The sequence below is a fragment of the Hyphococcus sp. D3-15 genome, assembly GCF_055809375.1.
Genome location: NZ_CM147910.1, coordinates 829,559 through 942,010, shown reverse-complemented (window position 1 = coordinate 942,010; position 112,452 = coordinate 829,559). Strand labels below are relative to the sequence as shown.

General features: G+C 60.6%; 106 protein-coding genes, 4 pseudogenes and 1 riboswitch (1 of these 111 running past the window's edge). Of the genes and pseudogenes, 33 read left to right on the top strand and 77 right to left on the bottom strand.

Translation table 11 applies throughout. The features are described from left to right. From glmM to tkt, 26 genes and pseudogenes are all read right to left on the bottom strand, one after another. Window positions 1-672 carry the beginning of a phosphoglucosamine mutase gene (glmM, locus tag AC0L8G_RS04845; RefSeq protein WP_473387270.1) on the bottom strand. The gene continues 696 nt to the left of window position 1, outside the view, so only the first 672 of its 1,368 coding nucleotides appear in the window; it begins with the start codon at window positions 670-672; its stop codon lies off the left edge, out of view. A 70-nt stretch (window positions 673-742) separates the two neighbouring features. Beyond that, the gene (gene folP, locus AC0L8G_RS04840) at window positions 743-1,459 is read right to left on the bottom strand and encodes a dihydropteroate synthase (protein WP_473387269.1); all 717 of its coding nucleotides are present in this window, start codon (window positions 1,457-1,459) and stop codon (window positions 743-745) included. Between the two features lie 102 nt (window positions 1,460-1,561). Next, on the bottom strand, window positions 1,562-3,496 hold the full coding sequence (gene ftsH, locus AC0L8G_RS04835; RefSeq protein WP_473387268.1) for an ATP-dependent zinc metalloprotease FtsH: 1,935 nt from the start codon (window positions 3,494-3,496) through the stop codon (window positions 1,562-1,564). Window positions 3,497-3,834: 338 nt separating this feature from the next. Beyond that, a complete protein-coding gene (gene tilS / locus AC0L8G_RS04830) occupies window positions 3,835-4,977 on the bottom strand; it encodes a tRNA lysidine(34) synthetase TilS (protein WP_473387266.1) in 1,143 nt (380 codons plus the stop codon). Window positions 4,978-4,980: 3 nt separating this feature from the next. Then, window positions 4,981-5,544, bottom strand: coding sequence for a tol-pal system protein YbgF (gene ybgF / locus AC0L8G_RS04825; protein ID WP_473387265.1), 564 nt, complete (start codon window positions 5,542-5,544; stop codon window positions 4,981-4,983). Continuing rightward, window positions 5,498-5,794: a hypothetical protein gene (locus tag AC0L8G_RS04820; protein WP_473387263.1), complete on the bottom strand. Its 297-nt coding sequence runs from the start codon at window positions 5,792-5,794 to the stop codon at window positions 5,498-5,500. Before AC0L8G_RS04820 ends, ybgF begins: the two co-directional genes overlap by 47 nt. 179 nt (window positions 5,795-5,973) lie before the next feature. Continuing rightward, window positions 5,974-6,477 carry a peptidoglycan-associated lipoprotein Pal gene (gene pal, locus AC0L8G_RS04815; protein ID WP_473387262.1) on the bottom strand — a complete coding sequence of 168 codons (504 nt, stop codon included), beginning with the start codon at window positions 6,475-6,477 and terminating at the stop codon, window positions 5,974-5,976. Window positions 6,478-6,773: 296 nt separating this feature from the next. After that, on the bottom strand, window positions 6,774-8,105 hold the full coding sequence (gene tolB, locus AC0L8G_RS04810; protein WP_473387260.1) for a Tol-Pal system beta propeller repeat protein TolB: 1,332 nt from the start codon (window positions 8,103-8,105) through the stop codon (window positions 6,774-6,776). A 53-nt stretch (window positions 8,106-8,158) separates the two neighbouring features. After that, window positions 8,159-9,019: a hypothetical protein gene (locus AC0L8G_RS04805; protein ID WP_473387258.1), complete on the bottom strand. Its 861-nt coding sequence runs from the start codon at window positions 9,017-9,019 to the stop codon at window positions 8,159-8,161. 56 nt (window positions 9,020-9,075) lie between these two features. Further along, window positions 9,076-9,510, bottom strand: coding sequence for a protein TolR (gene tolR, locus AC0L8G_RS04800; protein ID WP_473387257.1), 435 nt, complete (start codon window positions 9,508-9,510; stop codon window positions 9,076-9,078). Continuing rightward, complete coding sequence (gene tolQ, locus AC0L8G_RS04795; protein WP_473387256.1) at window positions 9,510-10,226, bottom strand: protein TolQ; 717 nt, start codon at window positions 10,224-10,226, stop codon at window positions 9,510-9,512. The genes tolR and tolQ overlap by 1 nt, the downstream gene beginning before the upstream one ends. A gap of 264 nt (window positions 10,227-10,490) precedes the next feature. Further along, complete coding sequence (locus tag AC0L8G_RS04790) at window positions 10,491-11,633, bottom strand: acyltransferase family protein (protein WP_473387254.1); 1,143 nt, start codon at window positions 11,631-11,633, stop codon at window positions 10,491-10,493. Window positions 11,634-11,712: 79 nt separating this feature from the next. Next, complete coding sequence (gene ybgC / locus AC0L8G_RS04785) at window positions 11,713-12,114, bottom strand: tol-pal system-associated acyl-CoA thioesterase (protein ID WP_473387253.1); 402 nt, start codon at window positions 12,112-12,114, stop codon at window positions 11,713-11,715. A gap of 7 nt (window positions 12,115-12,121) precedes the next feature. Continuing rightward, entirely contained in the window at window positions 12,122-12,682 is a 561-nt protein-coding gene (locus AC0L8G_RS04780; RefSeq protein ID WP_473387252.1) for a DUF3592 domain-containing protein, read from the bottom strand. A 73-nt stretch (window positions 12,683-12,755) separates the two neighbouring features. Next, entirely contained in the window at window positions 12,756-13,790 is a 1,035-nt protein-coding gene (ruvB, locus tag AC0L8G_RS04775) for a Holliday junction branch migration DNA helicase RuvB (protein ID WP_473387251.1), read from the bottom strand. A gap of 69 nt (window positions 13,791-13,859) precedes the next feature. Continuing rightward, a complete protein-coding gene (locus AC0L8G_RS04770; RefSeq protein ID WP_473387250.1) occupies window positions 13,860-14,204 on the bottom strand; it encodes an endonuclease domain-containing protein in 345 nt (114 codons plus the stop codon). Window positions 14,205-14,303: 99 nt separating this feature from the next. Continuing rightward, window positions 14,304-14,747: a hypothetical protein gene (locus AC0L8G_RS04765; protein WP_473387248.1), complete on the bottom strand. Its 444-nt coding sequence runs from the start codon at window positions 14,745-14,747 to the stop codon at window positions 14,304-14,306. 226 nt (window positions 14,748-14,973) lie between these two features. After that, window positions 14,974-15,603 (bottom strand): Holliday junction branch migration protein RuvA, encoded by a 630-nt coding sequence (gene ruvA / locus AC0L8G_RS04760; RefSeq protein WP_473387247.1) that lies wholly within the window; start codon window positions 15,601-15,603, stop codon window positions 14,974-14,976. Continuing rightward, entirely contained in the window at window positions 15,600-16,103 is a 504-nt protein-coding gene (gene ruvC, locus AC0L8G_RS04755) for a crossover junction endodeoxyribonuclease RuvC (RefSeq protein ID WP_473387245.1), read from the bottom strand. The genes ruvA and ruvC overlap by 4 nt, the downstream gene beginning before the upstream one ends. Window positions 16,104-16,146: 43 nt before the next feature. Continuing rightward, the gene (locus AC0L8G_RS04750) at window positions 16,147-17,109 is read right to left on the bottom strand and encodes a tetratricopeptide repeat protein (RefSeq protein WP_473388797.1); all 963 of its coding nucleotides are present in this window, start codon (window positions 17,107-17,109) and stop codon (window positions 16,147-16,149) included. Window positions 17,110-17,382: 273 nt separating this feature from the next. Beyond that, on the bottom strand, window positions 17,383-18,033 hold the full coding sequence (thiE, locus tag AC0L8G_RS04745) for a thiamine phosphate synthase (protein WP_473387244.1): 651 nt from the start codon (window positions 18,031-18,033) through the stop codon (window positions 17,383-17,385). A gap of 40 nt (window positions 18,034-18,073) precedes the next feature. After that, a complete protein-coding gene (locus tag AC0L8G_RS04740; RefSeq protein WP_473387242.1) occupies window positions 18,074-18,949 on the bottom strand; it encodes a Coq4 family protein in 876 nt (291 codons plus the stop codon). Between the two features lie 157 nt (window positions 18,950-19,106). Next, window positions 19,107-19,999 (bottom strand): annotated as a pseudogene (locus AC0L8G_RS04735) (fructose bisphosphate aldolase). A 38-nt stretch (window positions 20,000-20,037) separates the two neighbouring features. Further along, window positions 20,038-21,231 carry a phosphoglycerate kinase gene (locus AC0L8G_RS04730; protein WP_473387241.1) on the bottom strand — a complete coding sequence of 398 codons (1,194 nt, stop codon included), beginning with the start codon at window positions 21,229-21,231 and terminating at the stop codon, window positions 20,038-20,040. Window positions 21,232-21,240: 9 nt separating this feature from the next. Further along, window positions 21,241-22,248: a type I glyceraldehyde-3-phosphate dehydrogenase gene (gap, locus tag AC0L8G_RS04725; protein WP_473387240.1), complete on the bottom strand. Its 1,008-nt coding sequence runs from the start codon at window positions 22,246-22,248 to the stop codon at window positions 21,241-21,243. A gap of 12 nt (window positions 22,249-22,260) precedes the next feature. Further along, a pseudogene (gene tkt, locus AC0L8G_RS04720) lies at window positions 22,261-24,247 on the bottom strand (transketolase). Window positions 24,248-24,407: 160 nt separating this feature from the next. Here tkt and AC0L8G_RS04715 point away from each other — a divergent pair. Both AC0L8G_RS04715 and AC0L8G_RS04710 read left to right on the top strand, forming a co-directional pair. Next, window positions 24,408-24,644 (top strand): hypothetical protein, encoded by a 237-nt coding sequence (locus tag AC0L8G_RS04715; RefSeq protein ID WP_473387239.1) that lies wholly within the window; start codon window positions 24,408-24,410, stop codon window positions 24,642-24,644. Next, on the top strand, window positions 24,641-24,967 hold the full coding sequence (locus AC0L8G_RS04710) for a cell division protein ZapA (protein WP_473387238.1): 327 nt from the start codon (window positions 24,641-24,643) through the stop codon (window positions 24,965-24,967). The genes AC0L8G_RS04715 and AC0L8G_RS04710 overlap by 4 nt, the downstream gene beginning before the upstream one ends. On the opposite strand, the gene gpmA is transcribed toward AC0L8G_RS04710, so the two are convergent. Then, window positions 24,964-25,686: a 2,3-diphosphoglycerate-dependent phosphoglycerate mutase gene (gene gpmA, locus AC0L8G_RS04705; protein ID WP_473387236.1), complete on the bottom strand. Its 723-nt coding sequence runs from the start codon at window positions 25,684-25,686 to the stop codon at window positions 24,964-24,966. The two genes, AC0L8G_RS04710 and gpmA, sit on opposite strands and share 4 nt — an antisense overlap. Window positions 25,687-25,798: 112 nt before the next feature. Between gpmA and AC0L8G_RS04700 the strand changes: the two genes are divergently transcribed. Then, window positions 25,799-26,695, top strand: a complete 897-nt coding sequence (locus tag AC0L8G_RS04700) for an isoaspartyl peptidase/L-asparaginase family protein (RefSeq protein WP_473387234.1) — start codon at window positions 25,799-25,801, stop codon at window positions 26,693-26,695. Here the strand turns inward: AC0L8G_RS04700 and AC0L8G_RS04695 are convergent. From AC0L8G_RS04695 to AC0L8G_RS04685, 3 genes are read right to left on the bottom strand one after another with little or no spacing between them, the layout of a single operon-like run. Then, a complete protein-coding gene (locus AC0L8G_RS04695) occupies window positions 26,692-27,936 on the bottom strand; it encodes an endonuclease/exonuclease/phosphatase family protein (RefSeq protein ID WP_473387233.1) in 1,245 nt (414 codons plus the stop codon). The genes AC0L8G_RS04700 and AC0L8G_RS04695 overlap by 4 nt on opposite strands. A gap of 30 nt (window positions 27,937-27,966) precedes the next feature. Then, window positions 27,967-28,332, bottom strand: coding sequence for a DUF6768 family protein (locus AC0L8G_RS04690; RefSeq protein ID WP_473387231.1), 366 nt, complete (start codon window positions 28,330-28,332; stop codon window positions 27,967-27,969). Continuing rightward, window positions 28,325-28,885, bottom strand: coding sequence for an RNA polymerase sigma factor (locus AC0L8G_RS04685; protein ID WP_473387229.1), 561 nt, complete (start codon window positions 28,883-28,885; stop codon window positions 28,325-28,327). The genes AC0L8G_RS04690 and AC0L8G_RS04685 overlap by 8 nt, the downstream gene beginning before the upstream one ends. A gap of 119 nt (window positions 28,886-29,004) precedes the next feature. Here AC0L8G_RS04685 and AC0L8G_RS04680 point away from each other — a divergent pair, with 119 nt between their 5' ends. Beyond that, on the top strand, window positions 29,005-30,273 hold the full coding sequence (locus tag AC0L8G_RS04680; protein WP_473387227.1) for a flavohemoglobin expression-modulating QEGLA motif protein: 1,269 nt from the start codon (window positions 29,005-29,007) through the stop codon (window positions 30,271-30,273). On the opposite strand, the gene AC0L8G_RS04675 is transcribed toward AC0L8G_RS04680, so the two are convergent. From AC0L8G_RS04675 to mutS, 6 genes are all read right to left on the bottom strand, one after another. Next, window positions 30,259-31,275, bottom strand: coding sequence for a glycosyltransferase family 2 protein (locus AC0L8G_RS04675; RefSeq protein WP_473387226.1), 1,017 nt, complete (start codon window positions 31,273-31,275; stop codon window positions 30,259-30,261). The genes AC0L8G_RS04680 and AC0L8G_RS04675 overlap by 15 nt on opposite strands. A gap of 112 nt (window positions 31,276-31,387) precedes the next feature. Beyond that, entirely contained in the window at window positions 31,388-32,416 is a 1,029-nt protein-coding gene (trpS, locus tag AC0L8G_RS04670; RefSeq protein ID WP_473387224.1) for a tryptophan--tRNA ligase, read from the bottom strand. Between the two features lie 35 nt (window positions 32,417-32,451). Next, the gene (gene murJ, locus AC0L8G_RS04665; protein ID WP_473387223.1) at window positions 32,452-34,047 is read right to left on the bottom strand and encodes a murein biosynthesis integral membrane protein MurJ; all 1,596 of its coding nucleotides are present in this window, start codon (window positions 34,045-34,047) and stop codon (window positions 32,452-32,454) included. 35 nt (window positions 34,048-34,082) lie between these two features. After that, window positions 34,083-36,803 carry a [protein-PII] uridylyltransferase gene (gene glnD / locus AC0L8G_RS04660; RefSeq protein WP_473387222.1) on the bottom strand — a complete coding sequence of 907 codons (2,721 nt, stop codon included), beginning with the start codon at window positions 36,801-36,803 and terminating at the stop codon, window positions 34,083-34,085. A 118-nt stretch (window positions 36,804-36,921) separates the two neighbouring features. Next, a complete protein-coding gene (locus AC0L8G_RS04655; RefSeq protein WP_473387221.1) occupies window positions 36,922-37,590 on the bottom strand; it encodes an SEL1-like repeat protein in 669 nt (222 codons plus the stop codon). Window positions 37,591-37,638: 48 nt separating this feature from the next. Continuing rightward, a complete protein-coding gene (gene mutS / locus AC0L8G_RS04650) occupies window positions 37,639-40,326 on the bottom strand; it encodes a DNA mismatch repair protein MutS (protein WP_473387218.1) in 2,688 nt (895 codons plus the stop codon). 135 nt (window positions 40,327-40,461) lie between these two features. Here mutS and AC0L8G_RS04645 point away from each other — a divergent pair, with 135 nt between their 5' ends. Then, window positions 40,462-40,644 (top strand): hypothetical protein, encoded by a 183-nt coding sequence (locus AC0L8G_RS04645; protein ID WP_473387217.1) that lies wholly within the window; start codon window positions 40,462-40,464, stop codon window positions 40,642-40,644. 37 nt (window positions 40,645-40,681) lie between these two features. Next, on the top strand, window positions 40,682-41,200 hold the full coding sequence (locus AC0L8G_RS04640) for a M48 family metallopeptidase (RefSeq protein WP_473387215.1): 519 nt from the start codon (window positions 40,682-40,684) through the stop codon (window positions 41,198-41,200). On the opposite strand, the gene AC0L8G_RS04635 is transcribed toward AC0L8G_RS04640, so the two are convergent. Then, entirely contained in the window at window positions 41,197-43,149 is a 1,953-nt protein-coding gene (locus tag AC0L8G_RS04635; RefSeq protein WP_473387213.1) for a transglycosylase domain-containing protein, read from the bottom strand. The two genes, AC0L8G_RS04640 and AC0L8G_RS04635, sit on opposite strands and share 4 nt — an antisense overlap. Before the next feature lie 199 nt (window positions 43,150-43,348). On the opposite strand from AC0L8G_RS04635, the gene AC0L8G_RS04630 reads away from it, so the two are divergent. After that, window positions 43,349-43,975, top strand: coding sequence for a TetR/AcrR family transcriptional regulator (locus AC0L8G_RS04630; protein ID WP_473387211.1), 627 nt, complete (start codon window positions 43,349-43,351; stop codon window positions 43,973-43,975). 134 nt (window positions 43,976-44,109) lie between these two features. Here the strand turns inward: AC0L8G_RS04630 and AC0L8G_RS04625 are convergent, their stop codons facing one another. Next, window positions 44,110-45,273, bottom strand: coding sequence for an OmpA family protein (locus AC0L8G_RS04625; protein WP_473387208.1), 1,164 nt, complete (start codon window positions 45,271-45,273; stop codon window positions 44,110-44,112). 288 nt (window positions 45,274-45,561) lie between these two features. On the opposite strand from AC0L8G_RS04625, the gene AC0L8G_RS04620 reads away from it, so the two are divergent. From AC0L8G_RS04620 to AC0L8G_RS04595, 6 genes are all read left to right on the top strand, one after another. After that, window positions 45,562-46,890, top strand: a complete 1,329-nt coding sequence (locus AC0L8G_RS04620) for a M28 family metallopeptidase (RefSeq protein ID WP_473387206.1) — start codon at window positions 45,562-45,564, stop codon at window positions 46,888-46,890. Window positions 46,891-47,077: 187 nt separating this feature from the next. Then, window positions 47,078-47,212 carry a hypothetical protein gene (locus tag AC0L8G_RS04615; RefSeq protein WP_473387203.1) on the top strand — a complete coding sequence of 45 codons (135 nt, stop codon included), beginning with the start codon at window positions 47,078-47,080 and terminating at the stop codon, window positions 47,210-47,212. A 77-nt stretch (window positions 47,213-47,289) separates the two neighbouring features. Beyond that, window positions 47,290-47,478: riboswitch (cobalamin riboswitch) on the top strand. A 72-nt stretch (window positions 47,479-47,550) separates the two neighbouring features. After that, window positions 47,551-49,371, top strand: a complete 1,821-nt coding sequence (locus AC0L8G_RS04610; protein WP_473387201.1) for a TonB-dependent receptor plug domain-containing protein — start codon at window positions 47,551-47,553, stop codon at window positions 49,369-49,371. Continuing rightward, entirely contained in the window at window positions 49,371-50,189 is an 819-nt protein-coding gene (locus AC0L8G_RS04605; protein WP_473387199.1) for an ABC transporter substrate-binding protein, read from the top strand. Before AC0L8G_RS04610 ends, AC0L8G_RS04605 begins: the two co-directional genes overlap by 1 nt. Next, complete coding sequence (locus AC0L8G_RS04600; RefSeq protein WP_473387197.1) at window positions 50,186-51,178, top strand: FecCD family ABC transporter permease; 993 nt, start codon at window positions 50,186-50,188, stop codon at window positions 51,176-51,178. The genes AC0L8G_RS04605 and AC0L8G_RS04600 overlap by 4 nt, the downstream gene beginning before the upstream one ends. Next, window positions 51,175-51,939 carry an ABC transporter ATP-binding protein gene (locus AC0L8G_RS04595; protein ID WP_473387194.1) on the top strand — a complete coding sequence of 255 codons (765 nt, stop codon included), beginning with the start codon at window positions 51,175-51,177 and terminating at the stop codon, window positions 51,937-51,939. The genes AC0L8G_RS04600 and AC0L8G_RS04595 overlap by 4 nt, the downstream gene beginning before the upstream one ends. Here AC0L8G_RS04595 and AC0L8G_RS04590 read toward each other — a convergent pair. From AC0L8G_RS04590 to AC0L8G_RS04510, 17 genes and pseudogenes are all read right to left on the bottom strand, one after another. Next, window positions 51,927-52,232, bottom strand: coding sequence for an antibiotic biosynthesis monooxygenase (locus AC0L8G_RS04590; protein WP_473387193.1), 306 nt, complete (start codon window positions 52,230-52,232; stop codon window positions 51,927-51,929). The genes AC0L8G_RS04595 and AC0L8G_RS04590 overlap by 13 nt on opposite strands. 11 nt (window positions 52,233-52,243) lie before the next feature. Next, complete coding sequence (locus AC0L8G_RS04585; protein ID WP_473387192.1) at window positions 52,244-52,807, bottom strand: cob(I)yrinic acid a,c-diamide adenosyltransferase; 564 nt, start codon at window positions 52,805-52,807, stop codon at window positions 52,244-52,246. An 87-nt stretch (window positions 52,808-52,894) separates the two neighbouring features. Next, window positions 52,895-54,523, bottom strand: coding sequence for a peptide MFS transporter (locus AC0L8G_RS04580; RefSeq protein ID WP_473387191.1), 1,629 nt, complete (start codon window positions 54,521-54,523; stop codon window positions 52,895-52,897). Between the two features lie 264 nt (window positions 54,524-54,787). Next, complete coding sequence (locus AC0L8G_RS04575; RefSeq protein WP_473387190.1) at window positions 54,788-56,449, bottom strand: hypothetical protein; 1,662 nt, start codon at window positions 56,447-56,449, stop codon at window positions 54,788-54,790. A gap of 183 nt (window positions 56,450-56,632) precedes the next feature. Beyond that, a complete protein-coding gene (locus AC0L8G_RS04570; RefSeq protein ID WP_473387188.1) occupies window positions 56,633-56,884 on the bottom strand; it encodes a CBU_0592 family membrane protein in 252 nt (83 codons plus the stop codon). 40 nt (window positions 56,885-56,924) lie between these two features. Beyond that, on the bottom strand, window positions 56,925-57,398 hold the full coding sequence (locus tag AC0L8G_RS04565) for a GNAT family N-acetyltransferase (RefSeq protein ID WP_473387186.1): 474 nt from the start codon (window positions 57,396-57,398) through the stop codon (window positions 56,925-56,927). Then, window positions 57,395-58,801 carry a dihydrolipoyl dehydrogenase gene (gene lpdA / locus AC0L8G_RS04560; protein WP_473387185.1) on the bottom strand — a complete coding sequence of 469 codons (1,407 nt, stop codon included), beginning with the start codon at window positions 58,799-58,801 and terminating at the stop codon, window positions 57,395-57,397. Before lpdA ends, AC0L8G_RS04565 begins: the two co-directional genes overlap by 4 nt. Window positions 58,802-58,812: 11 nt before the next feature. Continuing rightward, window positions 58,813-60,309, bottom strand: a complete 1,497-nt coding sequence (gene odhB, locus AC0L8G_RS04555; protein WP_473387183.1) for a 2-oxoglutarate dehydrogenase complex dihydrolipoyllysine-residue succinyltransferase — start codon at window positions 60,307-60,309, stop codon at window positions 58,813-58,815. Between the two features lie 24 nt (window positions 60,310-60,333). Then, window positions 60,334-63,298 (bottom strand): annotated as a pseudogene (locus AC0L8G_RS04550) (2-oxoglutarate dehydrogenase E1 component). A gap of 102 nt (window positions 63,299-63,400) precedes the next feature. Then, a complete protein-coding gene (sucD, locus tag AC0L8G_RS04545; protein ID WP_473387180.1) occupies window positions 63,401-64,300 on the bottom strand; it encodes a succinate--CoA ligase subunit alpha in 900 nt (299 codons plus the stop codon). Window positions 64,301-64,629: 329 nt separating this feature from the next. Next, the gene (locus AC0L8G_RS04540) at window positions 64,630-64,995 is read right to left on the bottom strand and encodes a cupin domain-containing protein (protein WP_473387179.1); all 366 of its coding nucleotides are present in this window, start codon (window positions 64,993-64,995) and stop codon (window positions 64,630-64,632) included. Window positions 64,996-65,029: 34 nt separating this feature from the next. Next, window positions 65,030-65,884, bottom strand: coding sequence for a 23S rRNA (adenine(2030)-N(6))-methyltransferase RlmJ (locus AC0L8G_RS04535; RefSeq protein WP_473387177.1), 855 nt, complete (start codon window positions 65,882-65,884; stop codon window positions 65,030-65,032). Then, window positions 65,881-66,693: a class I SAM-dependent methyltransferase gene (locus AC0L8G_RS04530; RefSeq protein WP_473387175.1), complete on the bottom strand. Its 813-nt coding sequence runs from the start codon at window positions 66,691-66,693 to the stop codon at window positions 65,881-65,883. The genes AC0L8G_RS04535 and AC0L8G_RS04530 overlap by 4 nt, the downstream gene beginning before the upstream one ends. An 8-nt stretch (window positions 66,694-66,701) precedes the next feature. Next, complete coding sequence (locus AC0L8G_RS04525) at window positions 66,702-67,133, bottom strand: acyl-CoA thioesterase (RefSeq protein WP_473387174.1); 432 nt, start codon at window positions 67,131-67,133, stop codon at window positions 66,702-66,704. Window positions 67,134-67,168: 35 nt separating this feature from the next. Beyond that, entirely contained in the window at window positions 67,169-68,044 is an 876-nt protein-coding gene (locus AC0L8G_RS04520; RefSeq protein WP_473387172.1) for an FkbM family methyltransferase, read from the bottom strand. A gap of 7 nt (window positions 68,045-68,051) precedes the next feature. Then, window positions 68,052-69,245, bottom strand: coding sequence for an ADP-forming succinate--CoA ligase subunit beta (gene sucC, locus AC0L8G_RS04515; protein ID WP_473387170.1), 1,194 nt, complete (start codon window positions 69,243-69,245; stop codon window positions 68,052-68,054). A gap of 121 nt (window positions 69,246-69,366) precedes the next feature. After that, complete coding sequence (locus AC0L8G_RS04510; protein WP_473387168.1) at window positions 69,367-70,044, bottom strand: GNAT family N-acetyltransferase; 678 nt, start codon at window positions 70,042-70,044, stop codon at window positions 69,367-69,369. Between the two features lie 83 nt (window positions 70,045-70,127). On the opposite strand from AC0L8G_RS04510, the gene AC0L8G_RS04505 reads away from it, so the two are divergent. After that, entirely contained in the window at window positions 70,128-70,433 is a 306-nt protein-coding gene (locus AC0L8G_RS04505) for a putative quinol monooxygenase (protein WP_473387167.1), read from the top strand. 7 nt (window positions 70,434-70,440) lie between these two features. After that, window positions 70,441-70,740, top strand: a complete 300-nt coding sequence (locus AC0L8G_RS04500) for a putative quinol monooxygenase (RefSeq protein WP_473387165.1) — start codon at window positions 70,441-70,443, stop codon at window positions 70,738-70,740. Here the strand turns inward: AC0L8G_RS04500 and AC0L8G_RS04495 are convergent. After that, window positions 70,737-72,128, bottom strand: a complete 1,392-nt coding sequence (locus AC0L8G_RS04495; RefSeq protein ID WP_473387164.1) for a Mur ligase family protein — start codon at window positions 72,126-72,128, stop codon at window positions 70,737-70,739. The two genes, AC0L8G_RS04500 and AC0L8G_RS04495, sit on opposite strands and share 4 nt — an antisense overlap. A 99-nt stretch (window positions 72,129-72,227) precedes the next feature. Here AC0L8G_RS04495 and AC0L8G_RS04490 point away from each other — a divergent pair, with 99 nt between their 5' ends. Together AC0L8G_RS04490 and AC0L8G_RS04485 are read left to right on the top strand one after the other, a co-directional pair. Next, complete coding sequence (locus AC0L8G_RS04490; protein WP_473387163.1) at window positions 72,228-72,923, top strand: hypothetical protein; 696 nt, start codon at window positions 72,228-72,230, stop codon at window positions 72,921-72,923. A gap of 23 nt (window positions 72,924-72,946) precedes the next feature. Continuing rightward, entirely contained in the window at window positions 72,947-73,792 is an 846-nt protein-coding gene (locus AC0L8G_RS04485; RefSeq protein WP_473387161.1) for an LD-carboxypeptidase, read from the top strand. Here AC0L8G_RS04485 and AC0L8G_RS04480 read toward each other — a convergent pair. Further along, window positions 73,789-75,057 (bottom strand): MgtC/SapB family protein, encoded by a 1,269-nt coding sequence (locus tag AC0L8G_RS04480; RefSeq protein WP_473387159.1) that lies wholly within the window; start codon window positions 75,055-75,057, stop codon window positions 73,789-73,791. The genes AC0L8G_RS04485 and AC0L8G_RS04480 overlap by 4 nt on opposite strands. Before the next feature lie 173 nt (window positions 75,058-75,230). On the opposite strand from AC0L8G_RS04480, the gene AC0L8G_RS04475 reads away from it, so the two are divergent. The 3 genes from AC0L8G_RS04475 (at window position 75,231) to rarD (ending at window position 78,115) form a co-directional block, all read left to right on the top strand. Next, complete coding sequence (locus AC0L8G_RS04475; protein ID WP_473387157.1) at window positions 75,231-76,256, top strand: aspartate-semialdehyde dehydrogenase; 1,026 nt, start codon at window positions 75,231-75,233, stop codon at window positions 76,254-76,256. Window positions 76,257-76,304: 48 nt separating this feature from the next. After that, the gene (locus AC0L8G_RS04470) at window positions 76,305-77,057 is read left to right on the top strand and encodes a hypothetical protein (protein WP_473387156.1); all 753 of its coding nucleotides are present in this window, start codon (window positions 76,305-76,307) and stop codon (window positions 77,055-77,057) included. 140 nt (window positions 77,058-77,197) lie between these two features. Beyond that, window positions 77,198-78,115: an EamA family transporter RarD gene (gene rarD / locus AC0L8G_RS04465; RefSeq protein ID WP_473387154.1), complete on the top strand. Its 918-nt coding sequence runs from the start codon at window positions 77,198-77,200 to the stop codon at window positions 78,113-78,115. Here the strand turns inward: rarD and AC0L8G_RS04460 are convergent. Next, the gene (locus AC0L8G_RS04460; RefSeq protein ID WP_473387153.1) at window positions 78,112-78,540 is read right to left on the bottom strand and encodes a PaaI family thioesterase; all 429 of its coding nucleotides are present in this window, start codon (window positions 78,538-78,540) and stop codon (window positions 78,112-78,114) included. The genes rarD and AC0L8G_RS04460 overlap by 4 nt on opposite strands. Before the next feature lie 103 nt (window positions 78,541-78,643). On the opposite strand from AC0L8G_RS04460, the gene AC0L8G_RS04455 reads away from it, so the two are divergent. Both AC0L8G_RS04455 and AC0L8G_RS04450 read left to right on the top strand, forming a co-directional pair. Then, complete coding sequence (locus AC0L8G_RS04455; protein ID WP_473387152.1) at window positions 78,644-79,612, top strand: alpha/beta fold hydrolase; 969 nt, start codon at window positions 78,644-78,646, stop codon at window positions 79,610-79,612. A gap of 111 nt (window positions 79,613-79,723) precedes the next feature. Continuing rightward, window positions 79,724-80,011, top strand: a complete 288-nt coding sequence (locus tag AC0L8G_RS04450) for a hypothetical protein (RefSeq protein WP_473387150.1) — start codon at window positions 79,724-79,726, stop codon at window positions 80,009-80,011. Here AC0L8G_RS04450 and AC0L8G_RS04445 read toward each other — a convergent pair whose 3' ends face one another. From AC0L8G_RS04445 to AC0L8G_RS04435, 3 genes are all read right to left on the bottom strand, one after another. Further along, the gene (locus AC0L8G_RS04445) at window positions 80,012-81,154 is read right to left on the bottom strand and encodes a serine hydrolase domain-containing protein (RefSeq protein WP_473387149.1); all 1,143 of its coding nucleotides are present in this window, start codon (window positions 81,152-81,154) and stop codon (window positions 80,012-80,014) included. It lies immediately after the preceding gene. 14 nt (window positions 81,155-81,168) lie between these two features. Beyond that, a complete protein-coding gene (locus AC0L8G_RS04440) occupies window positions 81,169-81,471 on the bottom strand; it encodes a hypothetical protein (RefSeq protein ID WP_473387148.1) in 303 nt (100 codons plus the stop codon). Window positions 81,472-81,545: 74 nt separating this feature from the next. Then, entirely contained in the window at window positions 81,546-82,217 is a 672-nt protein-coding gene (locus tag AC0L8G_RS04435) for a DsbA family protein (protein ID WP_473387147.1), read from the bottom strand. 55 nt (window positions 82,218-82,272) lie between these two features. Between AC0L8G_RS04435 and aguB the strand changes: the two genes are divergently transcribed. After that, a complete protein-coding gene (gene aguB, locus AC0L8G_RS04430) occupies window positions 82,273-83,124 on the top strand; it encodes an N-carbamoylputrescine amidase (RefSeq protein WP_473387146.1) in 852 nt (283 codons plus the stop codon). A 9-nt stretch (window positions 83,125-83,133) separates the two neighbouring features. Here the strand turns inward: aguB and AC0L8G_RS04425 are convergent, their stop codons facing one another. Continuing rightward, window positions 83,134-83,346, bottom strand: coding sequence for an AMP nucleosidase (locus AC0L8G_RS04425; protein ID WP_473387145.1), 213 nt, complete (start codon window positions 83,344-83,346; stop codon window positions 83,134-83,136). Between the two features lie 256 nt (window positions 83,347-83,602). On the opposite strand from AC0L8G_RS04425, the gene AC0L8G_RS04420 reads away from it, so the two are divergent. The 4 genes from AC0L8G_RS04420 (at window position 83,603) to AC0L8G_RS04405 (ending at window position 89,000) form a co-directional block, all read left to right on the top strand. Beyond that, a complete protein-coding gene (locus tag AC0L8G_RS04420) occupies window positions 83,603-84,502 on the top strand; it encodes a lysylphosphatidylglycerol synthase domain-containing protein (RefSeq protein ID WP_473387143.1) in 900 nt (299 codons plus the stop codon). Between the two features lie 74 nt (window positions 84,503-84,576). Beyond that, window positions 84,577-85,383: a class I SAM-dependent methyltransferase gene (locus AC0L8G_RS04415; protein WP_473387141.1), complete on the top strand. Its 807-nt coding sequence runs from the start codon at window positions 84,577-84,579 to the stop codon at window positions 85,381-85,383. 7 nt (window positions 85,384-85,390) lie between these two features. Beyond that, window positions 85,391-86,536: a glycosyltransferase gene (locus tag AC0L8G_RS04410; protein WP_473387139.1), complete on the top strand. Its 1,146-nt coding sequence runs from the start codon at window positions 85,391-85,393 to the stop codon at window positions 86,534-86,536. A gap of 67 nt (window positions 86,537-86,603) precedes the next feature. Further along, on the top strand, window positions 86,604-89,000 hold the full coding sequence (locus tag AC0L8G_RS04405) for a S8 family peptidase (protein WP_473387137.1): 2,397 nt from the start codon (window positions 86,604-86,606) through the stop codon (window positions 88,998-89,000). Here the strand turns inward: AC0L8G_RS04405 and AC0L8G_RS04400 are convergent. The 4 genes from AC0L8G_RS04400 to AC0L8G_RS04385 form a co-directional block, all read right to left on the bottom strand. After that, window positions 88,997-89,992: an SDR family NAD(P)-dependent oxidoreductase gene (locus AC0L8G_RS04400; RefSeq protein WP_473387135.1), complete on the bottom strand. Its 996-nt coding sequence runs from the start codon at window positions 89,990-89,992 to the stop codon at window positions 88,997-88,999. The two genes, AC0L8G_RS04405 and AC0L8G_RS04400, sit on opposite strands and share 4 nt — an antisense overlap. Next, window positions 89,989-91,041 carry a mannose-1-phosphate guanylyltransferase/mannose-6-phosphate isomerase gene (locus AC0L8G_RS04395; RefSeq protein ID WP_473387133.1) on the bottom strand — a complete coding sequence of 351 codons (1,053 nt, stop codon included), beginning with the start codon at window positions 91,039-91,041 and terminating at the stop codon, window positions 89,989-89,991. The genes AC0L8G_RS04400 and AC0L8G_RS04395 overlap by 4 nt, the downstream gene beginning before the upstream one ends. Then, window positions 91,038-92,177, bottom strand: a complete 1,140-nt coding sequence (locus AC0L8G_RS04390) for an AGE family epimerase/isomerase (protein WP_473387131.1) — start codon at window positions 92,175-92,177, stop codon at window positions 91,038-91,040. The genes AC0L8G_RS04395 and AC0L8G_RS04390 overlap by 4 nt, the downstream gene beginning before the upstream one ends. Window positions 92,178-92,283: 106 nt before the next feature. Then, on the bottom strand, window positions 92,284-93,339 hold the full coding sequence (locus AC0L8G_RS04385) for a ribonucleotide-diphosphate reductase subunit beta (RefSeq protein ID WP_473387129.1): 1,056 nt from the start codon (window positions 93,337-93,339) through the stop codon (window positions 92,284-92,286). A gap of 247 nt (window positions 93,340-93,586) precedes the next feature. On the opposite strand from AC0L8G_RS04385, the gene rfbC reads away from it, so the two are divergent. Continuing rightward, entirely contained in the window at window positions 93,587-94,138 is a 552-nt protein-coding gene (gene rfbC / locus AC0L8G_RS04380; RefSeq protein ID WP_473387126.1) for a dTDP-4-dehydrorhamnose 3,5-epimerase, read from the top strand. Between the two features lie 399 nt (window positions 94,139-94,537). Here rfbC and AC0L8G_RS04375 read toward each other — a convergent pair whose 3' ends face one another. Continuing rightward, a complete protein-coding gene (locus tag AC0L8G_RS04375) occupies window positions 94,538-94,750 on the bottom strand; it encodes a hypothetical protein (RefSeq protein ID WP_473387124.1) in 213 nt (70 codons plus the stop codon). 50 nt (window positions 94,751-94,800) lie between these two features. On the opposite strand from AC0L8G_RS04375, the gene AC0L8G_RS04370 reads away from it, so the two are divergent. Further along, on the top strand, window positions 94,801-95,136 hold the full coding sequence (locus AC0L8G_RS04370) for a hypothetical protein (protein WP_473387122.1): 336 nt from the start codon (window positions 94,801-94,803) through the stop codon (window positions 95,134-95,136). Between the two features lie 65 nt (window positions 95,137-95,201). Here AC0L8G_RS04370 and AC0L8G_RS04365 read toward each other — a convergent pair whose 3' ends face one another. Next, on the bottom strand, window positions 95,202-95,975 hold the full coding sequence (locus AC0L8G_RS04365) for a 2OG-Fe(II) oxygenase (RefSeq protein ID WP_473387120.1): 774 nt from the start codon (window positions 95,973-95,975) through the stop codon (window positions 95,202-95,204). A gap of 160 nt (window positions 95,976-96,135) precedes the next feature. Here AC0L8G_RS04365 and AC0L8G_RS04360 point away from each other — a divergent pair, with 160 nt between their 5' ends. Further along, window positions 96,136-97,203, top strand: coding sequence for a glycosyltransferase (locus tag AC0L8G_RS04360; protein ID WP_473387119.1), 1,068 nt, complete (start codon window positions 96,136-96,138; stop codon window positions 97,201-97,203). Window positions 97,204-97,214: 11 nt separating this feature from the next. Here AC0L8G_RS04360 and AC0L8G_RS04355 read toward each other — a convergent pair. The 7 genes and pseudogenes from AC0L8G_RS04355 to AC0L8G_RS04325 all read right to left on the bottom strand — a co-directional run bounded on the left by AC0L8G_RS04355 (window position 97,215) and on the right by AC0L8G_RS04325 (window position 102,415). Further along, window positions 97,215-98,109 (bottom strand): annotated as a pseudogene (locus tag AC0L8G_RS04355) (SMP-30/gluconolactonase/LRE family protein). Further along, entirely contained in the window at window positions 98,106-98,831 is a 726-nt protein-coding gene (locus AC0L8G_RS04350; protein ID WP_473387117.1) for an SDR family NAD(P)-dependent oxidoreductase, read from the bottom strand. Before AC0L8G_RS04350 ends, AC0L8G_RS04355 begins: the two are co-directional and overlap by 4 nt. Continuing rightward, a complete protein-coding gene (locus AC0L8G_RS04345) occupies window positions 98,828-99,772 on the bottom strand; it encodes an NAD(P)-dependent oxidoreductase (protein ID WP_473387116.1) in 945 nt (314 codons plus the stop codon). Before AC0L8G_RS04345 ends, AC0L8G_RS04350 begins: the two co-directional genes overlap by 4 nt. Before the next feature lie 5 nt (window positions 99,773-99,777). Then, entirely contained in the window at window positions 99,778-100,068 is a 291-nt protein-coding gene (locus AC0L8G_RS04340; RefSeq protein ID WP_473387115.1) for a hypothetical protein, read from the bottom strand. Then, window positions 100,013-100,498 (bottom strand): cytidylyltransferase domain-containing protein, encoded by a 486-nt coding sequence (locus AC0L8G_RS04335; RefSeq protein ID WP_473387113.1) that lies wholly within the window; start codon window positions 100,496-100,498, stop codon window positions 100,013-100,015. Before AC0L8G_RS04335 ends, AC0L8G_RS04340 begins: the two co-directional genes overlap by 56 nt. A 23-nt stretch (window positions 100,499-100,521) precedes the next feature. Next, window positions 100,522-101,490 carry a glycosyltransferase family 2 protein gene (locus AC0L8G_RS04330; protein ID WP_473387111.1) on the bottom strand — a complete coding sequence of 323 codons (969 nt, stop codon included), beginning with the start codon at window positions 101,488-101,490 and terminating at the stop codon, window positions 100,522-100,524. Between the two features lie 103 nt (window positions 101,491-101,593). Beyond that, complete coding sequence (locus tag AC0L8G_RS04325) at window positions 101,594-102,415, bottom strand: FkbM family methyltransferase (protein WP_473387109.1); 822 nt, start codon at window positions 102,413-102,415, stop codon at window positions 101,594-101,596. Window positions 102,416-102,611: 196 nt separating this feature from the next. On the opposite strand from AC0L8G_RS04325, the gene AC0L8G_RS04320 reads away from it, so the two are divergent. The 3 genes from AC0L8G_RS04320 (at window position 102,612) to AC0L8G_RS04310 (ending at window position 105,720) form a co-directional block, all read left to right on the top strand. After that, complete coding sequence (locus AC0L8G_RS04320) at window positions 102,612-103,931, top strand: glycosyltransferase family protein (protein WP_473387107.1); 1,320 nt, start codon at window positions 102,612-102,614, stop codon at window positions 103,929-103,931. Window positions 103,932-104,053: 122 nt separating this feature from the next. Continuing rightward, window positions 104,054-105,046: a polysialyltransferase family glycosyltransferase gene (locus AC0L8G_RS04315; protein WP_473387104.1), complete on the top strand. Its 993-nt coding sequence runs from the start codon at window positions 104,054-104,056 to the stop codon at window positions 105,044-105,046. Between the two features lie 113 nt (window positions 105,047-105,159). Then, window positions 105,160-105,720 carry a sulfotransferase family 2 domain-containing protein gene (locus AC0L8G_RS04310; protein ID WP_473387102.1) on the top strand — a complete coding sequence of 187 codons (561 nt, stop codon included), beginning with the start codon at window positions 105,160-105,162 and terminating at the stop codon, window positions 105,718-105,720. Between the two features lie 56 nt (window positions 105,721-105,776). On the opposite strand, the gene AC0L8G_RS04305 is transcribed toward AC0L8G_RS04310, so the two are convergent. Continuing rightward, window positions 105,777-109,964, bottom strand: coding sequence for an FkbM family methyltransferase (locus AC0L8G_RS04305; protein WP_473388796.1), 4,188 nt, complete (start codon window positions 109,962-109,964; stop codon window positions 105,777-105,779). Between the two features lie 18 nt (window positions 109,965-109,982). Beyond that, the gene (locus tag AC0L8G_RS04300; RefSeq protein ID WP_473387100.1) at window positions 109,983-112,406 is read right to left on the bottom strand and encodes a 6-hydroxymethylpterin diphosphokinase MptE-like protein; all 2,424 of its coding nucleotides are present in this window, start codon (window positions 112,404-112,406) and stop codon (window positions 109,983-109,985) included. Between the last annotated feature and the right edge of the window lie 46 nt (window positions 112,407-112,452).

Below are 112,452 nucleotides of genomic sequence, written 5' to 3'. Positions count from 1 at the left end.
GTTGATATTGGTGCCATTGGGGCTGACGCCGATTGATTTTACTTCGGCGCCAAGTTCCCACAATACGGTCGGCGCGACCTTATAACCGGCGCCATTGGCGCAATCGATGACGATCCGCACGCCGTCCAGCGAACAGCGGCGCGAGAACGCCGCCTTGGCGAATTCAATATAGCGCGCGCCGGCGTCATCGACGCGTTTGACACGGCCGAGATCGGCGGAGGCCGCGAGCCCTGCGGAAGGGCCTTCTTTCATCAACCGCTCGATTTCGAGTTCGGTTTCGTCAGACAGTTTAAAACCGTCCGGCCCGAAAAATTTCACGCCATTATCTTCGTAAGGATTATGCGAGGCGGAAATCATCACGCCGAGATCGGCGCGCAAGCTGCGCGTCAGCATCGCCATGGCCGGGGTCGGCAACGGCCCGAGCAGAAACACATCCATGCCCGAGGCGGCGAAACCGGCGGTCAGCGCCGGCTCGATCATATAGCCTGAAAGCCGCGTATCCTTGCCGATCACCACACGGTGGCGATGCGCGCCATTCTTAAACACACGGCCAACCGCCATGCCCAGCGCCAGAATATTGTCAGGGGTCATGGCGCCCACATTGGCGAGACCGCGCACCCCGTCGGTTCCGAAAATTTCGCGTTTGCCCGTCATCTGATCGTCGCCCCGCATGGGCCGCTGCTCCCTCGTCTCACAAAATTCGCCAGCCCGCACATCCTAGCACAGGGCCTTAGACAATGCCTTAACGGGAAAAATGAGGATTTTCTATGGCCTTAGCCACGGCGAGCGCCTGGCGGGAAGCGGCGACGTCATGCACCCGGAAGATCGAGACGCCCTGGCGCGCGCCAGCAAGCACCGCCGCCAGCGACCCGCCCAGCCGCTCCGTGGCCGGCCCGTCGCGATCCAGCGCCGCGATAAACCGCTTGCGCGACGCGCCGAGCAGCACCGGCCGGCCGAGGTCGGAAAAGCGGGCGAGATTGGCGAGCAGCAAAAGATTATGCTCCAGCGATTTGCCGAAGCCGATGCCCGGATCGGTGATGATGCGCGCTTCATCGATCCCGGCTTTCACGCAGGCTTCGATGCGGGCGGCGAGATAGGCATACACCTCTTCGACCACATCATCGTAATGGGGCTTGTCCTGCATGGTCTTGGGATCGCCCTGCGCATGCATCAGCACGATGTCGCAGTCGAGGGCCGCAGCGGTTTCAAGACTGTCCGGCGCAAAGGACAGCGCCGTCACATCGTTCCAGATTGCCGCGCCCGCCTTGACCGCCGCCGCCGCAACATCGGGCTTGCGGGTGTCGATGGAGATCAGCGCGTCGCAGCCGGCTTTCTTCAATCCTTGAATGACCGGGATGGTGCGCGAAAGCTCCATCTCCAGCGCAACGTCATCCGCGCCGGGACGCGTCGACTCGCCGCCAATATCGAGAATATGAGCACCCTCTTCCGCCAGCTTCAACGCATGATCGATCGCCGGCGCCGTTGAAAGAAATCGCCCGCCATCGGAAAAGAATCGGGCGTCGCATTCACGACGCCCATGATCTTGAGACCAGCAGTCAAGTCAGGCCCCTTGCGGGCTCGGCTCCATGCCGCCGGTTCCGTCGTCTTTCTTCTTGCCGCCGGAGGGCGCGCCGGCAGTCGGAACAGATGAAGACGGCGTGTGGTCTTTCGGATCAAGCGGGTCTTCACGCTCAATCACGCCGCCATCCAGCAGCTTTTGAATTTCTTCCCCGGTCAGGGTTTCAAATTCCAAGAGCGCCTGGGAGATCTTTTCCCAGTCTTCGCGACGCTCGGTCAGGATCCGCCGGGCGGCCTCGTACCCTTCGGTCACAAAGCGCTTCACCTCATCCTCGATCAGCTTCGCCGTATCGCCGGAAATCGCCTTGTTTCGCGAAATACTCTGCCCAAGGAACACTTCACCTTCATCTTCCGCATAGGCGATCGGCCCAAGCTTTTCCGAAAGCCCGTATTTGGTGACCATCGCCCGTGCAAGACGGGTCGCGGTTTCAATATCGGATGACGCGCCGGAGGTGACTTTCTCCTTGCCGAATTTCAGCTCTTCCGCGACACGCCCACCCATCGCCATGGCGATGCGCGAAGTCATCTGCTCCAGCGACATGGAATAGCGATCACGTTCTGGCAGGTATTGCACCATGCCAAGCGCGCGGCCGCGCGGAATGATCGTGGCTTTATGCACCGGGTCTGACGCCGGCATGGATATCCCGACCAGCGCGTGGCCCGCTTCATGATAGGCGGTGAGCATTTTTTCGTCTTCGGTCATCACCATGGAGCGGCGTTCGGCGCCCATCATGACCTTGTCTTTTGCGTCGTCGAATTCTTTCGCCGTCACGAAACGCTTGCCGCGCCGCGCCGCGAGCAACGCCGCCTCGTTGACGAGGTTCGCCAGATCGGCGCCGGAAAAGCCCGGCGTGCCGCGTGCGATGGTGCGGATATTCACATCCGGCGCCAGCGGGACTTTCTTGGCGTGCACATTCAAAATCTTTTCGCGGCCCGCCACATCCGGGTTCGGCACGACGACCTGACGGTCGAAACGGCCGGGACGCAGCAAGGCGGGGTCAAGCACATCGGGACGGTTGGTGGCGGCGATCAGGATGATGCCTTCATTGGCTTCAAAGCCGTCCATTTCGACCAGCAACTGGTTCAAGGTCTGTTCGCGTTCGTCATTGCCGCCGCCAAGACCGGCGCCGCGATGACGGCCCACCGCATCGATCTCGTCGATGAAGATGATGCAGGGCGCGTTCTTTTTCGCCTGCTCGAACATGTCGCGCACGCGGCTCGCGCCGACGCCGACAAACATTTCAACAAAGTCCGAACCGGAAATCGTGAAGAACGGCACATTCGCTTCACCGGCGATGGCGCGGGCGAGCAGCGTTTTACCGGTGCCCGGAGGACCGACCAGCAGCGCGCCTTTCGGGATCTTGCCGCCAAGGCGCTGGAATTTCATCGGGTCTTTGAGATATTCGACAATCTCTTCGAGTTCTTCTTTCGCTTCGTCGATGCCGGCGACATCGTCAAAGGTGACGCGGCCCTGACGTTCGGTCAGAAGTTTCGCTTTTGATTTGCCAAAGCCCATGGCCTTGCCGCCCGCACCCTGCATCTGACGCATGATGAACAGGAAGAAAGCGAGGAAGATCAGCAGCGGCAGAATATTGATCAGCAGCGACAGCAGCAGCGGCAGCTCTTCTTCCTTCTGGATTTCCGTATTCACCCCGGCGGCGTTCAAGCGCTCCGCCGCGGCGGTCTGGCCGTCCTCGGGAATGGTGGTGATGTATTCCGCGCCGTCGGCGAGCGTGCCGGTCACCTGACCTTTGGCGACTGTGGCGTCGGCGATGCTGCCCGCATCAATGCGGCTGACAAATTCGGAATAGGTCAATTCTTTCGGCTGCGGGCCGGGCGTCGAGAATTCGAACAATTGCAGGGCCACCACAAAAAATACGATGACAAGGCCCCAGATGAGAAGATTGCGTCCGTTCATTCGATCCCATTCCTTTGGCGCGGCACTCAAGACATAGCGTTGAAAAACGCCGGAAGTGAGGCTGTGCGCCGATCCACAGCGATATTGACCCTAGTAGATAGGCGTTAAGAAACGCCAGCGCCATCTCTACAAGGGCAAAACCGGCTAAACTCAAGAAAATCTAACAATCCGGCCCAAAAAGCGTTCCTGAACCAGCGGTCTGGCGCGCACCGGCCCCGCCGACGCTCCAGATTGCATAAATGGGAGCCCGGCTGCGCCGATCAATACGCCCCGATGATAAAGGCCGGGCAGCGTCGCCAGCGCCTCGTCCGGGCCGTTAAAAAGTCCCGCTTTGGCGCCTAAATCCGCCTTCGCCGCCGCGCCGAGGGGGCGATTTCCACATGCTCAGCCTGCAGGGCGGAAATCGCAAAACGCCGGTCCCACAGCAAATCCCCCTCCAGCGCCGTAGGCGCGAGGGGCGGGCGTCCCGCGCGCCCGAGCAACGCCGCCGGTTCGCGCAGAAACCACAGCCGGCCGCGCCAGGATTTGACCAACGCGCCGCCCAACGTGCCCGCGCCCATGGCCACGGCATTCGCGACGGCGTCCATGGCGCCCGCTTCATCCGGTGGGAATTCGCCGGCGCCGGCCGCATGGATTAACCGCCGCGCAAGTCCGGCTGCGCCCGGCGCCTCCGGGCGCCAGCGATCCAGCGCGACGCCGCCCCAGCCGTAAAAGCACCCGCCGAGATTTCGGAAAAGCTCGTCCTGCTGCGCGAACATGGCGTCGGCGGCGTTTGCTGATTTTCGCGCAGCCTCAGCCAGCGCTTCCGGCGTCAACAGATCCTGCTCGGCCAGCGCCGCGATCACCGCACGCACCCGGACCCGCTCAAAGGATGGATCGTCATTAGACGGATCATCCACATAGTCCTGACCAATATCGCCGAGCCATTCGGTCACGGCCCGGCGTGAGAAGCCGAGCAGCGGACGCAACAAGCGGATGGGCGCGCCAGCGCCGCTGGCGACGATGCTTTCCGCACGGATCGCCGCAAGGCCGGTCGGCCCCGCGCCGCGCGACAGGCGCATGAACAAGGTCTCCGCCTGGTCATCGAGCGTATGGGCGGTCGCCAGCCCGTCGCAGCCCGCCGCCTGCGCCGCCTCAATCAGCAATCGATAACGCGCCTGACGCGCCGCCGCCTGAACCCCCGATGCAGGTTTGTCGCCCTCCCAGCGTAAAGTCGTATGTTCAACGCCAGCCTCGCCGGCCCAGCGCGCGGCGCGTTCCGCCTCGCCCGCAGCTTCGGCGCGCAAGCCATGATCGATGGTGAACGCGGCAAGGCCTAGGCCGGTCTGGCGCGCATGCTTAGCGCACAACCGCAACAGCGCGATGGAATCGCGCCCGCCCGACACCGCCAGGGCGAGACGCCGAGGCGGGCCGAGTAAGTTCAATTGTTCGGCGAAGGCGCCCGGCGTCAGCGCGCCAGGTTGCGGCGCAATCCTGCGCACCGCTTATTTGCAGTCGATGCGCGCCATCTCAAGATCGGCGCGTTGCAGCACCGGCGCAGGGGCGTTGGGATATTTGCCCTTCATCGTCTTGAACACGGTGCAGGCTTCCGTCGATTTGTCGAGACGCGCAAAGGCCGTGCCCAGCTTCAGATAAGCCTCAGCCGAACGCTGGTCATTGGGATAGCTGCGGATATGGGCGATAAACGCATCGGCCGCCGACGCATTTTCACCGAGCGCCAGATGAATTTCGCCGAGCCGGAATTGCGCATCCGCCGTGCGCGGATGGTTTGGAAAGGCTTCCACATAGAGACCAAAAGCCGCCTTCGCCCGCTGGTAATCACCGGCGAGCAAAAAGCGCGAGGCGTAGTCAAACGCTGCATTCGGATCGAGCGGCAGCGCCACATCGCTTGGCGCGGCGGCGCCGGTTTCGCGCGCGATCTGATCGCCTATCGCATCGCCGCCCGCCGGTTCGCCGCCGGGCATCAAGGAAACCGGACCGGCATTCGGACCGTCGGAGAAGTTACCGGGGTCGGCGTAATTCGCATCCCCCGCCAGCACCGCGCTCATGGCGTCGAGGCGCTGATCTCGCCAGATCGAGCTTATAGGTCAGCTCTTCAATCTGGCCGGTCAGTCCCTGGATCTGGCGCTCCATCTCGGCGACCTTCAAGGACGCCTGCGACTGGCCCGCCATCGCCTGTTCAGCGGCGGCGAGACGCGCCTGTAAATCGCGAATGTCGTCCTTGGTGCCCGCGCTCGCCGGTCCAATGACAAAAAAGGCGGCGGAGAGCGCCAGCAAACCTGTTCTGATCGACATCATGATTTCACCTCAAACCCAAAAACATCTCGCGGCGAGTATGGCACAGAAACAGGGCGAAAAAACGCCCGCAAGGCCAAATCTCAAAAACACAAGCTCAAGGGAGCCTGCTTACATAAAGAAAGGCGCGCCGTCGCAACGGCGCGCCCTTAAAAACACTTCGCCAGATGGCGACGTCAACCTTACGCGCCAGCTGCCGTCAGCATCGTGGTGGCGTTCCGGTTCACAGACCAGGCCGCTTCAGTCGAGCGTGTGTCGACCGGGCGTTCTTTGCCGTAGGAAACGGTGGTGACGCGCGAAGCGTCGACGCCGAGGCTCACAAGGTAAGACTTCGCAGCATTTGCGCGGCGTGCGCCAAGCGCGAGGTTGTATTCGCGGGTGCCGCGCTCGTCGCAATTGCCTGAGAGCAGGACGCGGGTTTCAGGATATTCTTTCAGCCAAGCAGCCTGACGGGCGAGAGTCGCCTGCGCGTCCGGCGTCAACGTGTACTGATCATAAGCGAAGAAAACGCGGTGGCTTCCGGCGGACTGTTCGAAGTCAGCCTGGCTGCCCGGAACCGGACCCGTCGGGCCAGTGTCGACCATCGTGTCGGTATTGGCTGTCGTGTCGATATCTGGCCCCGACGCACAAGCCGAAATCAGCGCCAGCGACGCGAACATTCCGGCGATCTTCAAGAATTTATTCATTGCTTTAGCTCCACTTCCCCAGTCACCGGCTCAATACCGCTGGGCTGTCTGATACGGCCCGGCGAGCGCGCCCCCGCCCCTAAGCCACGTTACTACACAATCCCGCACGCTATTGTGGCGCACAATCGCTACGGAAGACTAAAGGCCCCGCCTTACAAATCGGTGTCGGTCATATGTCTAAATTTAACCAACAACTGAATCGTAGCGAGACATGCGCCAGCAATCAAGAACGGCTGTTCCGGCGCAAAAATGAATTTTCGGTTACAGTCCCCCGAAAACCCCTCTTTTTGAACAATTTAAGGCAAAAGCGGCGACCAGGCAGGGTCTGACGCATCGCCCGGCGTACGCACCCTGCGCAGGTTCCGGCCGGTCAAATCCACCGACCAGAGCTGGGATTCGGCGCCCGTGCCGTCCCGGCGCGGCTCGGTCGAACGGTAAAACAACAGTACACGGCCATTTGGCGACCAGGTCGGCCCCTCTTCGAGATAGCTTTCCGTCAGCAGCCGCTCGCCGGTGCCGTCCGGGCGAATGACGCCGATATAGAAGCGGCCATTATACTGCCGGGTGAACGCGATCAGATCGCCGCGCGGGCTCCAGACCGGCGTCTGGTAACGGCCATCGCCAAAGGTGATGCGTTTCTGGTTCGAACCATCCGCATTCATCGTATAAATCTGCTGCGTGCCGCCGCGATCGGACGTGAAGGCGATGCGCGCGCCGTCCGGCGACATGGTCGGCGAGGTGTCGATGGATGGATTGTCGGTCATCCGCGTCAGGCGGCGCGTCGACAGATCCATCAGGAACACGTCGGAATTGCCATTGCGCTCCATCGACATCAGGACCTGACGGCCATCAGGCGAAAAGCGCGGCGCGAAAGTCATGCCGCGAAATGTGCCGAGCTGTTCCTGTTCGCCGGTTTCAATATTGAAGAGATAGACCTGGCCCGGGCGGTTATCGAACAGCGCCATATAGGTGATCTGCTGCTGCGTCGGCGAAAAGCGCGGCGTCAGCACCTGATAGTTGAGCCCGTCGGTCAGCGGAATCGGATTGGCGCCGTCCTGATCCATGATCATCAGGCGTTTGACGCGTTTTTCTTTCGGGCCGGTTTCATGCACGAAAACCAGGCGCGTGTCGAAATAGCCATCCTCGCCAGTCAGCGTTTTATAGGCGAAGTCGGCAACCTTGTGCGCGGCGCGGCGCCAGTTGTCGGCCGGCGTTTTGAAAGCGACGGCGCCGAGTTGCTCGTCGGCATAGACATCCCAGATGCGCGTTGCGACCTGAATGCGGCCATCGGGAAGCTCCTGCACTTCGCCGACAATCAGCACTTGCGCATTGATGATGCGCCAGTCCGCGAAACGCGGGCGTTCGTTGACGCTGGATGGTTTTTGAATATAGGCGCGCTGGTCGATCACCTGAAACAGGCCCGAACGGTCGAGATCATTCATGATGACGCCGGTGATGTCGCGCCCGAGAGCAATCGTCTGATCATCCACGCCGAGGAAATCCGGCGCCGCGACGGGCATTGGATCAACATTGCCGCGCGTAATGTCGATGCGCACACGCTCTGCGAAAGCTGGCGACAACCCCGCGAAGACGAATATCGCAGCGAGAAGAGCAATCAGTCTATTCATATCAAACTCTTTCTAAGGTTTCCCAGCCATCGTGAGTCACGCATCGTGACATTCTATTCCATTGGCCTCATGCCAACTTCGAATTCTTTCCAGTCGTCATAGCGAGCCGGATCGAGGAAGTCATAGGGCTGGCATGACACCACCGCCCTGATCGACGCCTGCTCGGCGACCTTCCAATAGCGGTTGCCGGAGAAGCTTATCTCCAGCGAATTGGCGACCCGCGGCTGGCCCATCAGCGTGCCGTCGCGGTTCAGCTCAAATTGCAGCACGACAAGCAATGTCTCCGGATTCGGCGCGCCGATCAAAGAACTGGTGTTGTAGCAACGCTCAATCGCGGCGCGCATCTTGGCTTGCTCGCTCGCGGTCAGCCGGTCGCCCGCGCCAATTGCCGAGCGGTCCCGGTCAGCCTGCTCGGTGGTCTGCGACGGCGCATCGCGCGACGGCGAATTTTCGTTTTCGCGCTCCTTGTCGATCAACTGAGACAACGCGTCGAGATCGAGCTCTTCCTTTTTCGGCGGCGCCGGCTCTTTCGGTTTTACCTTTGGCGGCTCCGGTTTTTTCTCCACCTTCGGCTCAGGCTTGATCGGCTCGGGCTCTGGCTCCGGCTCCGGCGCAACCGGCTCCGGCTCGGGTTCCGGCAATGCGACAGGCTCGGATTTTTCTTCAACCGGCGCAGGCTCTTCCTCGACAACAGCTTCAGGCAGGTCCGGTTCCGGCTCTTCGATGATTTCAGGCTTCTTCGACGCGGCCGGCACGCTGGTTTTCAAATCCAGTTCAGCCTCGCGGATGATGTCCAGTGGAATATAAGGCTCCGGCGTGACGTCAGGCAGCTTCCTGAAATACGGCAGCCAGATCAGCCCGCCAAAAACAATGGCGAGGTGAAGCAGCACCGATGCAAAGAGGCCAAAACGCATGAACCTATGGGGCCTTGGTTACGAAACGCCACACGCGCTTCACTCTACTCTGGGCGTCACTGCAATTCCGGATCGGTCACCAGACCAATGCGCCGGAATCCAGCAGCGTTGATCCTGCCCATGACGCGCACGACGTCGCCATAGGCGCGATTTTGATCGCCGCGAATGAAGATCCGCTGGTCATATCCAGCCGTCGCCACCGCTTCGAGATGGGCGACGAGATTTTCGTATGCGACAGGCGTTTCCTGCACATAGATCGTGCCGTCAGCCGATACGGTCACGGTCAACGGCTCGCCCTGATCCTGGATCGGGTTGGCGGCGGTTTCAGGAAGATCGACCGCAACGCCAACCGTCAGCAAGGGCGCGGCGACCATGAAAACGATCAACAACACCAGCATGACGTCGACCAGCGGCGTCACGTTGATTTCAGCCATGGGCTGGGTGCGGCCGGGGCGATGACGCCCGCCGCCGGAGCTGAGATTGACGCCCATCAGCGCGCCCTCTCATCAAGCTGGCGCGACAGGATCGCGGAAAACTCATCGGCGAAACCGGTGAGCCGCACGGCGAAAGAATTCAGCGCGGAAGAGTAACGGTTATAACCGACCACCGCCGGAATAGCGGCGAGCAGGCCAAGCGCCGTCGCGAACAACGCTTCGGCGATGCCCGGCGCCACAACCGCGAGGTTGGTGTCCTTGGTCGCCGCGATCGCCTGGAAGGCGTTCATGATGCCCCAGACCGTGCCGAGCAGGCCGACAAACGGCGCCGCAGAGCCGACGGTCGCCAGCACGCCGAGGCTGCTTTCAGCCTTTTCAAGTTCGCGCGATACGGTGACGCTCAAAATCTTGTCGAGGCGTTCGCGGGCGCCGATCACCAGCGCATCGGTGCGCCCGGCGTTCTTGGCCTGGCCCCATTCCTCCATCGCCGCGGCGAAGACGCGGGCCATCGGATGGTCCTGCTTGTCGCGCATTTTGCGATAGAGCTCATCCAGCGGCTTGCCGGACCAGAACTGGTCTTCGAATTTTGCCGACTTCGACTTGATGCGGGAGAAAGTGATCGACTTGTTGAAGATCACCGCCCAGGACCAGATCGAAGCGATGACGAGAATGGCCATGACCGTCTTCACGATCGGATCCGCTTTCAGGAACAAAGTCCAGAGGCTGAAATCGCCTCCCATTCCAGCCGCCGCGTTCAAAGCTTCTGATTCCATTGCCTTATATATCCCTCAAGCCGCCCGCTGACTGGCGGGACCAATACCGAATCTCTCGCCGCTCATGCTCCGGCCTGTTCATCAGAACCGGAAAAACGGCGCAAACCATCCTACAGCGCGTTTCACCCCGCGCCGGGCAAATCCATGGTTAACATTGAACGGGCCCGCGTTTAATCCCCTTATGCCCGGAATTTAGGCGAATGCAGGGCCGCGGGAAGATGCGCGGCCGCGATTTCCAAAGTTTAATGACGGTTAATGAAAGGTTTACGTCAATCGCCGGGCGAAAACCGGGCGGCCGGGCGCTCTGGCGAGGGCGCTTTTTGATTTCAGCCGCATCGCCGGTTTTTCAATCAGGCGCCAGGAGAGAACCGCTGCGGCGAGGGTTAAGGGAAACGAAACGGCGAGTAGCGCCACCGGCGAGTCTGAGGGGAGGTATAACAAGGCGAGCTGCTGGATCGGCCAGCCCCAGATGTACACGCCATAGGAGAAATCTCCGAACCGCCCCACATGCCGCAGCGCCCCCCGCCACATTAAGCCGACATAGAGTACGAGATAGGGGCCGGCGAAAACAAAGATTTGGACAAATCCGGAAAACCGCATGGCCAACACCAGCGCCGCGAGGCTCAACAAGGCCAATCCTGAATTGAGTCTGATCCGGTCAGCCGCGACGGCGAAAAACGCCCCGCCGAAGAAAAATGCGCCAGTGCCCGAGAGCTGACGCAGAAAATTTTCGGTCAGGCTGTCGACGGAATCGCCAATCACAATGGAAAGCGCCAGGCATGCGATGATTACAACGAGGCAACTGCGCGCCGACAACAGGCGAGCCGCGCCGATCAAGCCGAGCACGCTATAGCAGATCACCTCGAATTTAAGGCTCCAAAGCGGCCCGTTCACAACCGCCCCATGGGGAATCTCGGTGAAAACGCCGGGCAACAGATTGTTGCTGTAAATAAAAACCAGGTTCAGCAAATAGCGCCAGGTCTGCGTGCTAGCGAAATATTCGCGCGTTGTGAGAATCGTAACAGCCGGGCCGATGATAAAAACCGACACCAGAACAACCGCCGTCAGCGCCGGCATGATCCGCAAAATCCGGTTGCGTGCATAGACCGCTATGTCGGGCCGGCGCATCCAGCTGGCGGTGATCAAAAAACCCGACAGCACGAAAAAAGTGGAAATGGGCAGCGCCCCCATTCCGGTCTGGCCGCCACTCATCCAGGCAAGAAAATCGGTCGGATTAGAATTGAGCGTGAGCAGGAAAGCGTGCGCATAGAGCACCATGAGCGCGGCGAGCAGGCGGAGCGCGTCAAAATTATTGCCCTCGCCGATCCCCCTGCTGAAGGCTTCGGCGATTGTGGGGCCCTGCGAAATGCGTCGCCGCAAATGGGCAGAAATGAGCGCGCCAGACATTGCTGATGGCTAACAGACTTGTCTTAACCTTTGCTTGAACAAGGCGGTCTCGAGGCCGCCCGCGCGAGCGATAGCCGGCTCAAAACCGGTCGAGAAGGTCCGGCGGCAACCGCCTTGCACGCCCCGCGAGCGACATGCAGACCGCCTCAACCTCAGCGCGCGCCAGCAGGGTTTCTTCGCGCCAGATCTCCTGCGCCAGGATCATCCGGGCGCCTTTCGCCGAGACGAAGCGGGTGCGGACCTCGAGCAGATCGTCGATCCTGGCCGGGACCAGCCATTCGGTGGTCATCTTCCTGACCGCAAAGGCCAGCGGCTCGTCCCGTTTCAGCATCTCCGAATGATGGACGCCGCAGGCGCGCAGCGCCTCGGTGCGCCCGCGCTCGAAGAATTTGAGATAAGCCGCGTGATAGACGACGCCGGAAAAATCCGTGTCTTCGTAATAGATGCGGATCGGAATTTTGTAGATGCTCGCTTCGCTCATAGACCGATCATTGGGCCGGGCGCGCGCCAAAGGCAAGACGGCGGCGCAGGATCAACGACCGGAAGAATAAATCACCATATTGGCGAGCATCGAGCCGGCGCCCGATCTCGCTCATGGCGAACATGGCGGCGAGCCCGACGGTGAAGAATGTCCAGACCGCGCCGAAAATCAGCACAAAGATGATTGACTTGTTAACGCCGTGGGTAAGGGCGGTGCGTTCCGGGTTTGACGGATCGTAGCGCACGGCGACCTGCGCGCCGACGGGCAGCGCCTCATAGATCTCATGGTGAAACTGGCGGCCCGATGAGCCCGTATAGCCAAACGCAATCGTCTCGCCCGTGCGCTCATAGCCATCGGGATTGTAGGTGTATTCGACCTTGGTGTTGTAGGTCGTGCCGTCGCTGTCGGAGTTCACCTTGAAATCCGACGCGGTGATGACGCCCGGCGTGGTTGGCCAATGCGCGGCCTGATGCGAATAGTAAAAGGAACGCCCGCCCCAGACCAGCAGCGTGACGCCAATGGCGACAAACACGCCGAAAAACAAGGTCAGAAAAATCGATCCGCTCATGGCGCCCTCCCCGGCTTTTCCGCCAGGAAAGTTAAGCGGGAATGATCACCAGAAAATGACCGAACTCGTTAAATCAGTCGAACAATGCCGCGCCCGGCGCCGCTGGTGCAGCTAGGCCGATATGCGTCCAGGCGCTGACCGACAGCACTCTTCCGCGCGGCGTGCGCTGGATCAGCCCCTGCTGCAACAGGAAGGGCTCAATCACGTCTTCCACCGCATCGCGCGCTTCGGCGAGTGCGGCGGCGATAGTCTCGACGCCGACCGGGCCGCCGCCGAAATGCTCCGCAATCAGACGAAGATAACGCCGGTCCAGCGGATCAAGCCCGAGCTTGTCGATCTCGAGGCGCTTCAATGCTTTGTCGGCGACAACAGCGTCGATCAGGCCCGAACCCTCAACCGTCGCCACATCGCGCACCCGGCGCAGCAAGCGCCCGGCGACCCGCGGCGTGCCCCGCGCGCGCCTTGCGATTTCGCCCGCGCCATCAGCGGACATCTCCGCATTCAACAGCGCCGCGCCGCGCGCCACGATATGCGCCAGATCTTTTTCCGAATAGAAATCGAGGCGCACCGGAATGCCGAAACGGTCGAGCAGCGGTTTCGCCAAAAGCCCCGAGCGCGTCGTCGCGCCGATCAGGGTGAAACGCGGCAGGTCGATGCGCACGGACCGCGCCGCCGGGCCTTCGCCGATGATGAGGTCGAGCGCGTAGTCCTCCATCGCCGGATAGAGCACTTCCTCCACCGCCGGGGAGAGGCGATGAATTTCGTCGATGAACAAAACATCGCCCGCTTCGAGATTGGTGAGCAGCGCCGCGAGATCGCCGGGCTTGGTGATCGCGGGGCCGGAGGTGGCGCGGAAACTGACTTCCAGTTCATTGGCGACGATCTGCGCCAGCGTTGTCTTGCCGAGACCCGGCGGCCCGTGAAACAGCACATGATCCAGCGCCTCGCCGCGCGATTTCGCAGCCTGCACGAAAACCCGGAGATTATCTTTCGCGCTGGGCTGGCCGACGAAATCGTCGAGTTTTTTCGGACGCAACGCCGCATCGGCGTCCTCGCCCTTGCGCGCACCGTCGATCAGCCGGTCGTCTTGATATGCAGGTTCAGCCATTGCGGAAGGCCCTTCTCCCCTCTCCCGCCCGGCGGGAGAGGGGCCGGGGGTGAGGGTGTTTCTTTAGCATCATAGCCCGAATTCTTTTTGCACGAGCGCACATACATGGTCGCCACTCATCGCGGTCTCCGCCGGTATGCGCAAGACACGCCAGCCCTTCTCCGTGATTTCGCGTTCGCGGCTTACGTCTTTTTCCGCGACGGAGCGCAGTTGATGGATGCCGCCGTCAATCTCGATAACAAGTTTCGCTTTTACGACGGCGAAATCGACAACGTAGCGCCCGACCGGATGTTGTCGGCGCACGGGAAAGCCTTGCTTGCGAAACCCGCGCAAAGCCTCCCATGCGATTTGTTCCGGCGCATTTGAAATTTGCCGGAGGCTGCGGGCGCGATTGATGTTTGGCCTTGGCTTCATGTTTTTATGTTTCCACCCTCACCCTCGGCCCCTCTCCCGCCCGCGGGAGAGGGGAGAGGTTGCGCGCCGTCGATCAGCCCGTCGCTTTGGTGTGGAGGTTCAGCCATTATTAGTGGAACTCGATTTTGTTGGCGCTTCTGAATTAACTGGCGTTTCTTTTTGCTCAGAACCACCGCTCACTGCGATAAAAACTAACAAGACTCCCAACATCCATGACGTCATCCAAGAGTATTTGAGAAATCCTAGCCAATTAGCCTGTCTTCTATGAACGCTAGGCAAATCAATCTTATCATCGACAATAAATTTTGCCGGACTTGCCATAAGAACCGCACAAACCACAGACAAGCCCAAAGAGACCAAGGCAGCGAGCTGAATTTTATTACCCAGCGAGATTTCCAGATCGAAAAATGGAATTATCGCAAATGAGCCTGCAGAGATGCCAAAAAAGAATTTTGCGAGCTCAAAATTTCTCTGCCCAAGATTTTTGATCTCTTCAAGAGCCCACTCTTGAAGGGCTTCTAAGTTTTGTTTGGCAGAGATCATAACCACAACCTAGAATTTAGGGGCAGGTATGAGATGAGCCAGCATAGTACGGCTCTCTGCATGAGGGGCAAACGATAATGTTCGCAGAAGTTGCGTTGTTCTGCTCAATATGATCCCGGTCATGCAGAATCATTCGATCACCTTTTTCCTCAATAATCTTACGAAAGACATCACGTATATTTTTGTCTGCCATTTGCTTATCTCCTATCCAAGCAAGAACTTAATTTCACGCCGCCGCCAGTTCTTTCAGCGCCGCCTTGATCAGCGCCTCGACGCCCGGCGAGTCCATGCCTTCCGCAGCGCGGGCGACCGCTTTCCTCGCCTCGATCCCGTCATAGCCGAGATTGGCGAGGGCCGAGACCGCATCGGCCTTGGCGCTCAAGCCCGGATCGGACGGCGCTTCGGCGACTTTGCGGCGCGCGGCGAGGGAAAACACTTCGCCCGTGGCGCCCGCGAGCGCGCCTGCTTTCGATTGCAATTCGGTGACGATGCGCTGGGCGAGTTTCTTGCCCACGCCATGGGCGCGGATGACCGCCGTCACATCCTCCGCCGTCACCGCATCATAAAGCTCCGACGGCGACAGCACCTGCAAGACGCCCAGCGCATGTTTCGCGCCGACGCCCTGCACGCTTTGCAGCAAGCGAAACGCGGACCGTTCATGCTCTGAGGGAAAGCCGAACAGGCGGATCAGGTCTTCGCGCACCAACGTCTCTATACTGAGCGTTGCCTCCTCACCCGGGATAAGCCCCTGCAATACGCGGGGCGCGGCGTAGATTTCATAGCCGACGCCATTCACATCAATCAGCGCTGTGTCTTCCTCGACTGTGATCACTGTGCCTCTTAGCCTGCCGATCATGACGCCGCCTCCAGCCTTCTCATTCCATAATGATGCGCATGACAGATCGCGACGGCGAGCGCATCCGCCTCGTCGCTGGCGAGCGTCCCGCATTTCGGCAGCAAGACCTTCACCATCGCCGCGACCTGGGTCTTGTCGGCATGGCCCTTGCCGACCACGGATTTCTTCACCGAATTCGCCGCATATTCCGCGACCGGCAATCCGGCGAGCCCCGGCGCCAGCAGCGCAACGCCGCGCGCCTGACCGAGAACCAGCGCGTCGCGGGGATTGGCGTTGACGAAAGTCTCTTCCACAGCCGCCTCATCGGGGGCGTATTCGGCGAGGCGGGTCTTCAGCCCATCAAAAATCTGGGCGAGCTTGGCCGCCGGGGCGGCGCCGCGCTTCGGGCGAATGACGCCGGAGGCCACATAGGAAAGCCGCGGGCCGGCGCTGTCGACCACGCCCCAACCGGTCGCGGCCGAGCCCGGATCAATGCCGAAAATACGAATCACTGCGCTCATGGCGCAAGCATAGGGGGCTTTTCCGGAAAGAACAAAAGGCGAATCAACGTTTCCGGCGCAACGTCCGGCGGAGCTTTTCCACATCCGCCCTGAAGGCAGGCTCCAGCCCGGGCTCCGCCAGCAATCCATCGACCAGCGTGCGGGCCGCTGCAAGATCCTGCGCCCTGCCGTCGCCCTCCGTCAGCGCCACGGCGTAGAGGAACCGCCCTTGCGGATCGCCGGCCTGCGCCGCCCGCTCGAACCAGTCGGCGGGAAGGTCGTCGCCCGGCGCGCCGTCATGGAGCAACAGGCCAAGCCCGACCATGGCGGGCGCGAGCCCCGCCTCCGCCGCCGCGCGCATATGGGCCGCCGCCATTTCAAGATCGCGGGAGCCGAGTTCGCCCGATTGCAACAACAAGCCGAGATTATAACTTGAGACCGGGTCGCCGATTTGCGTGGCTTTTTCAAACCATTCAGCCGCAGCCTCATAGCTTTGCGCAACGCCGTCGCCGGAGATGTAAGCGATGGCGAGATTGCGCGCTGCTTCCGCCTCGCCCGCCGCCGCCGCTTCGGTGAACAATTCGCGCGCGCGCGCCTTGTCGCGCGGCGCGCCCTCGCCTTGCGCATGCATCACCCCGAGCCGCAGCTTGGCGCGGGCATGACCCTGGCGCGCGGCGAGGCGATACCAGCCCGCAGCGGTTTCCGCATTGACCTCGATGCCTTCGCCATAAAGCGCCAGTTCGCCAAGGGCGAATTGCGCATCGGGCTGACCGGCGCGCGCGGCCTTTGTATAGAGATTGACCGCATGCTGAAGATCGCGTTCGACCCCCAGCCCGTTCTCATAAAGATATCCGAGAAGATGTTCGCCATCGGCGCTGCCCGCCTCCGCCAGCGCGCTCGCCGCCGTAAAAGCGTCATCATGGCGACCGTCGAGCAACGCCTGATAGGCCGCGCCCGCGCGATCGTCCTGCGCCGCAGCGGGCGCAAGGAAGAACAGACAAAACAAAATGGCGAAACGGCCGATCATCGCCGGCAATCTAGCCCGCTTCGCGCAGCGAGCCTAGCGCGGGAAAACCTAGCGCAGGGCGGCGGCCGCAAAGGCGATATTCGCACCCTCAAGAAACGCCGCCGCAAAGCACAGCGCAATAATCGCCGCCGCACAGGCTCGCATGACCCAAATGAATTTCATGACCATCACGCACGGCGCGCTCCCCAGCGTCCGCACTCTCCCCATTCCCGCAGGATGCGACGCAAGGATTGTGCCAGAAAAGGTCAGACGCCAGCGCAAAGGCGCGGCGCGTCAGACCGCCTCGGCGATCGCCTTTTCAAAGGCTTTGATCGCCGCATCGGGACCGTCCGCATGTCCCCACACCGCCGCAGAAACCGCGAGGAAATCCGCGCCCGCCCGCACCAGCGCGCCGCAATTTTCCGGCGTAATGCCGCCAATCGCTACGGAGGGGACCGTCGTCGCATAGGCCCACCATTCCAACAGCTCCACCGGCGCGACGGTCGGCGCGTCTTTGGTCGCGGTGGGAAAGAAGGCGCCGAAGGCGACATAGTCCGCCCCCGCTTCGCCGGCGATCAAGGCCAGATGTTTTGAATCATGACAGGTGACGCCGACGGTCCTCTTCTCTCCAAGCAGGCTGCGCGCTTTTTTGCAGCTCTCATCGGACTGGCCCACATGAACGCCGTCGGCCCCGGCCTTAAGCGCCAGATCCGGCCGGTCATTGATCAAAAACGCGGACTCATATTTTTGCGCAATCGGCAGCAGGCGCGCGGCGGCGGTCAGCACTTCGTCATCGCTGACAGCGGCGCCCTCTGGCGTTTTCAGCCGCAATTGCACGCAGGCCACATCGCCAGCGCCAAGCGCGCGCTCGAAATCGACGGCGAAGGCATTCAGATCGGCGATCTGCGGCGGCGTGATGAGATAAAGGCGACAGTCATTTTGCATCGGCGCTATATAGGGGGCCGCGCCATTGCTGCAAAGAAGATTACGCCGATTGAAGCGCCGAGCGTTCTCGCGCCGCTCTTTCGCGCTCGGTTTGCGTCTGCTGCACTTTCGGCTTCAACAGGCTGTATTTCACATCCGCAGGGACGGCGTTGTAGACCTTAGGCTCTGCAATATTGAGCCGCGCCCGCGCGTCGGCGAGCGACAGCGGCAAGAGGTCTTCAATGTCGTGCTCGAGAATCCACTCCGTCTGGCGCGCATTGCGGCCAGCCTCGCGCAGCGCCTTGATCAATGGCGTGGACGGAGAATCGAGTTTCACCGCAAGCCCGCCAATCAACACGATCAACCGGAAACCGGGATTGCGCGTCTGTTGACGGGTGAAGACGAGGTTGCACAATTCGCCCATCGCATCGCGGCCATAGCCGGAGAGCACATGCCATAGATCATGGCTCACCTGCAGATGCATGAAGAGGCGCATCAGCTCGGCGAATTCCGGATAGGCGTCATAGTCGATGTCGGCTTCTTCCGCCGCAGCGCGCAAGCCTTCCGGCGTCAGGTTTTCACCCTCCATGAAAGCGAGATAGGCGCGGGCGAGCGAGCCTTCAGGATAGGCGCGCAGGCGCTCGCGATCGCCGAGAATTTCTTCCAGCTTTACCGGCTCGGTCACGACCCGGCGGCCATAAGGCGTATCGGTGAAGCGCTTGAACAAATGTTTGCTGGTATCGCCGGACATCGCCTGGACGATCTCGAAGACCTGACGGGTGTCTTCCTTGTTGCGGATCAGCCGCCAGACAGAGAGCAGCGCATGCAGCGGGCGCACCGGCTCCGATGGCGGCGTGGGAAAGCCGTTGATCCAGACATAATCTTCCGGCGCGATTTCCGCTTTCGCAGCTTTTTCCGAGATCGTCGCGTCACTCATGACCGATCCGTCCTTTTTGGTGTTATGCGATAGCATTACACTGACCAGTTTACCTTGAATGAATGTCGCGCCAAAAAAGCAAATTTTCAAGGGGCCGGACAAAAAAAGCCCGGATCTGATGATCCGGGCTCTTGAATGGCATAGCCGGCGGCGCGGGTCAGCCGGCGCGCGAGGCCTCGAAAATGCTGTCGATGGTCGCCGCCAGCTTGGCGTCGAATTCCTGATCGCTCTGGCCGGCCGATAGGCCTTCAGTCAGGGCGCGTGAGAAACTGGCGATCATGCCGGTGTTTTTCGCCAGCTTGGCGTTCGCATCTTCGCGGGAATAGCCGCCTGACAGCGCCACGACGCGCATCACTCGCGGATCGTCGATCAGGGGTTTATACAAATTCGCCTTTTCCGGCAGCGACAGTTTCAACATCACCTGTTTGCCGGCGGGCACCTTGTCGAGATTCTTTTTGATCTCTGCAAGGAGGATTTCTTCGGCCTCGGCTTTGTCGGCGATGGTGATCGTCACTTCCGGTTCGATGATCGGCACGAGGCCATGCGCCAGGATCTGGTTGCCGATTTCGAATTGCTGCGCGACATTCGCCGCGATGCCTGCCGGGTTCGCCGCGTCGATGACGGAACGCATCTTGGTGCCGAAGATTCCTTTTTGACCGCGCGCTCCAACAGCGCATCGAGATCCGGCATCGGCTTCATCAGCTTGACGCCGTCTTTTGCGTCCGCAAGGCCCTTGTCGACTTTCAGGAACGGCACGACGCCGCGCTTTTCCCAAAGATATTGGGCAGTGGGCGTGCCGTCGATGTCGCCATCCATGGTGCGCTCGAACAGGATCGCGCCCATCACCTTGTCGCCAGTGAAGGCCGGCGATTTGATGATCCGCGCCCGCATCTGATGGATGAGGCCGAACATTTCCTCATCATTTGAATATTGTCCCTCGTCCACGCCGTATAGCTTCAGCGCTTTCGGCGTCGAGCCGCCGGACTGATCGAGGGCGGCGATAAAGCCATCCTTGTTTGCGGCCTGATCGGCCATCTTCGCTTGCGTCATGCAACTCTCCCAAGTCGATAAATTAAACCTAGCGCCGGCTAGTGCTCCAGCGCCTTAACGCCCGGCAGGGTTTTGCCCTCGAGCCATTCAAGGAACGCGCCGCCGGCGGTTGAAACATAAGTGAAGTCGTCTTCGACCCCGGCCGCCGCGAGCGCTGCGACCGTATCGCCGCCGCCTGCAACCGCGACAAGGTCTTCCGACTTCACGCGCTTGGCGGCGTAGCGCGCCGCCTCGACTGTCGCCGTGTCAAACGGCTTGATCTCGAAGGCGCCAAGCGGGCCGTTCCAGACCAGCGTCTTTGCGCCTTCGATCTTTTCCGCGATGAAGTTCACCGTGTCCGGCCCGAGATCGAGGATCATGTCGTCGGCGCTGACGGCGTCGGCGGCTTTGACTTCGCGGTCGGCGCCTTCCTTGAATTCTTTCGCGACGACCACATCAAGCGGCAGCACGATTTCGCAACCCTTGGCCGCCGCTTCGGTCATGATCTCGCGCGCGGTCGCCACAAGGTCAGGCTCGCAAAGCGACTTGCCGACAGAGACGCCTTTGGCGAACAGGAATGTGTTGGCCATGCCGCCGCCGACCGCGAGAATGTCCGCGCGGCCCACAAGGTTGAGCAGAAGCTCGATCTTGGTGGAGACTTTCGCGCCACCGACCACCGCCATCATCGGACGCACCGGCTCGGACAAAGCGGCCTTGAGATAATCAAGCTCGCGCTCCATGGCGCGGCCCGCCGCAGATGGCAGCAGATGCGCAATGCCTTCAGTGGAGGCATGAGCGCGATGGGCGGCGGAAAAGGCGTCATTCACATAAGCGTCGCCATTTTCAGCGAGCGCTTTTGCAAACTCCGGATCGTTCTTTTCCTCGCCGGCGTGGAAGCGCGTGTTTTCGAACACCGCCACATCGCCATCGAGCATTTTCTTGACGGTCTTCTTCGCCGCATCGCCGATGCAGTCTTCGGCGAACTCGACGCCGCCGCCGAGAAATTTCTCAAGCGCTTCGGCGACGGGTTTCAACGACATTTCCGGCACAACACTCCCTTTCGGGCGGCCGAAATGGGAGAGCAAAAGCACCTTGGCGCCTTTTTTCGACAGCTCCTGAATGGTGGGGAGCGCGCGCTCGATGCGGGTGGCGTCAGTGACGACGCCATCCTTCATCGGGACGTTGAAATCGACGCGCACCAGGACGCGTTTGCCGGCGACATCGAGATCGTCAATCGTGCGGTAAGCGGCCATCAGCCCCTCTTAAAGGTGGCGCGCCATTTCCAGCGCGGTGTCGGTCATGCGCGTCGAGAAGCCCCACTCATTGTCATACCAGGTGAGGATGCGCACGAGCTTGCCTTCGAGAATTTGCGTCTGGTTGAGCGCAAAGGTCGAGGAATGCGGGTCGTGGTTGAAGTCAGACGAGACCAGCGGCTTGTCCGTGTAACCAAGGACGCCGCGCATCTTGCCGTTCGCCGCTTCGATGATCGCATTGTTGATTTCTTCGACCGTCGTGTCGCGCTTCGGCGTGAAGACGAGATCGACCACGGAGACGTTCGCAGTCGGCACGCGGATCGACGACCCGTCGAGCTTGCCGGCGAGATCAGGCAGCACTAGGCCCACCGCTTTCGCCGCGCCTGTCGAGGTCGGGATCATGTTCATCGCCGCTGCGCGGGCGCGATAGAGATCCTTGTGCATGGTGTCGAGCGTCGGCTGGTCGCCGGTATAGGAGTGGATCGTGGTCATGTAACCGCGCTCAATGCCGACCGTATCGTTCAGCACTTTGGCGACCGGCGAGAGGCAGTTGGTGGTGCAGGACGCGTTGGAGACGACCGTGTCGCCGCCCGTCAGCGTGCCGTGATTGACGCCGAAAACGATGGTCTTGTCGGCGCCCGTCGCAGGCGCGGAAACCAGAACGCGCTTGGCGCCCGCTTCCAGATGCATCGCCGCTTTTTCGCGCGTGGCGAAAAGCCCGGTGCATTCATAAACGATGTCAACGCCAAGCTCGCCCCAGGGCAGCTTTGACGGATCGCGTTCGGAAAACACCTGGATCGGACCAAGGCCCACATCGATGGTGTTGTTGCGCACTTTGACTTCATGCGGGAATTTTCCGTGCACGGAGTCATATTGAACGAGATGCGCGTTGGTCTCCACCGGACCCAGGTCGTTGATCGCGACAATATCAACGCCCTTGCGACCGGTCTCGACGATCGAGCGGAGCGCGAGGCGTCCGATCCGTCCAAATCCGTTTATTGCAATTTTGAGCGCCATTTTTTGTTTCTCCTAACCAATCAACCGTTTTGCTTCCGCGGCGACCTTCGCCGGGGTTATTCCGAAATGTTCATAGAGTTCGCCAGCGGGCGCGGATGCGCCGAAGCCGGTCATGCCGACAAAGCCGTCCTTGCGCCGCAGGAACAGATCCCATCCCTGACGGATCGCCGCTTCGATCCCGACACGCGGACCGGAGCCGAGGACTTCCTTGCGATAGGATTCCGACTGGGTTTCAAAGAGTTCAAAACACGGCGCGGAGACAACCCGCGCCTTGATCCCGTCTTTCGCCAGCAATTCGCGCGCTTCGAGCGCGAGCGAGACTTCAGACCCGGACGCCACCAGCGTTACATCATTGGCGTTCTTGCCGGCCACCACATAGGCGCCCTTGGCGCTCAGATTTTCATCAGACGGTTTAAGCCGCGCCTGCGCCATGCCCTGACGGGTGAGCGCGATGACCGACGGCGTCGCAATCGTTTTCAGCGCCATCTCCCAGCATTCAGCGGTCTCGACGCCATCGCAGGGGCGATAGACATTCACATTCGGAATCGCGCGCAGCGAAGCGAGATGTTCAACCGGCTGGTGCGTCGGACCGTCTTCGCCGAGGCCGATGGAATCATGGGTCATCACATGGATGACGCGAATGCCCATCAGCGCCGCAAGCCGGATCGACGGACGGCAATAATCGGAGAAGACGAGAAACGCGCCGCTATAGGGAACAACGCCGCCATGCAGCGCCATGCCGTTCATCGCCGCCGCCATGCCATGCTCGCGAATGCCGTAATGGACATAGCGGCCTGCGTAATTTTCCGCCGAATAGATTTCGAGATTTTTGGTCTTGGTGTTGTTCGAACCGGTAAGGTCGGCCGACCCGCCGATTGTCTCGCCAATGACTTCATTGACGACGCCCAGCGCCAGTTCCGACGCCTTGCGGGTCGCCAGCTTTTGCGGCGCATCGATCAGCGACTTGTTATAGGCGGCGATCGCCTTGGTCAGCGGACCGGCGTAATCGCCCGCCATCGCCGTTTTGAACGCTTCGCATTGATCGCTCGCCGCGATGCGCTTGTCCCACGCCGCGCGTGCTTCGCCGCCACGCGCGCCGACAGCGCGCCATTTGGCGATGATCTCTTCGGGAATTTCGAACGGCGCATGCGGCCAGCCAAGCGCCTCGCGCGCGCCGGCGATTTCTTCCGCGCCCAGCGGCGAGCCGTGACTTGAGGCGGTGCCGGCTTTTTTCGGCGCGCCATAACCAATCGTCGTGCGGCAGGCGATCAGGGTCGGCTTGTCGGATTTTTTCGCGACTTCAATCGCCGCCGAAATCGCCGCGGGATCGTGGCCGTCCACACGGCTGATCGCCCAGCCGCTCGCAGCAAAGCGCGCAAGCTGGTCGGTCGAGATCGGACAGCGAAATCGGTCCGTCGATGGAGATGTTGTTGTCATCCCACAAGACGATCAGCTTGCGGAGCTTTAGATGACCGGCAAGGGAAATCGATTCCTGGCTGATCCCTTCCATCAGGCAGCCATCGCCGGCGATCACATAGGTCCGGTGATCGACCACATCATCGCCGAAGCGGGCGTTGAGATGGGCTTCCGCCATCGCCATGCCCACCGCAGCGCCGAGACCTTGCCCCAAGGGGCCGGTCGTCGTTTCCACGGCCGGCGCATGGCCATATTCCGGGTGACCGGCGGTCTTAGATCCCAATTGGCGGAAATTTTTGATTTCCTCGATCGTCATGCCGTCATAGCCAAGAAGATAGCCCAGCGAATAAATCAGCATGGAGCCATGGCCGGCGGAGAGCACGAACCGGTCCCGGTCCGGCCAGCTCGGCGCGCTGGCGTCAAATTTCAGATGCTCCGCGAACAGCGTCGTCGCCACATCGGCCATGCCCATGGGCATGCCTGGGTGTCCGGATTTGGCTTTTTCCACCGCGTCCATTGAAAGCGCGCGGATCGCATTCGCCATCTGTGGAAAATCAGCCCGCTCTTGGTCGACGCCGGTCATGCGGGAAACCCCCATTTGCATTGAATAACGTGGAATATTGCGGGGCTTCATGCATTGCGGCGATGAAAGGGTCAAGGCTCGGGGGGCAAGCGGCTGGACAGAATCACCGCCGGGGGCCAAATTGACGCTGCCTTAGCAGGACAAACGGAAAAGATTCACCATGACAGTCCTCGAAAAAGCAGTGCGCAGCCTCGCCGACGCGATCGAAACCCTCGAATCACGGCTCGACGCCACTTTGGACGACGCCTCCGCCAGTGAAGAAGAGCTGACGGCCGCCCGCAAGCAGGCGCTGGCCGCCCGCAAGCAAACCGACAACGCCGCCCGCGGGGTTTCCGCAGCGATTAACGACCTCAAGGCGATTCTGGCCGAGGACGACAGGAAAGGCGGCGGAGAATGAGCCATGTTGAAATCCGCGTGAGCGGCCGGGAATATCGCGTCACCTGCGAAGCCGGCCAGGAAGACCGGTTGCAAAAGCTGGCGGCGTTTCTCGACAAGCGCGCATCGGCGATGGCCGCCGACCTGCCCGACATATCCGATGCGCGGCTGATGCTCTTGTCAGCGCTAACAATTTGCGACGAGCTGTTCGAAGCGCGAGAGCGGCTTGAAGATCTGGACGGCGCCAGCGAAGCGCTCGACCCGGACACGATGGGCGGCGCGGCCCGCGCCATCGACGCGGCGGCCAAACGCGTCAGCGAAATCGCCGGAAAGCTGGACGGCTAGCGCGCCAGCGCCGGCAGTTTCGTCGCCCGCTCGGCGTCGAGATAACGCGCCGCCGTCGGCTTCAACCCGCCATCAAGATCGATCAGCAGCGGATTGCCGGTCGGGATTTCCACATGGACGATCTCGTCATCGGCGACATTGAACAGGATCTTCACCAGGGCGCGAAGCGAATTGCCATGCGCGGCGATCATCAGCGACTCGCCGGCTTTCAGCTTCGGCGCGATTTCTTTTTCGAAATAGGGCTGCACCCGCTCCAGCGTCAGCTTCAAGGACTCCGTCGCCGGGACGTCGCAGCCATAAAGCTTGTATCGCGGGTCATTGGAGAGATCGAACTCGCCGCCCTTTTCCATTGGCGGCGGCGGCACGTCATAGCTGCGCCGCCAGATCTTCACCTGGTCATCGCCATGCTTCTTGGCGGTCTCGGCCTTGTTGAGCCCGGTCAGCGCCCCGTAATGGCGCTCATTGAGCTGCCAGGCGCGGGTCACCGGCAGCCACATCCGGTCCATCTCGTCGAGCGCCACCCATAAAGTGCGAATGGCGCGCTTTTGCACCGAGGTGAAACAGGCGGAAAATTCAACGCCGGTTTCTTTCAGCAATTGCCCGGCCTTATGGGCTTCGGCGAGGCCTTTTTCGGTGATGTCCACATCGACCCAGCCAGTAAAGCGGTTTTCCAGATTCCACTGGCTCTGGCCGTGGCGGATCAAGGCGAGGCGGGTCATTGAACATCTCCTGAAACTGTGTACGCGCCGCCGTCATAAAAGCTTGAGCGGCAGTTGGCTAGGCGCCGGGTTCCGCCCTACATAGAGGGAGCAACAGCCCGGACCCTGATCCATGAGCAAAAAACCAACAGTCGCCCTCGCCCTGCATGGGGGCGCAGGCGCGCGCGCCGGCCGTGACTATTCAAAAGCCGAAGCGCATTTGCTTGAGCTCGCGCATAAGGGCGAGGCGCTGCTCAAAGACGGCGCAGCGGCGGTTGATGTGGTGCAGACGCTGGTCGAGGAAATGGAAGCCTCCGGGCTTTACATTGCCGGCAAGGGCTCGCCGCCCAACAAAGCGGGCTACGCCGAACTCGACGCATCGATCATGGCGAGCGAAGCGGGCAGTCTCGCGCGCAAGGCCGGGTCCGTCGCCGCAGTGAAACATTTGAAGTCCCCGATCAAGGCGGCGCGCGCCGTGATGGACCTCACCCCCCATGTGATGCTGGCCGGACGCGGCGCGGAAAATTTCTGCCATCGTCAGGGATTTGAATTCATCGACGACCCCGCCAGCTATTATGTGGTTCCGGTCGGGGTTGAGCCCGAAGAAATGACGCAGGCCGAACTCGGACATGGCACGGTGGGCGCGGTCGCGTTGGATGCGGATGGACGCATCGCGGCGGCGACCTCCACCGGCGGCGTCTTCGGCAAGCTGGAAGGCCGTGTCGGCGACACGCCGCTGGTGGGATCTGGAACCTGGGCCGATGAATTTGTCGGCGCGTCCTGCACCGGGCTCGGCGAATATTTCATTCTCGCCGGCGGCGCCCAGGATGTGGCGAGCCGGGTGCGCTATCAGGGCTCGGACCTTCAGACCGCCGCTTCGGGCTTGATCAAGGATGTGGCCCGGCTCGGCGGCGATGGCGGCGTCATCGCGGTGTCGCGCGACGGCGAAGTCGCCTTCGCCTGGAATTCCGACGGCATGAAGCGCGCAGGCTTTGGTCCGAACCAGGATATTTTTGCAGCGACGTTTTAGTCGGTCACGATATCAAGATCGCGCCAGACCAGGCGATGGTCGGAGCTTTCAACCGGAAAGCCGGGGCCGACGAGATCGTAAAACGCCTCATCGGGCGCTGGCCAGAAGACGCCCGCATCGACCGCGCGCAACCCGGCTTTGGAAAACAGCACATAGTCGAGATGGAGGTTTCCAACGCCTTTTTCGGGGTCATCGCCGAAGTCGGACGTGTCCTCCGCCGGGTCGCCCTTATGGGCTGCATTGGCGCCGCCCTGCAGCGCCGCCGCGCTGGCCCCGCCGGCGCTTTTGGGAAACGGCGCATCGGCGACAAAGGGCGAGATCAGCAAACCGCCAATGCCGCCCGTTACGCCGTCGCCGTCAACCGGATCGGCGTTCAGATCGCCCATAATGACAAAGCGCTCTCCGGCGCCCAGACCGCCGCGCCGGCCCGCATCGTCCACAAGATAATCCGCACCGGCGATATAGTCCGTCCAAAGACGAAGCTCGTCATGATTGCGCTTGCCGTTTCGGTCCTCCTCACCGTCAAAGCTTGGCGGCGTCGGGTGGCTCGCCAGCACATGCACGCGCGCGCCATCGATGATCACCGGCACGTCCACATGGTTCTTTGACGACAAGCGAAACACCTCGAGCGCGTCAGCGCTGTACCAGTCGGCCGCCGCAGATGTCGCCGGATCGTCCGGCAACAAGGCGCCCGGCATGTCCTTCCACAGAAATGTCTGAAAGCTTCTGACGCCCGCCTCGTCGATCGGATATTTCGACAGGATCACAAAAGCGTATTGGCCGGGAAATTCGCCATAGCCGAAAGCGTCGCCGCCATATTCGCGCGAACCGGGCTCCGTCGTCGCAATCCCGTCGCGGTCGAAATCGCGCCCCGACGCAAGGCCGGTATTGGACGGCGCCAGATAAGCATATGGATAGATCGCCGGCGGCGCGCCATTCCAGCCTTGCTCAAGATAGTTTTCGCGGAACAGCCGCAAGGCCTCTCCGGCAGGGTCATAATCGAATTCGCTGAGGAGCAGCACATCCGGCGCGACGCGCTGGATGATTTCGGCGACCTTTTGCGCCTGCGGACTGGCGGGCCCGCTCAGATCCGCAATCAGCGCGCCTTCTGTCGGCCGGTTGAGATAGGCGTTATAGGCTGCGAAACGGACAGTCATTTCTGACGTCGGCGCTGTCGGCGCCGCCTCCTTTGCGCATCCCGCAAGAAAGGCGAGCGCCATGATTGCAGATAAAACTCTCATGCCCGCCTCCCAACGTTCCGGTCAGGACGCCTATTTGCCTTGCATCCACGCTATTTGCAATTCGAGGCGCTTCACTTCGCGCAAGACGCGGTTCGATTCCATGCGCAGCCAGAACCAGAGCTTCAAAAAGCCGACCATCACCATCAACATGACAGCCCCCGCGCCCCAGCGCGCTGCATCAATCGCCTCCTCCGCGCCGAAAAATTTCCAGCCGCAATAAACCGCCGCAAAAAACAGCGCGAAAGTGATCACCGTCGCGAAGATCGCGATAGGCCCAAGCTTGCCGTCATAGACGCTCGCCCATTGGCCAAACACGCCCTGCTCGCCAAACGCATTCAGCAATGCGCGATCTTCCGCCGTCAGGGCCTCTTCAATTTTCCGATCAAGATCATCCATGGCTTTCGCCTCCTTCTAGCGCCGCGCGCAGATTGCGCCGGGCGTGCATCAGGCGGGATTTGATCGTGCCCGCCGGAGTGTTGAGCGCCGCGGCGATCTCCGCGATGCTGAAATCTTCGATGTAAAACAACGCCACCGCCGCGCGCTGATCGGCGGAGAGGCGCGCGATCGCGGCTTGCAGGGGCGCGGCGTCCGCGCCGGACTCCACCGCCGCCTCGCTTTGCGGCCGAACGGCGTTCTCCGCCGCATAGGCGGCATTGAGGCGGCGCGAACGCTGCCGCTTGCGGATCATATCCGCCGATCGCCGGGTGACGATCCGATAGGCCCATGCGGGGAACGCGCGCACATCATCAAGGCGCGACAGGCCCTTCGCAATGTCAGCCCAGGCTTCCTGCACCACATCGCGCGCCGCCTCGCGATCACCCAGAAGGCGATTGGCGTGGGCGAGCAGCTTTGGCTGCCAGCGCTCCGCGAGCTGCGCGAACGCTTTGCGATTTCCGGCGCGCGCTGACGCGGCGAGAAATTCGTCAAGTATGCGGGCGCGCCTTTTCATGTCAGTCCCGGTCTCGCTTTCCATCCCTTTAAAGAGTAAGTCGCACAAATCCGCATATCGGTTCATTTCTTCGCCGGACCTGCGTAACATGCTGCACTTGTAAGCCTTTTCAGGATCAAATGGCGCCAACCCTGCCCCCTGCCGAGCTCGAAAAACTGAAAACCGCTGCTTCCATGCTGGAAGAGGCGGAAAAGCGCTTGCCCGTATTGCGCACGCTGAGTTGGGACCGGGGCCTGGCGGATGCGTTTTTCAAAAGCGGCGAGAAAGAACCGCCGCGCCCGGAATATTCAAAAGTCGATCCGATGCCGTCGCTGGAGCTGGTCTTGCGCGCGCGGGCGCTGATCGACGGCTCAAGCGAAGCACATATATGGCTGCGCCGCTTTGCCGACATCACCGAAGAAACGGCGGTGCTGTTGTCGGTTGTCGGCGATGCAGAATTTCATGGCCACTCGCGCGCGCTTTATGGCGGCCCGACCTCGCCGGTCGCGGATGGCAAGACGACCGCGCTTGATCTGGCGCGCCGCCTCGACACCTTGCTCACGGAGTTTGACGCCCCGGCGCAGCGCCTTGAACCCACCGCGAAACTGTCCGCTGAGGAACTGAAGGTCCGCCTCGACAAGGCTTTGCCGTTGCATTTCGGCGACGCCGCGCCGCGCGTCGACGTCACCCTCAATGTTTCCGCCAAGGCCGCCGCCGGCAGCGACTATATCAAGCTGCGCGAAGACGCGCTGTTCTCCGATCTCGATGAAGAGCAATTGCTGCAACATGAAGCGCTGATTCATATCGCCACCGGCATGAACGGCACCGCGCAGCCGCATTTCCCGATACTCGGCGAAGCCTATCCGGGCAACGCCCGCACTCAGGAAGGGCTCGCCGTCTTCGCCGAATTTATTTCCGGCTCGCTCGATCCGCGCCGGTTTAAACGCCTCGCCGACCGGGTCATCGCCATCAACATGTCGGCGGAGGGCGCGGACTTTTTACAGCTCTATCAATTTTTCCGGGAGCGCGGCGAAGCCGATGCGCCGTTTGAAGCCTTTGAAAGCGCGCGCCGCGTCGTGCGCGGCGGCCTGGTCAATGGCGGCGGCCCGTTCACCAAGGATTCGATTTACCTGCAAGGCCTGCTTGAAGTGCACAACTATCTGCGCGCCGCCGTACGCGCGGGAGACGCCTCGCATATCAGCATGCTGTTTGTCGGGAAGATCGATCTCGATGATCTCGGCGCGATGAAGTTCCTGCGTGAAGCGGGACTGCTGGCCGAACCGCGCTATCAGCCGCCATGGGCGAAGGATCTGCGCTATCTCTTGTCTTATCTGGCCTATTCGACCTTTTTGAACGGCATTGATCTGGAAAGCGTTGCGGCGCGGTTCGACCCGCTATTCACCGACTGACGCATCTTCGCCGATAATTTCATCGACGATATAAATCGGGCGCTGCTTCACTTCGACAAACAGCCGGGAAACATATTCGCCGAGCACACCGACTGAGATCATCTGTACGCTGCCGAAAAACAGAATAAGCACGAGCAGTGATGCATAACCCGGCACGTCAACGCCTGTGACGATGGTGCGGATGACAATGAAAGACGCATAGAGAAAAGACAGAAACGCCACGACCGCGCCAACATAGCTCCAGACCCGCAAGGGCACGGTTGAAAAACTGACAATACCGTCCAGCGCGAAGTTCCACAGCTTCCATAAATTGAATTTGCTGTCGCCGGCCGTGCGCGCCGGGCGGGCATAAGGAATCGCCGCCGACGTGAAGCCGGCCCAGGCGAACAGCCCCTTCATAAAGCGCGAGCGCTCGGGTAGCGCCTTGACCGCCTCCACCACGCGGCGATCCATCAATCGGAAATCACCGGTGTTTTCGGGAATTTTTACGGCGGAAATTTTGTTGAACAGGCGATAGAAGCCTTCAGCCGACAGTCGCTTCGCGGCGGTATCGAGGGTGCGGTCTTCGCGCTTGCCGTACACCACATCAACGCCCTCTCGCCATTTGGCGACGAAGTCGCGCATTAGCTCCGGCGGATCCTGCAGATCGGTGTCGATCACGATCACCGCATCCCCTTGCGCGTGATCGAGCCCGGCGGTGAGCGCTGCTTCCTTGCCGAAATTGCGGGAGAACACGATGACCCGCACATGCGCATTGCGGTCTGCGAGTTGTTCGAGTTGCATGCGGGTGTCGTCGCTGGAGCCGTCATCGACAAACACCAGCTCATAATCGAAGTCAGCGCCCTCCAGCACCGGCGCCACCGCCGTCATGAAAGGTCCGAGCGCTTCGGCTTCATTGTAACAGGGCGCGATGATGGAAATCAGCGGCCGCGCCGGGCGCGGCTTCGCAAGACGCCGCGCGCCGCTTGCCGTGACCGTACCGTCATTCGCTCCGTCGCCCATGAAGCCGCCCATGCGTTTGCCGTTTATGGTTAAACGTCCCGACGCAAAAATGGCGCGCAGGCGTTAACAATAAAGTAACGCAGCCAGCCGAATGGCGGATTTCCGCCGGTCTCTAGCCCAGAAAACCGACGATTTTCTTGACCTCGGCGACCACCGGATCGGCGATCGCAGCGGCTTTTTCCGCTCCGGCCTTGAGAACGCCCTCAAGATAGCCGGGATCGGCTTCCAGCCGGCGCAACTCTTCGCTGATGGGCGAGATCTTCTCCACCACCAGTTCCGCCAGCGCCGGTTTGAACGCGCCAAATCCCTGGCCGCCAAATTCACCAAGCACTTCCGCGGCCGCCTTACCGGACAGCGCCGCATAGATGCCGACCAAATTCGCCGCCTCGGGACGCCCTTCAAGGCCCGCTACTTCGGAGGGGAGCGCATCGGCGTCTGACTTCGCTTTTTTGATCTTCTTCGCAATCGTCGCCGCATCGTCGCGCAGGAAGATGCAGGCGTTTTCAGACGGATCGGACTTCGACATTTTCGCTGAGCCATCGCGCAGGGACATGATGCGCGCGCCCGCATCGCCGAACTGGCCTTTGATCAAAGGCTCCGGCAGGGGAAAGAAATCCGGCTGTTTGAAATCGTGATTGAACTTGCCGGCAATGTCGCGCGACAGTTCAAGATGCTGCTTCTGGTCTTCGCCGACCGGCACATGGGTGGCTTTGTAGACAAGAATGTCCGCCGCCTGCAGCACCGGATAGGTATACAAGCCCACCGACGCGCGCTCGGCGTTTTTACCGGCCTTGTCCTTGAACTGGGTCATGCGGTCGAGCCAGCCGAGCCGGGCGACGCAATTGAAGATCCAGGCAAGCTCCGCATGCGCGCGCACCTGGCTTTGCGGAAACACGGTCGCAATCTCAGGATCGACGCCCGACGCCATGAAGGATGCGGCGATGTGAAAGATCTGGCGGCGCAACTGCTCCGGCTCCTGCCAGACGGTGATCGCATGCAAATCCGCGAGGAAATAATGGCAATCATATTCGTGCTGCAACGCCACGAATTTGCGGATCGCGCCGATATAATTGCCGAGATGCATGTCGCCGGATGTTTGAATGCCCGACAAAACGCGCATGGGACCTTGATAACCGCTCATCTGAAACTCGTTTGTCTTCGCTGATGGCGCCGGACTTATTTACCGGCTGCGCCGGTCTTGTAGTCGCCAGGGCGCGCGGCGCCAAGCGCCAGCGCGAGCGCGCCATAAAGAACCACGCCGAGGGCGGACAGCCCCATGATCACCAGCCACTCCCGGCCCCAGGCCAGCGATGAGAGCGCCTCGGTCTGCGGCAGCGACCACAGGAGAAAGCCCGCAAGCCCCCCCACAGCCGCCAGAATGCGCATGAAACGCCCGATCAGTTCGGCGCTGGGCCGGAACAGATGCTGCCTGTAGAGCTTTTGCGCCAGAAGAAGCACCTGCAACCAGGCGGCGAATGAAGTGGCGACTGCGACCGCGATGAACCCGATCGCCGGGAACAGGGCCAGCGACATGCCCGCATTCACAGCGATTGAAATCAGCGCGTAATTCATCGGGGACTTTGTGTCCTCGCGCGCGAAGAACGCCGGGGCGAAAATTTTCAGCCAGACAAAGGCCGGCAGGCCGGCGCCGAATATCGCCAGCGCGAGGCCGGTCTGGCGCACATCCTCCACCGTGAAAGCCGAGTGGCGCGCGCCGACAAGCAACAGCGCATCGCTGGCGAGGCCGCGGAACAGCGCATCGCAAATCGCCTCGCTCATGATGATGAACGCCGCCGCCGCGGGCAGCGCCAGAAGCGCGGCGACTTCGAGCGAGCGGTTGAGCGCGCGGGCCGCGCCTTTTTCATCGCCCGCCTTCACCCGCGCCGACAACATCGGCAACAAGATGACGCCAAGCGCGATGCCGATCACCGCGAGCGGCAATTGATAAAGCTGATCGGCATTCATCAGCCATGAAACAGCGCCCGGCTGCTGACTGGCGATATTGGTGCCGACAATGAGATTGATCTGCACGGCGCCCGCGCTGATGAAACCCGGCGCGCCCAGCGCAAAGAGCCGCTTCATGGAAGGCGTCAGGCGCGGCATTCTAAGGCGCAGCAAATATCCTTGCCGCCATGCGCCGACCAGCAGCATCAGCAATTGCGCAAGCCCGCCCGCAGCAACGCCCCAGGAAAGCGCCTGCCCGGATATATGCGCCTCAGAGTCCGCAAATAAAAGCAGCGCCCCGATCATGAAGACATTCAGCGCGATGGGCGCCGCGGCGGCGGCGGCGAAACGGCTGAGCGAATTCAAGATGCCGCTATAAAGGCCAACCAGCGACATCATCATCAAATAGGGAAACATGATGCGCGTGTAGAGCGTGGTCAGGGAAAATTTTTCCGGATCGCCTTCAAAGCCGGAAGCGAGCAAAAACACAAAAGCCGGCGCCGCGATCTCGACCAGCGCGGTCAGGATCGTCAGTATAAAAATCAATCCGGCCAGGACTTCTTCCGCAAAGGCCTTTGCTTCGGCGTCGCCGCCATCGGTGCGGCGGCCCTGAAACATCGGGATGAAGGCGGCGTGAAAGGCGCCCTCGGCGAACAGGCGCCGGAACATGTTCGGCAGGCGAAACGCCGCCCAGAACGCATCCGCCACCGGATTGCCCCCGGCGCCGATAATCCCCGCCATCAAAATCTGGCGCGCAAATCCGAGCACGCGGCTGGCCATGGTCATGCCGCTGACGGTCGCAAGGGATTTGAATATATTGCCGCTCATGGGATTTTGCGCTTTGGGGAAGGGAGTAGCCGTGTTCAGTCGTCTGAACCAGCCGCCAATACGGCTGTGAGTGATTTTTTAATCCGCGCCAGGGCCGCCGGGTCAGTCAGTTTCTCGCCATCGCGAGTCTGCAGGTAAAAAGCGTCCACCGCGCGTTCGCCATAGGTCGAAATATGGGCGGAGGTGATGATCGCCCCCTCTTCCGCCAGCGCCTGGGTCAGTTCAAACAGCAGGCCCGGCCGGTCCAGCCCCTCCGCCTCCAGCACGGTCGCCTCTTCCGAGGCGCCGGGCTCGATCCTGACATCGGGCGCCACGGAAAAAATCTGCCTGCGGTCGCCAAGCCGGCGGCGCAATTGCGGCGGTTTCGCCGGCGCTGAGGACGCAGCGGCCAGCAACGCCTGATGGAGGCGGCGGCCCTGCTCCAAATCCTCCACCGGCACGCCGTCCGGCGTCTGGATGACAAAGATGTCGATCGCCTTGCCGTCATTGGTGGTGAGCGCCTGCACCGACCGGAAGCTCATGCCCGTGGACGCCACCGCGCCCGCCAGATCAGCGAGCAATCCGGGCCGGTCATCGGTGTAGATGATCACATCAAGATCCCCATCATGGGGCGTCACCACAACCGCGCTATGGGCGGCGTCGCGCTCCGCCGCACGCGCCAGCGTCGCGAAACGCACGATGATGTCCGGATCGAGCGAACGCATCATGGAATCGTCAAGGCGATCGAGGAAGGCCGCTTTTTCGGAATCGCTCCATCCGGTCAGCCGCCGCTCCGCCTCGCTGCGCGCCATCTCCGCGCGGTCATTGAGCTTTTTGTCGAGCGCCGCCTCGCCATGATCGAGCCACAACGCCGTCGCGTCATAAAGTTCCGCAAGACGGCGGCGGGTCATCTCGTCCCATGACTGAACACCGACAACGCGCAAATGACAGACCGACAGCACCAGCATCATGTCGAGGCGGGCGCGGGTTCCGACTTTTTGAGCGAAGGCGGAAATGGCATGGGCCTCGGTGAGATTGCGCCGCTCCGCCGTCCGGACCAGTTTCAGATGGCGCGCAGCCGCCCAGCCCGCAAGCGCCGCCCCGTCAGCACTCAGCCCAAGACGTTTGGTGACGCGAATAACCAGCTTTTCGCAAGCCTCGACCGAATCTTCCTTCAGCGACCAGCGCGCCTCATGCAAAAGCACGCCGAAATAAAACAGCAGCGGATTTTCCGCATTGCGCACAATCTGCGTTGCAATCGGGTGATCTTCCGCCAGTTCGCCGCGCGCGATTTTCACCAGCAGCCCAAGGCAGCGCAACACATGCTCATCAAGCGTAAAGCGCCGGTAGAGCCCGTAATCAATGCGCCCGACAATCGAACCGAATGCGGGAATGTATTTTCCCAGCAAGCCGGTCTCGGTCATGATGCGCAATACGCGCACCGGGTCTTCGCTGTCTGTCAAAATGCCGGCGAAGAGGTTCGCAATGACGGGATCGCGGCGCACCTCCAGCGTGACGCTCGGCGCCTGCTCGGTGACAATGGCGAGCGCGTCAGGATGAAAGTCGATTTTCGGCTGCTTGCCGAAGGCGCGGAAAAGGCGGAACAGATCGCGCGGCGCGCGGCGCGCCTTTGCGGCGTTTTCAAAATCGAGACGGCCATTATGGATGCGCAAATTCGGCTTGCCCGGCGCTTCGTCTTTTTGCAAGGCGCGCGGCATCAAGCGCGGCAGATGCGGCAGGCGCTTTGCTTTTTCCTCTTCGAGCCGCGCGCATAAAATTCGCGTCAGCCGCCCGACCTCCACCGCATTGACGAAATAATGCTTCATCAATCGCTCGGCGGCGGTCATGTCCTTGCGGTCCGCATAGCCGAGGCGCTTGGCGATCTCCGGCTGCACGTCAAAGGTCAGCTTGTCATCGGCGCGTCCGCGCAAATCATGCAGATGCACGCGCACGGACCACAAAAACCGCTTGGCCTTGAGCAACGCCTGGCGCTCCGCCTTGCCGACGATTTTCTCCGCCATCGCATTGTCGTTGAGGATGTCGCCATAGGCGTAGCGGTAGATCCAGCGGATCGTCTGCAGATCGCGCAGGCCGCCTTTGCCTTCCTTGACGTCGGGCTCCACGAGATAGCGGGTTTCAAAAGATTTCGCCTGACGCTCATTTTGTTCTTCGAGCTTGGCGGCGACGAATTCCGGCACGGTCTTGCGGCGCAGCTTGTCATAGCTGACGCGAAACTCGTCAAACAGCTCCTTGGCGCCGCAGAGGAACCGCGCATCGAGATAGGCCGTGCGCGCAACAATATCGCTCTTGGCGAACTCCACCGCGCTGGCCGGCGTATGCGCGCCATAGCCAAGCTTCACGCCGGAATCCCACAATGGATAAAGCAGACGATTAAGCGTGTCGCGCAAAGTCTGTTCGCTCTCCGAGCGATGCAGAAAGAGCAAGTCGATATCGGAATAGGGCGCCAGTTCTGACCGGCCGTAACCGCCGACGGCGCAGACCGCGATCTCCTTGCCGATCCCGTCCTTCGACAAGCCAAACAAGGTGCGCACCACCCCGTCGACGCCCTTTGACAGCCGCGCGGCGATGCGGTCGCCGCGCACCACGTCGCGCATGGTCTGACGGCGCAAATGAAGAAGCGCGTGTTTTAGAACCTTGCCCGTCGCGCCATGGGCCTGGCCCGCGCGTTCGGCGGCCATAGCCGCTGCGATCTGCACATCGAGCGAGTCGCCGGAAAGATAAGATTTATCGCCGGAAGGCGTTGCTTCTGATGTCACAAGGGAAAGGCTTTAGGGACCTGGCTGGGCTTCGCGCGCATTGTCGCGCGCCGCGCGCGCGATTTCAACAGGCGAAGCTGAGGCGAATAGCGTGGTATTGGGAATAGACGACCGGGCCCTAAAGCTGCGCCAGCCGCCGCAAGACGATCGCCGCGCCCGCATGACCGTTCTCAGCCGCGATCGCACACCAATGGCGCGCAGCGGCGGGGTCTTTCGTCTCGCGGCCCAGCGCATTCAACTCGCACAGACGGTAAGCCGCCTCGCTCGCCTTCGGGAAATCGACCGGCGCCGCTTCGGCGGCGACCTCAAGCCATTTCGCCATGCCGGTCTCTGACGCCGCGACCCCTTCGCCAATCTCAAAGCGTTTCGCCAGACGCCAGGCGGCGACCGGATCGCCATTTTCAGCGCGCGCGGTTTCAACGGCGACGATGTCTTCAAGGCTCGGACTATGCGCCAGCCCGCGACGGCGGAGATTTTCGAGCCGGATCAGCGCGGCGTAGTCGCCGGCGATCGCCGCTTCCTTCAACAGCGCAACGCCCTCGAACAGCGCTTCGCCATCGCCCGCCGGGGTTTTGTCATCGAGCAGGATGTAAGCGAGATAACGCTTCGCCGTGACCGCGCCGGCGTCAGCAGCGGCGGTCAGCAATGGCCGGGCCGCAGCAAAGTCGCCCGCGCGATAGGCGGCGACGCCGTCAGTTAGTCCGGATGCGGAAGATTGGGCGGAAGCGCCATTAACCATGGACAGCGAAAGCAACGCCGCGAGAACAAAAAAGACCCGATTTTTCATCCGACGCCCTTGCCGATTCGTCACGCGCCCGCCGCGTTTCGCGAGGGCCTATAACTCATCTAAAAGCGATTTCAAATGGTAAAGCGCGCTCAGCGCGTCTTTTGGCGAAAGAGAATCCGGGTCAAGCGCATTAAGTGCGTTTACAATGACAGTTTCATGACAAGACGCGTCTTGCGTGACAGTTTCGTGACGATCTTTGTCGTCAGATGAAGCCATTGCAAAGAGCGGAAGATCACTGATGGCGGCGCCGGTTTGCCCGCGCTCTTCAAGCATTTTCAAAACCGCTTCCGCGCGTTTCACCGCTTTCGGCGGGAGCCCCGCAAGGCGCGCAACCGCAACGCCGTAAGACCGGTCCGCCGGCCCCGATGCAACTTCATGCAGGAAGACGACATCGCCTTTCCACTCGCGCACTTTCATCGAGACATTGACGAGACGCTCAAGTTTTTCCGCGAGCGCCGTCAGTTCGTGATAATGCGTTGCGAATAATCCGCGGCACCGATTGACGTCATGCAAATGTTCAACCGCCGCCCAGGCGATCGACATGCCGTCAAAGGTTGACGTGCCGCGCCCGATTTCATCCAGCACGACCAGCGAATGCGCCGTCGCCTGATTGAGGATCGCGGCGGTCTCCACCATCTCGACCATGAAGGTCGACCGCCCGCCGGCGAGATCATCCGACGCGCCGACACGGGAGAACACGCGATCGACAACGCCGATGCGCGCCGCGCTTGCGGGCACATAAAATCCCGACTGCGCGAGGATCGCGATCAACGCGTTCTGTCGCAGAAAGGTCGACTTACCGGCCATGTTCGGACCGGTGACCAGCCAGAGCTGCGCCTTGTCGCTATCGCCGAGCACACAGTCATTTGCGATAAACGCCTCGCTCGCCGCACGCTCGACCACCGGATGGCGGCCGCCTTTAATGTCGAAAGCGAAGCCTTCCTCAAGCTGCGGGCGCACATAACGCTGATCGAACGCAAGCACCGCGCCGGATGCGGCGATATCGATTTCCGCCAGGGCCGCCGCCGCCGCCGAGATCGCCGCGCGCCGTTCCAGCACGGCGTCGCACAGCGCCTCGAATAATTCCTGCTCGCGGGCCAGCGCCTCGTCGCGCGCGCGCGAAATCTTGGCGTCGAGATCGGCAAGCTCAGTCGTCGTAAACCGCACCGCGCTGACCAGCGTCTGACGGTGAATGAAACTTTCATTGAGCGGCGCCGACATCAACCGGTCGCCTTGCGAGGGCGGGCATTCGACGAAATAGCCGAGCACATTGTTGTGTTTGATCTTGAGGGTCTTGATTCCCGCCAGCTCGCGATATTGCGCTTCGAGCCCCGCGATGATGCGGCGCGATTCATCTCTCAGCATGCGGACTGAATCGAGACCTGAATCATATCCCTTGGCGATGAACCCGCCATCACGGGCGAGCATCGGCAAATCTTCGCTCAACGCTTCCTGCAACAGCGTGATCAGCGCCGAAAAGCCTTCACCATTTCTGTCTTCAAGCGCGTCGCTGGCCCGCCGCAACTCTTCCGGCAGCGCTTCGCCCGCGCCTGAAACCGTCGCAGCAATGTCGCGCGCATGCTTCAAGGCTTCGCGCAGACTGGCGAGGTCGCGCGGGCCGCCGCGCTGGGTGGCGATCCGCGACAGAGCGCGCGCCGCATCCGGCGTTTCCTTGAGCGCCGCGCGCACGCCCTCGCATGCCTCGCGCGCGGTCTCGAAAAAGCCGACCGCGTCATGGCGCGCGGCGATCGCCTTGATGTCAGTGAGCGGGGCGGACAGCCGCGCCGCGAGCGCTCTTGCGCCGGCGCCGGTGACGGTTTTGTCGACAGCCCAGAGCAACGATCCTTTGCGCGCGCCAGCCTGTGTTTGCAGCAATTCCAGCGAAATCCGCGTCGCCGCATCAATCACCATATTATCGGAGATCGCGGAGCGCCGCGGCGGATTGAGCGACGGCGCGCGGCCCGCCTGGGTCAGAGTCACATAGCTCAACAAGGCGCCGAGCGCGCCGCATTCAGCCCGTGAAAAATCACCGAACCCGTCAAGCGAGGCGACCGCATAGGTCTCCATGATGCGGCGTTGTCCCGCCGCAGAGTCAAACATATGCGCCGCCTGTTGCGTCAGCGTCATGGCGCCGGCGCGCGCTGTGACGGCATCGCGCCACGCGCCTTCTTCATCGAGATCGGGCAGAATCAATTCTTTCGGCGCAATCGCGGCGAGATCGGCGGCGATGCGATCAAGCCCGGTTTCACGCACGGAAATTTCACCGGTCGACACATCAACCCAGGCGAGCGCCGCCTCGGCGCCGCCGCGCAATAATGACAGCGCTGCAAGAAAGTTATTGCTGCGCGCATCGAGCAATGAATCTTCGACAATCGTGCCAGGCGTGACGGTGCGCACGACCTCGCGCTTGACGACGGATTTCGAGCCGCGTTTCTTCGCTTCCTCCGGGCTTTCCATCTGCTCGCAGATTGCGACCTTAAATCCGGCGCGGATGAGCTTGGCGAGATAGGTCTCATAGGCGTGAAACGGCACGCCGCACATGGGAATGCCTTCACCATTATGTTGACCGCGCTTGGTGAGCGCGATATCGAGCGCGCCAGCAGCCGTAATCGCGTCATCAAAAAACAGTTCGTAAAAATCACCCATCCGATAAAACAAAAGCGCATCGCCCGCCTGTTCTTTAATGGCGAGATACTGCATCATCATCGGCGTCGGCTGGGCGGCCGTTTTCGTCATCACTATCGTCTTCTCGTTGCGCCCGCCCTATCAACGCCAGGCCGTCTAGCAAAAGAGTCTTTCGCCTTCATTCCAATGGGCTTTGATCTTTCCGGGAAACCGGTAAGGTTGGGCGTTTCGTGAGCGTACCCCTTTATGTCGATAAATCACATCACCCGAACCGAAATCAATATAGGCGCGCGCGCGACGCCGCTGATCGCGCGCGTCAACAGGCGCGCCAAGCGGCTGATATTGAAGGTCGATCCGGTGGCTGGGGAAATTCACGTCACAGCGCCGACAAAACGCGCCCTGCCCGAAGCGATCTCGATTCGCCCATGAGCGCATTGACTGGATCGCCAGCCAGCTCACCGACAATATGCGCGGCAAGCCGTTTCAGCCGGGCATGACCATCCCTTTTCAGGGCGTCGATCATGTCATCATCCATGATGAAAATTTGCGTGCGGCGGCAAGGCTCGACAATGAACTCTACCCGGCGATTCGCGCTGGCGGCGGCGTAGAACATCTCAATCGCCGCATCTCGGACTGGCTGAAGCGCGAAGCGAGAAAGCAGCTGATCGAACGTGTTGATTTTTATTGCGGCGAACTTGGCAAGCAACGCCGCGCGATCCGCATTCGTGACACACGAACCCGCTGGGGCTCCTGCACTTCGGAAGGCGACATGTCCTTTTGCTGGCGGCTGATAATGGCGCCGACGGAGATCCTCGATTATGTCGCCGCTCATGAATGCGCGCATCTCATTCATCTCGACCACTCGCCGGCCTTCTGGCGCATTGTCAGAGAACTTGGCGTGGATGCGCGCGGCGCTGCGCGCTGGCTTGGCGCAAACGGGCCGTCTCTGTTCACCTATGGCGTGGCGCCGGAAAAATCAGCTTAGCCGCTGGCGTCAAGCAAGCTCGCAATCGGGTCGCCGTCGCTTGCACGCGGCGCATAGCTTGGCGGCGGCAACGCCCGCGCCAGCATTTCCCGCCAAATCACCGCGGGCGCGCGTCCGCCGGTCATGACGGAATTCATCGGCGCATTGTCATCGCGGCCGATCCAGACCACGCCGACCAACCCGCCCGCATGACCCGCGAACCAGGCGTCGCGATTCGCCTGAGACGTGCCGGTCTTGCCAGCGACGCGATAACCGGGAATCGACGCCGCGCGGCCGGTGCCCCATTGGGCGACGCTTGTCAGCATTTCATTGGCTTGATCAATCGCGTGGGCCGGCGCCGCTTCTGCGATGATCGAGCCTTTGCGGCGATAGACAATATCGCCGTCAGCGGTTTCGATCCGGTCGATGGCATGGGGCGCGATGCGGAAGCCGCCATTGGAAAACGGCGCATAAGCGCCCGCAAGATCAATTGGCGAGATCGCATCGACCCCCAGCGCCAGTGACGGACCGATTGTCAGTTCGCCGGGCCAGCCCATCGCCTTGGCGGTTGCGCGCACATTTGTCCGCCCCGTGCGTTCCTGCAGGCGCACCGCCGCGCTGTTCAGCGACCGGGCGAGCGCTTCACGCAAGGTGACCTCGCCATAAAACTTGTCTTTGTAATTGCCGGGCGACCAGGCGCCGATTGTCACCGGCGCATCGAGAACCATCGCATCCGGCGTTTCCCCCTGCAGCAGAGCCGCAAGATAGACGAAAGGCTTGAAGGCCGATCCCGGTTGCCGGCGCGCCTGTGTGGCGCGGTTATACTGGCTGCGCGCATAGTCGCGCCCGCCGATCATCGCGCGCACCGCGCCTTCGCCATCGAGGATGACCGCCGCCGCTTCAACATCCGACATGCCGTCGCCGGTCAGGGCAAAACCGGCGATCAGCCCGGCTTCGGCCGCCGCCTGCACTTTCGGATCAAAGGTTGTGCGCACCACAAAATCCGCATCAACGCCCGCCGTCAGCGCGCGCATTTCCTTCAGCACATAATCAACAAAAAACGGCGCCGCCTCAAAACGCGGGGCCGCCAGCATGATCGGCTGCGCGATGGCGGCGTCTGCATCGCGGCGCGATAAGAAGCCCGCCGTCACCATCTGCTCAACCACAAGCCGCCCGCGCTTGCCCGCATCGTCAGGGTTGGAGGTGGGCGCATAGCGCGACGGCGCCTTGAGCAGCCCCGCCAGCACCGCCGCCTCGCCGACCGTCAGATGACGCGCCGACTTGCCGAAATACCGATAACTCGCCGCATCGACGCCATAGGCGCCGGCGCCGAAATACACCCGGTTCAGATACAAGGTCAGGATTTCATCCTTGCGGAATTTCCGCTCCAGCCAGAAGGCGAGCATCAATTCCTGAACCTTGCGCTTCATCGTGCGATCGCTGGACAGGAAAACATTCTTCGCCAATTGCTGGGTGATGGTCGAGCCGCCCTGACGGACCTCGCCTTCATTCGCATTGACGATCAGCGCCCGGACGATTGAAACCGGGTTGGCGCCAAAATGATGATAAAAGTTCCGGTCCTCAACCGCGAGCACCGCGTTGGGCACATGCCGCGGCAATTCGGACAGACGCAAGGGCGCGCCCTGCGCGGCGCCATGCATCATGATCGGGGCGCCGTCAGCCGCAAGCAGCGTGATGCGCGGCGCTTCACCTTCACGCCAGAGCGCGCCCGTATCGGGCAGGTCGCTTGCAAAATAGGCGAACAGCGCGGCGAGTCCGATCAGGCCGGTGAAGGCGAACACGCCGAGTTCCGCCGTCGCGCGCGCAAATGGCTCAAGCGCAACGCGCAGGCTCTTGCGCTTGGCTTTGCGGCGACGCGTGCGCGAACGCCCGCCCGCCTGCGAGCGGCGGATGCGGGACGGCGCAGCCTTGTGGCCACGGGTCTTTCTTTTCGGTTTCCGGGCGACCATAGGCTCCATCCATCGAACTTCGTGGTTAACGACCGGTAAACGGCCTAAATCCCCGTCCGTACTGACATTTCACTGGCCGCCAAAAGGCGCCATACTGGCGGGCCGGGCGGCGCGGGGCGGAATCCGCCCGTCACAGAGCGCAAACCACCATAGAATCGCCCCACGGACGATGAATTGAGAGACGACAGGAAAGAGCACAATGCCGGATTTGGCGGCGATATTGGAAACAGGGGCGGATGAGAAGACCGACGCGATCGTCGCGGCGGCGCGCAAAATGTTTCTCACCCGCGGCTTCGACGCCGCCAGCATGGACCAGATCGCCCTCACCGCCGGCGTCTCCAAACGCACTGTGTACAATCGCTTCCGCTCCAAAGAGGAGCTGTTCGGCGCCGCGATTACCGATACCTGCAAAATGTTTTTGCCCGGCAATGTCGAGGACATTGAAATCTCTCTGCCGCCGAACGAACTGGTGCGCGCGCTCAGCCTGCAATTCGTCAAAGGCGTGCTGGCGCCGGAAGCGCTGTCTCTGCGCCGCATCGCGGCTTTCGAGGCGGGACGAAATCCGGCGATCGGCAAAATGTATCTGGAACGCGGGGCGAAATGGATGGTGGCGCAATGCGCGCCCATTCTCGCGCGCCTCGCCAAGCGCGGCGTCTACAAGATCGACGATCCGGTGGAAGCGATCTGGCATCTCGGCGTGCTGATCACGGAGCCGCTTTACACGCGCGTGCTGCTCGGCGACGTGCCGGAAGATATGGACGCCGCCATCAACGCCCAGATCGAAAGCGGCCTCGACGCCTTCAAGAAGATCTACGCGCCAGCCTAAATCGCGCGCCGCCCCCGCACCGGCAAACTCCGTTTCTCGAACATCCAAGGCCCCGAACATCCGCGCAAATGAAAACCGGCGCAGCTTGCGCTGCGCCGGTTTCAAGACTTGCCGTAGCTTGTCTGCCGTATCGCCTATTCGAAGGAGATGACGACATCCGAGCGGCGATTAAGCGGCTCGCGCACGCCATCCGGCGTCGGCTTGGCTGGGTTGGTTTCGCCATAAGCCTCAAGCGAAATGCGGTCAGCCGCAACGCCATTGGCGATCAGCGCATCACGCACCGCACGAGCCCGGCGCTCGGAAAGCGCCTGGTTGTAGGCGGAACCACCCGACGTATCGGTGTTGCCAGCGACCGTGACAGTTTCGATGTCGTTTTCGAGAGCCCGGTCAGCCGCTTCTTTAACCAGCGTAGCAGCCTGCGGCGTCAGGTTCGATTTGTCATAGTCGAAGTAAACCGTGAACTGGATCGGATCGAGGTCAGCAGCAGTGCTTTCCACGGCCTGTGTCGGGCAAGACGCCGAAACAGGAACGCTTGAGCCATCCCAGCAATCTTTGTACTGAACAGCAGCAGGCGCCGCTTCAGCGCTGCCGAAGCTCCAGCGCAGACCAGCGAATGCGGAATGCGAGTTGTAAGCCGCCTCGAAAGCAGCAGGCGAACCGCTCAGCGTGCCGTTCACTGTATCTTTTTTGGTGCCGAAATAACGGTAGGACAGGTCAAGCGCGAGGCCTTCCGCGAGTTCGATCGCGACACCGGCGATGCCCTGATAGGCGAGCTGCCATTCGGACGAACCGTAAGCAATGCTCAGCGGATCTGTCGGCAGAGCCGGCGAGGTGCTGCCGGTGATGGAGTGATCGATATTCGCCATGCCGAGGCCGGCGCCGATGTAAGGCGTTACGGTTTCGCTCATGCCTTCGAAATCATAGAGCAGATTGAAGAGGATCCCGAGCGAACGGCTGTCGCCGGAGATCGAGCCTTCAGGAATGCCCGTGAAGCCGCCGCCATCAGCAAGCAGGCTTTCAATGTCGTTGGAGCGGTAAGAGAATTCGACTTCCGAACGGAGCGGACCGGCATAGTCATAACCGACCGCTGCATAAACGCCGATGCCCGGATCGTAGTTGACGCCGCTATCGAAAGCGAACGGGCCGGAGCCGTTGGAATTGTTGTTGTTCAGATCGCGATCGTCGCTCATGTAGCTGAGGCCGGCGCCGATAGCGCCATACAGGCCTTCATAAGCGTGAGCGGCAGGCGCAAACGCCATAAGCGATGCAGCCGCGAGCAGTGTGGTTTTGAGTTTCATCGTTCCCCTCCTCAGGTGGACCAATCAGGCCGCCAAATCCAGTGATTCTCGGGGCGGCTTCCGGTGAATTCACGCATTCCGTAGCGGGTTTACCACCCGAAATATAGTCTCATTGCATCGAATTTCTCCAAAAGGGTTAATAACGGATTAACGTTGTTGCATCAACGCATCGGCGCCCTCAAAGTGACCCCAATAGCAGTACAAAGGTTGCTGCGGGGCAACAGTTCCAAGTCGAACCAAAAACAGGCGGAAATTCGCATGCGCTTGCGGGCAGCTTTCTTTTTCTTAATGTTTTCAAGCCCGCTCGCGGCCGCACAAGGCGACAACGCCGCGCTGCTGACGCAACTGCAAAGCGACGTCTCCGCCGCGCGCATCGAGGCGGACATAGTGCGTCTTGTCGGCTTCGGCACCCGTCACACGCTTTCTGGTACGCGCTCGCAAACACGCGGAATCGGCGCCGCCCGGCGCTGGATAAAAGCGGAATTCGAAGCGATCTCCGCCGAGTGCGGCGGCTGCCTTGAGGTGATCGCCGTCAGCGACTTTGTCGAAGGCGAAGAGCGCATCCCCGAGCGCACCGAAGTGGTCAATATCGTGGCCATACAGCGCGGCCGTCTCGACCCCGATCGGGTGGTGATGATGAGCGGCGATATCGACAGCCGGGTCACCGATCCCCTGAACGGCGTGTCCGACAGCCCCGGCGCCAATGACAACGCCTCGGGCATGGCCGGGGTGATCGAGGCGGCGCGCGTGCTGTCGAAGCAGAAATTCGCCGGCACCATCGTTTACGCCGGCCTGTCCGGCGAGGAGCAGGGCCTGTTCGGCGGCAAGATTCTCGCCGCCTACGCCCAGGAGAATGGCTGGCGCGTCAAGGCGGTGCTCAACAATGACATGATCGGCAACATCGAAGGCGTCGACGGGGTGATCGACAATTCGACCGCACGGGTGTTTTCCGAGGGCGTGCGCTATGTGGAAACGCCCGATGAGGCGCGCATGCGGCGTTTCACCGGCGGCGAGGTGGACAGCCCCTCGCGCAATCTCGCCCGCTATATCGATCAGCTGGCTGATCAATTTATTCCAAATCTGAATGTCATGATGGTCTACCGGCTCGACCGTTTTGCACGCGGCGGCCATCACCGCCCCTTCAACGAGGCGGGCATTCCGGGCGTGCGGATCATGGAAACCCATGAAAATTACACGCGCCAGCATCAGGACATCAGGACCGAAGACGGCGTCGCCTATGGCGATGTCATAGAGGGCGTCAATTTCGATTATGCGCGCAAGCTGACATCGCTGAATGTCGTCGCGCTCGCCGCCATGGCGGCCGCGCCGCCCTTTCCTGCGAATGTTGAAATAACAGGCGCGGTGCAGCCCTCCACCACGCTGAAATGGACCCGGCCGACCGGACGCGCCGCGCGCAATCTCGCCGGCTACCGCGTTCACTGGCGCCTCACCGATGCGCCGCAATGGACCAACAGCATGGATGTGGGCGACGTCGAGGAATTCACCCTGGAGAACATTGTCATCGACAATTATTTCTTCGGCCTCTCATCACTTTCCAAGGACGGCGCGGAAAGCCCCGTGGTGTTTCCCGGCCCGGCGGGAAGCTTCGGCGACTGACGATTTCGCACGCGCAATATATGCGCTATACGGCGCGATAATTTTCGGCCCCGCGCAACTTATCTGCGAATGCCGCGCACATAGCGCACATTGCGTTGCAGCAGAGCGGCATCTTTCCTGTAGCCATTCGAAATTCACTCGGTTAGTCTCCGCGGCGGGGAAACCGATTCAAACGTGGGGTGTCCAAATGAAAGCTATTCTCTGGATCATTATTTTGCTGCTGGCGGCTGTCGGCGTTGCAGCAATCGTTGACTATTTCGACCTGTATAACATTCCGATGGTGGATGTGTCGCCACAGGAAACTGCCGTCGTTACTGAGTAACGACAAAGACCACACTCTTCAAAGCGCCCCGAAACAGCCCCGCCCGCTTTTGCGGCTTGCGCTGCTTCGGGGCGTCTTCTATTCAACTCCATGACGGTGCTCCCTTAATCGGGAGAGAATAGGGAACGCGGTGAAAATCCGCGGCTGTGCCCGCAACTGTATGCGGTTAGGCGCCCGCCCATCAGGCCACTGGATTTTTTCCGGGAAGGCTGGCGGCGCGCTGATGACCCGCTAGCCAGGAGACCTGCCGTACACGTCGTCTCTCGTCTGGCCGGGAACAGCCATGTCGAACGGAGACCCCGGTAGGGCGACATCCAACTTTTACAAGGAATGTCGCCATGACCGAATACCCGACTGCATTATTACGCCTGAAATTTATCCCCGCCCTTGCGGTTCTTGCCTGCGCCTCTTCTGCATGGGCGCAAGATGAAATCACCGTTTCCGCGCTGCGCACGCCTGTCGCCCTGTCGGAAGCGGGATCATCCGTATCCGTCATTACCGCCGATGACATTGCGGAACGGCAAATCGCCTATGTCGCCGACGCCTTGCGGGACGCCGCCGGCGTATCACTCGCGCGCAGCGGCGGTGTTGGCGGCGTCGCCAGTATTCGCATTCGCGGCGCGACGAGCGGCCAAACGCTGGTGGTCATCGACGGCGTCGCCGTCAACGATCCATCAGCGCCCCAGGGCGGATTCAATTTCGCCAATCTCGATGCGGCGAATATTGACCGCATAGAAATCCTTCGCGGTCCGCAATCCCTGCTTTATGGCGCCGACGCGATTGGCGGCGTCATCATGATCACGACCAAGCGGGCGGGCGCCAGCGCCTTTGTCGAGGGCGGATCGCTCGGGACCGCGCGCGCAAGCGCATCTGTCGGAGCCGAAAAGAACGGCGCCTATGGCCGCATTTCACTCACTGGCGCAACGACAAAGGGGATCTCGCGCGCCGCGATAGGCGATGAACGCGACGGATATCGCCATGGCGCGGCGACGCTGGCGGCGGGCGCGGAACTTTCCGACCATTGGCGCACGGAAGTCAGCTTGCGGGCGAGCCGCGCCCGCGCAGAGATTGACGGCTTCGCGCCGCCTGATTTCAGTTTCGGCGATACCGATGAAACCGAACACACAAAGGACTATCTCGCCGCCGGGAAACTGCTGCACGCCTATGATGGTTTTGACGGCGCGCTCTCCTTCGCCTTCAACGCCATCGACCGGGTGAATACCGACAATGGCGCCGAGACATTTTCCGCAAAAGGCTCGCGGACAAGCATCGACTATCTCGCCGCGGTCACGTTGCATCAAAATCTGCGCCTCATCGCCGGGGCGGAGGCGGAGCGCACCAGCGCCGTCACCTCCGGCGTCGATGAAACCGCGACCGCCGGCGCGGTTTTCGCTCTGGCTGAAATCAGGCCCGTCGATGCGGTGACGTTTTCTTTCGGCGGGCGCCGCGATGAATTTTCAAACTTTGACGGCGCGACGACGCTGCGCGCTGCTATTGTATGGCGCGCCTCGCAAGCCTGGCGCCTGCGCGCCAGTTGGGGCGAAGGCTTTCGCGCGCCCAGCCTGTTCGAACTCAATTATGACCAGTTTGGCGTCATGCCCAATCCGGATTTGCGACCGGAACAGGCCAGCGGCGCCGATGTCGGCGTTGAGCGATTATTCGGGGACGCCCGCCAACACCGGCTCGCAGTGACCTTTTTTCAGACCCGCGTAACCGACCAGATCGATTACGACTTTGCGGGCAATGGTTATTTCAACATTGATGAAACCCGCGCCCGCGGCATTGAGGCCGAAGGCGCCTTTGCGCTGTCTCCGCGCCTGTCGGCGGAGATCACCTACAGCTTCACCGACGCCATCGACCTTGAAACCCGCGCGCAATTGCTGCGCCAGCCCAAGCACAAGGGCGCGCTGACGCTTACCTTTGCGCCGATTGAAAAGCTCACGCTCGCCGCCAGCACGATCTTCAACGGCCGCGAAAACGATACGCCCGCCCCGAATGACGGGTTCATTCGCCTCGATCTGCGCGCCGCCTACCAGCTTACCGATGCGCTGGAGCTTTATGGGCGCGTGGAAAATGCGGGCGATGCGGACTATCAGGATGTGTCCGGCTATGGCGAGCTGGGCGCGGCCGCTTATGGCGGGGTGAGGGTGCGGTTTTGATGCGGCTCATTGTTTTCCTTTTCGCGCTTGCCGCCACAGCACCTGCGCAGGCCAATCTCAAACAGGCGAAACCAAAAGCGGTGTCGCTCGATTATTGCGCCGATCAGTATCTGCTCCAACTCGCCGATGGCGATCAGGTGCTCGCGGTCTCGCGCGGCGCGGACAAGGACTATTCCCATTTGCGCGCGCTGGCGGCGGCGCATGAAAAAATCCGCCCGACGCGCGAGGAAGTGCTGTTGCGCGCGCCCGACATCGTTTTGCGGCAATGGGGCGGCGGCGCAAATGCGGGGCGCTTCGCCGCCTTTGGCGCGCAGGTGGTTTCGCTGGGCTATCCGGAAGATTTTTCCGGCGTCAAAGACAATATTCGCCTGGTTGCTTCCGCGCTCGATCAGGTTGCGCGCGGGGAAGCGCTCATCGCGGATATGGAGGCGCGCCTTGGCGCCCTCGCCTCCGCGCCGCAATCGCAAAAGCGCGCGCTCTATGTCACGCCCGGCGGCGTCACCGCCGGCGCGCATACCATGATTGACGCAATCATGCGCGCGGCGGGACTGATCAACATCATGGCGGAGGAAGGAAAATCCTACTGGCCGCCCCTGCCCGCTGAACAATTGTTGCTGGAACCGCCAGCGTTCATTGTCGGCGGGTTTTTCATCTCCCGCGATGAGGCGGTCAATCACTGGTCGGCGGCGCGCCATCCGGCATTGCGGGCGCGGCTTGCGCAAACGCCGTCGGTGCAATTGCCGGCCGATCTCGTCAGTTGCGCCGCATGGTTCGCCGTCGATGCGGCGGAAATGATCGCGGAAGGCGCGCAAGAATGAGCGGACGCACACTCTCCCTTAATGGCGCGCTCGCGGCGCTGAGCGCCGTGCTGATCGCCGTCTCGCTGTTCATCGGTCCCGCAGCGATTGCGCCGGGCGATGCGCTTGTCGCGCTCACCAGCGACCATGGCGCAGTGACCGCCATCATCCGCGACATCCGCTTGCCGCGCGCGCTGGCCGCCGCGCTCGCCGGCGCCTGTCTCGGCGCGGCGGGCGCCGGATTGCAGGGGTTGTTGCGCAATCCTCTCGCCGATCCGGGCGTGCTCGGGGTTTCCGCCGCCGCAGCGCTCGGCGCGGTCATTGCGATCTATTTCAATCTCGCAGCCCTCGCCATCTGGGCGGCGCCGGTGATGGCGATTCTGTTCGCGGTCGGCGCGACGGCGGCGCTATATGCGCTGGGCGCGGGACGCGTTTCCACCGCGCGGCTTATTCTGATCGGCGTCGGGCTTTCATCTTTTTGCGGCGCGCTGATTTCGCTGGCGATGAATCTCTCTCCCAATCCGTTTGCGCTCTCCGACCTTGTGAACTGGCTGTTCGGCACCGTCGCCAATCGCAGCTTCGCCGATCTCGCCCTCGCCGCGCCCTTCGCGCTTGCCGGTTTCGCCATGATCGCCGCCGCCGCGCCCGGCCTGCTCGCCCTCACCCTTGGCGAAGAAACCGCCGAGAGCCTTGGCGCAAATCTGAAACGCACCCGCCTGCTGGTCATTATCGGCGCCGCTTTTCTTGTGGGCGCGAGCGTTGCGACTGCCGGCGCCATCGGCTTTATCGGCATCGTGGCGCCGCATATTGTCCGCGCCTTCGCCGGGCAGAACCCGGCGCGGCTGCTCCTGCCAAGCGCGCTGCTGGGCGGCGCCATGCTGGTCGCGGCAGACATTATCATCCGTATGCTGCCTTTCGATCAGGAGCTGAAGTTGGGCGTCGCGGCGGCGTTAATCGGCGCGCCGGGTTTTGTCTGGGTCGCCGCCACCAGCAAAAGGATCGCCTCATGATCCTTCAGCTAGACCATATCGCCGTGTCGCTCGGCGCCCGCCGGGTTCTCCACGACATTTCTTTCAACGCAGGGGCGCAGGAATTTATCGGCCTGATCGGACCGAATGGCGCAGGCAAGTCCACCTTGCTCAGGGCGGCGGCGGGCTTGTTGCCCATCGACAACGGAAGCCGGCGGCTTGACGGCGCCGATATGGACGCCCTCACCACGGGGCGACGCGCGCGGCGGCTTTCCTATCTGCCGCAGGCCCGGCCGGTCTATTGGGCGGTCCCCGCGCGCGCCGTCGTCTCGCTTGGCCGCTTCGCCTGGGGCGATCCCTTGTCGGAGGATGCGCGCGACAGGGCGGCGGTCGACAAGGCGCTGACGCTATGCGGCGCAGCGCATCTCGCCGATCGCCCCGTCAATGAACTTTCCGGCGGGGAGCTTTCGCGCATTCATCTCGCCCGCGCGCTCGCAGGCGACACGCCGCTGCTGCTCGCTGACGAGCCGGTCACGGCGCTCGATCCCGCGCACCAGCTCGCCGTGATGCAATTGCTGCGTGCGATGGCCGATAGCGGCAAGGCGATCATCGCGGCGCTGCATGATTTGCCGCTCGCGGCGCGCTATTGCACGCGGCTTGTCGTGCTCGGCGAGGGCCGCATAAGGTTTGACGGCGCGCCAAACGCGCTGCCCGCTGACATTTACGAGCAGGTTTTTCGCATTACGCCGCAACGTGACGCGTCCGGCGCGCTGGTTGGATTTACGCCGCTTCAGCCTGAATAAAAGAGACGATGATTTCGGGCATGATCGTCTTTTTCGAGAAGATAGCGGTCATCTTCAGGATAATATTTCGCCTTTGCAGGATCAGCGCCGGCAAAGGCTTCAACCGCATCCATCGAATCCCAGATGGTGATTAAAAGAAAATGCGCCTCATCGCCTTCGTCGCGGCGGGTGAAGTAGCGCGCCTTCAACCCCTCAACCGAGGCATAATCCGGCGCGGCGCGCTCGATCATAAAGCGTTCATAGGCGTCGCCATCCTTGAGCGCTGTTCGCCCGGCCCAGCTTCTGATAATCATAACGCCGCCTTTTATGATTCAGGTGAAGCGCTGTTTTCCTTGCGCCAGTAGACTTCCGCAACGCCCGAGCGCTTTGCTTCCGCGCGCGCCGCGATGAACAGCACATCCGAAAGACGGTTGAGATATTGCAGGCCCAGCGCCGCCTCCGGCGCGCTGCGATGGAAACCGACCATCGCGCGTTCGGCGCGGCGGCAGACCGTGCGCGCCACATGGAGGAACGCGATAACCGGCGAACCGCCGGGCAAAATGAATTCTTTCAGCGGCGCCAGGTCGGCATTCATCGCGGCGGCGGCCGCATCGAGACGCGCCAGATGGTTTTCCGTCAACAACGGCGCGCCGGGAAAACACAAGCCCCCGCCGAGATCGAACAGATCGTGCTGAACCCCGGTCAGCAGTTCGGCGAGCGCGCCTTTTTCAAGATGCGCGATCACGACGCCGATGGAGGAATTCAACTCGTCCACATCGCCGATCAGCGCGATGCGCGCATCATCCTTGGGGAGACGCGTGCCGTCAGCGAGCGAGGTTTCGCCCTTGTCGCCGCCGCGCGTGACGATTTTCGTTAGCCGGTCGGACATGGCTCGGCGCTTTCTGTGTTGCCGCGTGATTATACAAAAAAGGCCCGGCGGAAGAACCGCCGGGCCCATGCCTTTTTGTCGGGTCGGCTATTCCGCAGCCGGACCCTTTCTTCCCGGATGCACGCCCGGGCCCATGGGCTCGCCAATCTCGCTCTCGCCGGCCAGCGGATGCGGATCGTCTTTCAGCGTTTTCAAATGCATCAGATAGTTGATCAGCGGCGAAATGACGATCAGCCCGATGCCGACCCAGATCGCGACCCACCCGACATTTGAGTAGACCGCAAGCACCATATTTCCGCCGTCTGCGCCCTCGACGGCGGTCGCCTGTGCGATCAGGCCCGCCGCGAAATTGCCGGCGCCGGAAGCGAGGAACCACGCCCCCATGATCAGACCGACCATGCGCGCCGTCGACAGACGCGTCATGGCGGATAGGCCCACCGGAGACAGGCAAAGCTCGCCCGTCGTGTGCAGCAGATAGATGAGGAAGATGAACATCACCGGTGTCAAACCCACGGCGGACGTCGCGCCCCAGACCAGCACCAGGAAGCCAAGACCAAGCTGGATTACGCCGAGGCCGAATTTCTGCGGCGCCGACGGCTCCATGCCGCGCTTGCCGAGGAAGCTCCATATCCAGGCGAAGACAGGACCAAGGAAGATGATGTACATCGCGTTCAATGACTGGAACACCGACGCCGGGACTTCCTGCCCGAGCAATGTCCGGTCAACTTGCTCATCCGTGTACACATTGATCGATGAACCGGCCTGTTCAAACAGCGCCCAAAACAGAACCTGGATGGTGATGAGGAACAGCGCTGCGAAAATTCGGTCCCGCGCATGGGGCTCCAGCGTCATCACGCTGCGGCCCAGAATGTAGATATAGGTGACCGCCATCGCAGCATAAAGAATGGTGCCCACCGTTCCCTGATCGCGAACCACATACCAGACAAAGGCGAGCATCAGCGCCGTGCCGATATAGATCAGCCATTCGGTCGAGAGACCGAGAAAACGCTTGGCTTTGAGCAAGGCCAGATCCGGCGCTTCGCCCGCGCCCTGCAAAAGCGGCTTGCCCCACATGAAGACAAGCAGGCCAAGCAGCATGCCGATGCCGGCAAGGCCGAAACCATATTGCCAGCCGAAGGTCTCGCCGAGATAACCCGCATAAAGCGCGCCAAAGAACGAACCGGCGTTAATGCCCACATAGAAGAAGGTGAAAGCGCTGTCGCGGCGCGTGTCGGTTTTCGCATAAAGTTGGCCGACGATCGCCGAAATGTTTCCCTTCAGGAAGCCGACGCCCATGATGATCAGCGCCAGCGACAGATAGAAAATGTTGATGATGAACGGATCGGGATCGGCGCCGGGCGCGGTCGGGTCGCCCTCAATCGCCATGCCCATATGACCAAGCACCAGAAGCACGGCGCCGATCTGCACGGCGCGTCGCTGCCCCAAATACCGGTCAGCCAGCACGCCGCCAATCACCGGCGTGATGTAAACCAGCGTCGTATAGGCGCCGTATAGACCGTAAGCGGCGGCCTGATCGAACAGGAAATGCTTGGTGAGATAAAACACCAGCAGCGCGCGCATGCCGTAATAGGAAAAGCGCTCCCACATCTCTGCGAAAAACAGGATGTACAGGCCCTTTGGCTGCGTACGCATCTGATACAGCGCGCTCAGCAAACCGACAGCGCCGATCAAGGTAAAAATCAGAATGACATTCATGGAAAGGTGATCCCTCTTTCGTGCGTAAGCCGTCCCGCAAGACGGCCCCCGCGCGTAAATTGCCCCTCGTTGCGCCCGTCAGAGCGCGCATTGGCGCGCAGTTTAGGCTGAAAAGGCGCGGATAATCCAGCATTTAGGCTGCAAGTGACAGACAAGCGCCGCATCTGCGCAAAAACGAGCCGCCGCACCCAAGGGCGCGGCGGCAAGTTCACGATTCTGTACGGTTTGCCGGGCGGCGGCGGGATCTGCCGCCGCCCATTCAGGTCAGGGCTTGGCCCACACCGCGCCATAGCGATGCTGGCTCTGCGCGCCGTCAAAGGCAGCGACGCTTTGGGTGACATAGCCTGCGCTCCAGGCTGACTCGGCCTCGTTCTGATAAGAGCCGGACGACATGCCATGGCGGGCTTTCGACTTGCCTTTGTATTTCGTCGCAAAGATCGCCGAATAATACGCCTTGCCTTTGTGCATGTAGCCATCGAGATGGATCGGCATGCGGCCCGCCGCAAGCTGATCATTGACGACGCCCTGATAATCGCTTTCGAGGATTTGCGATTTCAGCGCCCAGCCGCCAATCGAGTCAGACCGATACAGCGCAGTGTAGCGGCGCTGCCCGTTGATCGAGACAACCGAAACGGAGTCCGGCTTCAGCCCTTCGGCCTTGGCTTCGTTGAGCACGCTCTGATGGGTCTGCGCCGTCATGTTCGAGCGCAGCTTCCATTTGCCGGGCTTGCCCTTCGCATAGATCGCCGCATAGCGGACCTGCCCGTTTTGCAGATAGCTGTCGATAAAGACCGGCGCATAGCCATCGGCTTTCGCCTTGTCGAGATTGGCCTGATGCTTTGACTGCGACTGACGCGAATAGGCGCGCCAATTGCCTTCGGCGGGCTCCCAGACATGATTGAGATAGACCTTGCCGCCAACGCTATAGCCATTGATGATTTTTGGCTGATAACCGCTATTGGAAAGATGCTTGAACAGGCGGGCGAAGTCCGTCGTGTTTTGTTTGTGGCGCGCATATTCCTTGCCGAGACGGGTCGGCGGCCAGAACAAGACATCGCCCTTGGTGATTACCTTTCCGGAGAAGCTGTTCCAGACATCGATGTCCGGCGCGCCGCTATTCCACGGCGTCGACATGCCGCGACGGAAACGCGTCGGCACGCCGGCCCAGCTTCCATTGGCGTTTTTGGCTTCAACATGGATATGAAGATGTGGCCCGGTTGACGATCCGCTATGGCCGATGCGGCCGAGCATCTGGCCGGCCTTCACGCGCTTGCGCTCCGACGGCGCCAATGCAATCGGCTCATACATGCCGTTTTCATCGACATCGCTCTTATCGGGAACCGAGCTGAACTTCGTCTGTGTTTTCGGGCAAAGCGCGGCCGGAATACTGTTGGTTTGCGCATGAGCATAGAGCGCGCGCGTGCCGTCATCATGCAGGATCCACAAATGATTCCCGCCGCCGGCGAGCAGACCGTCTTTCTGAAACTGATGGATCCAGGCCTTTTCACTGGTAGGAACAGAGTTGTCTTCCTCCGGAAGCTTGGGCCGTGGATTTTGCGGCGCGCTGCGCCAGCAGGCGATGACCGTGCCCGCTTTCATGGCGTAGAACGGCTTTCCGTAGACGAAGTAATTTTCGTTTTTCGGATTGCGCCAATGGGCGTCCCCGGTGATCCCGGATTTCAACGATGTCCAGCTATCGCCTGACTTGCGCCGTCCGGTGATATCATAGCCGTATTTCTGCGCCGTGCTATCTGCGTGGTCGCGCGTGAAATACCGTTCGCCGGGATTAAGGTCATTTGCAAAAAGCGGCAGGTCGTAAATCTTGCCGTTTGTGCGGGTCTGCGCTGAAGCCGGCGCCGCCGCACCAGCCAGGATGGCCAACGCCAGCATGCTGGCGCTGATGGTTTTGATCGTGGTCTCCCCCATGATCGATCTCCTTATATATTGTAGGGCGGACGACCCCCTGCCGTCCGATCTTGCAACTATTGTTTGCGTATGTGGCCGCAATCGAACTCAATGGCGCCATAATCAGGGCGCACGCGCACAAAGCCGTGACGCGCGTCACAGCCTGGGTCGGAAAATGAACAGAAGCGCCGCAGCGCCTCGTGATTATTTGGATTTCAGGAACAGCGCGCGAAAGAGACCAACCGCGGAAATCAGCAGCCAGAACATTTCAATGACAAAAGATGCGGCGTTGAAAGTGTGCGACAGCGAATACAGGATCAGCAACGCACCGATGCCATTGAGCCCCGGATAGAGCGGCTGACGCACATCCATCCGCCCGATTTGCGAGAGGAAATAGGTGCCGACGACAAGCGCCACACCCGAAAAGCCGACAAAATCTGCGAGCGTCAAATGCATTTTTGACTGTTTAGATTATTCCGCCCCGATGTCGAGGCCGCTATTCAGTTGAGCGCCAGCTGCATTTGCCGGTCTCACGATAGCTTGCGCCGAGGCGCTGATAAAACCGGATCGCCCGTTCATTGTCGGTCTGCACCGTCCAGTTCACCAGCGCATGCTTTGCGCGCGCCTCGTCGAATATGGCGGACATCAACCTTTCGCCGATGCCCATGCCGCGAAACTCCGGCCGGACGAATACATCGTCAATCGTAATGCGCTCCGCGCCGCTCCAGAGGTGAAAATCACGGGTGCAGGTCGCATAACCGACGGTCTCGCCCATCACCGTTGCGAACAGGCCGCTCCAATGCGGGCGATCCCCGAAGCCGGTCTCGCGCAGGCGCGCAGGCGACACCGTCAGATGCGCCGCCTCTCCTTCTTCCTCGGCGAGGGCGCGCATCATCGCAAGCAATTCATCGACATCGCCCTCTTCAATCGGGCGAACCCTGATGGCCAGGTGAAGGGCGGCAGGCGTCACGCCTGCATGGTCCAGCCTTCAACACCCATGGCGGCCTGACGCACGGCCTCTGAGCGGGTCGGGTGGGCGTGACAGGTGCGCGCAATGTCTTCCGACGCGCCGCCGAACTCCATGACGCTCACCACTTCCGCGATCAGCTCGCCCGCCTCAACGCCGACAATATGCGCGCCGAGCACTTTGTCAGTCTCAGCGTCAGCGAGGATTTTCACAAAGCCGTCAGTCTCGTGATTGGTCTTGGCGCGGGAATTGGCCATGAACGGAAACTTGCCGGTTTTGTATTTGACGCCCGCTTGTTTCAGTTGCTCTTCGGTTTTGCCAACCGATGCGACTTCCGGATAGGTGTACACAACGCTCGGCACGGTGTCGTAATTCACATGCCCCGCTTTGCCCGCGATCAGCTCGATGCAGGCGGTTCCGTCATCTTCCGCCTTATGCGCCAACATCGGCCCGACAATGCAATCGCCCAGCGCCCAGATGCCCGGCACATTGGTTTTGAAATGATCCGTCTCAATGACGCCGCGCTTGTCAGTTTTGACGCCGACCGTCTCCAAGCCCAGCCCTTGCGTATAGGGGCGACGGCCGATCGCAACCAGCACGGTGTCGCATTCGATCGTTTCCGCGGCGCCGCCAGCCGCCGGCTCGACCGTCAGCTTGACGCCAGCCTTCGTCGCCTTCGCGCCGGTGACTTTTGACGACAGCTTGAACTCAAAGCCCTGCTTTTTCAGGATGCGCTGAAACTGTTTGGAGACTTCATCATCCATGGGCGGCAAAATCTTGTCGAGAAATTCGACCACGGTGACTTTCGCGCCGAGACGCGCCCAGACCGAACCAAGCTCCAGCCCGATCACGCCGCCGCCAATGACCACGAGATGTTTCGGCACGGCGGGAAGCGCCAGCGCGCCGGTAGAGGAGACGATCTGTTTTTCGTCGATCTCAACACCCGGCAGCGGCGTCACTTCAGAGCCGGTGGCGATCACGATATTCTTGGTCGACAGCTCCTTGTCGCCATCGGCGCCGGAAACCAGCACGCGATTGGCGGACAGAATCTCGCCTGAACCGAGAAACACATCGACCTTGTTTTTCTTCATCAGAAATTCAACGCCCTTGGTGAGCGCTTCGACGGCGTCGTCTTTCTGTTTCAGCATCTGTTTCAGATCGAGCGACAGGCCGCTGGTCTTGATGCCGAGCCCGGCGAAGTCTTTTTCCGCGATCTGGTAAAGCTGCGAAGCGTGCAACAACGCTTTCGACGGGATGCAGCCCACATTGAGGCAAGTGCCGCCGAGCTTTTTGCTCTCGCGCTTTTCGATGATCGCGGTTTTCAGGCCCAGCTGTCCGGCGCGGATCGCCGCATTATAGCCGCCGGGTCCGGCGCCGATGATGACGACGTCATAAGTTTCGGTCATGGGAAGACTTCCTAAAGGTCAAGCAGCAGACGCTGCGGGTCTTCGAGATTTTCTTTAACGCGCACGAGGAATGTGACTGCGCCTTTGCCGTCGACAATGCGGTGATCATAAGACATGGCGAGATACATCATCGGGCGGATAACGACCTGGCCATTGCGCGCCACCGGGCGTTCTTCGATCCGGTGCATGCCGAGAATGCCCGATTGCGGCTGGTTCAAAATCGGCATCGACATCAGCGAGCCGTAAACGCCGCCATTGGAGATCGTGTAGGTGCCGCCCTGCATTTCTTCGAGTTTCAAATCACCGGTGCGGGCGCGACGCCCAAAATCGGAAATTTCCAGCTCGATCTCCGCCATGGACTTCAGATCCGCATCGCGGATGACCGGCACAACGAGGCCCTTGTCGGTGCCGACCGCAACGCCGATGTCATAGTGGTTCTTGTAGATGATGTCGGTTCCGTCGATCTCGGCATTGACGTCCGGCACTTCTTTCAGCGCGTGGACGCATGCTTTGACGAAGAAGGACATGAAGCCGAGCTTGATGCCGTGCTTCTTGTCGAAAAGCTCTTTATACTGAGAACGCAATTCCATCACCGCCGTCATATCGACGTCGTTGAAGGTGGTCAGCATCGCCGCCGTGTCCTGCGCCTCTTTCAGGCGCCGGGCGATGGTTTGGCGCATGCGGGACATTTTCACCCGCTCTTCGCGGGGACCAAGATCGCGCGGCGCAGACGGTGCGGCGGGCGCTTTGGCTTGCGCCGGTTTGGCGGAGGCGGAAAGCGCGTCGGCCTTGGTGATGCGGCCGCCCTTGCCGGTGCCTTCTATGGTCGACGGATCGAGGCCGCGTTCGGCGACAACCCGGCGCGGCGCCGGTGATAAATCATCTGACTTAGCGGCGGATGCGGCGGCGGGCGCAGGGGCGGCCTTCGCCGGCGCCGCAGCGCCATTGGTTTTTGCGGGCGCATCGCCGGCAGCGATCACCGCAATCACATTACCGACCTCAACCGTATCGCCTTCCTGCGCGCGGATTTCTTTCAACACGCCCGTGGCTGGCGACGGCACATCCATCGCCGCCTTGTCGGTTTCGAGACTGACAAGCGGCTCATCAATCGTGACCGCGTCGCCGACTTTCTTGAACCATTCGCCAATATCGGCTTCGGTGACGCTCTCGCCGGAAGCCGGCACGGTCACTTCAATATCTTCGCCGCCGCTCGTCGCAGCCGCAGCCTTCGCTGGCGCGGCTTTCGCAGGCGCTGCGGCCTTTGCGGCGCCGCCCGCTTCAATGGCGCCGAGCAAGGCGTCAACCTCTACCGTATCGCCCTCTTTCGCGGCTATGGAGGCAAGCACGCCAGCGGCGGGCGCCGGCACTTCAACGGACACTTTATCGGTTTCAAGCTCGACCAACGGTTCGTCAGCGGCGACCGTATCGCCTTCGCTTTTCATCCATTTCGCGATCGTCGCTTCGGTGACGGATTCGCCAAGCGTCGGGACGCGGATTTCGGTGGCCATTCTTCTTCTCCAATGCGGCCGACCCTAAAGGGTCAGCGCGTCGTTCAAAAATTCTTCCAATTCACGCTTGTGCCTGCTCATCAGGCCAGTCGCCGGGGACGCAGCGGCGGCGCGGCCCACATAGCGCGCGCGTTTGTGTTTGGCGTCGATCTGATCGAGCGTCCATTCCAGGTTCGGCTCCATGAAGAACCAGGAGCCCATATTTTTCGGCTCTTCCTGACACCAGACCATCTCCGCATTGCGGAAACGCTGCAGCTCATTGATGAGCGACATCGCCGGGAACGGATAGAACTGCTCGACGCGCAACAGATAGATATTGTCGATGCCGCGCTGCTCGCGCTCTTCGAGCAGGTCGTAATAGACCTTGCCGGAGCACATCACGACGCGCTTGATCTTCTGGTCGGAGACCAGTTTCACCGTCGAGCCGGGGCGGTATTCCGCATCATCCCAAAGCACCCGGTGGAAAGACGAACCGGGGCCCATCTCTTCAAGCGTCGAAACGCATTTCTTGTGACGCAGCAGCGATTTCGGCGTCATCAACACCAGCGGCTTGCGGAAATTCCGGCGCATCTGGCGGCGCAGAATATGGAAATAGTTGGCCGGCGTGGTGCAGTTCGCGACCTGCATGTTGTCCTGGGCGCAAAGCTGCAGGAAGCGCTCAAGCCGGGCCGAGGAATGTTCCGGACCCTGACCTTCATAGCCATGGGGCAGGAGCAATACGAGCCCGCACATGCGCAGCCATTTGCGTTCGCCGGAGGAAATAAACTGATCGATGATCGTCTGCGCGCCATTGGCGAAGTCGCCGAACTGGCCTTCCCAGAGCACGAGGAATTTCGGATTGGCCAGCGAGTAGCCATATTCAAAACCCATCACCGCGAATTCGGAAAGGTTCAGAATCGTGAACCTCGAATGTCGCTTCCGCATTATCAAGGTGACGCAGCGGCGTGTAGGTTTTCTCCGTTTGCTGATCGATGAAAACCGCATGGCGCTGGGAGAAAGTGCCGCGACGGCAATCCTGGCCTGAAAGCCGGACGCCGAAACCGTCCTTGACGAGGCCGCCAAAGGCCAGCGCCTCTGCGGTCGCCCAGTCAATGCCCTCGCCGGTCTCGAACATTTTCTTTTTCTGCTCGAGAATGCGCGCCAGCGTTTTGTGAATATTGAACGCTTTCGGATAATGCGTGAGCGCGGCGCCGATTTCCTTCAGGTCTTCAATTTCAATCGCGGTGTTGCCGCGGCGGTCATCATCGACCGGCGGAACGAAACCCGACCACTGACCATCGAGCCAGTCGGCCTTGTTCGGCTTGAAGGCTTCCGCAGCGGAGAATTCCTGATCGAGGAATTCGCGGAATTTCGCCTGTTCGCCTTCCGCATCCTCGGCGCTGACCACGCCCTGTTCCACAAGACGGTCCGCGTAGATCGAGCGCGTCGTCGGCAGCGCACGGATCTTTTTATACATTTTCGGCTGGGTGAAGCCCGGCTCGTCGCCTTCATTGTGACCAAAGCGGCGATAGCAGAACATGTCGATGACAACGTCGGCGGCGAATTTCTGACGAAACTCGGTCGCGACTTTCGCGGCGTACACCACCGCTTCGGGATCGTCGCCGTTTACATGGAAGATCGGCGCTTCGACCATTTTCGCCACGTCAGACGGGTAAGGCGAGGAGCGCGCATATTTCGGGCTCGTCGTAAAACCGATCTGGTTGTTGACGATGAAATGGATGGTGCCGCCGGCGCGATAACCGCGCAGGCCGGAAAAGCAAAAACATTCCGCAATGACGCCCTGACCGGCGAAGGCCGCGTCGCCATGCAGCAAGAGCGGCAGCACATGGGTGCGCGGCTGATCGAGATCGGCGGTTTCGATGCGGTCCTGTTTGGAACGCGCCTTGCCGAGCACCACCGGGTTCACCGCTTCGAGATGCGACGGGTTGGCGGTGAGCGACAGGTGAACCTTGTTGCCGTCGAATTCGCGGTCGGAAGAGGCGCCGAGGTGATATTTCACATCGCCCGAACCGGACACGTCGTCGGGGGTCACCGAGCCGCCCTGAAATTCGTGGAAGATATGGTGATAGGGCTTGCCCATCACGGCGGCGAGCACATTCAGGCGCCCGCGATGGGGCATGCCGATGACGATCTCTTTAACGCCGAGCGCGCCGCCGCGTTTGATGATCTGCTCCAGCGCCGGCACCATGGATTCGCCGCCATCAAGCCCGAAGCGCTTGGTGCCGGTGTATTTGGTGTTCAGGAAATTCTCAAAACCTTCCGCCTCGACAAGCTTGTTGTAGATCGCGCGCTTGCCTTCATCGGTGAAGGTAATGTCCTTGTCCGGACCTTCGATGCGCTGCTGCAACCAGGCTTTTTGCTCCGGATCGGTGATATGCATGAACTCGACGGCGAAAGTGCCGCAATAGGTCCGCTGCAAGATGGCGAGGATCTGGCGCAGCGTCGCTGTCTCCAGCCCGAGCACATGGTCGATGAAAATCGGCCGGTCCATATCCGCTTCAGTGAAGCCGAGCGTCGCCGGATCAAGCTCAGGGTGGACCTCATGGCGCTGCAGGCCAAGCGGATCGAGATCGGCGATCAGATGGCCGCGAATGCGATAGGCGCGGATCAGCATCAGCGCGCGCAGGGAATCCTTCGTCGCCTGCAGCACATCACCGCCGGGCAAAGCGGCCGGCGCGGCAGCCGCGCGCTGTTCGATTTTCGCTTTAATCTGGGGCTCCAGGGCCGACCAGTCGCCATCCAGCGCCGCCGTCAGCTCGCCGTTGATCTTTGGCGGCCAGTCCTTGCGGGCCCAGCTTGGTCCCTCAAAAGCGGGCGCGGCGTCGTTTTCGCTGTCGAAAAACGCGCGCCAGTCTGCGCTCACCGATGCGGGATCGGCGGCGTAGCGGGCGTAAAGCGCCTCAAGATATTGAGCGTTGGAACCCGAAAGTACTGTTTCAATGTCCGACTTTTCCGCCGAACCTGCGGGAGCGTTCCCGTCTTTGGCCATGACCCTATCCGTCTCTACGCCGTGTGACGATAGCTTCCCTAGATACGCCAACTTGCGAGCGATTCAATCATTATTGGACCTGCCCATTAATGATAAAAACATTTATTTTTTGAGAACTTCGAGAAGCGTCCGCCCCATCGCCGCCGGAGTCGGAGATACTGCGATGCCTGCGGCTTTCATCGCTTCGATTTTCGCTTCCGCGGTGTCGTCAGCGCCGGAAACCAGCGCTCCGGCATGGCCCATGCGCCGTCCCGGCGGCGCCGTGACCCCGGCGATGAAGCCCACGGTCGGCTTTTTAATCTTGTGGCTGGCGAGGAATTTCGCTGCGTCAGCCTCTGCGGAGCCGCCGATTTCCCCGATCATGATGATCGAATGGGTCTCGTCATCGTGAAGGAACATATCGAGCACTTCGATGAAATCGGTGCCTTTGACCGGATCGCCGCCAATCCCCACACAGGTCGACTGGCCCAGTCCGGCGGCGGTCGTCTGATGCACCGCCTCATAAGTCAGCGTGCCGGAGCGCGAAATCACGCCCACATGGCCCTTGCGGTGAATATGACCAGGCATGATCCCGATCTTGCATTCATCCGGCGTGATGACGCCGGGGCAGTTCGGCCCCACGAGCCGGGTCTTGGAGCCATCGAGCGCGCGCTTCACTGTCACCATGTCGAGCACCGGAATGCCCTCAGTGATGCAGATCACCAGCGGAATCTCCGCCGCGATCGCTTCAAGAATGGAATCCGCCGCGAATGGGGGCGGCACGTAAATGACGGAAGCGTCGGCGCCGGTCTTCTCACGCGCCTCAGCGACGGTGTCGAACACCGGCAGGCTCGCCCCTTTCGCCGCTTCGCCGGCCTCCCAGACCGATCCGCCTTTGCCCGGCGTGACGCCGCCGACCATCTTGGTGCCATAGGCGATGGCTTGTTCGGTGTGAAAGGTGCCGGTTTTGCCGGTCAGGCCCTGACAAAGGACCTTGGTGTTCTTATCGACGAGTATGGACATGGACGCTCCGACGAGCTTGCGGGCAAGGAATTTTCACGGGTTTAGCTGCGCCTTTCCACTGCCGCAACCGTAAAGACTGCTTCCGATTTACATTTGTTTCTTTGTCAGCGTCCCGACAGCTTTTCAGCGGCCGGAAGCGCGGCGCGGCGGCGTGGCGCAGGGCTTGAGCGCATTCGCCACGAAACCGTCACGGAATGGTCGTGGCGATGCAACATTCGCCTGCGACAGAGGGCTTGCTGAAAGCTCTTCGCTTTTAATGCCCCTCCCAACTCAAGGCCGCGCGCAACCCGCGCGGCCTTTTTTCATGGGCGCAATCCGGCCTGCGCCGCCTAAAGCTCCGGCAAGTCGGTTTTTGTCCGTTCGGAGACATTCGCGCCGGTATTCGACGTGCCGGCGCTTTCGACCATCATGATCCAGCACTCCTGCTCCGCCACCGGCATATGCTCGACCCCGGCGGGCACGGTGATGAAATCGCCCGCCTCCATCGCAACATCGTGATCGCGGAACCGCATGGTGAAGGCGCCTTTGACCACAAAGAACGCCTCCTCCACGCCGTCATGATGGTGCCATTCGAAAGCGCCCTCGATCTTGGCGAGGCGTACTTCCTGGCCATTGACGCGCGCGGCGATATGCGGCGACCAGCACTCGTCGATCTGGCTGAAAGCTGCGGGAATGTTGATTTTTTTCACGGTCATGGCGCGCGCCTTTTCTTGCGCGCACAGGACACCGTCACGCGCCGGAAAGGTCAAGCGCGAATGACGCCTCGCCCTGGGCGAGCCGGTCCGCCATCTCCGGCAGGATGAGCGCAAGCTCCTCATCAAGGCGCCAGGGCGGATTGACGATGATCACGCCGGAGCCGGCGAGCCCGCCATCGGGGCGCGCGGCGCGCACCAGCAGCTCCGCCATCAGTGTTTTCACCGGCATTGCGGACACCGCCTCGCGAAGGCGGTTGCTGAGCCCGTCGCCGGTCACCGGATACCACAGCGCAAAAACGCCGGTGGAAAACCGCTTCAGCCCTTCGCTCAGCATACGGAGCGCATGATCGGCCTCGTCGGTTTTCTCATAGGGCGGATCGATCAACACAAGGCCGCGCCGTTCCGGCGGCGGCAACTGGCTTTTCAAAAACACCTGCGCATCGAGCCGCGTCACGGTTGTTCGGCGGTCTGTCGCAAAGCGCTTCGCCAGCGCTTCAAAATCGACCGGGTGCAATTCATTAAGGCGCAGCCGGTCCTGCGGCCGGGTCAGCAGGCGCGCCATTTCCGGCGACCCCGGATAGGCGCTGAACGCCCCCGCTTCATTGACCCCGGCGACGCAGGCCCGCCAGGGCGCGATCAAACCTTCCACCGCATCGGACAGCGGCAGCGGCGCGCCATCGCCTGCGAACAGCCGGCCGACACCCTCGCGCCATTCAAAGGTTTTCTCCGCCTCGACGCCGCCGAGATCATACGCCCCGATGCCGCCATGGGCGTCATAGACGCGGAATGGGGCGTCTTTCTTTTTCAGATGCTCTATGGCGCGCGCCAGCACGATGTGCTTCAGCACATCGGCGTGATTGCCAGCGTGATAGGCATGTCGGTAGTTCATTTTTCCGGCACAGCGCGGGCGCGCAACACCGCGAGCGACTGACCGACGCCCGCCTCCTCGCTCGGCGCGATGCGCACAATCTCGAAATAGGCGGAGAATATTTCTTCGGCGAGCGCTTTGGTTTGAAAGGTCGAAATCAGGTTCGAGCCTTCGACCATATTGTTGTTGTAGTAAAACCCGTTCGCCGCGATCGCTGCGCGCGCTTCCGGCGTATCCGGAAAGCCCATATGGGTTTCTTCATGAAACGTGATCAGGGCGAGCCCGCCGGGGCGGATGATCCGCGCAAATTCCTGCAACCAAATGCGCTGGGTCGGAATGCGCAGATGGGTGAACACGGAAAGCAGATACACGATGTCGAATTGATCGTCGGAAACCTTGAGCGGCGGATTGAGGCCATTGCGCAAATAGCGGCCCGGCAGGTTTTCGGCGCACCAGGAAAGCAGGGACTTGTTGTAATCCGCGCCATAGAGCTCTGCTTGCGTCATGGCGGGCAGATGCCGGATCACGCGGCCGCAGCCGCAACCGAGATCAAGGATGCGCCGGGCTTGCGCGAAACCGAGCCCCGCAGCTTTTGCATGACCATCCAGCGCCTCCGCTGTCGCCTTGCCCGTGCGCAAAAAGGCGCGCCAGTCCGCATGGCCCACCGTGCGCACCATCAGCGCCAGCGGCGGAATGGGAATCCCGCCCTCATCGGCGGGCGGCGGCGCCTCGCGCCCGCGCACCAGCTTGTGCTCCAGCACCCGGAAATGCACGGCGATCAGCCCCGTGCGATAGAGCACGGCGCGCAGAAAACGCTTCAACTTCGCCACGCTGCCGCTCATGAGGCCACGGTCTCCGGCGTGGTCTTTTCAAAGGCCAGAACCCGCTCGACAAATTCATCGGGGAGCGGCGACTTGTCCTGTGTTTTCAGCTCCGCATGCACATAGATCAGCTTGCCCGTGGTCAGAATTTCCTCGCCGCGAAAGATCGCCGCCTCCAGCGCCATCGAGGTGCGCCCGAGCCGGGCGCAGCGCACGCCCACATCGAGCATGTCGTCGAATTTCGCCGACGCCTTGTAGTCCGCCTCGGAATGAACCGTGAAAAACTCCAGCGTCTTGTTTCCCGTATAGCCGAGCGCGCGCAGCCACTCGGTCATCGCCACGTCGAAATACAGAAAATAATTGACGTTGAAGACGATGCCCTGCGCATCGCATTCCGCCCAGCGCACGCGCAGGGGGTGGAGAAGTTTAAAGTCGTTGCGATCCGTCATGGCCTGCCCTCGCCGCGTTCAACCGGAAATACGCGTCAGCTATTGCGCCAGCCATAAAGCGTGTCGCGAATATAAGGACGCGGATCGTCTTCGCGACGCTCCAGCGAAAAGCCGGCTTGCGTGAGAATTTCCCGCACATCTTCCAGCGTCCGGTAAAATTCGCCATCGCCCCGGTCGGCGCGAAAATCATGGCAGGAGATGATCACATTGGCGCAATTGGCGAGGCTGCGCGGCATGCCGCGCAACGCGTCGTTTTCCGCGCCTTCAATGTTCATTTTAATCAGGTCGATCCGGTCAATTCCCAGCTCCGCCGCAACATCGTCAAACCGGCGCACCGGCACTTTATATGCCGCCTCGCCGGTTGGCTGTTCTGCGACCACCGTATTTTCCGGATTGTCATCATCGCCGGTGATATAGAGTTCGCCCTCTTCGGCGCCGAGCGCGACCGCCAGCGGCGTCACATTGTCGAGGCGCGACCATTTGCAGGTCTTTTCAAGCTTCTTGAAGGCGGCGGGATGCGCCTCGACCGAAACGACGCGCCCGGTCTCGCCAACGCCGTGCGAAAAGATCAGCGCGTCATTGCCGAAGCCGGCGCCGACATCGATGATGACATCGCCCGGCGCGGGCTGATATTTGTAAAACCAGTATTCCTTCGGGCCTTCCAGCCAGATTTTGTGCTGTTTATTCCAGCCTTTGAATTCCTGCAGGTAATAATCGAACTGCGCCTTGTCGCCGAAATAAACGTCGCCAATGCGGCGCACCCAAATTTCGTCAAACAGCAAGCCCACATCTGAACCGGAAGCGCGCTGCGCGGCGGTGCTGCCGAGCTTTGCAAGGACGCCGCGCAAGCCGACGCTCTCCATCGCATGAGCGACCCGGCGTTTCAGCGATGGGGCGGGCTTTGCTGTCATGGCGATTTTACCCCTGAACCGCTTTGACGATCTTCTGTGCGGCGTCTTCGAGGTCGTCGGCAGGCGTGATCTTGAGGCCGGAACTGGCGAGGATTTCCTTGCCCTTTTCCACATTGGTGCCCTCAAGGCGCACGACCAGCGGATCTTCCAGGCCGACTTCCTTCACCGCCGCGACAATGCCTTCGGCGATGATGTCGCATTTCATGATGCCGCCGAAAATATTGACCAGAATGCCTTTTACATTCGGATCGGTGGTGATGATCTTGAACGCCTCGGTGACTTTTTCTTTCGTCGCGCCGCCGCCCACATCGAGGAAGTTCGCAGGCTCAGCGCCGTAATGCTTGATGATGTCCATGGTCGACATGGCAAGGCCCGCGCCATTGACCATGCAGCCAATATTGCCGTCGAGCTTCACATAGGAAAGGTCGTATTCGGAGGCTTTCAATTCCGCCGGGTCTTCCTCAGTCACGTCGCGCAGCTCGACAATATCCGGATGACGGAACAGCGCATTCGGGTCGAAGCCGACCTTGGCGTCGAGCACCAGCAAATCGCCGCCCTTGGTCACGATCAGCGGATTGATTTCGAGCATCGACATGTCCTTGTCGACAAACGCCTTGTAGAGCGTCGGGATCAGCTTGCCGCATTGCTTGGCCGCCGCGCCGGAAAGCCCCAGCGCCTGCGCGATGCGGCGCGCATGATGCGGCTTGCAGCCGGTCGCCGGATCGATTTGCGCGGTGACGATTTTCTCCGGCGTTTCTTCCGCCACTTCTTCGATATTCATGCCGCCTTCGGTGGAGACGATGAAGGCGATGCGGCCCGTCCCGCGATCGACCAGCGCCGAAAGATACAACTCGGTCTCAATGTCAGAGCCGTTCTCGATATAGATGCGATTGACCTGCTTGCCCGCCGGGCCGGTCTGTTTCGTGACCAGCGTCGCGCCCAGCATTTCCTTGGCGAAGGTGGAGGCTTCCGCCGGGGATTTGGCGAGGCGCACGCCGCCCGCTTCACCCGCTGAGGCTTCCTTGAACTTGCCCTTGCCGCGTCCGCCCGCATGGATCTGCGCCTTCACCACATAGAGCGGACCGGGAAGCTCCTTCGCGGCCGCTTCGGCCTGTCCCGCCTCGGTCACCACACGGCCTTCAGAAACCGGCGCGCCGAAATTCTTGAGGACTTGTTTGGCCTGATATTCGTGGATGTTCATCTGGTGGGCTCCATTAGGGATATACGGGTATCCAAGCGCGACAATTGAGGCGGTTATAGCCACGCCGCAAGGCGAGACAACAGGTCAGGCGTCAACGAGGCTCACAGAATTCCAACAAAACTCACATCGCATCGCGAATTTCCTTCAGGGCCCGGCGCTGGGCCCCTTGGTCGTCAAAATTCTCCGGCGCAAGCCAGGCCTCAAAACCGGCCTTCACCTGCGGCCATTCCCCGTCAATAATCGAATACCACGCGGTATCGCGGTTTTTACCTTTCATCACCATGTCCTGACGGAAGACGCCTTCAAAACTGAAGCCGAGGCGGATGGCGGCCTGTTTCGACGCCGCATTGGCGTTGTTGCACTTCCACTCATATCGGCGATAGCCGAGATCATCGAAGATATGCCGCGCCATCAGATACATCGCCTCGGTCGCCGCCGGGGTGCGCTGAAGCTTTTTCGAAAAGACCACGCAGCCCACTTCCGCAGACCCCGCCGCCGGACGGATGCGCATATAGCTCGCCATGCCCAGCGGCTCGCCCGAGACGGCAGCGCGAAACAGATAGGTCTGCCAGCCTTCGCGGGCGTGCATGAGCTGCATCACCGCCGCCAACTGGCCGGGCTGCTCAAACGGGCCAATCGGGATATAGGTCCATAAGTCCGCATTGTCCGGCCCGCCCAGAAGAGGAAACAGCGCCTCCGCCGAGTCCGGGAAGATTGCGGGTTCTATGGCGACCCACCGCCCCTTTAGCACAGGCAGCTCCGGGGGTGGACGCATCGACCAGTTGAGTTCGCTATTCATGCAGTCATCAGGTGAGTTTTGATACCGACGCCCCTGCTGCGCGCATCCCATAGTCCGCCCGCACAAGAAAGAGGAGATTGCTCATGATCATTGTTTCCGGCAAGGCGAAATTGTCACCCGGCGGACTTCAAAAGGTCCAAAAAGAGATGGAAACGCTTATCGCCGCCACAAGGGCGGAAGCTGGCTGCATCGAATACTCCTTCGGCGCAGATGTGACCGAGCCCGACACGCTCGTCATCCTCGAATATTGGGAAAGCTGGGCGGCGCTCGACGCCCATGTGAAGCAACCCCATATGGGCGTCTGGTTCGCAAAGCTCGGCGAAGTCGGCGTTGTCTCCCAGGCCATCCGCTTCATCGAAGCCGGTGAAGAACGCAATTTGATGGGATGATGCGCAGATGATTGTTGTCACCGGAAGGATCGTCGTCCGCGACGGCGCGCTCGCCAAATTGCGCCCCGTCATGCAGGCCATGATCACCGCCAGCCGCGCAGAACCCGGCTGTATTGAATATTATTACGGGCCTGAACTCACAGACCCCAACGCGTTTCTTGTGCTTGAAAAATGGGAGAGCTGGGAGGATCTCGATGCGCATTTTGAAAAACCGCATCTCAAAGCCTGGCGCGCCGCGCTGCATGGCGCGGGGATGGTCAGCCGCGACATGATCGCCGCAGACGGCGAGAACATAAAGGAAGTCTAGATCTGTTTCAGCAAATCAGCGGCGAAGACCGAAAGCGTGTCGTCGCGGGCGCCCATAATGACAATGCGGTCGCCGGGCTCGGCCAGCTTTAACAATCGCACGCCGCAATCGTCCCGGGTCGCCAGCGCTTCGGCCTTGCGGCCCGCCGCAACAACGCCTGCGGCGATGTCTTTGCTGGAGACGGACCGGTCGACCGTGCCGCCGAAATAGACCGGCTCCGGCATCAACAGCACATCATCAGGCGCGAGCAGCGATGCAAACGTCTCGATGAATTCCCGCCGCATCAGGCGCAGCGGCCCGAAGCCATGGGGCTGGAACATGACCAGCAGCCGCCCCGGAAATTCATGCAAAGTATTAAGGCTCGCGGTGATCTTGTCCGGGTTGTGCCCGAAATCATCAATGACGCTGACGCCGCCCGCCTCTCCCACATATTCGAGCCGCCGCTTCACGCCTGCAAATTCACCCAGCGCCGCCGCCGCATCCGGCAAGGCAACGCCGCAAGCGCCCGCCGCAGCGATCGCCGCGAGGGCGTTCGAGACATTATGACGGCCCGGCATTTTCAGTGCGACCGATGCGCGGGCGCCGTCGCTGCGCGCCACGTCGAACGACACGCCAAAGGGCTGCGGCTCGATATTTTCAGCGAACAGCTCGGCGCGCGGATCGACCAGCGAATAGGTGATCTTGCCGTGCATGCGCGCAGCCGCCATCCGCGCCGTTTCGTCATTGTCGAGATTGAGGACGGCGATGTCGGCGCGATCAATGAAGCCGCCAAACAGAGTGCGCAATTCGTCCATGCTCTTGTGATCGAGAGAGATATTGTTCAGCACCGCGACTTTCGGAGAGAACATGGCGATGGAGCCGTCGCTCTCATCCACTTCAGAGACAAACGCCTCGCCCTCGCCCACCAGCGCGCTCGCAAACAGCGCATCGGGCTTGACGAAATTTTTCATCACCGCGCCGTTCATCACCGTCGGGGATTTTCCGGCATGGTGCAAAATCCAGCCGATCATGCCCGTCGTCGTCGACTTGCCGCTGGTCCCGGCGACGCCGACGGGGCGTTCGGATTCGTTGAATAGCTGCGCCAGCAATTCCGCGCGCGACAGGCGATCAGCGCCAGCGGCTTTCGCAGCGACCACATCCGGCACCGTGTCCTCCACCGCCGCGGACGCAACCAAGATTTGCGAGGGGCGATTAACGCCGGAGCCATCCTGGGCGTGGAGCGCGATGCCGAGACCGCGCAGATAGTCAAATTTCGCGCCCGTCCGGCCCTGATCGAGGGCCCGGTCCGAGCCCTCCACATGGGCGCCGCGCGCCTTGACGATCATCGCGAGGGGCAGCATGCCCGACCCGCCGATCCCGCAGAAGAAATAGTCTTTGGTGTTTGTCATTGCCGGATCGCTCTATCGGAAATTAAGAAATAAACAGTTGCCATGGGTTAGTTTCGGCCAAGAAGCCCGTTTAGCCCCTTATCATCAAGCGTGTGCCCCATGAAATTGACCAGATTTTGGCCCGCCCTGATTTACACACTCCCCGCTTTCATTGCGGCGATCATGCTCGCCGGCTGCGCTCCCTCCGCCAGCGAGGCGATTACGCTTCATGTGAAGGTGACGGCCCATGCAGTTGCAGACGGCGTTCCCCATCAAGGCTCAAGCGTTCTTGAAATCAATCTCCGCCGCACGCCAAATTCGCTTTCCGGCATGGCGGCGCGCATGAAGCTGAAAGGCGAAGCCGTGATCCTCGACATGGGAAATGGACGCACCGCCTATTTCCTTCTGAAAGATTATGTTCACGACATTCTCAATGGCTATGACGTGGCGCCCTCCGCAGGCAGTGTTGACGAAACATCGTTTGACAAGCTGCGCGCTGCATCCGGCGCCATCGACGTGCAGCGCAAATGGTATCCCAAGATCGCCGCCTTTCAAGATGAAACAGACCCGACGACGGTGTATGAAGTCGATCCGGACGATTTCGCAGCGGCGTTCGGACCGGGCGTTGAACTGACAGGGTTGACGCTTGAATTGGTGGATGAGCCGGCAACTAAAAAAATTCAGATGCGTTTGCCGTGGCTCATAGCCGGGAGCAACGACCCTCTTATGGGACCCGGAAACACGGGGCGACCTCTAAATGAGCTGAGCTTTTCCGAACTGGTCAAACACGGCGCGTTCAAAACCCTCAGGGAATAGTGTAAAAAGCTACGCTTGAAACGATGAATCAAAACACCAAACACATCGCCATCGTCTGCCCCGGCGGGCCGATCACGCGGGAGCTCGCGGAGAAAACCGCGGGCGTCGCGGCGGCGCGCTTTGGCGATTCTGTCTCTTTTCATTTTCATCCTCAGTGCTTTTCCGTCGCCGGGCATTTCGCAGGAAGCGATGCGGAGCGCAGCACCGCATTTCTGGAGGTCGCTAACGATCCGCAATATGACGCCGTCTGGTTCGCCCGCGGCGGCTATGGCGCCTGCCGCCTCGACCCTGCGCTGTTTGCTAAGCTCAACGGCCACGCCCGCGCCAAAACCTATCTCGGCTATTCCGACAACGGGACCTTGCTGGCGCGGCTCTATAAAGAAGGCATCGGCCGCCCGGTGCACGGACCGATCCCGACCGACCTGACGCGCGAGGGCGGCGAAGAAGCTATCGCCCGCGCGCTCAGCTTTCTTGTGACTGGCGATGCATCAACGCTCGAGCCCTCTTTAGAAGTTGGCAAAAAATACGCCGCTTTCAACATCACCATTCTCGCCCATCTCACCGGCACGGACTGGATGCCTGATTTATCGGGCCACATCATCATGCTCGAAGATGTGGGCGAGTATCTCTACCGCATCGACCGCGCAATGTTTTCGATCATGGGCGACAAGGGAATACAGAACGCCGCCGGGATCATGCTCGGGCGCGTCAGTGACATCACCGAAAATGACCGGCCATTCGGGCAAAGCGAAGAAGAGGTCGTCGAGGACTGGTGCAAGCGCGCGGGCGTTCCCTATCTCGGCCGCGCCGATATCGGCCATGATGCGGACAACAAGATCGTGCCATTTGGCGCGAGCCTGATTTCCTAGAATATCAAAAACACAGCGCCGCCCGCCGCGACGATCGCCGCAAAGGTGAGCGCAACCGGCGCGCCGGCGCGCGCGCCGCCAATGCTCCAGCTCATGCCGGCTTTCACAACGATATTCGCGGTGACCGCCGCCAGCACCGCCAGCGCCGCGACATTCGCCGCGACCATCCCGGAAGCGGCCTGGCGCCCGGCGATCAAGGTCAGCGCGTCCACATCGGCGAGACCGGAAATCAGCGCCACCACCACCAGCCCCGCATCGCCGAATTTATCCGCGCCAAAAGCGGCGGCGAGCGAGATCACCGCCAGCATCGCCGCGAAAAACAACGCCGGACGGATTTCCATCGGGTTTTCCACCTCAAGCGTCACATCGTCCGGCGCGGAGACTTTCCGCCCACGCCATAAATACAAAGCCGAAAGCCCGCCCACGACGGCGCCCGCCAGCAGGGCCGGCCAGATCGCCGCCAGCACGCTGCGCGAGATCGCAGCGACCAGCACGCCGACCCGGGTCAGCATCACTACATTCGCCGCGATGATCCCCGCCGCCACATCGCGCCCGCCCGCGCCTTCTTTTGCGAAACGCGACAGCGACAATGTGGTCGCCGTGGAGGATGCGAGCCCGCCGGCCAGTCCGGTCAGCAAAATCCCGCGCCCGGCGCCGACCAGTTTGATCAGCCAATAGCCAAGGAACGACAGTCCGCTGATGAACACCACCATCAGCCAGATATTGCGGAAGTTGAACGCATCATACGGGCCGAAGCGCTGATCCGGCAGGATCGGCAGCACGATCACCGAAATCGCCAGCAGGCGCAGCGCCGCGTGCAATTCTTGCTCGCTCAATGCGGACGCCCATTTCTGGACATATTGCTTGAGGCTCAAAATGATCGCAGTCGCCACGCCGCAGATCGCCGCCTCGACCACAAAGCCGCGCGCCGCGCCCAGCCCCAACAGAAACGTCACGAACAGCGCGATTTCGGTGGTGCCCCCGGCGCCCGGTTTGTCGCGGGCGGTCGCCCAATAGGCGACGGCGGTCAAGGCCGCGATGGAAGCCAGCAGCACGGCCGGCAACACCATGCCGTCACTCACAAGCCCGGAAAGAGCGCCGGCGAGCGCCGCCAGGGAAAATGTGCGGGCCCCGGCGAAGCTGCGAAGCCGCGCTTCGGCCCGATGGCTGTGCTCGCGTTCAAAGCCAATAAGAAAGCCAATGGCCAGCGCAACCGCCAGATGAATAAGGTCGCTAAGCGCATAGTCGCCGGCGAATTCAGTCATAGGAGCTTCCTCAAACAATCAGGGAACCCGCCTTATAGCCCTGCTGATCCTGGATTGACATTTTTTCGCTGGATACGCCCGCCAATAGAGGCCAAAACCCCTCCCGCCGCAGGGCGGGTTGACATCATCGGCTCAACATCGTCTTAGCGGTCCCGCTATTTGGAGTGAGTATTATGGAAGTCAACGTCGCGGTTGTCGGCGCCACCGGCAATGTGGGCCAGGAAATGCTGGCCATTCTTGAAGAACGCCTGTTCCCGGCGAAGGAAATTTACGCCCTCGCCTCGCGCCAGTCGATTGGCCGCGAAGTGTCTTATGGCGACCGAACGTTGAAATGCCGCGACCTTGAAACATTCGACTTTTCAAAAGTCGACATCGTGCTGATGGCCGCTGGCGGCTCCGTCGCCAAGGAATGGGCGCCGAAAGCAGCGAAAGCCGGCGCCATCGTCATCGACAATTCCTCGCATTTCCGCATGGACCCGGACGTGCCGCTGATCGTGCCGGAAGTGAACGCCGACGCGGTCGCGGGCGCGCGCAAGAAAAACATCATCGCCAATCCGAACTGCTCGACAGCGCAGCTCGTTGTGGCGCTGAAACCGCTGCATGATGCGGCGGGGATCACGCGCGTGGTCGTGTCGACCTATCAGTCGACCTCCGGCGCCGGCAAGGAAGCGATGGACGAGCTTTTCAATCAAACGAAAGGCATTTTCGTCAACGACAGCCCGACGCCGTCGAAATTCACCAAGCAGATCGCCTTCAACGTCATTCCGCATATCGACGTCTTCATGGAAGACGGCTTCACCAAAGAAGAGTGGAAGATGGTCGCGGAGACGAAAAAGATCCTCGACAAGAAGATCAAGCTTACGGCGACCTGCGTGCGCGTGCCGGTTTTCGTCGGCCACGCCGAAGCGGTGAATGTGGAATTTGAACGCCCGATCACCGATGACGAGGCGCGCGAAATTCTGCGCGTGTCGCCAGGCCTGCTGGTCGTCGATAAGCGCGAAGACGGCGGCTATGTGACGCCGGTCGAATGCGTCGGCGATTTCGCCACCTTTGTCAGCCGCATCCGCACCGACCCGACGGTGGAAAACGGCCTCGCCTTCTGGTGCGTCTCCGACAATCTGCGCAAGGGCGCCGCCCTTAACGCGGTGCAGATCGCCGAACTCGTGCTCAATCGCGGCCTTCTCAAGCAAGCCGCCTAAGCGCTTCCAACTGGACGGGCGAAAGCCCGTCCTGTTAGGTTGCGCGTCATGCGCCTGTTTTTCATTCTTCTGGCGGCTTTCACGCTTTCCGGCGCCGCCTTCGCACAGGCGCCCGCTGGCTATGAAAAAATCTATGACGCGCCGACCAGGGTCAATCTCGCCGGGCGGCCGGTCTATGCGGATATTGAATTTCACACCGACCGGGCGGCGGCGAAGCGCGGCGATCTGAAGCTGGCGCTGGTCACCGACGTCACCAAATTCGTCACCGAGACCGAAACCGATCTAGAAAACTGGATCGCCGGGCGGCGCGCCGATTGCGGCGAGCGCTGGAAGTCGGGCAAACCGCGCATCAGCTTTCCCGAAAACGCCATCCGCTTCGCGATCTATCTGGAAATCGAATATTGGTCCTGCGGCTGGAGCGGCAAGGCCACGCCGACGCGCTTTGCTCAGGAGACCGGCAGCGTCGACGTGACGCTTGTTCCCTATATCGAAAATGGAAAATTGCAGGCGCGTCTTGGCGCATTCGATCTTTCCGAACAGACCGGCCTGTCAAAATATCTGCCGCTCGAATTCGTTGTCCGCCGTGCGCTGGAGCAGGAACTCGCCAAGCTCAATGACAATCCGAAATTCTATCGCGCGCCGCAGCCATTGTTGGACGAAGGCTTTTCATATGAAGGCATGTCCGCCGCAGAGACCAGCGACGGCCGCGTCATCATCACTGCGCTCTATCGCGCGCGCGGCGAGGAAGCCGCGCTGACGCGCATCACGCAAAAGTTACGCACTAGCGGCGTCACCCAATAGAAATTCTATTCGCCCTGCCAAGACAAATGCTGAGCGAAAGACTTGCGCATGAGGGGATGAGCGCGCATTTGGGGCGCAAGTTTCGGGCAGACCCGGCAGATCGAATTGAATAGACCCCGGGCTGCAATTTCAGGTTTGTCATGTCAGGCGCCGATCAACAAAATGCAGGCGACAGCGCAGTAAGGCTCGGCCTTATTTGCGGCGTCTTCGCCTATGGCATGTGGGGCTTGCTGCCGGTCTATCTGAAAATGCTTGGCGGCGTTGATGCGACGGAGATTGTCGGGCACCGCATTCTCTGGTCCGTGCCCTTCGGCGCGCTCATCCTGACCATGCGCAAACAATGGCGCGAAACCCTGAAAGCATTCGCCTCCTCGCGCGTGGTGTTGCTGCTTGGTTTTTCCGCATCGGTGATTGCGCTGAACTGGCTGCTTTATGTCTGGGCGGTCGAGAATGACCGCGTGCTGCAGGCGAGCCTCGGCTACTACATCAATCCGCTGATGTTCGTCGCCGCCGGCGTGCTGGTGCTGAAAGAAAAACTCAATCGCGCGCAAATCGCCGCGGTCGCGCTCGCCGCCGCAGGGGTCATCACCCTCACCTTTGGCGCGGGGATTTTTCCCTGGGTGTCCTTGTTGCTGGCGACCAGCTTCACCGCCTATGGCTATGTGCGCAAAATGCTCAATGTCGGCGCCATGCCGGGGCTGTTTATTGAAACCGTTTTGCTGGCGCCGTTTGCATTCGCATTCTTGTGGTGGTTTTCAAACAGTCACGGCCTCGCTTTCGGCCAGGGCGACATGCGCATCGATGCGCTGTTGATCGCTGCGGGGCCCGTCACCGTTGCGCCGCTGGTGCTGTTCGCGCTCGCGGCGAGGCGATTGAAGTTCTCGACCATCGGCTTCCTGCAATATATCGGCCCGACCGGTCAGTTCATGCTGGGCCTGTATTACGGAGAGCCCTTTACGCTGTTCCATGCGGTGTGCTTCGGATTGATCTGGACGGCGCTGGCGATTTTCAGTTTCGACGCCGTCAGACAAAACCGCAAAGCGCGCGCGAACGCCTAACCGAGCCGTTTCAGCGTTCCTGAAAAACTCATCAATGTTTCGCCTTTTGCGCTGACGAGGCCGCGCGCGAACATCAGCTTGCGCCCCGCCTTCACCATCTCGCCCGTGGCCTCGATGAATTCGCCCACCGGGCCCGCGCCGACAAATTCCGCATTCAACGTCACCGTGACGCCGTTGAATATCCCGACTTCACGCCGGCAAATGTCCCACAGCGCCATATCCGCAAGCGTCAGCAAAGCGCCGCCATGCACGATGCCGCCGAGATTGGCGTGATGGGGCTCAGCAAAAAAACCGATGCCCGGCGCGCCGCCTTCCTTGCGGAAATAGAACGGGCCCGCATGGGCGCTGAATGTTTCGCCATGAGATTGCAGCGTCCAGCCGTCAGGCGCAGCGCGCTGTTTGTTTTCGGTTTCAGTATTGCTCATTTCTTCTGCTTAGCCGATCGGGCTGCATTCCAAAATGCTTTCGCGCATTGCGTGCTGATGAAATGTCTTGCCTGCCAGCACGGGGACAGGTGAAGCTTGCCCCATGGCGGAATTTCCCGAACCTCAATTCATCAAGGCCGGCGATGTCTCGCTCGCCATTTACGAAGCGGATGGCGACCCGGAGCGCCAGCGCCCGCCGGTCTTCTTCGTGCATGGCTGGCCCGAAATCGCCTTTGCCTGGAAAAACCAGTTGCACGCCTTCGCCGAGGCGGGGTTCCGCGCCATCGCCGTCGATCTTAAAGGCTTCGGGCGCTCCGACGCGCCAGCCGATTCCGCGCAATATGGTATTCTCCAGATGACCGGCGATTTTGCCGCCGCGCTGGATGCGCTGAAGATCGAACGCGCGATTTTCTGCGGCCATGACTGGGGCGGCGCGCTGGTCTGGTCCATGGGCCAGTTGCACCCAGAGCGCGTCGCGGGCGTCATCGGGCTTTGCACGCCCTTGCATCCGCGCCCGCCGGTCGAGCCGATCCGCATCCTCAAAAAACGCTTTGGCGAGCAACATTATATTGTTGCGTTCCAGGAACCCGATTGGCCGGAGGCGCTTTTTGCAACCGATCCGGACCGTTTTTTCCGGCTGATGTTCCGCGCGCCGCCGCCAAGGAAGCGCTGGGCGGGACTGGTTCCGCATATATATGATCTGCCCGGACGATTCCGCGACGGCCCGCCGCCAACAAAAGACAGCCTGATCGTTTCCGACGCGGATATCCAACATTATGTCGACGCCTATAAGCGCAGCGGCTTTCACGGCGGCGTCAATCTCTATCGCAACATCGATCGCAATTGGCGGCTTATGGAAGGCCGCAATGAAATCGTGCGCGCGCCTTCCTTGTGGATCGGCGCCGAGCTTGATCTGTTCCTGCCGCCGGAAACAGCGGACGGCATGGAAGCGCTGGTTCCCGATCTTGAAAAACATGTCGTCGCCGATTGCGGTCACTGGATGATGTGGGAAAAACCGGAACAGGCGAACGCGTTGATGATCGACTGGCTGATGCGCCGTTTTTCAATTTAATTTGACGCATATTCCCTTCGGGCTTTGAGATAAAATCCGCGTGAGCGCCTAATTTTTCAGTCATTCGCCCCTGTCACGGTTTGCCCGCGACCAGAGGAAATGGAGGGAAATATGCGTGCGATCCTGACGATTTTGGCCGTGACTTTTGTGATGTGCTCAGCGCCCGCCGCAGCGGCGGAAAGGCTGATCCACAAGACCCCATTCGCGGCGAAACCGCGCCCGGTTGCGAGCTTTGTGCTGGCAGACCGGCGCGTTGAAATGCTTGCGGTCACCCGCCTCGCCCGCGCTGACACCGAGCGGCGGCGCGCCCATCTCAATGAGAGCGAAAACATGGCGAAAGTCATGCCCGGCTATCCGCAGCCGGCTTTTGTCAGCGTCGATTTACGGCTCAATTTTTAATCAAATCGACGCGTATACCGCATCCAGCAAACTCACCGCGCGCGGGTCGCCGACAAGATAAGGCGACATCTTGTTCATCACATAAGCGGCGGTGAGATTGTTTTCCGGATCGACAATGACGCAAGACCCGCCAAAGCCCGCATGACCGAACGCATTTTCATTCGGCCCGAAATGCCGATTGATATTGCGCATCAACCCTGCCGACCACGACAGATGAAACGGCAGCACAAGATCATTGCCGCGACAGCGTTCTTCAAAGGCGGCTTCCAGCGCCTCATCCGACAAAATATTTCCCCCGGAAACATCAAAGCCCCTATTCGCCATGGGGTGGGTGATCTTCGCCAGCGACAAGGCGTCTGCATGCATGTTGGAGCCGGGAATTTCCGCCGCCATCCAGTCTTCGCGCGAAACCTTGCCCGGCGCGGACCATGGCTTCAAAAATGCGAGCTGCTTGAACTCGTTCATCGGCCCGAGATCGGGGGCCTTGGGCGGCTTCGGCATATAGGCGGCGCGCACCGCCTCGCGCTCGCCCATGCCGCAAAACAGATTGAGGTCATGAGCGCTCGCGAGTTCTGCGATCAGCCCGCCGACAGTTTTTCCCGTCACCCGGCGCAGTAACTCGCCTGCGAGGAACCCGACCGTCTGTGGATGGTAGCCATTCGCCGTGCCGGGCGCCCAGAGCGGCGCCATCGCGGCAAGCTTTGCGCAGATCGCATCCCAGTCGATCCATGTCTCCGGCGGCATTTCTTCGGGAAAGCCGCAGAGCCCCGCCTGATGCGACAGCACTTGCGCGACCGTCACCTCTTCTTTGCCGGCGGCGCCGAATTCCGGCCAGTAACGCGCCACTGGCGCATCGTAATCGAGCAGCCCGCCCGAGACCGCGCGCGCCATGAGGAACGAAAGCACCGCCTTGCCGCTGGAATAAATGCAGGCCAGCGTATCCTCCGTCCACGGCGTTTCTTTCGCGCGATCGGCATGGCCGCCGCGTATGTCGATAATTGTCTCGCCGCCAATCACCACCGCGAATGCGCCGCCCAGTTCAGCGCCATCAGCGAAATTTTGAGCAAACGCTTCACCAACGGACTCGAAACCGCCGGCAAGAAATCCGCTTGCGGCGGGAACGCGCGTTTCGGTCCACTCCATTACGCTAAACCTGTCTATGCAAAGGCGCAGGCGACGCCTGCGGCGGCGATGGCCCCGGCGGCGCGTGCATTATCAATGCCGATCAGCGCATCAAGCGTCTCGCCGGCGCTGCCAGCGGCGTTCAATTCGCCGACAAAATCAGCCACCGCTTTCATGTCCTCGCGGTCAAGGCGCTCATCAAGCTCATGGCCCATGCATTCCGCCTTGCCGGGCGAAAGCCCCAGCTCGACGAAACGGTTTTCGATGCGCAAACGCGGAGACAAGGTCGCGCAGGATGCAAGCAGGCATACCGCTAAAATGAGATAGACTTTCTGCATGGCTCTGCTCCTTTGCGTTCCCTCAACGCTAGTCTGATTGCCTCGCGCCGTCCACGCGGCGCAGGCCGCGCTGCTCAAGGCGCCAGACAAGGGATCTCGATCCGGTCCTGCCCGAAAAACGGCTCCCCGTCGAGCACCATCAAAGGAACACCCCAATGATGAACAAGTTGCGCGGCCTCATTTTCTGCGATCACGGCTTGCACTTTCGCGCCATGATCGCGCGCCCAATCTTCAAGCCTCGCGAAATCCAGCCCCGCCCCGGCGGCGGCGTCAGCCAGCGAGGCGTCATCCGACCAGGGCTTGCCTGTCCAGATCCGCGCTGAGATCGACGCCGCAAATTCAAGGCCGCGCCCCATCTCGCAGGCGGCGACGCCAAGCCCCATCAGCCGGTCCATGAGAGGCTGATCCGGCGCGACCTTGCCCGCCGCCATATCCATGTCGATCGGATCCGGACTGGGAAAGCCGAAGCCCAGCCCCAAACGCTCCGCCTCGCGCGGGAAATCACGCATCAGATAGGGCAGAAACTGCGTGCGGCCCCGCTCAAAGAAATCCGGCTCGCGCATGGCGAGCGGGCGCACCGGGCGGAAATTCACGTCGATCTCGAAAGTCTCGGCGATGTTGCAGAGCCGATCGACCGCGAGATAGGAATAGGGACTGCGGAACGACCAGTAGATTTCCAGCACCGCCATATTGATTTCCCTTCCATTGCCGCATATTTGCGCCGCCTGTTCAGCAGCCAGCGACATTGCAACATCACTGGCGCCCCGCTATCCCGTCAAGCGCTGTCGAAGGAAGACGCCCATGGCCCGCATGCTCCGCCTCGCCGTCCTGCAAGCCGCTTTTGGCGACGACATGAACGCGAATATCGCGACCGTCGAAAGATTGACGCGCGCCGCAGCGAAAGACGGCGCGCAAGTCATTCTGCCGCCGGAGCTGTTTCAGGGCCCGTATTTCTGCAAAACCGAAGACACGGCGCCTTTCCAGACCGCTTATCCGTGGCGCGAGCATCCCGTCGTGACGGCGCTTGCCCCGCTGGCGAAAGAGCTTGGCGTTGTCCTGCCCTTGTCTATCTTTGAGCGCGACGGTCAGGAATTTTACAACAGCCTGGTCATGGTCGACGCCGATGGCGAATTGCTTGGCCTTTATCGCAAGAGCCATATTCCTGACGGGCCGGGCTATGAAGAAAAATTCTATTTCCGCCCCGGCGATACGGGCTTCAAAGTCTGGAACACGAAATTCGGCCGCATCGGCGTTGGCATTTGCTGGGATCAGTGGTTCCCGGAAGCTGCGCGCGCGATGATGCTGATGGGCGCGGAAGTCCTGCTCTACCCCACCGCGATCGGGTCGGAACCGGAAAACCCGACGCTCGATACGAAAGATCGCTGGCGGCGCGCCATGACCGGACACGCGGTGTCAAATGTCGTCCCCGTCATCGCGGCGAACCGCATTGGCGACGAGGACGGTCAGATTTTTTACGGGTCTTCTTTTATCATTGATGATGGCGGCGACTTCCTCGCCGACATGTCGCGCACGGAAGAAGGATTCGCCGCCGCGACGGTCGATCTCGACCATATGGACGAGCGCCGCGCAAGCTGGGGCTTTTTCCGCGACCGGCGCCCGGAGCTTTACGGCAAGCTCACGGGCGGACGCTAAGCCAATTGGCTAGTCTTTCTTGATGAATGTCACGGCGAAGATCGGCGCCCCGTCAAACATGTCTTTCGGCGCGTCCATGCCTTCAATCATTTTGAAGACGCGCGGCGTAATCGACCCTTCCATCCGGTAGCCTTTCTCCGCCATTTTGCCGCGGTGAAATTCAAGCGCCGCCGCAGTGAATTCGCGAGCGAGGATGGTGATGCGTTCAGGATCGTTCGACATGCCGGACCTTTATTTTCTAAACGTGAAGCGCCAGTTTCGCTGGCGGTATAAGCCTGTTGCGGCGCAGCGCAACCTATGCCGCCGAAAAGGCGATGTCCACTCACCGCCGCAGGGTTGGGTAGTGGAGCCAAAACAACTCCTTGATAGGGCGCTCCCCGGCGTAAAAGGCGGCAATGGATCGCCATCCCCCGGCGCGGGCAAGACGGTCCTGAAACCGATTAACACCGCGTAAATACTCAACATCGATAATGCGCCCATGACGAAGGGCCGTGTTTTAACCCGCATGCTAACTGCTTCGCAGCGCCTGTTTGCGGCGATGAAGACCCCGCGCGCCCAGCGCATCAGTTGGGCGGTCGCGGTCGTCATTTTCTTTGGCGGGCTGGCGGCTTCAATCGCATCGCAGCCGCAGTTGATCTCCAGCTTTCGCGCGGGCCCGGCGCTCATTATCATCGCGCTGCTTTGCCCGGCCATGACCATCATCAATATGGCGACCACCCGAGAGACCGCGCAATTGGCCGGCGTATCCATGGGCTTTACGGCGGCGCTGAAGCTTGCGGTGATGAGCGCCGCGGCCAACCATTTGCCCGCGCCTGGCGGGCCTATCCTTCGAACCGCCGTGATCCAGGCCGCCGGCGGCACATTGAAAAATGCGGGGCTTGCGAATGTCGCATCGGGCTTCGCCTGGATGAGCGCAACCTTTCTATTCGTAAGCGCATGGGCGTTTTTGCTGGATGCGCGTCTGGCGGCGGCGCTGCTCCTGCTGGGCGCAGTCCTGCTCGCCTGCACATTCGCCATCACGCGGTCGCTGCCGGGCGGCCATGCAAGCGCGATCCGTCTCCTGCTAATCAGCCTGGTCTCTGCCGCGGCTTACGCTGTTTCAATTTACGTCGCGCTCAACGCCTTTGGATCGACGTGGCCCTTTTCTCACGCCGCCGTCATCGCCGCGTCAGGCGTGATTGGCGCCGCCTCATCAATCGCGCCTTCAGGGCTTGGCGTTCGCGAGATCGCCGCCGCCGGACTGGCGACATTGATCGGCGCCGATCCGGCCACCGCCTTCACGGCGACGGCGACCGTGCATATCGCTATGGCCGCCTTCACGGGCACTGTTTCACTCTATTTCTTCATACGCGGCGAAGCGCGCGCCCAGACGGCGTAGAACGCACAAGCCATATCCGGCCATATGCGGCAATTCACATATGGTTAACGAAAAGCCGCTCAACATAACCCCATATGGAAAATATCGACGCGATAAGTCCGACCTGGTTCGGTCCGAAATACATAGAAGAAGGGTGGGCGCCAGCGCCGCGCTATCTGCTCAGGCGCGCACGCATCCTTCATCATATGCGCGACAAGCCGCCGGGCGACATCGTTGAAGTCGGCTCAGCATCCGGCGCTTTATTGTCCGAATTTTCCGCTCGGGGATTTCGCTGCACCGGACTTGAAACTTCCAAGGAAGCAAATGCGCTCGCACAGCGCGTCAACGACAAGAACGCAGTGCGCATTCAAGAACATCCCGACGCCGCGTGGCGCGACTGCTTTGACTATTGCTTCTCCTTTGAGGTGATGGAGCATATTGAACATGACGCAGAAGCCCTGGCGCAATGGGCCCGCTGGCTGCGGCCCAATGGCGTGATGCTGTTGTCGGTTCCCGCGCATCCGCGGCTCTGGAACGCGCGCGATGTCTGGGCCGGCCATTTCAGACGATATCGCCGCAAGGATCTGGAGAAAGTTTTCGCCGAGGCCGGTCTCACCGTCGAAACGATAGAATGTTACGGCTTTCCGCTTGCAAATATTCTGGAGCTGATCATCGCACCCAGCTACCGACGACGCCTGATAAAAGGCGGCCAATACGACAAGGCGGCGCAAACCGCCGCAAGCGGAATAGAACGCTCAACGGATGTCAGGAATTTTCGCCACTATGCGCATGCGCCGGGCGCCTGGATCATGCGCTCCATGATCATGGTCCAAAACCTGTTTTTACGTCTCGGACTCGGCAACGGCTATTTTGTCGTTGCAAGAAAACCCGCACAAACCTGATATCACCATGTCCGTCGAGCGCATCGTCCTTTGGGGTACGCCGGACATCGGCAAGCCGCGCACGCGAATCCTCGTCAACGGTCTCAGATCACAGCAAAACATTGTTGCAGAATGCGTTCGCGATATCTGGCGCGGCGTTGAAGACAAAAGCCAAGTGAAGGGCGCGGCGGCCTGGCTGGGCGTCGCGCTGCGCTATTGCCTCGCCTATCCGGCGCTGGTGTTTTCCTATCTTCGCGCGCCCCGTCACGACGTCGTCATGGTCGCCTATATGGGCCATCTGGATGTGCTTGTGTTGTGGCCCTTTGCGAAGATGCGCGGCGCAAAAATCGTATGGGATGCGTTTCTATCTCTATACGGCACGGTCGTTGAAGACAGAAAACTGATCAGCGCGAAAAACCCCCTGGCTGGCGCGCTGCGCTTGTTTGAAAAGCTTTCCTGCCGCGCCGCCGACATCGTGGTTTTGGACACTGAGGCGCATGCGGATTATTTCCGCCGCCAATACAATCTGCCGCCGGAAAAAATGGTTTCGGTCTGGGTCGGCGCGGAGACCGAAATCTTTCATCGCAACCTCGCGCCTGAAACGAAAACCGACGCAAGTGATTTCAATGTGCTTTTCTACGGGCAGTTCATTCCGCTTCACGGCGTTGAATATATCGTCGATGCGGCCAGTCGAACGCGCGATCTTCCCATAAAATGGACCCTTGTCGGGAAGGGCCAGGAACGCACGAAAATTGATGCGCTTATCAGCGAAATGGGTTTGCCTTCCCTGACGCTCATTGACTGGGTGGACTATCGCGATCTTCCAAAGCTTATCGCAGGCGCCGATCTATGCCTTGGCGTGTTTGGCATGAGCGATAAGGCCGCGCGGGTGATCCCCAACAAAGTGTTCCAAATCCTCGCCATGGGCAAACCGCTAGCGACGGCAGACACGCCTGCCATCAGGGAAATTGTGAGCGAACAAACGCCGGGGGTCTGGCTTGTCCCGCCCGGCTCCGGCGCCGCGCTCGCCGAAGCCGTCATCGCCGCCATAGAGTGGAAAAACCAGGGCGGAAAAAGCCCTCTCTATCCGGACATCCCGCAAAAAATATCTCCGCAAGCGATCGCGCAGTCCCTGACCGCACGGCTTGAAACCGCCCTTTCCAGGACCCCCTAAACGCACGCCGCGCGCCGGGCCCGGCTTTCAAAAAACCGCTCTCCCAATGGGTCGTTTACGATTTGCCATGGAAGTCGCTATATGGTCGGGCGCATATGATCCTGCAGGATCGGCGATACGGGTTAGCCCATTGTTTTACAGAGCTTTATTCCTCGCAGCCCTGACTGGCGCCGGACTTGGCCTCGGCGCCTGCTCCAGCGGCGGCGGAAGCCCCAATCCGTCGCCCATGTCGACCCCGACGCCGCCGCCTCCGCCACCACCGCCGCCCGCGCAGAATTTCGACACGGCGGAATACCAAACCCAGCCCGCCCTGGCGCAGATCAATGTGATCCCCGCCTATGAAGACGGCGCCCTGGGCGCCGGCGCGATTGTCTCCATCATCGATACCGGCATCGACACCGATCATCCCGAATTTGCAGGGCGCATTCATCCGGACAGCGCCGACCTTGTCATCGCAGGCGTCGTGCAGCCGGCTGATGTGCGCCTCGGCGGGCCCAGCCTTGACGACGAAGACGATCACGGCACGCCGGTCGCCAGCATTATCGGCGCGGCAAAGAACGACGTCGGCGCGCACGGGGTTGCGCCGGAAGCGACGCTGCTGATTTTCCGCGTCGACGATGATGATGACGATGAATTGTCCCTGCTCGGCGAGGCCATATCCGAAGCCGTGGACCGCTCGGCCGATCTCGGCGCGGATGTGGTCAACATGTCTTTCGGCTCGACAGAGCCGGGCGCGCGCAGCGACTTTCAGGGCATTCTGCAATTTCTGAAAACGAATGACATTGTCACCGTGCTCGCTGCAGGCAATGACGGCCTCGACGACCCTGAAGCGTCGGCGCTTGGCGCGCTTGACGTGCCCGGCGCGCCGGCTGCTATCATCGCCGGCTCGGTCAATGCGGCGAACGGCATATCCAGCTTCTCCAACCGCGCCGGAGAAGGCGCCGAGATTTTCCTCGTCGCGCCCGGCGAAGGGCTGCGCGGCGTGTTCCCGGACGCCGCCGCAGGACAGACCCGCTCCTTTTCCGGCACCAGCGCGTCAACGCCGGTGATTTCCGGCGCTGTGGCGCTGGTTCGCGGGCTTTGGCCCAATCTGACCGCAGAAGAAGCGGTTGAAATCCTGCTCGATTCCGCGACCGATCTCGGCGCGCCGGGCACTGACGCCATTTACGGCCGCGGATTGCTGAATGTCGGCGCGGCGATCAGCCCGCTCGGTTCTGTCTCCACCTCCAGCATCAACGGATCGGAAGTCGATCCGGCCGCGCTCGGCGCGACGCTTTCCGGCGTATACGGATCGTCGCTGGCGGGCCTCGGCGATATTGTGGTGCTGGATTCCTATAATCGCGATTTCCGGCTTTCCCTTGACGGGCTGGTGCGCCATTCCAGCCCGGAGCGCTTCGATCTGGAAGGCCGTTACAGCCCCTTCGACGAACACCGCCATGCGTCGCTGCCCATGGGCAAGGGGTTGTCGATGCAGATGCGCCTGAGCTCACGGGATCAATCGGCGGCCTCGTTTATCAACAACCAGATGGCGTTCTCGAAAGGCGCGGAGACCAATCCTCAGCTCATCGACCAGACGATCAGCCTGGCCCTGTCTGGCGGCGCCGGGAAAACACATTTTCTCGCAGCGCAAGGCTTCACCGCCGCATCGATCGATCACATGGCGAACCCGGCGCAGGCGACTCCATTCCTCAGCGACGGCGCTTTTACGGATGGCTTCCTGCCGCGCGGAACGGGCGCCGTCACCGCGCTTGCCCGCTTTCAGGCCAGCAAAACCATCAGCTTTGACCTTCTCATGACGCAAGGCGAGGATCGCGGCGCAGAAGCCGAAACAGCGCTGTTCAACCAAAACCAGCCGCTGAACCAGCCGGAGATTTTCGTGCTGCGCAGCGGCGTCGGTTTCGCGCTCGGACGCGCGAGCTTGCGGCTGGAACAAGGCTTGCGGCAGGAAACAGGCGCGGTCTTCAATGCGCGCTTCGGCGATAATTCGAGCGCGACCACCGCCTATGCGGCGATCGAAGGGGCGTGGTCGCCATCCGCCCATTGGCGCCTGCAAGGGCGTCTCGCGGCGGGCCTCACCAAGACGGATTCCTATGGCTTCAACGCCTTTGCGGCGGAAACGCCAACGCTCAAAACCACGCAATTTTCCGTCGCGCTTCGCCGCGCGAAACTTTTCTCCAATGATGACGCCTTGTGGCTCGGCGTCAGCCAGCCCTTGCAAATCGAATCCGGCGCGCTGGATCTGATATTGCCGACAGGGTTCGACCAGCAAACAGAAACACTGATCTTCACGCCAGTGACGGCGTCTCTGGCGCCGGAAGGGCGCCGCCTCGATTTCGAGGCCGGTTATCGGCTCTTCGCCGGGCCGCTCGGCGCGATTGACGTCAATGTCATTCATCAGACATTTGGCGGCCATGACTTGCCGGCGGAAACCACCGCGCTGTTGCGCAGCCGGTTTGATTTCTAGGCGCCCGTTTTGGCGCGGTAAGCGCGAAACCAGTCGATGAATTTCGGAATGCCCTCTTCCAAAGGCGTTGTCGGCGCAAAACCGTAATCACGGGAGATGGCGGCAATATCAGCGCATGTGCTGTGCACATCGCCCGGCGCCATGTCTTCGTAAATTTTTTCGGCCTTGGCGCCGAGCGCGTCTTCCAGCACTTCGATAAAGCGCCCGAGCTTCACCGGCCGGTTATTGCCGATATTGTAAAGCCGGTGAGGCGCGCCCTTTCGCGGCTTCATCGGCCTCAGCGCGGTCGCCACAACGCCGAAAACGATATCGTCGATGTAAGTGAAATCACGCTCAAGATCGCCATGGTTGAATACGCGGATCGGCTCGCCATCCATGATCTTTTCCGCGAATGACCAGTAAGCCATATCGGGCCGGCCCCAGGGCCCATAGACCGTAAAGAAGCGCAGGCCGATCTGCGAAATCCCGTAAAGGCGCGCATAAGACTCGCTCATCATTTCGTCGGCGCGCTTGGTCGCCGCATAAAGCGAGACCGGGTGATCCACCGGATCGGATTCGGCGAAGGGCGTTTTCGTGTTGGCGCCATAAACCGAGCTCGACGAAGCGTAGACCATCCGTTCAAGCCCCGGCATGGCGCGCGCCAGTTCGAGCACGGACAAATGCCCGGTCAGATTTGACGACGCATAGGCGAACGGATTGTCGATCGAATAGCGCACGCCTGCCTGCGCGGCGAGATGAATGATGATGTCCGCATCCATGACGCCGGGCAAAGCCTTCAAGGCGTCATGATCGGCGATATCGAGCTGATGAAACTGAAATTGCGGATGCGCGCCAATCTCTGCAAGGCGCGCCTGCTTCAAGCCCGGATCGTAATAGTCATTGAGATTGTCGACGCCGACAACATGCATGCCTTTTTCCAGCAAGGCCTTGCAGACGTAGAAGCCGATAAACCCCGCCGCGCCGGTGACGAAAATTTTCTTCGAAGCGCTCACAGCAAATCTTCCCGGCCGCGGCGTTTAAGTTCTTCAACAAGCTTTTTCACATCCTGCGCATTGTCCTTGCGCGCCACCAGCACCGCATCCCCTGTCGCCACGATGATGAGATCGTCAACGCCCACCGCGCCGATCACCGGACCGTCGGACCGCACGATCAGATTGCGGCAATCTTCCAGCATATGCCCGGCGCTTTCCGGATCGGAAGCGGCTTCGGTCCAACTGCCAATGTCGTTCCAGCCCACATCCACCGGCGCGATGACTGCCGCCTTGTCAGTCTTTTCCATGACCGCGTAGTCGATGGAATCGCTTGGGCAGGCCGCGAACAAGTCAGGATCGAGCAGCCGCGCGCCCTCGCAATCCGCGCTCGCCTCCAGCGCCGCCTCAGCGCCTTTCAGGATGCCCGGCGCGCAACGCCCCATGGCGTCGATCATGCCTGCCGCGCTGAACAGAAAAATCCCGGCGTTCCAAAAAAATCCGCCGCCATCCAGATAGGATTGCGCCGTCGCCTGGTCAGGCTTTTCGCGGAAGGACGCAACGCGAAAAACCGACTTGTCTACTTTTTCCGCCTGCTGAATATATCCGTAGCCGGTATGGGCGTGAGTCGGCTTGATGCCGAAAGTGACAATGCCGCCCGCAGACGCAACCGACGCGCCCTGCGCGACCGCGCGGCGAAAACCCGGCGCATCTTCGATGTGATGATCCGCCGGACACAGCAATATCAGCGCATCCGGCGCGTGCCTGGCCGCCCAAAGCGCCGAAACAGCCGCAACGGCCGCTGTATTGCGGGGGCACGGCTCAAGGATGATTTCCGCGGCCGCCATATCCACATCGTGCAGTTGCTCCCTGACCAGGGCGCCGTGATCGCGCCCGGCGATCACCAATGGCGGCGAGAACGCATCGCCCTCACCGCAAAGACGCAGCGCCGTTTCCTGAAACAGAGACTTTTCGCCGGCGAGGTTGAGAAACTGTTTCGGTTTTGCTCGTCGCGACAGCGGCCACAGCCTCGTGCCCGATCCGCCCGACATAATGACCGGCTGGATATTCATCCCGCCTCCTTTGAACTCAAATATGCGTCCGCCTCAGCGATCGCTTCGAACAAATGATAAAGAATGCTGGCTGGCGTGTCTTTGGCGACGGGCATGCCCGCGCCATCAAATTCGTCCATCCAGAGGCCGGCGACATCGCTCGCCAGATAGGTTTCCAACAATCCTGCGGCCAGTGTTTCCGCGTCGCGCAGTTTTTGCAGCGTCAGCGCGGCGCGCAATGCTTCGGTCTGCGGCCACAATCTTTTTGCGCCATGGGCGCCGCCCTCAAGCGATGATCGATTGTCGAAGAAGCCGTGAAACGCCGCATCGGCGCCAAGCGCGACAGCGCGCTCATAAAGCCGGTCCTGCGTCGCCGCGCTGGATACGCCGCTGGCGCGCTCATAGGCGCCGAGCAGCCACACCCATTCCAGCATGTGCCCCGGCTCGACCGGCTGGTCCTCGCCGTCGAGGCGCCAGGCGCCGTCAAAAAATTCGCGCAGGACGCCATGCTCCGCGTCGAAGAAGAACCGCATGAACAGCGCATGAACCTGCCCCGCATGATGGAGAAAATCCTCGCGCCCGGTGACGCGATGCAGGGCCAGAAACGCTTCGATCAAATGCATGTGCGGGTTTTGCCGGCGCGGCAGTTCGCCCTTGTCGCTTTCGATCCAGCCGCCATGAGGCGAAGCAAGCTCGCGATCAAGAAAGGCGGTCGTTTTGTCGGCGAGCGCCAGCGCGCGCGCATCCTTCGCCGCCTCCCAGCGCGAAGCACAGGCAAGCAGCAGGAACGCCTGATCATACAGATCGCGGCGATCGTCGAGCACGCCGCCTTCATCATCAAGATGGTGGACACAGCCGCGCGCGCCGTCATCAGGGCAAGCGCGGGCCAGGAAATAATCGAAGCCCTCCGCCGCAAGCGCTTCTGCGCCGTCATGCCAGCCGCGCAGTCCCGCCTGTGAAAATGTATGGATTTGCCGCGCCTGCGTGCGCACGCGGCGCGCGCGGCCAACGGATGGAGAGGCGTCAAAGTTCAGCGCCTCGTAAAATCCGCCCCGCGCGTGATTATACCCCTTCGCGGCCCAAAGCGGCAGCGCGCCCTGGCGAAACCAGTCCCGCAGCGCCGAAAGCGCTTTCACAGATGTCGAGCCTTGCTTCATCACAGCCGCTTTTGCCGCCCGCTCATGGCAGGCGCCCCATCTTAGGGGTCCATCGCTTAACGAGCCACACAGCGTTTGTGAATATCGCCCCGGCCTGATATCGGCGCTAGACGTTCGCCGCATCCTTGCGCCGCGCCATCATCTTGTCGAAATTCGACCAGACGCCGTCATCGCCGTGCCATTCGCCGCGGGTCGCCGCCTTGGAATATTCCGTGGCGCGCGCCTCGAAGAAATTGGCGTGCTCAACGCCGTTGAGGATCTCGGTCAGCCAGGGCAGCGGGTGCTTTTCCACGCCGTATAGTTTCGGCAGATCGAGCTGGCCGAGGCGCCAGTCGGCGATATAGCGAATGTAGTTCTTGATGTCCTGCGCGGTCATGCCTTGCACCGGACCCATCTCGAAGGCGAGATCGATGAACTTGTCTTCCAGGCCGACCACCGTGCGGCAGCATTCGACGATATCGTCCGCGACCTGCTTGGTGACGCAGCCGGTTTCCTTGGCGAAAGCGTGATACATTCTGATCATGCCTTCGCAATGGAGCGACTCATCGCGGATCGACCAGGTGACGATCTGGCCCATGCCCTTCATCTTGTTGAAGCGCGGGAAGTTCATCAGCATCGCAAAGGAGGCGAATAGCTGCAGCCCTTCGGTGAAGGCGCCGAACATGGCCAGCGTGCGCGCAATGTCCTCATTCGTTTCAACGCCGAATTTCTGCATGAAATCATGCTTGTCGCGCATCGCCTCATATTCGAGGAAGGCCGAGAATTCCGAGTCCGGCATGCCGATGGTCTCAAGCAGCAGCGCATAGGCCGCCACATGGATCGTCTCCATATTGGAGAAGGCCGACAGCATCATCTTCACTTCGGTTGGTTTGAAGACGCGCGCATAGCGCTCCATGTAATTGTCGTTCACCTCAATGTCGGACTGGGTGAAGAAGCGGAAAATCTGGGTCAGCAGATTGCGTTCTGAATCGTCGAGCTTGTTCGCCCAGTCCTTGCAATCCTCGCCCAGCGGCACCTCTTCCGGCATCCAGTGAACCTGCTGCTGGCGCTTCCAGAAATCATAGGCCCAGGGATAGCGGAACGGCTTATAGGCGAGCGACGGCGTCATCAGGCCCGGCAGGTCAGCGGCTTTTTCATTCAACAATTGAGAAGCATCGGGCATTTTCAGATTCCTGCGGCGAGGGTGAACGGTCATTTTTTACGCTCAACATCTTGTGCCGACTTTCGCGCGCGGCGCAAGATGCTGTGGAATATGGTTTTCCAGCGCCTCCCCCAATCATTGGGGATTGTTTTGGGGACGACACGGGGAAAATTGTCACGCATCGATATCGCGGCGATTCCAGCCGGCTTGCAATCGCCTGCCGGCTGGGGTTGATGAGACAAACAGCCGCCCAAAAGGACCCGCGAAAATGGACGTCATCTCCCTTGAAATCCCGGACGTTAAAGTCGTGACGCCGCGCCGGTTTTCCGATGACCGGGGTTTCTTTTCAGAGACTTACAACGCCCGCGCCTTCAAGGCCGCCGGGATCGACGTCGATTTCGTTCAGGACAATCATTCCTATTCAGCCAAGAAAGGCACGGTGCGCGGCCTGCACTATCAGGCGCTCCCGCACGCCCAGTCGAAACTGGTGCGGGTGCTGCGCGGCGCGGTCATCGATGTCGCGGTCGATGCGCGCAAGGGCTCGCCGACCTTCGGCAAATGGGTGAAAGCAGCGCTCTCCGCAGAAAACGGCGCACAAATCTTTGTTCCAAAAGGATTCCTTCACGGCTTCGCCACGCTCGAACCGGATACGGAAGTCGCCTACAAAGTCGATGATTTCTACGATCACGCCAGCGAAGGCTCGGTGCAGTGGAACGATCCCGACCTCGCCATCGACTGGGGCCTTGGCGAGCAGGAGGCGTATTTATCGGCGAAAGACGCCGCCGCCCGAAGCTGGAAAGACCTCGCCTCCCCTTTCTAGCCTCACGCGAAAAACCCGCCCGGAAGCGCCCCGCCGGCCTGCGGCAATGGTTAACAATCAGGCCCGCCAGAGCGATTCTAGGACAGAAGAATCCAATAAATTGTGCGTCGCACAACATACTCGCGAAATAAGCTATTATTTTGAAATATTTGCAAAAATTACGCTTTTAATTGAATTTTACCCAACATTGCGATATGGTAAGTAGAATTTAAGGATTACGGACCGCGCGCCCTGTCAGTGGTATAGCTTTTGCTATCAATGCGCCAACGTCATTCTGAACGAGTAAGTTGTGTACCGGAAAGTAAATCTACCTATGAAAACCGCCATTTTATCATTGTCGTGCCTCACTTTGGCAGCTGGCTTCAGCACCGCCAACGCCGCTTCGATTCAGATCGGCGACTACACGGCAGACACGGAGAGCGCAGCGACCTCAGCGACTGCGACATCCGGCAGCGTCGAGCTGTTTGATAAATTCGGCACTGGCGTGGAGAGCCTGGACGCAGCAATCGGCGGATCATTGCTTGACGGCGTACGCTGCGCGGGCTCCGGCGGCGGCTGCTCCTTCTCCATCGGATTTGACGCGGGCGTCGTGAACACTTTCGGCGAAGACATTGTGCTCGCCGGCCTTGGCGTTTCTGCATCGTCAGCGGAAGAATTCGACCTTGAAATTAACGGCGTCGTCCATTCGAGATCTGGCGCTTGTCGCGACGGGCGATCTGCTGGGCGCGGCTCCGTTGAAAGTGCTCGGCATTGACCTGTCCGATTTCGGCGTTGCGATCGGCGATGTGATCAGCAGCATCACCTTCATTGTACGCATGGGCGGCAACTCGGAAGAGCTGACCTATGTCGGCGCGCTCGATCAGGGTTCCGTGAACTCTGTCGCGCTGCTGCAAACAAATGAAGTTGTCGTCACGCCCATCCCCGCAGCCATTTGGCTGTTCGGCACCGCCGCGCTTGGCGGCGGCTTTCTCAGCCGCAAAAAGCGCAAAACCGCCTAACCAGCGAACATCGCCGGCAACCATCCTGGTCGGAACGCCTGATTAATGCGGGACGTTCTGACCGGTCAGCCTTGCCGCCAGACATCGGTTTTGCAGTCGCTGAAATAAGTGAAATACAGAAAATGGCGGGGACTCTCGCCTTTATATTCCGCGACGCCGTGATAGGCGTCATTGCTATTTGCAAATAGCGCCAGCCGCCCGCGCCGCGGTTGCACGATCGTTTCTTGCCGAACTTCCGAAACATCCGGGAAGCGCTCGCATTCGTCGAGCGCCTTTGGCGCCTTTAAATTCCAGAAGATGGTTCCGCCGCCGGCCGTTTCCGGAATGTCGTCGAAATACAGCAAGCCCACCAAAACTTTGTGGCGATTGTCCGTATGCGGCTCGCGTTCATACCCGCCATAAGACATTGCGACATTGACGGCGAAACCCATTCTCAAGGCGCCGGAAGCGCCCGGACGGGTTTTCAATCCGCGCTCCTTGAGCGACGGATCATAGATTTCCGGCGCCCGCGCGATTCCCTTCATCGCCAGCACGGCGGCGTTTCGGGCAAGGGCGCGTTCAAAAAACACCGGCGATTCCAGAAACGCCATCAGACGGTCGAGCGTCGGACAACAAGATCGCAACGCATCATATCCCTGCTCGCCCCGGTTAAAGTTGAGGCGCGCGCCCTCGCGCGCGACCTTGTCCGGTTTGGCGCCTTGCGCCTTGGCGCGGTCCATCTCGCGCGCAATTTCACTGGCGCTCTCTGGCGCCAGAAAATTGTCGAACACGCCATAGGCGGGCGCGCCCGGCGGCGTCGCGGTCAAACAAAGATCTGCCGTGGGATCAATCTCATCCATGGAATGCTTCGCTGCTAAGCTTGTGCGAAAACCTACCGGGCGTCCCCGCCAAACTCAACTCGGGCGCGGCGGCGCCCAGTCAGACGAAGATCAGGAGACGTCAGCCGCTGCTTGCGAAAAAGCCATCGCTTCCCGGCGAAATCATATAAAAGACCTTCCCATGTCGCTGCGTTTTTCCATCTCCGTTCCGATCGGACATTATCACCCGCTGCTGGCCGACTGCCTTGAAAGTCTGGCCCTGCAGTCGCCGCGTCCCAATGTGGCGCTTTTGGATGCGTCCAACGATCCCCGCGTCGCCGAGGTCGCGGACCGTTTTGAGCAGTTGATCGTTTACCGACGCCACGGACCGGACAAAGGCCAGTCGGACGCCATCCTGGAAGGCTGGAGGGAAGCGCCGGGAGACGTGCTCGGCTGGCTCAATGCGGATGATGCGCTCTATCCCGGCGCGCTGGCTGCGGCGGTCAAGCGGCTTGAAGCGGCGGACAAGCCGGATGTCGTTTATGGCCACAGCACAATCGTCAATGACGACAATCAGGTCACCGGCTATCACTGGGCCGTAGAGCCGCCGAGCGACTATCTTCTCGCCGGCGACATCATCTCACAGCCTTCCTGCTTTTTCCGGCGCGCCGCCTATGACAGTGCAGGCGGCCTCGATGAGAGCCTTCACTACACAATGGATTGGGATATGTGGGTGCGGCTTTGGCGCGACGGCGCGAAATTCGCCTTCATCGACGACACGCTTTCCCGCGTGCTGTGGACGCCTGACGCCAAGACGGGCGGCTTTGGCGGCGCACGCCGCAAGGAGTTGGAACGCATCATTAACCAGAACGCCTCGCCCTTGCGGCGCGTGAAAAGCAAGATCGGCTTCGCACTCCACCACGCCTTTGAATATGCCCTGCCGGAAAAGCTGACGCGCGGCCTCAGAGGGAAAATCTCAAAACCGCCGGCGCTCATTCATGGCCTCGGACGCGAAGGACATATTGCGGGCGCCGCGCAATTGCCGCTGGTGCGCTATGACGCGCCGCTCGCGCGCATCGATGCGCATTTTACAGAAGGCGCGGAAAACGTCTCGCTTTCATCGCCGAACCAAAGCGGCGCGATCATGCGCGAAGCGGGGATTGTCACTCTTGCGCTCGATGCGCCCGCCGCGCGCGGCGAAACCGTCCGCCTGGAAATCAAAAATGCGGGACCGGCGCCAGCCATTCTGTCTCATATTGCCTTGTCCTGACGCCGCGCGTTTCAGAGCGACGCATCGCTCACATAGCGAGCCGAACATTCAAGTGATCGAGGCGAGTTAAAACAAAACAGCCCGCCCGAGAGAGGCGCCTTTTTCATCGCCTCAGCATCAAGCCCGACGCTGGCGGAGGTGATGTAAATCCTGCCGCCTGCAAAGGCGATGCTGGTGGGGCGCGGGACCGGCAGCGCTGCCTCCAGCAACAGATCGCCATCGGGCGAGAACCGCCGCACGCAGGCGCCGTCCCAAAAAGCGATCCACAGACAGCCCTCAGCATCGATCTCCATGCCGTCGGGATAGCCGTCGCCATCGCCGAACTGCAAGAAAACGCGCTTGTTCGAGATCGATGCGCCATCCGTCTCGGCGACGAAGACTGTCTGCTTCGCCGAGATCGGTGAGGAACACGCGCCCGCGCGCGCCATCGAAAGCTGGGCCGTTGGTCACATGATAGCCAGAGTCGATTTGCGTCACCGCGCCGTCCGGCGTCAGGCGCCACCAGGCGCCGGTTGTCTCTTCTTCGCTGTCATCCATGGTGCCGGCCCAGAAACCGCCCAGCGGATCGGCCTTGCCGTCATTGAAGCGGTTGCCCGGCAAATCCTTTTCCGGATCAATAATGGGCGCGAAAACCGCCTGATCTTTTTCGAAGTGTAGCCGCGCAAAACCATCCCGCCGCGCGCAAAGCAATCCGCCCGATTGCGCCAACGCCAGCGCGCTCACCATGCCGGGTGCAGTGTAAATTTTTGTTTCTTCCGTCCCCAGATCAGATCGGAAAATCTTCCCGCCCTTGATGTCGAGCGAATAGAGCGCTCCTTCTCGCGGGTCGTAAAGCGGCCCCTCGCCCAGCACGGCGGCGAGCGGCGCAATGCAGCGCGCCTGACCGATTTCAAGCGCCGCACTCATGCGGGGTCGTGGAGCCGGGAGAGCACGCCGCCATCAGCATAGACGCAAGAACCGGTCATGAAGGCGGCGTCATCGGAAGCGAGAAACAACGCGATTTTGGCGATCTCTTCCGGCGTCGCGATACGCCCTGCGGGATGCACGCCTTCAAGCTCTTTCAGCGCCGCTTCATTGTCTTCGAAACCGGCGCGCATCATTGGCGTGTTCACCGCCGCGGGCGCGAGCGTATGCACCCGCACCTTGGGGCCCAAATCGACCGCAAGCGCGCGGGTCAGCCCATGGATCGCCGCTTTTGACGTGGCGTAAGCGGCGAAGGCCGGCTTGGTCGATTGCGCGTGCACCGATCCCATATTGATGATCGCCCCTTGCGTCGCTTCAAGCTCGGGAAGAAAGGTTTTCGCCAGCAGCATCGGCGCGATGACATTGACGTTGAAGGTCTCGGAAATCTCTTGCGTCGTTAAGCGATCGAGACGGCCAAGATTTTGAATGGCGGCGTTGTTCACGAGACAGGAAAGCGCATCGCCTTTCAGCGCGTCGCGCACTTTTTTTGAAAACGCCGCAAGCCGTTCCGGATCGGACGCGAAGGCGCCGATATCCTCCGCGATAATTTCGCCGCCGCCTTGTTTGTCAGTTGCGATGACGCGCCAGCCGGCCGATGCAAACGCCGCCGCCATCGCCGAGCCAATGCCGCCGCCCGCGCCCGTGATGAGGACGGCCTTTGTCATGAAGCGGTTCCGAGGAAACGGGCGATCTTGCCGATGGCGATGTGGCTCACGCGGCGCACCGCATCGGCCGAATTGGACCCGTTGTGAGAACCGAAAATACAGCGGTCAAACTGACGCAACGGATTATCCGCCGCCAGCGGCTCAATTTCGAAAACATCAAGCGCCGCAGAATGCACAAGGCCGCTCTTCAATCCGTCAAGCAGCGCCGCCTCGACCACCACCGGCCCGCGCGCCACATTGACGATGCGCACGCCGGGTTTCAGCTTCGGCAAAATGTCGTGATTGAACATGCCGCGCGTTGCGTTGTTCAGCGGGCAAGTGAAAATCAGAAAATCCGCCTCGTCCAAACGCGCCGGCCACTGGGCGGTTTCCACCTCTATGCCGGCGACGGGTTTGTACATGGGGTCATAGGCGATGACCTTGCCGCCGCAGGCGATGATGCGCTTCGCCGTTTGCGAGCCGATATCGCCAAAACCAACCACGGCGACCGTGCGGCCCGCAACCGAAATCCCGCTCGGCTTCGGCCAGCCATTATTGTTGCGAATTTCGCGGTCGATGCGATAGGTCTCGCGCGCCAGACCCAGCGTATAGGTGAGCGCTACATCCGCGACTTCGCCGCCAAACACGCCGGGCGTGTTTTCAACCGGCAAGCCAAGATCCTTGAACGCCGCGAAATCCACATTGTCGACGCCGACGCCCCATTTCACCGCCGCCTTCAGCTTTCCTTTGGCGCCCGCCTCCACCACGGCGCGGTTCGCCGGATCGTCGCCGATAATCCAGCCATCATGGTTGGGGACGATGTCCAAAAGCTCTTCCACGCTTAAAATCTGCGTGACTTTTGCGGGGGTGAAATCGAGTCCGTGCTCATCGAAAGCGGATGCGAATTCATCAATGAGGCCCAGCATGGGCGGACAGGTGACAAGAATATTCGGGCGGCTCATCTGATCTATTCCTTCGGCAATGCTTCGCCGGCGGCGACGCGCATCAACAGGGACTCCGCCATATACCAGTCGGACTGCTCATCAATATCGACCGATTCCAGCCGCGGCGTTTCGAACAGCACCGGCTTTTCACCAATGCGCGCGCCGGTTTTTGCAAAACTGTCTCCGGTGAAAAGGTAGCATACGGAGTTTTCTTCGAGATAGGGCGGCAAGTCCTGCGTGCGGATGAGGTTCGCCGGATCATGATTGATCGGCGCGCCTTCGGGCGTATAAAACCGCGTCTGATGGCGGTTCACTGTAAACAGCAGAATCTGCCGCGCCTTTCGCCTCCGCCGCCAGAAAGTCCGCAACCATCGACTCAATCGTTTCGCCCCGCAGCAAGGGGTTGGTTGTATGGGTCATCAGATAATAATCCGAGGCGACATTGGCGATGTCATCGCCCAGCACAAGATTCATTGAAACAAAGTCGCCGCAAATTTCCGGCTTGCGGTCGCGGATCATCACCTTGCCGTCATAGTCGCCGTCTTTGAGGCCATTATCGGCGAGAATCGACCGGGCGTCCGTGTTGATGACAATGCGGTCGATTGCATCCAGCGCCGCCGTTTCGTCGAGCACCCAGCGGAATAACGGCTTGCCCGCGATCATCCGGAAATTTTTTGACGTCACCCGGGCGCTATGCGCCTTCATGGGCAACAGGGCCGTCAGGCGCTTGCCATCGCCAATCATCGTTTAATCCTTATACAAAAGCGTTATTCGGCAGGCGCCTTATGCGCGCCTTTCGCAGACCCGCGCGCGCGATGCGGCGCGTTCTTTTGCGGGCGCGGATAGTAATAGCTTTCCTTCTGGGCGCGGGAAAGAGCGCGGTGTTCGTTATGGCCGCGATAAGTGCCCCAATATTGCATCAGGCGGAACATGACGATCTCCGGCGCCAGCGACCAGAAGCGCCGGACGCGCAGGGCTTCGGAAAAGTCATGGAACACCCCGGCGGCGAAGTAGCGCACAAAGTCAGTGAGATGAAAATGCACTTCCGGCATGATCTCGCGCAGGGTGAGCGCCTCGCGATAATAACGCCGCCGCGTTTGCTTATATGTCTCTTCATGAATGTGAATGACCGGCGCATCCGCCACATAGCCGATCTTGCCGCCGTCTTTCATGACCGCCTTGCCGAGCACCATGTCTTCAAGACCGGTTACCGCTTCATCGAATTTATGCTTCGCCCAGAGATCTTTCCGGATGGCGGCGTTGGCGTTGTTGATGAAGAAGTCTTCCTGCGGGAGCTTGTCGTGATCGGGAAAATATTGCGCAAACACCTGGTGTTCGGAAAAGCGCGTTACGTCGTGGCCGATCTGCTGGCCATAGACATAATCGGCGCGGCCATCCGCCAGCGGCGCGACAAGATTGACCAGCCACTTTTCATGGCCCGGAATGCAATGCGCCGAAATGAAAATGAGATAATCGCCCGTCGCGGCCTCGCAGCCATAGTTCAATGACCGGCCAAAGGTGAAATCGGACTTCTTGATGTGAACGATGCGGCAGTCATGCGCTTCCGCGATCTCCAGCGTCCGGTCGGTAGAACCGGAATCGACCAGCACGATCTCAACCTCATAGTCGCCGGCCTCTTGCTGCTTGCAGGCGGCAAGCGCATCACCGAGCCATTTCTCCTCGTTCAACGAGCGGAAGACAATGCTGATCCGGCCTTGGCTCGTGCGGGGGCTCATGCGGGCGCTTTCCTAGCGGGTCGAAACTGGCGTTTTCGCAAGCATTTATGCCGCAATCCGCCCGCTGAGTGAACCCCAAAGACCAGGCCCGGAAAGCCTGGCCTCACAGCCGGGCGAGGGCCTGGGTGAACTCCCGGAGATGGCGGCGATTCACGCAGACCAGATCGGTCTGGATCATATTGAAATGCTTGGCGCAATCAGCGAATTCAGACAGATACGCGTTCCAACCGACTTTCCGAAACCCGGTCCATGCGGTGCGCCCGTTGGACATGCCGATCTTGGTCCGCTCGGGTTCGAACAGCTTCAACGCCTCTTCGCTGGGATCGCCGTAAAACAGATAAGAAGTATCAAACAGCAGCATGCCGGACTCGACAAGCGAGGACAGAAGCTCCGGCTGCCCCTTGAATTCGATCCAGAACAGGCGCGCGCCATCAATGATCTTCGGCATGCCCTTCATGGCCTCGACCTCGCCGCCCTCGAGATCAAGCTTCACGAAATCGATCGGGCCTTCATCCGATAGATAAACGTCCGCTGGCACGGCTTCGACATCATAATTGTGACCGCCGTCTTTTTTCGCGATCCGTCCGCCCGACGAATATCCCGCAAGGCCCCGACGGCCCCATGCGGAGTCTTCTGCGACGACGGCGGGGACATGAAAGGGAACCGAACCGGGCGCTGCTGAGAGCGCTTTCTTGTGGAGAATAACGCGCGGATCGCGTTCCGCGAAAAAACGATGATTGCCCGGGAAAGGTTCAAAGGCGTGCACAACGCCGCCAGGCGCAAGATGCTTGGCCATGAACTCAGAGGTCTGGCCCGAGCCGGCGCCGCCATCCAACGCATTCTTCATGGGCGTTCCGCTGGCTGCATAGGCTTCAAGTATCGCCTCAAAACCGGGAACGCGCAAAGCGCTTAGCAGAATGTCCATGAATCCTCCGAAGTAAACCGCGACATTAACCAGCGCCCCTTTTCCCGGCAACTCTCAATCGAGCAAACAGGGCTAATTAGAACCCCGAATAAAATCTCAGCTTCGAAACGACAGATCTGCTCGGTTGCAGCTTCGACTGGACGCCCCCGCCCAATCGGGTAAGGCTGCCGGCTTACGCCCAGAAAGAATCGCTATCTTGACCGATCCCCGCTTACTCCTGCTCGACTTCACCGCCATTCCGGGGCCTGCCGCCACCAGCACGCTCAAAGCCGCCTATTTCGATGATTGGCGCGATGACGCGCTTTTACATATTATGGATCTCGGCGCTGACCATCTCGGACTCGCGGCCAGTCCCGATTACGCGCCGCGCGCGGTTCCACGCGACGCATTGCCGGCGCACAAGCTGACGGAAGCGTTCAGGCCGCAAATCATTTTATATCGGCCAGTAGCCGATTCCCTCATGTTTCACCGCTTTTCCATGGAAGCCATCGAAGCGGGACTGGCCCAGGGCGCCGGTCTCGCGCTGTGGATGATGGATGACTGGCCGGAGCGCCTGAAAACATCAGACCCCGCCCTGTATGCAGAAATGGACCGCGATCTGCGCGCGCTATTTGCAAAATCAGCGGTCAATTTCGCCATCTCCGAAGGCATGGCCCGGATTTTCGGCGACCGCTATGGCGTTCCCTTTGCGGTCGCTCATAATGGAGTCGACCCAGCAGACTGGCCTGCGGTCGACCGCGCGGGAAAAGACAATGTTGTGGTCCGCTATGCCGGATCGCTCGCGCCCGACACAACCAAAGATAGTGTCGCCGCCGTTGCAAAAGCCGTCTCCAATCTCGCGCAGCGTGGCGCACCCATTCGCCTTGAAGGCCGCACGCATAAAAGCTGGATGGCGGCGTATGGCAAGCCGCTAAACGCGCTGAAAGGCGTCGCCTTCGCGCGATCGAATTTCGACGAGACCGCCTATCGGCGCTGGTTGTCGGAAGCGGATATTCTTCTCATCGCCTATAATTTCGACGAGGCGACGCGAACCTATCTGAAATATTCTTTCGCCAACAAGGTTCCTGAAACCATGGCCGCCGGCGCGGCGATTTTGGCCTATGGGCCGGGAGATATTGAAACGCTGGGCTTTCTTCAACAATCCGGCGCCGCGCTGATGGTGACGCGCCCCGATGCGGCGGCGCTTGAAGACGCCCTTGCATCGCTTGCCGCAGACAAAGACAAACGCCGCGCCCTGGGCGCCGCCGCGCGCGACTACGCCTTCGTCCATTTTGACCTCAAGACAATGAAAACCGCTTTCCGGAAAATGCTGGCCGACGCCGGTTCGCCTCCCGGCGAACTCGCTGGACTTGGCGCCCGCGCCGCGATTTACGAAACCGCCGGCCCGCCGCAACCACGATCCGCCTATAGAAAATTCGCCGATGCATTGCATGACCGGGCGCCAGGCGTTGCAAAACTCATCCAGCCATTTGCACAACGCCTCCTCAAAATCGCCCGCAGCGCAAAGGGCAAATAAGGGGCACCCGAAAAATTCCGCCGCCATCACGCCCTGCACTTTCTCGCCGTCATTGCGTTGATGAATTGGCCGCAACGTGAGAATTACGTTCCGCATATGCCAGCTGACAAGCGGATAGAACGATGACGACTGAACATATCGGCGTAGTGACCGGACTTTCCGATCTGGCGAATTTTCTCGCCGCCTTGCGGCGACGCACCGGCGCCATCGCCCCCGCCGGCGACATTGTGAAAATCGTGCTTTTCGGCGGCTTTGGATCACTGCCGGCGGGCTTGATGAAAGAGTTCATGCAAGTCGCCGCCGACGCGTTCCCGGAGGCCCGGATTCTCATGGCGCCGCTCGAGCGCGTATCGGCGAGCGACTTTGATTCAGACGGATATGCCGAACCGCAACTGAGTGAACGCGCATCACGGCGCATCGTGTACGGCAACGCCATCCACAAGCCGTTACACCAATCCTTCTACGCCTTCCTCGCTCCCGATGAGTTTGTATTTTTTGACAACGGGCTTTCGAGCTATTGGCGCCACGAGGCGGACATCAAGCGCGAGTTCGCACGCTACGGCGTCGTCTTTCCATCTGAGGCGTTTCTGTCGCTGTCGCCGGGTCTGCCGACGCCGCCTTATCTTTCAGCCATTCCCCAGACCCCGCTGGCCTATGCCGACTATGCGGAGATTTACGCGCGCATCGCGATGGCGGCGCGCATCAAACCCCCAGGCGGTTGGCTGGCGCATCATGTCGTGTTGGGGACAAGCCTGTTCCGCATCAAACGGATAAGCTGGGAAGAAGAGCGCGACATTTACCGGCGCCTCATAGACGCCATAAGGCGCGAAAAGGATGCCGCCGTCACCTTCAAGGCGCATCCGCGCGCATCTGATCGTCCCTTGCTGACGGAGGCGGACGGCGTTGACGTGCTGGAAACCGGCGTCCCCGTCGAAGCATTCATCAAACCGGGCGCAACAGGCCGCGCCTACAGCATTTCTTCGACATCCCTGTTCACGATGCAGCATTATTTTGGCTGGACCGCACTTCGCCTCGATTCTCCGGCCGCACGCATTGTCATCAAACAAAGCCCGCATCTGGGCATGATCAATATGGTCGAAACGCTTGCGGTCTAAGCCATTCGCGCGCCGGCTTTATCCGGCCTGCGGCTTAAAACACTCAACATCGCTGGCGAATGCGCCTAGCCTTTAAATGCTGAGAAATTTCCAAACCAGAAAGCGTGCGGGCCGTGTCAAATTTCCTTCTTCAAGACCCCGATTGCGTGCTGATTCATATTCCCAAAAATGGCGGATCAACGATCCGGCGCGGCCTATGGAAGGCGAATTATGTGGGCCCCGAATTCGGCGCCATCCCCGATGACTGGGCGGGCTATTTCAAATTCGCATTCGTGCGGCACCCGCTGGACCGTCTGATTTCCGCATGGCGCGACTTCAGCCAGTATCGGAAATTCGAAGGCGGCATCGAAAAATTCCTCGATATCGTTGAGGATGAAAGCATCATATATGATGAGCGCCGCAAGACGATGGAAGAAAGCCTTCGCCATCACACGATCCCCCAGACACATCCCTTCAATTGCCTTTCGGCGGCGGATTTTGTCGGGCGATATGAAACCTATCTGGCGGATCTGAACCAGGTGCTGGCGCGTGTCGGCAAGACGGCGGATGTCATCCCGGCCATACGCAAAACCGACCGCCAGCCATGGACCGCTTATCTCAAAGGCGCAACGCTCGCCCGCGCCGTTGAATTTTACGACGATGACTTTGCCGCACTGGGCTATGAAAAGCCGTGATGGCGAATGCCGGGCTTAACTGAAGCGGGACAACGCCCGCCCCGCCAGCTCCGGCATCACCAATCCATATCGTCTTCATACCCCATATCGATCAACGCCTGGCCGTAACGCTCTTTGAAAGCCTCGGTTATGCGCGGCGTGAAGTGCTCTTTCCAGGGACCGCTATCGGGATTGGCGCCGGTTCGTTTGTAATTGACGCCAGCGATATCGACGACGCCGAAGAACTCCGAAATTTTCCGCATATAAGCCTGCGGGTCTTTTGAAAATTCCTCGATTTTGATGGTCATGATTCGCTCGTCATCAAAGGGCGCTAGCATTTGGGTTTCGATGATCTGCTTGGTGATGCTGCCAAGCTCATGGAGGATGCCTTCTTCCGTCGGCAATTCACGCAAGATAGGCTGGTCTTTCACCAACAGGTCCCAGACCCATCCATTGGTATTCGTATCGTGCTCGCCCTTATGGTGGAAATAGTCGGAGATCAGCACCTGCCGGGGGTCGCGCAAAATGCGAAGGCCTCGCCAGTCATCCGTCGCGTCCTTGATTCGCGACAGCGAACGGTCCGTGGCGTTTGAAAAAAGCACAAGATCGCGGGCATCCTCACCCAGATTGTCGAAGTCCATATTACTCAAATCGAGATCGTCGCTCATCGAATAATGGAAGGGAGGGTGTTTGACTTCATAGCGACGAATGCGGCCACCGGTCGCCTCGGCGGCGATGGCGAAAACTTCATTGCGGAAAAACCGCGAAGCGCATTTGTGATGCCCGAAAAAGACGAGCGTGCCCGGCGCATCGGGATAGCGCAGATCGCCGATCTGCCTTTCGCTGGACCCAATGCGCTCGCGGAGGCTGCCCACTTCGGAAAGCCGGCGTCTCAACTGGGTCTGTAGCTTTTCTTCGCTCGCTTTCGTCGTGTTGACGATATTTGTGTTCAAGCTCTTCGTGCTTTGCGCGACCGCCGACTGGATATCGGCCGTCAGCTTCTGTTCAAGCTGGTCCAAATCTTCTTTCACCGTTGCAACTTCGGCGCGGGCCTGCTCCAGCGCTTTTTGCGTCTCTGCGTGTTGCGCTGCATTTTTTTCAACGACAGCCGCCGTCTCGCTGATTTTCTGCTGTTGCAGCTTCAGCCGCTCCGACAGATTGACCGCATGCCGTTTGGAGACGGCAATTTCGGCGTTCTGCTTTGCAAGGCTGGCGCGCAGCGCCACCGTCTCCCCGGACAGGCGCGCGGCGTGCTGATAAATGCGCAGCGCCAGATAGAAACTGACGAACATGGCGATGGCGAAAGCGCCGCCGCCCCACAGCAATATGCGCAATTCCGCACCAACCGGCAGCAATCCGACCAACATGACCAGAGAAAGCGCGGCAAGCGCCGGAACTGTCCACCGACGTCGGCGCCACAAACCCGCCAGACCAAGCCGCCCCAGACGCAAGCCGGCGAACAGCCGCGGCGAACGCACCCGCACCCATTCCCCGAAGGCCGCATAGAAAGGCTGCTCGACCGGCTGACTGGCCGCCGTCACAGCAATGCCGGGCTTTGCCGCCGCGGCGGCTTGCGCTTTCTTGCGCGCCTTATGAGACGTGACATGAGCTTCAAATGCCTTTGTTACAGCCTCGAAACCGGGGTCTTTCTGGAAGGCTAAAATATTCCCCCAGGAATTCGCGGGCACTTCAATGCCGGGATAGGGGACCACCCGGCGCCAGTCATGCGGGATGCCATATCGCACGATCGGGTGCCACTCGCTGATATAGACCGTGTACCCCCTTTCGCGCAGATAGTCGCCGATATCCTGCCATTTATGGCCGAGGCGCACGGTTTTGGCGTCTTCATATTCGCACTCGATGACATCGGGCTTGAGGCGATCCCAGGGCACGCCCTTCAGCACGGAAAAATCATAGCCCTCAACATCGATCTTGAGAAAATCGATATGGCTGAGATCGTGTTCCTTGATAATGTCCGCGACCGTCGTCACATCAACGCGCGCGCTTTCTTCATGCGTCTCGCGGAAAGCATGAAGCGCGCTTATGCCTGTGCTTTCTTCAGAGGCAAAAAAGGAAACGCCCTTCGCTGGCTTGTCGCTGACTGCGCGCGTGTCGATCGTGACATTGCGCGCATCCCTAAACCGTTTCATCAGATGCTCGCGATTCGATGCGTCGGGCTCGAAACAGTGAATCTGCCAACCTTTGTCGACAAAATGCTTGGCGCTGTGCCCCCTATGCGCGCCAACGTCGATCATCGTGCGCATCCGGTTTCCAGCCGCCCCGTAGAGCGAGGAAATAACCTCTGTCTCATCAAGCGTCGCGTGCTTTGAGCGCGGCAGGTCAGGTTTTATTTCCCGTGCAAAAATCGCATTATAGGTGCGGCGATCATAGGCCGAAGGCCCGGCATTGTTTTCAGACATATCGAAGATTCTTCGCCCTTCGTTTTCAAGGATCGTCTTGACTTGGCTATGCCAGTCATCGCCGGGACCGGTTTGCGCCCCTGAAACTTCATCGCAATTCACAAGATAGACCGGATCGAAGCCCATATGCCGGGCGATCTGGATCGCCGCGACAAGCGGGGACGCCGGCCCGCACAGACCCTCCGCCGCATCGCGCGGAAGCGCTTCGCCTTGCGAGCCGGGCAGGCGTTTGTAAAAACAAGACCCGCCCCCTTCACGCAGCCGGTCTTTGTTTTTTTCATCAAAGAAAAACACCGAGCCCGCCAGCCCGTTCAGTTCACGCGCCTTTTCATCGTCCAGCTCGCCGTCGCCGGCCACATAAAAGGTCGGCTTCCAGTCCAGCCGGTCATAGAAACGGTAAAAATCACCGACGCCGAAGGTGCATTCCCCTTTGAGAAGATTTATCGGCGCATCGGCCAAATGATCTCCATCACCCATGATGAAAAGACGGCGGCCCGCGAATTTGTTTTTCACAGAGGCGAGATCGACATCCTGCGAAACGGACAAGGCCGCCGATTGAGGCTTGGCCGCGCGCGTTGTCGTGCGGCGGCGCTGGATCGCACGCTCATAGGCGCTTTTCGCGACATTGGCGCTGCGCACCCAGGTGTAGGTGCTTGCGCGGTTGACGCCCCGCTCCCGGAGCGATGCGGCGAGCTTTTCATCCGTCAACACGGCGTGCAGCGCTTCGGCGATGGCGGGCGGATCGTTGGGATCGGCGAACATGGCGTGCTCGCCCGCAACCTCCACCAAAGGAGGGCGGTTCGAGGACACCACAGGCGCGCCGCATTTCATTGCTTCCAGGATCGGCAAACCGAAACCTTCATCAAGCGATGGATAACAGAACGCCGACGCGCCGGAATACAACACCGGCAGATCGTCATCATCGACAAACCCCGTCACGATCACCGGCGCTTTTTTCTTGTCGAGCGTGCCGACCAGCGCATGAAGCTCTTCGTCGAGCCACCCCTTGGAACCCGCCAGCACCAGGCAAAGGTCGTCAATCGGGTTTTCCTGCATGAGATGCACAAAGGCTTCAATCGCCGCGCGCATGTTCTTTCGCGGCTCCAGCGTATTCACGCACAGAACATAGCGCCGCCCCTTGGGGACGCCATATTTCGCGCGAACCGCCTCGACCCGTGATTGATCATTCTCAACACGGAAGCGCGGCGACACGCCGAGCGGGACAACTTCGATCTGTTCCGGCGACAGATGCGGGAAGAGATCGATCAAATTGGATTTCACATGATCCGTATTGACGATGATCGTGTGCTGCGGGCGCACCGATCTGAGAAGTCCCGTAAGATAGTCGCCGATCGTATTTCGCTCGCCGGCTTTCACGAACCATTCGGGGTGCTTCAACGCGATCACGTCAAAGACATTCACGACAATGGCTGGAAACGCCTCAGCCGGCACGGTCGGACCGGCGCGCCAGTTGAAATGATATATGTCGAATTTTCCCGGATTATAAATGAGGTCCGGCTTGTAGTTTTCAGCATGATACGCATCGAGCAAAGACTGCATGTCATTCGAGAGCAAGCCCGGCTTGTTCAATGCCGAAAGCGCGCTACGGGACGCCCCGCCTTCGGCGAAGGACGGCAGCAGAAATTGCTCCGGCGCGAACACGCCGGTTTCGCGCACATAGCGTACGGCGTTTTCGCGCTCCAAGCGCGCCGAGCACAAATATAAATCAACCCCATCAACAGCGCTCAGCGCCGCGCCGAGAGATTCCGTGGCCCGGTAGATTCCTGCAGGGTTCGCGCCGGTCGACGTGTGTATCTTCCCCAGCGTCGTAATGTCGTAAAGCACTTTCAAGGCAGACATCCTTTAAAAAAGCGATTCAAACTCGACCCGCTCGATCTCATCAAGCTCACCACCGACTGTCGCGTTCATCAGCCTGCCGCCTCGTTGCGCCATATAGGACGCCGCGCGGGAAAAGCCGATTTTCATGTCTCTTACATTCGGGCTGTGCCATTTCTTGCCCCGACCAAAATAGCGCGGGTCGAAATGGTTGTGGTCGTCATCTTTCGTGCTTTCGAGCTGCAGCTTCACCCCGTCGCCAAACACGTCTTCTCCCGACTGTTTTACGGTTTTCGGCACCGAGTATGACACGTCTGTGCCGATCAAATAGATCTCACGGAAGCCCATGAAAAAAGCGAGCTCGGTCGCGATGACCGCAATAGTGCCGCCGCCGCCAAAGCCGAAAAACGGCGCCGTGGGCTCGAAACAGCCTTCAAACCCCTCATAGAAACCTTTTGTATGGTGCCAGTAATGCGATGAGTGATCGCCCAGCAGAGACTTGTAGCGGGCGGAGAAAAATTTGTACGGCACGTCGAGTTCGGCGAATTCCTCCGCATTGTCCGGCACAACCCGCACATCGAAGGCGGTGAAGAAAGTCGGCCGCCAGGACACGCGCTCAAACAGAAGCGAAATGCGGTTCAATCCAAAAACATAATCGTTTTTCAAGAGCTCAAGCGGCGTTTTGTTCAGGCTGGGGCCGTTGCCCATAATAAAAATACGCTCCCCCGCGAATTTGTTTTGCAGCCGGTAAAATTTATCCAGATCGGGCAGCGACAATGGCTCTCTCGTCACTGGCTGAAACGCCTTCGACGCCGCTTCGTTTTTATCCGGCCGTGAAATAGCGCTGGCGGGCCGCCCCGAAACAGGCGGCGCATCCTTCAGCGCGCAGATCACGGCTTTGTAAAAATAGACCGTTTCAGCGGTTGCCCCATTCGCGACGCGCAGAAGGATTTTCCTGGCGCCGTCTGGCGCCCGGAAGGCGGCAGAGGAGATTTTATTGTTGCCTTTAGCGGCGCCAATCGAGGCGAGCACGCTGCCTGACGCCGCATCAACAAGCTCGAATGCAGCGCCTGCTTCACCGGCGAAGTCATATTCGATCGAAGCTGAAAACTGACCGCTATCGGGCAGGCTGATCGTCGCGATATCAAGAGGCGCCTGCCCGGCTGTTGTCGGCGCTGCGGCGATTCTCTTGACGAACTTACCGTCGACAATTTCCGCATCAACGGAGCAATCATCCACAAGTAAAGTGAGCGACCAATCCGCATTCTTCGCGCGCGACGCCAGCGCGTCATCAAGCGCCCCGCGCAACTTCGCATCATCGCCGCGATTAAAAGCGGAAGGAATCTGCCCGGCATCGTCAAGCAGGCGCAGCAAAGCCACGGTTTTTTCAGGCGATGGCGCGCGCCCGCCATTCGCGACGCCCAGCAGGAAAGACGTCTTCGCAGCAAGCCCCTCCGCCTTCGCCACAAGCCGGGATGCGGTTTGCGCCTTTTCTTCAGGCGCTTCGGCATGCAGGGCGCCGCCGTCCCGCCGGGGCGCGCTCTCCTCGAACAGCTCCGAAAACTCCCGCCTTTCATAAACCTCGAGCTCGCCCCCGACCGTCGCATTGTAGATTTGCCGGTTCCTGGACAGCACGCCGTAGCGACATTGGTGGTGGCCGCGGATCATCCGCTCAACATTTGGATCATGCCAGCGGCTGCCGGCGCCAAAATAGCTCGGATCGAAGTGGTTCGGATCGTCATCGCGCGTGCTGGTGAGGTGCAGTTTCACACCCGTTCCGAACACATCGTCGCCTTCCTGCGTGACGGTTTTTTCGACCTTGTAGCCAAGGTCGCAGCCGATCAGATAGATAGGATCGAAACCCATATGAAACGCGAGCTGCACCGCCGTTCCAACCACGGAACCGGCGCCGCGCACACCAAGCGACGCATCAGAAGCGAAGCGCTGCTGGTCCGGCAAATGCGGCGGCGCGTCCTTATGGGTGTAAAAAAACACATCCTCGCCTTCGCGCAGAAGACCGCGATAGCGCTCTTCGAAAAAGAAGGTCGAACCCTTGAGCGTGTTGATTTCATCGGCGATGTCAGGAACGACGCGCCAATCGACCGCCGTATAAAAAGTCGGCCGCCAGTCGATGCGGTCATAGAGGAGGTAAATTCGGTTCACCCCGAATGTGTATTCGTCCTTGAGAAGATGCAGCGGCGTATTGTTCACGCTCGGACCATTGCCGATTATGAAGATACGCTTGCCTTTGTATTTATCTTTCAGGCCTGCAAGCCGCCGGACATCGTCCTCTGGCGGGTCCATATAGCCGCCATTGTTTTTAAAGAACTCTTCGCGCAGCCGCCCCCATTCACGATTGCGCTCGCGCTCATTAGCGCCCTGAATTGTCTTCTCAATCTCAGCCCATTCGCGGCGCAATGCAGAATCGGAAGCCTTATCTCGTTCGCTCATTGCGTGAGCCTCCTATCCCTCTTCGCCATCGCCCGGCGCCGCGCCC

What these genes read in the sequence shown, in the direction of transcription:
- AC0L8G_RS04770 (WP_473387250.1), bottom strand. Translation starts at nt 14,204, where the DNA reads ATGAAGCCAAGGCCAAACATCAATCGCGCCCGCAGCCTCCGGCAAATT.
- AC0L8G_RS04595 (WP_473387194.1), top strand. Translation starts at nt 51,175, where the DNA reads ATGATCCTTCAGCTAGACCATATCGCCGTGTCGCTCGGCGCCCGCCGG.
- ftsH (WP_473387268.1), bottom strand. Translation starts at nt 3,496, where the DNA reads ATGAACGGACGCAATCTTCTCATCTGGGGCCTTGTCATCGTATTTTTT.
- AC0L8G_RS04365 (WP_473387120.1), bottom strand. Translation starts at nt 95,975, where the DNA reads ATGGATGAGATTGATCCCACGGCAGATCTTTGTTTGACCGCGACGCCG.
- AC0L8G_RS04750 (WP_473388797.1), bottom strand. Translation starts at nt 17,109, where the DNA reads ATGATCGGCCGTTTCGCCATTTTGTTTTGTCTGTTCTTCCTTGCGCCC.
- AC0L8G_RS04445 (WP_473387149.1), bottom strand. Translation starts at nt 81,154, where the DNA reads ATGGAGTGGACCGAAACGCGCGTTCCCGCCGCAAGCGGATTTCTTGCC.
- AC0L8G_RS04605 (WP_473387199.1), top strand. Translation starts at nt 49,371, where the DNA reads ATGCGGCTCATTGTTTTCCTTTTCGCGCTTGCCGCCACAGCACCTGCG.
- ybgF (WP_473387265.1), bottom strand. Translation starts at nt 5,544, where the DNA reads ATGAGCGCGGTGCTGGCGGGGGATGCGAATTACGCCGACCCCGGTAAC.
- AC0L8G_RS04695 (WP_473387233.1), bottom strand. Translation starts at nt 27,936, where the DNA reads ATGAGAGTTTTATCTGCAATCATGGCGCTCGCCTTTCTTGCGGGATGC.
- AC0L8G_RS04570 (WP_473387188.1), bottom strand. Translation starts at nt 56,884, where the DNA reads ATGCATTTGACGCTCGCAGATTTTGTCGGCTTTTCGGGTGTGGCGCTT.
- AC0L8G_RS04535 (WP_473387177.1), bottom strand. Translation starts at nt 65,884, where the DNA reads ATGAACTACCGACATGCCTATCACGCTGGCAATCACGCCGATGTGCTG.
- AC0L8G_RS04390 (WP_473387131.1), bottom strand. Translation starts at nt 92,177, where the DNA reads ATGAAGCAAGGCTCGACATCTGTGAAAGCGCTTTCGGCGCTGCGGGAC.
- AC0L8G_RS04325 (WP_473387109.1), bottom strand. Translation starts at nt 102,415, where the DNA reads ATGGACATTCTGCTAAGCGCTTTGCGCGTTCCCGGTTTTGAGGCGATA.
- AC0L8G_RS04385 (WP_473387129.1), bottom strand. Translation starts at nt 93,339, where the DNA reads ATGCCCGATGCTTCTCAATTGTTGAATGAAAAAGCCGCTGACCTGCCG.
- mutS (WP_473387218.1), bottom strand. Translation starts at nt 40,326, where the DNA reads ATGACGAAAACGGCCGCCCAGCCGACGCCGATGATGATGCAGTATCTC.
- AC0L8G_RS04420 (WP_473387143.1), top strand. Translation starts at nt 83,603, where the DNA reads ATGACGAAGGGCCGTGTTTTAACCCGCATGCTAACTGCTTCGCAGCGC.
- AC0L8G_RS04780 (WP_473387252.1), bottom strand. Translation starts at nt 12,682, where the DNA reads ATGAGCGGATCGATTTTTCTGACCTTGTTTTTCGGCGTGTTTGTCGCC.
- lpdA (WP_473387185.1), bottom strand. Translation starts at nt 58,801, where the DNA reads ATGACCGAAACTTATGACGTCGTCATCATCGGCGCCGGACCCGGCGGC.
- AC0L8G_RS04805 (WP_473387258.1), bottom strand. Translation starts at nt 9,019, where the DNA reads ATGCGTTTTGGCCTCTTTGCATCGGTGCTGCTTCACCTCGCCATTGTT.
- AC0L8G_RS04525 (WP_473387174.1), bottom strand. Translation starts at nt 67,133, where the DNA reads ATGACGGATCGCAACGACTTTAAACTTCTCCACCCCCTGCGCGTGCGC.
- AC0L8G_RS04640 (WP_473387215.1), top strand. Translation starts at nt 40,682, where the DNA reads ATGCGCGGCAAGCCGTTTCAGCCGGGCATGACCATCCCTTTTCAGGGC.
- AC0L8G_RS04540 (WP_473387179.1), bottom strand. Translation starts at nt 64,995, where the DNA reads ATGACCGTGAAAAAAATCAACATTCCCGCAGCTTTCAGCCAGATCGAC.
- AC0L8G_RS04790 (WP_473387254.1), bottom strand. Translation starts at nt 11,633, where the DNA reads ATGTCTGGCGCGCTCATTTCTGCCCATTTGCGGCGACGCATTTCGCAG.
- AC0L8G_RS04765 (WP_473387248.1), bottom strand. Translation starts at nt 14,747, where the DNA reads ATGATCTCTGCCAAACAAAACTTAGAAGCCCTTCAAGAGTGGGCTCTT.
- trpS (WP_473387224.1), bottom strand. Translation starts at nt 32,416, where the DNA reads ATGAGCGGTTATCAAGGTCCCATGCGCGTTTTGTCGGGCATTCAAACA.
- AC0L8G_RS04470 (WP_473387156.1), top strand. Translation starts at nt 76,305, where the DNA reads ATGCGCCTGTTTTTCATTCTTCTGGCGGCTTTCACGCTTTCCGGCGCC.
- AC0L8G_RS04315 (WP_473387104.1), top strand. Translation starts at nt 104,054, where the DNA reads ATGACGACTGAACATATCGGCGTAGTGACCGGACTTTCCGATCTGGCG.
- AC0L8G_RS04505 (WP_473387167.1), top strand. Translation starts at nt 70,128, where the DNA reads ATGATCATTGTTTCCGGCAAGGCGAAATTGTCACCCGGCGGACTTCAA.
- sucC (WP_473387170.1), bottom strand. Translation starts at nt 69,245, where the DNA reads ATGAACATCCACGAATATCAGGCCAAACAAGTCCTCAAGAATTTCGGC.
- AC0L8G_RS04360 (WP_473387119.1), top strand. Translation starts at nt 96,136, where the DNA reads ATGTCGCTGCGTTTTTCCATCTCCGTTCCGATCGGACATTATCACCCG.
- AC0L8G_RS04435 (WP_473387147.1), bottom strand. Translation starts at nt 82,217, where the DNA reads ATGTCGCTGGCTGCTGAACAGGCGGCGCAAATATGCGGCAATGGAAGG.
- AC0L8G_RS04510 (WP_473387168.1), bottom strand. Translation starts at nt 70,044, where the DNA reads ATGAATAGCGAACTCAACTGGTCGATGCGTCCACCCCCGGAGCTGCCT.
- AC0L8G_RS04675 (WP_473387226.1), bottom strand. Translation starts at nt 31,275, where the DNA reads ATGGGCGACGGAGCGAATGACGGTACGGTCACGGCAAGCGGCGCGCGG.
- ruvA (WP_473387247.1), bottom strand. Translation starts at nt 15,603, where the DNA reads ATGATCGGCAGGCTAAGAGGCACAGTGATCACAGTCGAGGAAGACACA.
- pal (WP_473387262.1), bottom strand. Translation starts at nt 6,477, where the DNA reads ATGAATAAATTCTTGAAGATCGCCGGAATGTTCGCGTCGCTGGCGCTG.
- AC0L8G_RS04395 (WP_473387133.1), bottom strand. Translation starts at nt 91,041, where the DNA reads ATGAATATCCAGCCGGTCATTATGTCGGGCGGATCGGGCACGAGGCTG.
- AC0L8G_RS04645 (WP_473387217.1), top strand. Translation starts at nt 40,462, where the DNA reads ATGTCGATAAATCACATCACCCGAACCGAAATCAATATAGGCGCGCGC.
- AC0L8G_RS04615 (WP_473387203.1), top strand. Translation starts at nt 47,078, where the DNA reads ATGAAAGCTATTCTCTGGATCATTATTTTGCTGCTGGCGGCTGTCGGC.
- aguB (WP_473387146.1), top strand. Translation starts at nt 82,273, where the DNA reads ATGGCCCGCATGCTCCGCCTCGCCGTCCTGCAAGCCGCTTTTGGCGAC.
- AC0L8G_RS04300 (WP_473387100.1), bottom strand. Translation starts at nt 112,406, where the DNA reads ATGAGCGAACGAGATAAGGCTTCCGATTCTGCATTGCGCCGCGAATGG.
- murJ (WP_473387223.1), bottom strand. Translation starts at nt 34,047, where the DNA reads ATGAGCGGCAATATATTCAAATCCCTTGCGACCGTCAGCGGCATGACC.
- odhB (WP_473387183.1), bottom strand. Translation starts at nt 60,309, where the DNA reads ATGGCCACCGAAATCCGCGTCCCGACGCTTGGCGAATCCGTCACCGAA.
- gap (WP_473387240.1), bottom strand. Translation starts at nt 22,248, where the DNA reads ATGGCGCTCAAAATTGCAATAAACGGATTTGGACGGATCGGACGCCTC.
- AC0L8G_RS04415 (WP_473387141.1), top strand. Translation starts at nt 84,577, where the DNA reads ATGGAAAATATCGACGCGATAAGTCCGACCTGGTTCGGTCCGAAATAC.
- AC0L8G_RS04520 (WP_473387172.1), bottom strand. Translation starts at nt 68,044, where the DNA reads ATGACAGCAAAGCCCGCCCCATCGCTGAAACGCCGGGTCGCTCATGCG.
- sucD (WP_473387180.1), bottom strand. Translation starts at nt 64,300, where the DNA reads ATGTCCATACTCGTCGATAAGAACACCAAGGTCCTTTGTCAGGGCCTG.
- AC0L8G_RS04820 (WP_473387263.1), bottom strand. Translation starts at nt 5,794, where the DNA reads ATGATGTCGATCAGAACAGGTTTGCTGGCGCTCTCCGCCGCCTTTTTT.
- AC0L8G_RS04345 (WP_473387116.1), bottom strand. Translation starts at nt 99,772, where the DNA reads ATGAGCCGCCCGAATATTCTTGTCACCTGTCCGCCCATGCTGGGCCTC.
- tolB (WP_473387260.1), bottom strand. Translation starts at nt 8,105, where the DNA reads ATGAATAGACTGATTGCTCTTCTCGCTGCGATATTCGTCTTCGCGGGG.
- AC0L8G_RS04495 (WP_473387164.1), bottom strand. Translation starts at nt 72,128, where the DNA reads ATGACAAACACCAAAGACTATTTCTTCTGCGGGATCGGCGGGTCGGGC.
- AC0L8G_RS04610 (WP_473387201.1), top strand. Translation starts at nt 47,551, where the DNA reads ATGACCGAATACCCGACTGCATTATTACGCCTGAAATTTATCCCCGCC.
- AC0L8G_RS04685 (WP_473387229.1), bottom strand. Translation starts at nt 28,885, where the DNA reads ATGAAAAGGCGCGCCCGCATACTTGACGAATTTCTCGCCGCGTCAGCG.
- ruvB (WP_473387251.1), bottom strand. Translation starts at nt 13,790, where the DNA reads ATGGCTGAACCTGCATATCAAGACGACCGGCTGATCGACGGTGCGCGC.
- AC0L8G_RS04655 (WP_473387221.1), bottom strand. Translation starts at nt 37,590, where the DNA reads ATGAAAAATCGGGTCTTTTTTGTTCTCGCGGCGTTGCTTTCGCTGTCC.
- AC0L8G_RS04715 (WP_473387239.1), top strand. Translation starts at nt 24,408, where the DNA reads ATGACAGTCCTCGAAAAAGCAGTGCGCAGCCTCGCCGACGCGATCGAA.
- AC0L8G_RS04455 (WP_473387152.1), top strand. Translation starts at nt 78,644, where the DNA reads ATGGCGGAATTTCCCGAACCTCAATTCATCAAGGCCGGCGATGTCTCG.
- AC0L8G_RS04580 (WP_473387191.1), bottom strand. Translation starts at nt 54,523, where the DNA reads ATGAATGTCATTCTGATTTTTACCTTGATCGGCGCTGTCGGTTTGCTG.
- AC0L8G_RS04410 (WP_473387139.1), top strand. Translation starts at nt 85,391, where the DNA reads ATGTCCGTCGAGCGCATCGTCCTTTGGGGTACGCCGGACATCGGCAAG.
- rfbC (WP_473387126.1), top strand. Translation starts at nt 93,587, where the DNA reads ATGGACGTCATCTCCCTTGAAATCCCGGACGTTAAAGTCGTGACGCCG.
- AC0L8G_RS04475 (WP_473387157.1), top strand. Translation starts at nt 75,231, where the DNA reads ATGGAAGTCAACGTCGCGGTTGTCGGCGCCACCGGCAATGTGGGCCAG.
- tolR (WP_473387257.1), bottom strand. Translation starts at nt 9,510, where the DNA reads ATGGGCGTCAATCTCAGCTCCGGCGGCGGGCGTCATCGCCCCGGCCGC.
- AC0L8G_RS04700 (WP_473387234.1), top strand. Translation starts at nt 25,799, where the DNA reads ATGAGCAAAAAACCAACAGTCGCCCTCGCCCTGCATGGGGGCGCAGGC.
- AC0L8G_RS04450 (WP_473387150.1), top strand. Translation starts at nt 79,724, where the DNA reads ATGCGTGCGATCCTGACGATTTTGGCCGTGACTTTTGTGATGTGCTCA.
- AC0L8G_RS04600 (WP_473387197.1), top strand. Translation starts at nt 50,186, where the DNA reads ATGAGCGGACGCACACTCTCCCTTAATGGCGCGCTCGCGGCGCTGAGC.
- AC0L8G_RS04690 (WP_473387231.1), bottom strand. Translation starts at nt 28,332, where the DNA reads ATGGATGATCTTGATCGGAAAATTGAAGAGGCCCTGACGGCGGAAGAT.
- AC0L8G_RS04635 (WP_473387213.1), bottom strand. Translation starts at nt 43,149, where the DNA reads ATGGTCGCCCGGAAACCGAAAAGAAAGACCCGTGGCCACAAGGCTGCG.
- AC0L8G_RS04710 (WP_473387238.1), top strand. Translation starts at nt 24,641, where the DNA reads ATGAGCCATGTTGAAATCCGCGTGAGCGGCCGGGAATATCGCGTCACC.
- AC0L8G_RS04335 (WP_473387113.1), bottom strand. Translation starts at nt 100,498, where the DNA reads ATGATTGGCGATGGCAAGCGCCTGACGGCCCTGTTGCCCATGAAGGCG.
- AC0L8G_RS04590 (WP_473387193.1), bottom strand. Translation starts at nt 52,232, where the DNA reads ATGATTATCAGAAGCTGGGCCGGGCGAACAGCGCTCAAGGATGGCGAC.
- AC0L8G_RS04680 (WP_473387227.1), top strand. Translation starts at nt 29,005, where the DNA reads ATGGCGCCAACCCTGCCCCCTGCCGAGCTCGAAAAACTGAAAACCGCT.
- AC0L8G_RS04440 (WP_473387148.1), bottom strand. Translation starts at nt 81,471, where the DNA reads ATGCAGAAAGTCTATCTCATTTTAGCGGTATGCCTGCTTGCATCCTGC.
- ruvC (WP_473387245.1), bottom strand. Translation starts at nt 16,103, where the DNA reads ATGAGCGCAGTGATTCGTATTTTCGGCATTGATCCGGGCTCGGCCGCG.
- rarD (WP_473387154.1), top strand. Translation starts at nt 77,198, where the DNA reads ATGTCAGGCGCCGATCAACAAAATGCAGGCGACAGCGCAGTAAGGCTC.
- AC0L8G_RS04630 (WP_473387211.1), top strand. Translation starts at nt 43,349, where the DNA reads ATGCCGGATTTGGCGGCGATATTGGAAACAGGGGCGGATGAGAAGACC.
- AC0L8G_RS04425 (WP_473387145.1), bottom strand. Translation starts at nt 83,346, where the DNA reads ATGTCGAACGATCCTGAACGCATCACCATCCTCGCTCGCGAATTCACT.
- gpmA (WP_473387236.1), bottom strand. Translation starts at nt 25,686, where the DNA reads ATGACCCGCCTCGCCTTGATCCGCCACGGCCAGAGCCAGTGGAATCTG.
- AC0L8G_RS04625 (WP_473387208.1), bottom strand. Translation starts at nt 45,273, where the DNA reads ATGAAACTCAAAACCACACTGCTCGCGGCTGCATCGCTTATGGCGTTT.
- AC0L8G_RS04730 (WP_473387241.1), bottom strand. Translation starts at nt 21,231, where the DNA reads ATGGCCGCTTACCGCACGATTGACGATCTCGATGTCGCCGGCAAACGC.
- AC0L8G_RS04585 (WP_473387192.1), bottom strand. Translation starts at nt 52,807, where the DNA reads ATGTCCGACCGGCTAACGAAAATCGTCACGCGCGGCGGCGACAAGGGC.
- tolQ (WP_473387256.1), bottom strand. Translation starts at nt 10,226, where the DNA reads ATGGAATCAGAAGCTTTGAACGCGGCGGCTGGAATGGGAGGCGATTTC.
- AC0L8G_RS04350 (WP_473387117.1), bottom strand. Translation starts at nt 98,831, where the DNA reads ATGACAAAGGCCGTCCTCATCACGGGCGCGGGCGGCGGCATTGGCTCG.
- AC0L8G_RS04500 (WP_473387165.1), top strand. Translation starts at nt 70,441, where the DNA reads ATGATTGTTGTCACCGGAAGGATCGTCGTCCGCGACGGCGCGCTCGCC.
- AC0L8G_RS04575 (WP_473387190.1), bottom strand. Translation starts at nt 56,449, where the DNA reads ATGGGGGAGACCACGATCAAAACCATCAGCGCCAGCATGCTGGCGTTG.
- thiE (WP_473387244.1), bottom strand. Translation starts at nt 18,033, where the DNA reads ATGCAAAATGACTGTCGCCTTTATCTCATCACGCCGCCGCAGATCGCC.
- AC0L8G_RS04490 (WP_473387163.1), top strand. Translation starts at nt 72,228, where the DNA reads ATGAAATTGACCAGATTTTGGCCCGCCCTGATTTACACACTCCCCGCT.
- AC0L8G_RS04620 (WP_473387206.1), top strand. Translation starts at nt 45,562, where the DNA reads ATGTTTTCAAGCCCGCTCGCGGCCGCACAAGGCGACAACGCCGCGCTG.
- AC0L8G_RS04330 (WP_473387111.1), bottom strand. Translation starts at nt 101,490, where the DNA reads ATGAGCCCCCGCACGAGCCAAGGCCGGATCAGCATTGTCTTCCGCTCG.
- AC0L8G_RS04375 (WP_473387124.1), bottom strand. Translation starts at nt 94,750, where the DNA reads ATGTCTTCGCCGAAAGTGTTCACGACGCCCGCGTCAAATCCGATGGAG.
- ybgC (WP_473387253.1), bottom strand. Translation starts at nt 12,114, where the DNA reads ATGAGCGAAGCGAGCATCTACAAAATTCCGATCCGCATCTATTACGAA.
- AC0L8G_RS04460 (WP_473387153.1), bottom strand. Translation starts at nt 78,540, where the DNA reads ATGAGCAATACTGAAACCGAAAACAAACAGCGCGCTGCGCCTGACGGC.
- AC0L8G_RS04740 (WP_473387242.1), bottom strand. Translation starts at nt 18,949, where the DNA reads ATGAGTGACGCGACGATCTCGGAAAAAGCTGCGAAAGCGGAAATCGCG.
- AC0L8G_RS04480 (WP_473387159.1), bottom strand. Translation starts at nt 75,057, where the DNA reads ATGACTGAATTCGCCGGCGACTATGCGCTTAGCGACCTTATTCATCTG.
- AC0L8G_RS04485 (WP_473387161.1), top strand. Translation starts at nt 72,947, where the DNA reads ATGAATCAAAACACCAAACACATCGCCATCGTCTGCCCCGGCGGGCCG.
- AC0L8G_RS04405 (WP_473387137.1), top strand. Translation starts at nt 86,604, where the DNA reads ATGGAAGTCGCTATATGGTCGGGCGCATATGATCCTGCAGGATCGGCG.